This window comes from Psychrobacter jeotgali (assembly GCF_904846315.1).
Classification (GTDB): Bacteria; Pseudomonadota; Gammaproteobacteria; order Pseudomonadales; family Moraxellaceae; genus Psychrobacter; species Psychrobacter jeotgali.
Window position 1 is genome coordinate 230,686 of record NZ_CAJHAF010000001.1, and the last position, 115,343, is coordinate 346,028.

Annotated in this window: 97 protein-coding genes and 1 tRNA gene (2 of these 98 only partly in view); 60 read left to right on the forward strand and 38 right to left on the reverse strand. The window is 41.3% G+C overall.

Annotated elements, in window-relative coordinates:
* From JMX18_RS00960 to JMX18_RS00975, 4 genes are all read right to left on the reverse strand, one after another.
* A protein-coding gene (locus JMX18_RS00960) for a cytochrome c1 (protein ID WP_201582825.1) crosses the window boundary here: on the reverse strand, window positions 1-540 show its 5' portion. It extends 177 nt beyond the left edge of the window; the window shows 540 of its 717 coding nt (coding positions 1-540); the start codon lies at window positions 538-540; the stop codon falls past the left edge of the window.
* Window positions 540-1,745, reverse strand: coding sequence for a cytochrome b (locus tag JMX18_RS00965; protein WP_201588169.1), 1,206 nt, complete (start codon window positions 1,743-1,745; stop codon window positions 540-542). Before JMX18_RS00965 ends, JMX18_RS00960 begins: the two co-directional genes overlap by 1 nt.
* 22 nt (window positions 1,746-1,767) lie before the next feature.
* Window positions 1,768-2,352, reverse strand: coding sequence for a ubiquinol-cytochrome c reductase iron-sulfur subunit (gene petA, locus JMX18_RS00970; RefSeq protein ID WP_201582826.1), 585 nt, complete (start codon window positions 2,350-2,352; stop codon window positions 1,768-1,770).
* 407 nt (window positions 2,353-2,759) lie between these two features.
* The gene (locus tag JMX18_RS00975; RefSeq protein WP_201582829.1) at window positions 2,760-4,715 is read right to left on the reverse strand and encodes an ATP-binding cassette domain-containing protein; all 1,956 of its coding nucleotides are present in this window, start codon (window positions 4,713-4,715) and stop codon (window positions 2,760-2,762) included.
* Window positions 4,716-5,008: 293 nt separating this feature from the next.
* Here JMX18_RS00975 and JMX18_RS00980 point away from each other — a divergent pair, with 293 nt between their 5' ends.
* From JMX18_RS00980 to JMX18_RS00990, 3 genes are all read left to right on the forward strand, one after another.
* Window positions 5,009-5,311, forward strand: a complete 303-nt coding sequence (locus JMX18_RS00980; RefSeq protein WP_201582830.1) for a SlyX family protein — start codon at window positions 5,009-5,011, stop codon at window positions 5,309-5,311.
* Window positions 5,312-5,510: 199 nt separating this feature from the next.
* Window positions 5,511-6,908, forward strand: a complete 1,398-nt coding sequence (locus tag JMX18_RS00985; RefSeq protein WP_201582836.1) for an outer membrane protein transport protein — start codon at window positions 5,511-5,513, stop codon at window positions 6,906-6,908.
* Window positions 6,909-7,322: 414 nt separating this feature from the next.
* A complete protein-coding gene (locus JMX18_RS00990; protein WP_201582838.1) occupies window positions 7,323-8,846 on the forward strand; it encodes an outer membrane protein transport protein in 1,524 nt (507 codons plus the stop codon).
* A 356-nt stretch (window positions 8,847-9,202) separates the two neighbouring features.
* Here the strand turns inward: JMX18_RS00990 and putP are convergent, their stop codons facing one another.
* Together putP and JMX18_RS01000 are read right to left on the reverse strand one after the other, a co-directional pair.
* Window positions 9,203-10,702: a sodium/proline symporter PutP gene (gene putP, locus JMX18_RS00995; RefSeq protein ID WP_201582840.1), complete on the reverse strand. Its 1,500-nt coding sequence runs from the start codon at window positions 10,700-10,702 to the stop codon at window positions 9,203-9,205.
* Between the two features lie 614 nt (window positions 10,703-11,316).
* Window positions 11,317-12,189: a LysR family transcriptional regulator gene (locus JMX18_RS01000; RefSeq protein ID WP_201582842.1), complete on the reverse strand. Its 873-nt coding sequence runs from the start codon at window positions 12,187-12,189 to the stop codon at window positions 11,317-11,319.
* Between the two features lie 402 nt (window positions 12,190-12,591).
* On the opposite strand from JMX18_RS01000, the gene leuC reads away from it, so the two are divergent.
* The 5 genes from leuC to JMX18_RS01025 all read left to right on the forward strand — a co-directional run bounded on the left by leuC (window position 12,592) and on the right by JMX18_RS01025 (window position 18,179).
* The gene (leuC, locus tag JMX18_RS01005; RefSeq protein ID WP_201582844.1) at window positions 12,592-14,010 is read left to right on the forward strand and encodes a 3-isopropylmalate dehydratase large subunit; all 1,419 of its coding nucleotides are present in this window, start codon (window positions 12,592-12,594) and stop codon (window positions 14,008-14,010) included.
* A gap of 48 nt (window positions 14,011-14,058) precedes the next feature.
* Window positions 14,059-14,709 (forward strand): 3-isopropylmalate dehydratase small subunit, encoded by a 651-nt coding sequence (leuD, locus tag JMX18_RS01010; protein WP_201582846.1) that lies wholly within the window; start codon window positions 14,059-14,061, stop codon window positions 14,707-14,709.
* A gap of 133 nt (window positions 14,710-14,842) precedes the next feature.
* Window positions 14,843-15,508 carry a hypothetical protein gene (locus JMX18_RS01015; protein ID WP_201582847.1) on the forward strand — a complete coding sequence of 222 codons (666 nt, stop codon included), beginning with the start codon at window positions 14,843-14,845 and terminating at the stop codon, window positions 15,506-15,508.
* Between the two features lie 123 nt (window positions 15,509-15,631).
* Complete coding sequence (gene leuB / locus JMX18_RS01020) at window positions 15,632-16,747, forward strand: 3-isopropylmalate dehydrogenase (RefSeq protein ID WP_201582848.1); 1,116 nt, start codon at window positions 15,632-15,634, stop codon at window positions 16,745-16,747.
* 340 nt (window positions 16,748-17,087) lie between these two features.
* Entirely contained in the window at window positions 17,088-18,179 is a 1,092-nt protein-coding gene (locus JMX18_RS01025) for a L,D-transpeptidase family protein (RefSeq protein ID WP_201582850.1), read from the forward strand.
* Between the two features lie 495 nt (window positions 18,180-18,674).
* Here the strand turns inward: JMX18_RS01025 and infA are convergent, their stop codons facing one another.
* The 9 genes from infA to JMX18_RS01070 form a co-directional block, all read right to left on the reverse strand.
* Window positions 18,675-18,896 (reverse strand): translation initiation factor IF-1, encoded by a 222-nt coding sequence (gene infA, locus JMX18_RS01030; protein WP_227674517.1) that lies wholly within the window; start codon window positions 18,894-18,896, stop codon window positions 18,675-18,677.
* 106 nt (window positions 18,897-19,002) lie between these two features.
* Window positions 19,003-19,848 (reverse strand): tRNA pseudouridine(38-40) synthase TruA, encoded by an 846-nt coding sequence (gene truA, locus JMX18_RS01035; RefSeq protein ID WP_201582852.1) that lies wholly within the window; start codon window positions 19,846-19,848, stop codon window positions 19,003-19,005.
* Between the two features lie 81 nt (window positions 19,849-19,929).
* Entirely contained in the window at window positions 19,930-21,024 is a 1,095-nt protein-coding gene (locus tag JMX18_RS01040; RefSeq protein ID WP_201582854.1) for an asparaginase, read from the reverse strand.
* Window positions 21,025-21,197: 173 nt separating this feature from the next.
* Window positions 21,198-22,712 (reverse strand): FimV/HubP family polar landmark protein, encoded by a 1,515-nt coding sequence (locus JMX18_RS01045; protein ID WP_201582856.1) that lies wholly within the window; start codon window positions 22,710-22,712, stop codon window positions 21,198-21,200.
* A gap of 53 nt (window positions 22,713-22,765) precedes the next feature.
* Window positions 22,766-24,586: a type IV pilus assembly protein FimV gene (locus JMX18_RS01050; protein WP_201582858.1), complete on the reverse strand. Its 1,821-nt coding sequence runs from the start codon at window positions 24,584-24,586 to the stop codon at window positions 22,766-22,768.
* Between the two features lie 241 nt (window positions 24,587-24,827).
* Complete coding sequence (gene queA / locus JMX18_RS01055) at window positions 24,828-26,087, reverse strand: tRNA preQ1(34) S-adenosylmethionine ribosyltransferase-isomerase QueA (protein WP_201582860.1); 1,260 nt, start codon at window positions 26,085-26,087, stop codon at window positions 24,828-24,830.
* 126 nt (window positions 26,088-26,213) lie between these two features.
* Entirely contained in the window at window positions 26,214-27,299 is a 1,086-nt protein-coding gene (gene dinB / locus JMX18_RS01060) for a DNA polymerase IV (protein WP_201582866.1), read from the reverse strand.
* A 136-nt stretch (window positions 27,300-27,435) separates the two neighbouring features.
* A complete protein-coding gene (locus JMX18_RS01065; RefSeq protein ID WP_201582867.1) occupies window positions 27,436-27,948 on the reverse strand; it encodes a hypothetical protein in 513 nt (170 codons plus the stop codon).
* Window positions 27,949-27,962: 14 nt separating this feature from the next.
* A complete protein-coding gene (locus tag JMX18_RS01070) occupies window positions 27,963-29,171 on the reverse strand; it encodes an AAA family ATPase (protein ID WP_201582868.1) in 1,209 nt (402 codons plus the stop codon).
* Window positions 29,172-29,753: 582 nt separating this feature from the next.
* Here JMX18_RS01070 and JMX18_RS01075 point away from each other — a divergent pair.
* Together JMX18_RS01075 and JMX18_RS01080 are read left to right on the forward strand one after the other, a co-directional pair.
* Window positions 29,754-30,152: a (deoxy)nucleoside triphosphate pyrophosphohydrolase gene (locus JMX18_RS01075; RefSeq protein ID WP_201582869.1), complete on the forward strand. Its 399-nt coding sequence runs from the start codon at window positions 29,754-29,756 to the stop codon at window positions 30,150-30,152.
* Window positions 30,149-33,061, forward strand: coding sequence for a DUF3427 domain-containing protein (locus JMX18_RS01080; protein WP_201582870.1), 2,913 nt, complete (start codon window positions 30,149-30,151; stop codon window positions 33,059-33,061). The genes JMX18_RS01075 and JMX18_RS01080 overlap by 4 nt, the downstream gene beginning before the upstream one ends.
* Window positions 33,062-33,205: 144 nt before the next feature.
* Here JMX18_RS01080 and JMX18_RS01085 read toward each other — a convergent pair whose 3' ends face one another.
* From JMX18_RS01085 to JMX18_RS01105, 5 genes are all read right to left on the reverse strand, one after another.
* On the reverse strand, window positions 33,206-34,654 hold the full coding sequence (locus JMX18_RS01085) for a TolC family protein (protein ID WP_201582871.1): 1,449 nt from the start codon (window positions 34,652-34,654) through the stop codon (window positions 33,206-33,208).
* Window positions 34,655-34,702: 48 nt separating this feature from the next.
* Entirely contained in the window at window positions 34,703-35,821 is a 1,119-nt protein-coding gene (locus JMX18_RS01090) for an ABC transporter permease (RefSeq protein WP_201582873.1), read from the reverse strand.
* Entirely contained in the window at window positions 35,822-38,656 is a 2,835-nt protein-coding gene (rbbA, locus tag JMX18_RS01095; RefSeq protein WP_201582879.1) for a ribosome-associated ATPase/putative transporter RbbA, read from the reverse strand. It abuts the gene before it with no gap.
* A gap of 80 nt (window positions 38,657-38,736) precedes the next feature.
* Window positions 38,737-39,837, reverse strand: a complete 1,101-nt coding sequence (locus JMX18_RS01100) for an HlyD family secretion protein (protein WP_201582881.1) — start codon at window positions 39,835-39,837, stop codon at window positions 38,737-38,739.
* Between the two features lie 1,256 nt (window positions 39,838-41,093).
* Complete coding sequence (locus JMX18_RS01105; protein WP_201582885.1) at window positions 41,094-41,993, reverse strand: XRE family transcriptional regulator; 900 nt, start codon at window positions 41,991-41,993, stop codon at window positions 41,094-41,096.
* A 246-nt stretch (window positions 41,994-42,239) separates the two neighbouring features.
* On the opposite strand from JMX18_RS01105, the gene JMX18_RS01110 reads away from it, so the two are divergent.
* From JMX18_RS01110 to JMX18_RS01135, 6 genes are all read left to right on the forward strand, one after another.
* A complete protein-coding gene (locus tag JMX18_RS01110) occupies window positions 42,240-42,503 on the forward strand; it encodes a MerR family transcriptional regulator (protein WP_201582887.1) in 264 nt (87 codons plus the stop codon).
* A gap of 56 nt (window positions 42,504-42,559) precedes the next feature.
* Window positions 42,560-43,882 carry a DUF1376 domain-containing protein gene (locus tag JMX18_RS01115; protein WP_201582890.1) on the forward strand — a complete coding sequence of 441 codons (1,323 nt, stop codon included), beginning with the start codon at window positions 42,560-42,562 and terminating at the stop codon, window positions 43,880-43,882.
* Window positions 43,879-44,433: a hypothetical protein gene (locus JMX18_RS01120; protein ID WP_201582891.1), complete on the forward strand. Its 555-nt coding sequence runs from the start codon at window positions 43,879-43,881 to the stop codon at window positions 44,431-44,433. The genes JMX18_RS01115 and JMX18_RS01120 overlap by 4 nt, the downstream gene beginning before the upstream one ends.
* Before the next feature lie 2 nt (window positions 44,434-44,435).
* Window positions 44,436-46,754 carry a hypothetical protein gene (locus tag JMX18_RS01125; RefSeq protein ID WP_201582893.1) on the forward strand — a complete coding sequence of 773 codons (2,319 nt, stop codon included), beginning with the start codon at window positions 44,436-44,438 and terminating at the stop codon, window positions 46,752-46,754.
* Window positions 46,747-49,899, forward strand: a complete 3,153-nt coding sequence (locus tag JMX18_RS01130) for a site-specific integrase (RefSeq protein WP_201582895.1) — start codon at window positions 46,747-46,749, stop codon at window positions 49,897-49,899. Before JMX18_RS01125 ends, JMX18_RS01130 begins: the two co-directional genes overlap by 8 nt.
* A gap of 308 nt (window positions 49,900-50,207) precedes the next feature.
* The gene (locus JMX18_RS01135; RefSeq protein WP_201582897.1) at window positions 50,208-50,678 is read left to right on the forward strand and encodes a hypothetical protein; all 471 of its coding nucleotides are present in this window, start codon (window positions 50,208-50,210) and stop codon (window positions 50,676-50,678) included.
* A 123-nt stretch (window positions 50,679-50,801) separates the two neighbouring features.
* Here the strand turns inward: JMX18_RS01135 and JMX18_RS01140 are convergent, their stop codons facing one another.
* Both JMX18_RS01140 and JMX18_RS01145 read right to left on the reverse strand, forming a co-directional pair.
* Entirely contained in the window at window positions 50,802-51,410 is a 609-nt protein-coding gene (locus JMX18_RS01140; RefSeq protein ID WP_201582899.1) for an Nmad2 family putative nucleotide modification protein, read from the reverse strand.
* A 2-nt stretch (window positions 51,411-51,412) separates the two neighbouring features.
* Window positions 51,413-51,898, reverse strand: coding sequence for a TIR domain-containing protein (locus JMX18_RS01145; RefSeq protein WP_201582902.1), 486 nt, complete (start codon window positions 51,896-51,898; stop codon window positions 51,413-51,415).
* 175 nt (window positions 51,899-52,073) lie between these two features.
* Here JMX18_RS01145 and JMX18_RS01150 point away from each other — a divergent pair, with 175 nt between their 5' ends.
* Complete coding sequence (locus JMX18_RS01150) at window positions 52,074-52,700, forward strand: dCTP deaminase (RefSeq protein WP_201582904.1); 627 nt, start codon at window positions 52,074-52,076, stop codon at window positions 52,698-52,700.
* A gap of 13 nt (window positions 52,701-52,713) precedes the next feature.
* Here JMX18_RS01150 and JMX18_RS01155 read toward each other — a convergent pair whose 3' ends face one another.
* Together JMX18_RS01155 and JMX18_RS01160 are read right to left on the reverse strand one after the other, a co-directional pair.
* Entirely contained in the window at window positions 52,714-53,718 is a 1,005-nt protein-coding gene (locus JMX18_RS01155; protein ID WP_201582905.1) for a nucleotide kinase domain-containing protein, read from the reverse strand.
* Window positions 53,719-53,777: 59 nt separating this feature from the next.
* A complete protein-coding gene (locus tag JMX18_RS01160; RefSeq protein ID WP_201582907.1) occupies window positions 53,778-54,908 on the reverse strand; it encodes a hypothetical protein in 1,131 nt (376 codons plus the stop codon).
* A gap of 144 nt (window positions 54,909-55,052) precedes the next feature.
* On the opposite strand from JMX18_RS01160, the gene JMX18_RS01165 reads away from it, so the two are divergent.
* Complete coding sequence (locus JMX18_RS01165; RefSeq protein WP_201582909.1) at window positions 55,053-55,649, forward strand: TIR domain-containing protein; 597 nt, start codon at window positions 55,053-55,055, stop codon at window positions 55,647-55,649.
* A 33-nt stretch (window positions 55,650-55,682) separates the two neighbouring features.
* Window positions 55,683-57,734 (forward strand): TIR domain-containing protein, encoded by a 2,052-nt coding sequence (locus JMX18_RS01170; protein WP_201582911.1) that lies wholly within the window; start codon window positions 55,683-55,685, stop codon window positions 57,732-57,734.
* Window positions 57,735-57,932: 198 nt separating this feature from the next.
* Here the strand turns inward: JMX18_RS01170 and JMX18_RS01175 are convergent, their stop codons facing one another.
* Window positions 57,933-59,486: an ATP-binding protein gene (locus JMX18_RS01175; protein ID WP_201582913.1), complete on the reverse strand. Its 1,554-nt coding sequence runs from the start codon at window positions 59,484-59,486 to the stop codon at window positions 57,933-57,935.
* On the reverse strand, window positions 59,476-60,210 hold the full coding sequence (locus tag JMX18_RS01180; RefSeq protein ID WP_025645672.1) for a heavy metal response regulator transcription factor: 735 nt from the start codon (window positions 60,208-60,210) through the stop codon (window positions 59,476-59,478). Before JMX18_RS01180 ends, JMX18_RS01175 begins: the two co-directional genes overlap by 11 nt.
* A gap of 227 nt (window positions 60,211-60,437) precedes the next feature.
* Between JMX18_RS01180 and JMX18_RS01185 the strand changes: the two genes are divergently transcribed.
* The 29 genes from JMX18_RS01185 to JMX18_RS01315 all read left to right on the forward strand — a co-directional run bounded on the left by JMX18_RS01185 (window position 60,438) and on the right by JMX18_RS01315 (window position 91,151).
* Entirely contained in the window at window positions 60,438-60,764 is a 327-nt protein-coding gene (locus tag JMX18_RS01185; protein ID WP_093068413.1) for a hypothetical protein, read from the forward strand.
* Window positions 60,765-60,898: 134 nt separating this feature from the next.
* Entirely contained in the window at window positions 60,899-61,177 is a 279-nt protein-coding gene (locus JMX18_RS01190; RefSeq protein ID WP_193006275.1) for a hypothetical protein, read from the forward strand.
* 125 nt (window positions 61,178-61,302) lie between these two features.
* Entirely contained in the window at window positions 61,303-61,872 is a 570-nt protein-coding gene (locus JMX18_RS01195) for a c-type cytochrome (protein WP_199508202.1), read from the forward strand.
* Window positions 61,873-62,011: 139 nt separating this feature from the next.
* Window positions 62,012-62,641, forward strand: coding sequence for a DUF411 domain-containing protein (locus JMX18_RS01200; RefSeq protein WP_071001781.1), 630 nt, complete (start codon window positions 62,012-62,014; stop codon window positions 62,639-62,641).
* A 67-nt stretch (window positions 62,642-62,708) separates the two neighbouring features.
* Window positions 62,709-64,406 (forward strand): copper resistance system multicopper oxidase, encoded by a 1,698-nt coding sequence (locus JMX18_RS01205; RefSeq protein ID WP_201582917.1) that lies wholly within the window; start codon window positions 62,709-62,711, stop codon window positions 64,404-64,406.
* Window positions 64,407-64,437: 31 nt separating this feature from the next.
* Window positions 64,438-65,502 carry a copper resistance protein B gene (locus tag JMX18_RS01210; RefSeq protein ID WP_201582925.1) on the forward strand — a complete coding sequence of 355 codons (1,065 nt, stop codon included), beginning with the start codon at window positions 64,438-64,440 and terminating at the stop codon, window positions 65,500-65,502.
* A 95-nt stretch (window positions 65,503-65,597) separates the two neighbouring features.
* Window positions 65,598-66,074 (forward strand): DUF305 domain-containing protein, encoded by a 477-nt coding sequence (locus JMX18_RS01215; protein ID WP_037059145.1) that lies wholly within the window; start codon window positions 65,598-65,600, stop codon window positions 66,072-66,074.
* A 145-nt stretch (window positions 66,075-66,219) separates the two neighbouring features.
* Window positions 66,220-67,563 (forward strand): APC family permease, encoded by a 1,344-nt coding sequence (locus JMX18_RS01220; protein WP_265088802.1) that lies wholly within the window; start codon window positions 66,220-66,222, stop codon window positions 67,561-67,563.
* Between the two features lie 129 nt (window positions 67,564-67,692).
* Window positions 67,693-68,346 carry a methyltransferase family protein gene (locus JMX18_RS01225; RefSeq protein ID WP_201582926.1) on the forward strand — a complete coding sequence of 218 codons (654 nt, stop codon included), beginning with the start codon at window positions 67,693-67,695 and terminating at the stop codon, window positions 68,344-68,346.
* 112 nt (window positions 68,347-68,458) lie between these two features.
* Entirely contained in the window at window positions 68,459-68,731 is a 273-nt protein-coding gene (locus tag JMX18_RS13290; RefSeq protein ID WP_227674518.1) for a DUF5676 family membrane protein, read from the forward strand.
* Between the two features lie 93 nt (window positions 68,732-68,824).
* Complete coding sequence (locus JMX18_RS01230; RefSeq protein ID WP_320157930.1) at window positions 68,825-68,980, forward strand: DUF305 domain-containing protein; 156 nt, start codon at window positions 68,825-68,827, stop codon at window positions 68,978-68,980.
* 129 nt (window positions 68,981-69,109) lie between these two features.
* On the forward strand, window positions 69,110-69,286 hold the full coding sequence (locus JMX18_RS01235) for a hypothetical protein (RefSeq protein WP_157769651.1): 177 nt from the start codon (window positions 69,110-69,112) through the stop codon (window positions 69,284-69,286).
* A gap of 115 nt (window positions 69,287-69,401) precedes the next feature.
* Window positions 69,402-72,020, forward strand: coding sequence for a copper-transporting P-type ATPase (locus JMX18_RS01240; protein ID WP_201582927.1), 2,619 nt, complete (start codon window positions 69,402-69,404; stop codon window positions 72,018-72,020).
* Window positions 72,021-72,100: 80 nt separating this feature from the next.
* Entirely contained in the window at window positions 72,101-72,385 is a 285-nt protein-coding gene (gene tatA / locus JMX18_RS01245; RefSeq protein ID WP_011959992.1) for a Sec-independent protein translocase subunit TatA, read from the forward strand.
* Window positions 72,386-72,440: 55 nt separating this feature from the next.
* On the forward strand, window positions 72,441-72,824 hold the full coding sequence (gene tatB, locus JMX18_RS01250) for a Sec-independent protein translocase protein TatB (RefSeq protein ID WP_102078900.1): 384 nt from the start codon (window positions 72,441-72,443) through the stop codon (window positions 72,822-72,824).
* Complete coding sequence (tatC, locus tag JMX18_RS01255; RefSeq protein WP_198336786.1) at window positions 72,825-73,658, forward strand: twin-arginine translocase subunit TatC; 834 nt, start codon at window positions 72,825-72,827, stop codon at window positions 73,656-73,658. It begins immediately after the preceding gene.
* 175 nt (window positions 73,659-73,833) lie between these two features.
* Window positions 73,834-75,126: an ATP-grasp domain-containing protein gene (locus JMX18_RS01260; protein WP_071001775.1), complete on the forward strand. Its 1,293-nt coding sequence runs from the start codon at window positions 73,834-73,836 to the stop codon at window positions 75,124-75,126.
* A 101-nt stretch (window positions 75,127-75,227) separates the two neighbouring features.
* Window positions 75,228-75,557 carry a DUF6122 family protein gene (locus JMX18_RS01265; protein WP_226945081.1) on the forward strand — a complete coding sequence of 110 codons (330 nt, stop codon included), beginning with the start codon at window positions 75,228-75,230 and terminating at the stop codon, window positions 75,555-75,557.
* 106 nt (window positions 75,558-75,663) lie between these two features.
* Entirely contained in the window at window positions 75,664-76,104 is a 441-nt protein-coding gene (locus JMX18_RS01270) for an ion channel (protein WP_201582928.1), read from the forward strand.
* A gap of 110 nt (window positions 76,105-76,214) precedes the next feature.
* Window positions 76,215-77,699, forward strand: a complete 1,485-nt coding sequence (locus JMX18_RS01275) for a leucine-rich repeat domain-containing protein (RefSeq protein WP_201582929.1) — start codon at window positions 76,215-76,217, stop codon at window positions 77,697-77,699.
* Between the two features lie 62 nt (window positions 77,700-77,761).
* A complete protein-coding gene (locus tag JMX18_RS13300) occupies window positions 77,762-78,073 on the forward strand; it encodes a transposase (RefSeq protein ID WP_192994872.1) in 312 nt (103 codons plus the stop codon).
* Between the two features lie 29 nt (window positions 78,074-78,102).
* Window positions 78,103-78,945, forward strand: coding sequence for an IS3 family transposase (locus JMX18_RS01280; RefSeq protein ID WP_406947357.1), 843 nt, complete (start codon window positions 78,103-78,105; stop codon window positions 78,943-78,945).
* Window positions 78,946-79,414: 469 nt separating this feature from the next.
* Entirely contained in the window at window positions 79,415-81,808 is a 2,394-nt protein-coding gene (locus JMX18_RS01285) for a type I restriction-modification system subunit M (RefSeq protein ID WP_201582931.1), read from the forward strand.
* On the forward strand, window positions 81,808-83,094 hold the full coding sequence (locus JMX18_RS01290; RefSeq protein ID WP_201582935.1) for a restriction endonuclease subunit S: 1,287 nt from the start codon (window positions 81,808-81,810) through the stop codon (window positions 83,092-83,094). The genes JMX18_RS01285 and JMX18_RS01290 overlap by 1 nt, the downstream gene beginning before the upstream one ends.
* Window positions 83,095-83,146: 52 nt before the next feature.
* Window positions 83,147-83,905, forward strand: coding sequence for an abortive infection family protein (locus JMX18_RS01295; protein ID WP_201582937.1), 759 nt, complete (start codon window positions 83,147-83,149; stop codon window positions 83,903-83,905).
* A gap of 181 nt (window positions 83,906-84,086) precedes the next feature.
* A complete protein-coding gene (locus tag JMX18_RS01300; RefSeq protein ID WP_201582944.1) occupies window positions 84,087-85,022 on the forward strand; it encodes an Abi family protein in 936 nt (311 codons plus the stop codon).
* 379 nt (window positions 85,023-85,401) lie between these two features.
* On the forward strand, window positions 85,402-86,397 hold the full coding sequence (locus tag JMX18_RS01305; RefSeq protein WP_201582947.1) for an SMEK domain-containing protein: 996 nt from the start codon (window positions 85,402-85,404) through the stop codon (window positions 86,395-86,397).
* 87 nt (window positions 86,398-86,484) lie between these two features.
* Window positions 86,485-89,838: a type I restriction endonuclease subunit R gene (locus tag JMX18_RS01310; RefSeq protein ID WP_201582948.1), complete on the forward strand. Its 3,354-nt coding sequence runs from the start codon at window positions 86,485-86,487 to the stop codon at window positions 89,836-89,838.
* A gap of 98 nt (window positions 89,839-89,936) precedes the next feature.
* Window positions 89,937-91,151, forward strand: a complete 1,215-nt coding sequence (locus JMX18_RS01315; RefSeq protein WP_201582950.1) for a competence protein CoiA — start codon at window positions 89,937-89,939, stop codon at window positions 91,149-91,151.
* A 97-nt stretch (window positions 91,152-91,248) separates the two neighbouring features.
* On the opposite strand, the gene JMX18_RS01320 is transcribed toward JMX18_RS01315, so the two are convergent.
* The 4 genes from JMX18_RS01320 to JMX18_RS01335 all read right to left on the reverse strand — a co-directional run bounded on the left by JMX18_RS01320 (window position 91,249) and on the right by JMX18_RS01335 (window position 94,144).
* Complete coding sequence (locus JMX18_RS01320; protein ID WP_201582951.1) at window positions 91,249-91,563, reverse strand: hypothetical protein; 315 nt, start codon at window positions 91,561-91,563, stop codon at window positions 91,249-91,251.
* A 79-nt stretch (window positions 91,564-91,642) separates the two neighbouring features.
* The gene (locus tag JMX18_RS01325; RefSeq protein ID WP_201582954.1) at window positions 91,643-92,920 is read right to left on the reverse strand and encodes a tyrosine-type recombinase/integrase; all 1,278 of its coding nucleotides are present in this window, start codon (window positions 92,918-92,920) and stop codon (window positions 91,643-91,645) included.
* 182 nt (window positions 92,921-93,102) lie between these two features.
* Window positions 93,103-93,189 (reverse strand) — tRNA-Leu (locus tag JMX18_RS01330).
* Window positions 93,190-93,370: 181 nt separating this feature from the next.
* Complete coding sequence (locus tag JMX18_RS01335; RefSeq protein ID WP_201582955.1) at window positions 93,371-94,144, reverse strand: ferredoxin--NADP reductase; 774 nt, start codon at window positions 94,142-94,144, stop codon at window positions 93,371-93,373.
* Between the two features lie 410 nt (window positions 94,145-94,554).
* Between JMX18_RS01335 and tsaA the strand changes: the two genes are divergently transcribed.
* The 8 genes from tsaA to gspK all read left to right on the forward strand — a co-directional run bounded on the left by tsaA (window position 94,555) and on the right by gspK (window position 102,361).
* Window positions 94,555-95,424: a tRNA (N6-threonylcarbamoyladenosine(37)-N6)-methyltransferase TrmO gene (gene tsaA / locus JMX18_RS01340; RefSeq protein WP_201582959.1), complete on the forward strand. Its 870-nt coding sequence runs from the start codon at window positions 94,555-94,557 to the stop codon at window positions 95,422-95,424.
* Window positions 95,425-95,509: 85 nt separating this feature from the next.
* Entirely contained in the window at window positions 95,510-97,303 is a 1,794-nt protein-coding gene (locus tag JMX18_RS01345) for a GspE/PulE family protein (RefSeq protein WP_201582961.1), read from the forward strand.
* A gap of 195 nt (window positions 97,304-97,498) precedes the next feature.
* On the forward strand, window positions 97,499-98,287 hold the full coding sequence (locus tag JMX18_RS01350) for a TatD family hydrolase (protein ID WP_201582963.1): 789 nt from the start codon (window positions 97,499-97,501) through the stop codon (window positions 98,285-98,287).
* A 212-nt stretch (window positions 98,288-98,499) separates the two neighbouring features.
* Window positions 98,500-99,189: a TetR/AcrR family transcriptional regulator gene (locus JMX18_RS01355; RefSeq protein ID WP_201582965.1), complete on the forward strand. Its 690-nt coding sequence runs from the start codon at window positions 98,500-98,502 to the stop codon at window positions 99,187-99,189.
* A gap of 80 nt (window positions 99,190-99,269) precedes the next feature.
* Window positions 99,270-100,013, forward strand: a complete 744-nt coding sequence (locus JMX18_RS01360; protein ID WP_201582971.1) for a prepilin-type N-terminal cleavage/methylation domain-containing protein — start codon at window positions 99,270-99,272, stop codon at window positions 100,011-100,013.
* A 3-nt stretch (window positions 100,014-100,016) separates the two neighbouring features.
* A complete protein-coding gene (gene gspI / locus JMX18_RS01365; protein ID WP_201582973.1) occupies window positions 100,017-100,484 on the forward strand; it encodes a type II secretion system minor pseudopilin GspI in 468 nt (155 codons plus the stop codon).
* Window positions 100,481-101,293 (forward strand): prepilin-type N-terminal cleavage/methylation domain-containing protein, encoded by an 813-nt coding sequence (locus tag JMX18_RS01370; protein WP_201582975.1) that lies wholly within the window; start codon window positions 100,481-100,483, stop codon window positions 101,291-101,293. Before gspI ends, JMX18_RS01370 begins: the two co-directional genes overlap by 4 nt.
* 18 nt (window positions 101,294-101,311) lie before the next feature.
* Window positions 101,312-102,361: a type II secretion system minor pseudopilin GspK gene (gspK, locus tag JMX18_RS01375; RefSeq protein WP_201582977.1), complete on the forward strand. Its 1,050-nt coding sequence runs from the start codon at window positions 101,312-101,314 to the stop codon at window positions 102,359-102,361.
* 84 nt (window positions 102,362-102,445) lie between these two features.
* Here the strand turns inward: gspK and JMX18_RS01380 are convergent, their stop codons facing one another.
* The 3 genes from JMX18_RS01380 to ychF form a co-directional block, all read right to left on the reverse strand.
* Window positions 102,446-103,129 (reverse strand): TetR family transcriptional regulator, encoded by a 684-nt coding sequence (locus tag JMX18_RS01380; protein WP_201582979.1) that lies wholly within the window; start codon window positions 103,127-103,129, stop codon window positions 102,446-102,448.
* 170 nt (window positions 103,130-103,299) lie between these two features.
* The gene (locus JMX18_RS01385) at window positions 103,300-104,724 is read right to left on the reverse strand and encodes a deoxyguanosinetriphosphate triphosphohydrolase (protein WP_201582981.1); all 1,425 of its coding nucleotides are present in this window, start codon (window positions 104,722-104,724) and stop codon (window positions 103,300-103,302) included.
* A 239-nt stretch (window positions 104,725-104,963) separates the two neighbouring features.
* Complete coding sequence (gene ychF / locus JMX18_RS01390; RefSeq protein ID WP_201582983.1) at window positions 104,964-106,055, reverse strand: redox-regulated ATPase YchF; 1,092 nt, start codon at window positions 106,053-106,055, stop codon at window positions 104,964-104,966.
* Between the two features lie 157 nt (window positions 106,056-106,212).
* Here ychF and JMX18_RS01395 point away from each other — a divergent pair, with 157 nt between their 5' ends.
* Entirely contained in the window at window positions 106,213-106,593 is a 381-nt protein-coding gene (locus tag JMX18_RS01395; protein ID WP_455237445.1) for a DUF7079 family protein, read from the forward strand.
* Window positions 106,594-106,612: 19 nt separating this feature from the next.
* Here the strand turns inward: JMX18_RS01395 and JMX18_RS01400 are convergent, their stop codons facing one another.
* The 5 genes from JMX18_RS01400 to JMX18_RS01420 all read right to left on the reverse strand — a co-directional run bounded on the left by JMX18_RS01400 (window position 106,613) and on the right by JMX18_RS01420 (window position 112,173).
* Window positions 106,613-107,401, reverse strand: a complete 789-nt coding sequence (locus JMX18_RS01400) for a phosphodiester glycosidase family protein (RefSeq protein WP_227674519.1) — start codon at window positions 107,399-107,401, stop codon at window positions 106,613-106,615.
* Window positions 107,402-107,488: 87 nt separating this feature from the next.
* On the reverse strand, window positions 107,489-109,291 hold the full coding sequence (locus tag JMX18_RS01405) for an FMN-binding glutamate synthase family protein (RefSeq protein ID WP_201582987.1): 1,803 nt from the start codon (window positions 109,289-109,291) through the stop codon (window positions 107,489-107,491).
* Between the two features lie 214 nt (window positions 109,292-109,505).
* Window positions 109,506-110,738: an RtcB family protein gene (locus JMX18_RS01410; RefSeq protein WP_201582988.1), complete on the reverse strand. Its 1,233-nt coding sequence runs from the start codon at window positions 110,736-110,738 to the stop codon at window positions 109,506-109,508.
* Between the two features lie 279 nt (window positions 110,739-111,017).
* On the reverse strand, window positions 111,018-111,158 hold the full coding sequence (locus tag JMX18_RS01415) for a hypothetical protein (RefSeq protein ID WP_201582989.1): 141 nt from the start codon (window positions 111,156-111,158) through the stop codon (window positions 111,018-111,020).
* A gap of 187 nt (window positions 111,159-111,345) precedes the next feature.
* The gene (locus JMX18_RS01420) at window positions 111,346-112,173 is read right to left on the reverse strand and encodes an IclR family transcriptional regulator (RefSeq protein WP_201582995.1); all 828 of its coding nucleotides are present in this window, start codon (window positions 112,171-112,173) and stop codon (window positions 111,346-111,348) included.
* A 187-nt stretch (window positions 112,174-112,360) separates the two neighbouring features.
* On the opposite strand from JMX18_RS01420, the gene JMX18_RS01425 reads away from it, so the two are divergent.
* The 3 genes from JMX18_RS01425 to JMX18_RS01435 all read left to right on the forward strand — a co-directional run.
* A complete protein-coding gene (locus JMX18_RS01425) occupies window positions 112,361-113,545 on the forward strand; it encodes an acyl-CoA dehydrogenase (RefSeq protein WP_201582996.1) in 1,185 nt (394 codons plus the stop codon).
* A 171-nt stretch (window positions 113,546-113,716) separates the two neighbouring features.
* A complete protein-coding gene (locus JMX18_RS01430) occupies window positions 113,717-114,976 on the forward strand; it encodes a CaiB/BaiF CoA transferase family protein (RefSeq protein ID WP_201582997.1) in 1,260 nt (419 codons plus the stop codon).
* Window positions 114,977-115,027: 51 nt separating this feature from the next.
* Window positions 115,028-115,343, forward strand: the start of a protein-coding gene (locus JMX18_RS01435) for a histone deacetylase family protein (RefSeq protein ID WP_201582998.1). The gene runs 716 nt beyond the window's last position; only the first 316 of its 1,032 coding nucleotides appear in the window; it begins with the start codon at window positions 115,028-115,030; its stop codon lies off the right edge, out of view.

The window sequence follows — 115,343 nt, forward strand, 5'->3', positions numbered from 1 at the left end:
GCTTTCTTGCAGATTGTGCAACACATGAGGCATGGCAGCGTTAGCTAAAACTAGGTTGTTCGCACCCCAAGGACGGCTAGGATCTTCGTAGAATGAGAGCAGGTAAGTATAAACCCAGTCATCACCACGCAGTCTAGTTTCCAGTGACATGTCTGGAGGTGCAGCTCCAAACCATGATGCTTGAACATCAGGATCAATCTCAGCATCGATGTGATCACCAATTTGATCTGTAGTGACCATCAGATACTTTTCGACCAATTCAGGCGGAATCTCTAGGTCTTGAGCGATACGTGAATGTCGAACGTACTTTGCTGAGTGACAGCCTGCGCAGTAGTTCATAAACATCTTGGCGCCGTTTTGTAGTGAGCCCTTATTAGTGAAATCAATAGGGGCAGTACTACAAGCTAAGTTTTCTGTAACCCCATCAGCGTTAACAAAGGTTCCGCATCCGCCGCCGCCTGCCGCCATAGCGGTACCAGCAGTCAAGGTTAATGCCGCGCCCAAGCCCAAACCAGTTAAGGATTTTGTTAGGGTGTTCATTAGTGACCTCCGGTAACACGTTCTGGTGGCTGTTTACACTTCTCAATAGCAGTGTAGAACGGCATTAATAAGAAGAATAAGAAATACAAGATGGTGAATACACGCGCCATAATAGTTGCGGTTGGCGTCGCTGGTGTGGCACCCAAATAACCCAATACTACAAAGCTAATGGCAAACACGGTTAAAGCTATTTTAGACAGAATACCTTTATAGCGGATAGAGCGTACTGGTGATCTATCAAGCCAAGGGATTAAGAAGAGTACCGCAATCGCACCACCCATAGCAATAACACCACCTAGCTTACTTGGAACTGCACGTAGAATGGCATAGAACGGAGTGTAGTACCATACTGGTGCAATATGTTCTGGAGTCTTCAGGGAGTTAGCTGCTTCAAAGTTTGGTGGTTCAAGGAAGAAACCGCCACCTTCTGGGAAGAAGAATACTACTGCAAAGAATAGAATAAAGAACACCACAATACCGACCATGTCATGCACAGTGTAATAAGGATGGAATTCGATACCATCTAATGGTACGCCATTCTTGTCTTTCAGCTTTTTGATGTCGATACCATCAGGGTTGTTTGAACCCACATGGTGTAGTGCCACCAAATGCATAAATACTAAGCCCACGAGTACCAATGGAATAGCCACCACGTGTAGCGCAAAGAAGCGGTTCAAAGTAATGCCTGAGATGATATAGTCACCACGTACCCATTCAGCCAGACCATCACCAATAACGGGTAGGGCAGCTGGTAGGTTCAAAATAACCTGTGCACCCCAAAATGACATGTTGCCCCAAGGTAATAGATAACCAAAGAAGCCTTCTGCCATTAATGCGAGGTAAATACCCATACCGATAAGCCAAATGAGCTCACGCGGTTTTTGATATGAACCATAAAGTAGCGCTCTAAACATGTGCAGATACACTACTACGAAGAAAGCAGATGCACCTGTTGAGTGCATATAACGGATGAGCCAACCCCCTTTAACATCACGCATGATATATTCAACGGATGCAAATGCCCCTTCGGCACTAGGGTTGTACATCATAGTCAACCAAATACCAGTAACCAATTGGTTAACCAGTACTATCATTGACAATACACCAAAGAAGTACCAAAAGTTAAAATTCTTTGGTGCATAGTACTTTGACATATGGTATTCGTAGGTTTCGGTCGCTGGAAAGCGTGCGTCTACCCAGCTCATGAACTTTTTGCCCATACTCATATTAAGCCTCCCCAACCGTCAATATAGTCCCGTCCAGATTGTATTCTGGAACAGGTAAGTTAGTCGGTGCAGGGACGCCGCTATAGACGCGACCTGCTATATCGTATTTAGAACCATGGCAAGGGCAGAAAAAACCACCATACCAATCATTACCACCCAAGTCAGCCGCGCCAACATCAGGACGATAGTTCGGTGCACAACCTAAGTGCGTACACACTCCTTCGACCACCAAAAGGCTTGGCTCTGAGGAGCGAGATGGGTTTTTTGCATATTCTGGTTGTAAAGATTCATCAGAATCAGGGTCAGCTAGTAGAGGTTTAACTGAATCTAAAGTGTTAAGCATCTCTTCAGTACGCTTGACCACAAAGATAGGTTTACCACGATATTTAACAACGATCATCTGGCCTTCTTCGACAGAGCTGATATCTTGGGTAACCGCAGCTCCTGCAGCTTCCGCTTTAGCACTTGGGTACCAAGAGCGAACAAAAGGTGTTGCTACTGCAGCTACCCCAGCTGCACCAATCGCGGCAGTCGAGGCAATTAGAACTCTACGGCGCTGTACATTAACGCCTTCGGCTTGGCTCATTAATACTTCCTCCAGGTGAATTAAATGGGATTGTCCCACACTGGGTTGTGGCCTAGAAAGCTTACAATAAATCGCAATACGTAAGCCACTTTAGCTGTGCCTAATTTTGCTAATTGTTACTATTCTAAGCTATTTTGGTCATAAAATAAATTGTACTGTTAAAAATAATACGACCTTAGTAGGGTTTATTATGCTGTTGAATATAACAAAAGCACCCCTAGCCAACTTTTTATTGATATTTGGCAACAGACTTTAGGTGATATTACTTGTTAACAATTACCCTTAAATTAATAAGGGTATTTAACGATAGGGAATGATACTCGAAAAGACGGCAATGTTCACTAACTTTCCGTAAGTTTACGCAGTTAGTTGGCTATAAAAGCCGTAAGGAGCCCGTAGCAAAGCTACTATTCGGCTTCTAATGCTTCCCAGCGCTCCAGTTTAGTCATCATTTCATCCTCTATTACTAGCAAACGCTCACTAGCGGCTGTTGCTGCTTCAAAGTCATCAGTGAACCATGAACCATCAGCCAGCTTTTCTACCAGTTTAGCTTGCTCAGTTTCAAGCGCTGAGATCTCTTTGGGCAAGTTATCAAGCTCACGCTGCTCATTATAGCTGAGCTTTTTGGTTGCCTTTTTAGCCTGAGCTGGTGCTGACTTGTTGCTGGGTTTACTGGTTGCTGAGCTGGTATTAGACTTGGAATTGTTCGATAGCTTAGCATGAGCGGCTTGTTCACGCTGTTTTTGTACCAAGTACTCTTGATAGCCGCCCACATACTCTTTGACAATACCGTTGCCTTCTTCATTGGTATCAAATACCCAAGTCGAGGTGACGACATTATCCATAAAAGAGCGGTCATGACTAATGAGCAAGATAGTACCATTAAACTTACTAACCGATTCTTCTAGCAGTTCAAGGGTTGCCATATCCAAATCGTTGGTGGGCTCATCAAGCACTAAAATATTAGCTGGCTTTAAAAGCTGTTTTGCTAATAGTACTCGGTTACGCTCACCACCTGACAAGGCTTTGACCGGGGTACGCGCCCGCTCTGGTGCAAATAAAAAGTCTTGCAGGTAGCTCATAATATGCGTTTTGCGTCCACCCACTTCAATGAAGTCTGATCCTTCAGAGACGTTTTGCGCGACCGTGGCTTCCAGATCTAACTGGTCACGCAGCTGATCAAAAAATGCGACTTCTAAATTGGTTCCTAAAGTAACACTACCAGTCTTGATGACTTCATCATCAGACATGTCAAGTAGAGCCTTGATAAGGGTGGTTTTGCCTGCGCCATTAGGACCAATAATGCCAATTTTGTCGCCGCGCATAATAGTAGTGCTAAAGTTATCGACCAACACGTTACCATTGTATTCAAGATGCAGATTCTTAACTTTACAAACCAGCTTGCCACTTTTCTCGCCTTCGCCCATAGTGATATTGACGTTTCCAACTTGCTCGCGGCGAGCACTACGCTCTTCTCGTAACGCTTGAAGCTCACGTACACGCCCTTCGTTACGGGTACGACGCGCTTTGATCCCTTGGCGAATCCAAACTTCCTCTTGAGCTAACTTTTTATCAAAATTAGCGTTGTTTTTCTCTTCGGCGATCAGTTGCTGCTCTTTTAGCTCTTGATAGCGGGCGTAGCCTTTGACACCCTGAGTGACGTCGTAGCTTGACAGCTTACCGCGATCAAGCTCTACAATGCGCGTCGCCAGCTTATCTACAAATGCTCTATCATGGGTAATAAATAGTAGGGTTAAGCCTTGCCAATCTAGTAAAAAGCGCTCAAGCCATTCGATACTATCAACGTCCAAATGGTTGGTGGGCTCATCAAGTAGCAATAAATCAGGCTTGGTCACTAGAGCACGGGCCAATAATACTCGGCGTTTACGACCACCCGATAAAGAGGATAGGTCATCCTCAGGATCTAGTCCCATAGTAGTAATCAGGCGTGTGGCTTCACGCTCCAAATCCCAGCCATGTACCGCATCGATATCATGCTGCAAGGTCGCCATACGCTCACAAGCATCCATGTCGCCGGTAGCACATAGATCGGCTTGCTGATTGTAACTGATCAATAAATCAGCAGTACGGCGACTACCGCCCATAACGATATCTAGCAGTCTACCGCTAGTTTCTGGGACGTCTTGCTCAAGCATGGCCACACGTGCGCTGCCATTGATAATGATCTCGCCACTATCAGGCTGTATCGAGCCATTAATTAATTTGAATAAAGTTGATTTGCCTTCGCCGTTACGACCGATCAAACACACACGCTCGCCTTCATTAAGGCTAAAGTCGATGCCATCTAGAATAGGAGCTACGCCAAAAGCGAGATGAATATTTTTTAAATGTATCAGTGCCATAGATTATCTTAAGCTTATATATAGTAATAAAAATAGTGAGTGGAATAATAGTTATATAAAGGGGGTGAGTAAATTGCCAGCAGTATAACATGCTGTTGTCTGACTTTAGCGTAGACAACTGTTCTTTTTAAAATGCATCGATTATAGCCCCTATTAATATGATAAAAATAGCCATAAAATGGTTAATTCTAAATTAATCATCAACTCTTTATTCTACAATCTGTTGTATAAACAGCCTTTACGTTTAAAACTCCTTAAGCTGAAAGTCCTTTAAGTTAAAAATCGAGAGTGTTATGAAAGCCATACCGGTAGACAATGAGCAAAACAACGAGCAAAAACCTGCAAATCCAAGTAATAATGGAGCAGAGCAATCAGAGCAATCAGAGCTACAAGCGCAAATGGTAGAGCTACAGATGAGCATGGCTCATTTAGAGCTAACCGTAGAGCAATTAGATCAAGTGATTGCTCGCCAAGATCAGCATATCCAAACTTTGCAGCGTCAATTGCAACTGTTATATACCCAAATACAGACGCAAGGCCCTGAAGAAGGTATTGCCCCCTTTGATATTATGGCGGACAAACCACCGCATTATTAAAGAATCGATAAGCAAACAACCGTTGGATAGCAACTTAAGTAACAGTGACTAAACCGTCATAAATGCGCAATAATGTGTTTTTATGGTTGTCTTAGCGTTTAAAAGCTATTAACATCGCTGACTAATCTATCACTTGCTTAATGACTTTATAGCGATTGCTAGGGCAGTGGTATAACAATGAGGATGTTTGGAGATAACAATGCACCCCACTTTTCATGCAAAAACTCTCGCAGTAGCGGTTGCTGCTCTTTGTGTCGCTGGCACTGCTAATGCAGCAGGCCTCGACCGTTCAGGACAAGATATCACGGCCTTCTTACAAGACGGTGTCTATGCAGAAACGGTCTATACTTACCTCGACGCTGACGTAACAGGTAAAGATATTTCAGGCAATAAAATTAAGGATATTGCTGAGGATTATGATTTTTTCCGTTATGGGGTAAAAGCGGATATAAATGATACTTTTAGTATCGGTATCTTATATGATGAGCCCTTTGGTGCGGCCGCTGACTATGTGGGCAATAATGATTTTGTCACTATCGGTGATCGTGACGCCATTATTCAGGATATGACAGGAAATCCTAATATTACTGAAAGTTATGTCGATAATGTTTTGATCCCTGAGTTACAAGGTGCCTTAGCCCCAGGAAATCCAGGCAATTTGACACAAGATCAGTTGAAAGAAGCTCAAGGTCAATTAATAGGCCTGCAGGCTGCTAAAGGACGCGCAGAAACAGCGGGTCAAGGCACGCAAGTTGAGGTTCGTACTGAGAGCATTACCGGTCTTATTGGGGCAAAGTTCGGCGCTAATAAAGAGTTTCAAGTCTACGGTGGTCCAGTTGCTCAGCGAGTAAGAGCCGATGTAAAGCTGCGCGGTGATGCTTATAGTACTGCCTCAGGTTACACTGCTCATATTGGTAAGGATCAAGATTATGGCTGGATTGCGGGTATGGCATATAGCAAGCCAGAGATTGCGCTAAAAGCGGCCCTGACTTATCGCTCAGAGATTAAACATGAAGCATTAGCGGGTGAGATCTTTCCAATTGCTACTGCCGCAGGTGCTACTGCTGGTATGGCCTTACCGACGACTAGAAGCGATACCATCAAAATTGATACCCCAAAATCAGTTAACTTCGATTTTCAAACCGGTATCAACCCCACTACCTTAGCCACCGCTAAAGTACGCTGGGTACCTTGGAGCGATTTTGCAATTGTACCGTCACTATATAATGATGTCAGTAAGATTGCGACTAAAGATGATAAGGGCTTAGCATTAGTAAGCTACGATGATGATCAGTGGCAGGTTGAGCTGGGTCTTGCTAAGCGTATAGCGCCAGAGCTTGCCATCAGCGGTACGGTTGGTTGGGATAGCGGTGCTGGTAATCCAGTGACATCATTAGGACCTATCGAAGGCTATTATAGCGCTGGGCTTGGAGCTAAATACAATCTTACTGAAAACTGGGCGATCTCAGCCGGTGGTAAGTACTTATGGTTCGGTGATGCTAAAGGTCAAATACCTACCAAAGCTGTTGTTAGTAAATTCGATAGCAACGACGGTTATGCATTAGGTGTAAAACTATCTTATCAATCTACACAGTAAGATAATGAAGGCTAGTTTATTTAATATACTTTAGTATTTATCAAATATATAAAGCCCACATATAATTAGCGAATCAATAAAAGCGATCCATTAAGGGTCGCTTTTTTTATGGGGAAGGCTAATAAAAAAACAGCCAAACGATTAAAGGAAGAAGCTGTTAGCGAGCTTAAATGACCTAGAATCTTGGTAATATAAAAACGATAGTTAGTGATATTCGAAACTAATTCTGAATAAATACTACGTGTACTGTGCAGTCATAATTGAGAAATAAAGTGCTTTAATTGTTGTTTTAGTGTCAAAAAGCTATTACTATTCAGCTTAGGACTCCGTTTATGTAATCAGTGCAATATAGCTAGCATAGTTATATGTCAATTATTTAGACGATAAAACAACTAGGATGTTTGGAGATACAAAATGCGCACTACCTTTCACTTAAAAACCCTCTCGATTGCCATCGCTACTCTTTCTATTGCCAGTATGACTAATGCCGCCGGTCTTGATCGTTCAGGCCAGGATGTCACCGCATTTCTCCAAGACGGCACTTATGCTGAGACTGTCTACACCTATATTGATGCTGATGTCACAGGTTATGATAGCGCTGATGATAATCCTAACAATAATGCCTACGTTAAAGGCAATAAAGTTGGAGATGTGGCTGAGGATTATGACTTCTTTCGCTATGGGGTAAAGACTGATATCAATGATACCTTTAGTGTTGGTATTTTATACGATGAGCCTTTTGGGGCAGCAGCTGAATACAAAGGTGATAATAACTTTGTATCAATGGGCGATATCAATAACTCTATTATTCAGATGACTGATGGGGACTATAATGGAGCAACCCTTAAACCTACTGTGGATTTTTTAGCGAAGAGTGCACGTGATGCAGCAGCAGAAGCACAACGATTAGGTCAATTAGCGGCAACTGCTACTGATCCTCAAGTAGCACAGCAACTTGCACAACAAGCTCAAGCACAACAGCAAGCCGCGCTAGAGTTTAAGGCTAATGCTACAAAGCTTGGTACTGTAGGTGCAATAGCGCAAGCCGAGGCGGGTAATGCTGGTGAAAATACCAACGTTGAAGTACGAAGTAATAACCTGACCGCTATACTCGGTGCCAAGTTTGGCCCTAATAAAGAGTTTCAGATTTATGGTGGTCCCGTTGCTCAGCGTATCGAAGCTAAGGTGAAATTACGCGGACTGGCCTATGGTCCGGCTACCGGCTATACCTCTAACATCAACCACGATCAGGACTATGGTTGGATAGCAGGTATGTCTTATAGCAAGCCTGAAATTGCTTTAAAAGCAGCGTTGACTTATCGCTCTGAGATTGATCACAGCATGAATATAGCTGAAACCTATCCATTACTAGAGCAATTAGCGCTTGCAGAAGGAGCTCCAGCCGCCGCCGCAAAAGCAGCAGCGAATCGAACTAGCAAAATGGAGATATCTACTCCTAAATCGGTTAACTTTGATTTTCAAACCGGTATTAACCCTACTACTTTAGCTACCGCTAAAGTGCGCTGGGTACCATGGGGTGATTTTGCGATTACGCCACCTTTATATAATGAGGTCAGTAAACGCAATCCAGCTTACGGTCCTGGTGGTCTTGATTTAGTCGAGTATTCAGACGACCAATGGCAGGTTGAGCTGGGCCTTGCTAAACGCATAGCGCCAGCGCTTGCGGTCAGTGGTACGGTCGGTTGGGATAGCGGCTCTGGTGACCCAACCACTTCATTAGGCCCTATTGATGGCTACTATAGTGTTGGTTTGGGTGCCAAATACAATGTCACTGAAAACTGGGCGGTATCCGCTGGTGGTAAGTATCTCTGGTTCGGAGATGCTAAAGGCCAATTACCAACAGGTAAGCTAGTGGGCGACTTCCAAGATAACGATGGTTATATTTTAGGTGCAAAAATCTCTTATCAAGGAAAGTAGGAATTTAATCAAGACTTTTTGAAGCTCTTATTAAATTAGCCTTATAAAGTAGAAAAAACGACTCGTTATGAGTCGTTTTTTTATTTGGAGTATATTGCAAATAAGAGGTTTGACGTATACAAGTAAGCTTATAGCATTCGAAATCGAGGCCGGTTAATGCGCCTTTAAACAATGATAAGCTTGTGACCTTGTGCTTTAACCTCAGACTCTCGACCTTTTAGTCCTTATTGGCTGATTACCGTATTTTACAGCCGATTAGTAAAATCAAAAAACCTCGCTATCAAGATGATAGCGAGGTCTGTGCTTTGAGCTTATATTCGAGTTTATACTTTTCAGTAAAGAGCTTAATAACTTACTTACTTATTTAGGTTAAGTTCCATCTCTTTAAACTTCGCTGAAACCGCAGGTCTTGGACCGCCGGTCATGATACTGACTGCGAAGATAGCGATAGTGCTCAAAACAAATCCTGGAACGATAGCATATAACCAATCATTTAGCGGCATACCATTCATCTCGAAAGGACCGTACACCCAAAGAATAACCGTTAATGCACCAACTACCATACCAGCAACAGCGCCGTTACGGTTCATACCGCGCCATGTGAGACTAAATACTACCAATGGTGCAAAAGCAGCACCGAAGCCTGCCCAAGCGTGTGATACTAGGCTAAGTACCGAGCTTTCAGGATCGGCAGCTAGCAATATTGCCACGACAGCGACTAATATCACAGAGAGACGGCCGACTAATACTTGACGAGCTTCTGGCGCATCTTTATCGAAAAATAGCTTATAGACGTCCTTGGTTAGCGAGCTTGAAACCACTAATAGCTGCGATGAAATAGTACTCATAATGGCAGCCAAAATAGCCGCTAATAAGAAACCTGATACCAACGGCGTAAATAAGAACTGAGTGAATACTAAGAAGATTGTCTCTGGATCATCTAAAGTCATAGCGGTCTTTTGTACATAAGCACGACCCGCAAAACCAGTCATCAGCGAGCCAATCAAGCTGACGATCATCCAGCTCATACCTATATTACGCGCAGTTGGGACGTCTTTGACTGAGCGAATAGCCATAAAACGCACGATAATATGCGGTTGCCCAAAATAGCCAAGACCCCAAGCCAGTAAGGAAATAATACCGATAATAGTCATGCCGCTGGTCACATTGAGTAGGCTTGGATCAATATTTCTAACCGCAGTCGTTGTGGCAGAAATGCCACCAAGATCAGTAAAGGCCACTACCGGTACAATCACCATCGCAAACAGCATGATGACACCTTGGACAAAGTCAGTCATCGACACCGCTAAGAAGCCGCCGAATAGGGTATAAACCACCACCACCCCTGCGGTGACCCAAAGACCGGTACCATACGAGAGATTAAGCGAGCTTTCAAATAACTTACCGCCACCAACGAGGCTAGCTGCGGTGTAAACGGTAAAGAATAGGATAATGACAATGGCTGATATCACCCGTAGCATATGCGATTTATCTTCAAAACGATTGGCGAAGTAATCGGGTAGGGTGATTGCATTGTCAGCAATCTCAGTGTAAACACGTAGTCTGGGGGCAACAATAAGATAGTTCAAAAAGGCACCCAGTGTTAGACCTAAAGCAATCCAAACACTGACGACGCCGTCAGCATACATGTAGCCCGGTAGTCCCAGTAATAGCCAGCCAGACATGTCCGAGGCGCCAGCTGATAGGGCGGTTACGGCAGGACCGAGATTACGACCCCCGAGCATATAACCTTCTGTATCATTGGCTTGTTTAAAATAGGCGTAAATACCAATACCTATCATGACTAAAAAATAGGCACCAAGCGATATCAATACGCCACTAGGAACTCCATTCATATAAATCGTCCTTAACCAACAGGGTTGGCAGTAATTTTAATAAATTGTAAAAGCTTTGCATTTAGAGATCCTCTTATATTTAAATAGATCTAAAAATGACATTTAAAGACAAAAAAAGCCATTAAGTAGGACATAATGGCTTTCGACTTTACATATTATTTACTTTTAGTTTTATATGATTGATTTTGTCCTGCAAATAGCACTTTCATAACTGAATATGGAATTGCTGACTACTAATAAAGGTTGCCTACTAAGTAACCTTATTAAGAGGTAATCGCATTAATTAGCCAAGAATAATATCAATCATTCAAAACCAGGAAATCTGCTATAGTTAGTGTGAAAATAAAATAGCATTGATTGTTTTACTAGCATATCTTACTAAAGATCATCTTTATGTATCTATCAGTGTCATTGTAGTTGCGATATGTTATCTGGGCAAAACAATTTGCATTATAACGCATGAAAACAGCAATTGCGAATAAGCTTCTAATCTATATTGATTAATATAATGGTTTTAATGCTTCTGTCTATACTTAAACCTCTGTAATTAAGCTCTAAGCGGCGATTCAGTTGTGCGGTTAAATGGCTGTAAGTTAAATGACTATAACGTGCATTTAGTCAATAGGCGCCAGCAGATCAAGCAAAGCTTCCACACTGCTAGAGCGCGTAAGTTTGGGATTAATAACCACACCCAAAAAACGCTGTAATTCGATATTATCTGCCATATCTATACGCTCAAGATCTTGGCTGATAAGCGTTTGAGGTAGCACTGACCAGCCCAACCCAACCGATACCAACATACGAATAGATTCAAGCGGATTGGTACTCATAGTGGCATAAGGCTTTAGGTTGTGCTTGGCGAATTCCGCTAGGGTAATCTGGCTGGTAAAGGTATTGGCCGAAGGTAGAATAGCGGGGTAGCGTGCTAGCTGCTCTAGAGTCACGTTATTCTTTTTGGCTAGTGGTGATAAAGTGCCGGTCATAAAGTAAAGCGGGTCGGACCATAGCGTATGATAGGTCAGACGTTTATCATAAACGGGCGGCAGGGTCAAAAATGCCAAAGACAAATCACCATCAAGCACCGCTTTATGAGCTTCTTCTGAATCTACAAAATGCACTTCTAGCTGCACTGCTGGATAGCTTTGAATAAAGTCTTTGAGCACCGGCGCAAGATGATGTAAGCCTATATGGTGACTGGTACCAATGACCAGCTTGCCTGAAACCATATGCTCAGAGTGTTGCAAGTTAATTTTAAAATTCTCATAATCATCAAGCCAGCGTTTGGCATGGGGGAGCATCTCATTTGCAGCTTGAGTCGGCACAATACCGCGGCCCACAGTATCAAATAAGGTAATTTTGAACTCATCTTCTAAGTTTTTGATACGTTTACTGACTGCAGGTTGAGTAATAAAAAGCTTTTCCGCTGCGCCGGAGATGCTGCCTGTTTGCATAACTGTTACAAACGTCGTCAAATTAGTGGTGTTCAAACCGATGTCCTTAGCTTTAACAAGAGCTATAAATAAAAGTTGGCTACTCCAATCACAATATTTTAGAAATAAAAGTTTGCGACTGGGAAAAAATCATCAATTATTATTATAGGATTAGGCTGCTATAATCACAAGACATCTAGAGGTTTTATGAGACTTTTATTAGCTTAAATATAAGCTAATAGCTGATATAGCATAGATAAATGAATAAATGATTGATAAGTTTTCATAACTCAGCAAAAAATCGTCCTCGATGAGCAAAGATTTGATGACCAAATACTAGGGCTAATTAATAGCCAATCTGCGTTTGATATAGCTTGGACTAACATCCTATAAAGCCGTTAGTCATATTATCAGCGACAGGACTTATTAAATAATTAGTAATTATTAAAGGATAGCAATATGAGCGCTCAAACTTTATACGATAAACTTTGGAATGCCCATGAAGTCACCAAACGTGATGATGGCTCAAGTTTAATTTATATCGACCGTCACCTGTTGCATGAGGTCACTAGCCCGCAAGCGTTCGAAAGTTTGGAGCTGGCTAATAGAGAGCCGTGGCGTCTGTCGGCTAACATTGCTAGTCCAGACCATAACGTGCCGACAGTAACTAAAGAGCGTAGTGAAGGGGTTGAAGGAATTAAAGATAAGGTATCACGCCTGCAAGTGGTGACTTTAGATGAAAACTGTGCAAAATTCGATATTGCTGAATTTACTATCAATGATGATCGCCAAGGTATCTTGCACGTGGTCGGTCCTGAGCAAGGCTTGGTGCTGCCTGGTATGACGGTGGTTTGTGGCGACTCGCATACCGCCACTCACGGAGCACTGGGTTGCCTAGCTCATGGTATCGGTACCTCTGAAGTTGAGCATGTGCTTGCCACTCAGTGTTTGATTACCAAAAAAATGAAAAATATGCAGATTCGTGTCAACGGCAAGCTTGGTAAAGGCGTGACTCCGAAGGACGTGGTGCTAGCTATCATTGCCCAGATTGGTACTGCTGGTGGCACCGGTTATGCTATCGAGTTTGCAGGGCAGGTGTTCGAAGAGATGAGCATGGAAGGGCGCATGACGGTCTGTAATATGGCGATTGAGGCGGGCGCTCGTGTAGGTATGGTAGCCGTCGATGATACCACTATCGATTATGTCAAAGGTCGGCCGTATGCGCCAACTGAGGAGCAGTGGGCGCAAGCAGAAGCCTACTGGCGCACTTTGTATTCAGATAATGAGGCGGTTTTTGACACCGTTATTGAAATTGATGGCAGTCAGATTGCTCCGCAAGTGTCATGGGGTACCTCGCCTGAGATGGTGGTCGATATTACTCAGTCTGTCCCAACTCTTGAGCAAGCAGCGGATGAGACCCAAAAAGAAGGTTGGGAGCGTGCTTATACCTATATGGGATTAAAGCCAGGACAGCCCATTACTGATATTGAGCTTGATCGGATATTTATTGGCTCTTGCACCAATTCACGTATCGAGGACTTGCGTGATGCCGCTTCAGTGATAAAAGGTCGTAAAGTTGCGGACAATATCAAAGAAGCTATCGTAGTTGCAGGCTCTGGACAGGTGAAGTTGCAGGCAGAGTCTGAAGGTTTGGATAAAGTATTTACCGAAGCTGGATTTGAATGGCGGGAGCCGGGTTGCTCAATGTGTTTGGCGATGAACGCTGACAAACTTGAGCCCGAGGAGCACTGCGCTTCGACTTCTAACCGTAACTTTGAAGGTCGTCAAGGCAACGGCGGACGTACGCATCTGGTTAGTCCAGCCATGGCTACAGCGGCGGCATTAGCGGGTCACTTTGTGGATGTGCGTACTTATTAATCGCCTGACTCAATAATTACGGCAACCTTTATCTTATAGGAAATTATTATGCAAGCTTATAACACTCAAACCGGCATTGTTTGCCCTCTTGATCGCTCAAACGTAGATACCGATCAGATTATTCCCAAGCAGTTTTTAAAGTCTATCAAACGTACGGGCTTTGGCGTCAACTTATTCGATGATTGGCGCTACCTTGATGAAGGCTTCCCTGGTCAAGACCATAGCAAGCGTCCCATTAATCCAGACTTTGTATTAAACCAACCACGCTATCAAGGGGCCACTATTTTGCTGGCGCGTAGAAATTTTGGCTGCGGCTCTAGTCGTGAGCATGCGCCTTGGGCGCTGTCAGAATATGGCTTTCGTACTATCATTGCGCCAAGTTTTGCTGATATCTTTTATAATAACTGCTTCAAAAATGGTATGTTGCCCATTGTTTTGGATGAAGCAATTGTTGATAAATTAATGGAGGCTACTTTTGCCAATGAAGGCTATGAGCTTACCGCTGATCTTGAACGTCAAGTAGTGGTTACGCCTACGGGTGAAGAGTATGCCTTTGAAATCGATGAGTTCCGTAAGCACTGTTTACTTAACGGCCTCGACGATATTGGGCTAACTTTGCAGAAAAGTGATGAAATTAAGGCTTATGAGCATAAAATGATGCAAAAAACGCCTTGGATATTTAATCCAGTTAGAGCTTAAGCTCTTAGTATAAGTGTGAAAAGCTAAATATTGTTAACAAAGGTTTAGAGTCAATAATAGAACGTTGAGTTATAGTAACAAAATGGCTAAAATGAGTAATCAATTGTCATCAATATGAATAGTAGTTGCCATTATGAACAAAAAACTTAACGTAGTATTCACTAGCGCAGCTATCATGGCTAGCTTATTGTTATCAGGCTGTCAGCTATTAAGTGGCTATCAGCAGATAGAAAAGGCTGAAAATGCTGATAGCTGGGCAGGTAAGATTAGTCCGGTAAAAACTGAGACCAGTATTGCCTGTTTTGGTACTTATCACTGCGAAATAATTCTCATTGATAAGACATCGATTATATCGCCAACCACTCATCAGCCAGTAGATAATAGAATGCTTACAGCAGCGCCTAGCGCCGATGACATATCGCCGCTACTAGATAATAAATCGGTCAAGATAGTGCCATTAGCTCCATCTAGTATCAAAGGTTTGACCAATTATTATGCGCGGGTAAAGCCTGTGAAGCGTGAAGTGCATATCAACTTCTATCCTGAAAATAATCTTGATTATGTCGAGCGCTTCGCTGTGATTCATGAGTTCGTTGAAGGTACTTATCAGCTTCGAGCTTATCGTCAAAAGAATAATCAAACTAAAGGCAGTTTGTTAGAGAATGCTTCTCCTGATCCCTTATGTGTAGACTTGATTCATAATGATAAGGTACAGCGTCACTTTTGCAAACAAACAGATACCGATACCCAAGGAGAGTTTGTAGAAAAAGGGCTGAGCAGTCACATCAAAGTGAAATAGCAAGAAACGCAGCCAATCTAGATAGCTCGACTACTGCAAAAATTAATGACTTACCGTAAAACAATAAACAATTGCATTTATACTTATTGTACTTAAACACTCCCATCAATTTAAAGGACTAGTATGGCAACGATTTTAACATTAGCAGGCGATGGTATTGGCCCTGAGATTATGGCTCAAGCTATCGATGTATTAGAAGCTGTCAATAAAAAGTTTGCGCTTGATTTGACCTTGGAGCAAGGGCTAATTGGTGGTGCTGCAATCGATGAGACTGGCGAGCCGCTACCAGAAGATACCCTCAAGCAAGCACGTAACGCAGATGCGGTGTTACTGGGGGCGGTTGGAGGGCCTAAGTGGGATGGTATTGAGCGTAGCAAGCGTCCTGAACGTGGTCTGCTGAAGATTCGTAGCGAGCTTGGTCTATTTGCTAATCTACGAGTAGCCAAGCTCTATCCACAATTGGCTAATGCGTCTAGTATCAAACCTGAGATTATATCGGGGCTGGATCTATTAATCGTACGGGAGTTGACCGGCGGGATTTATTTCGGTGAGCCGCGCGGTATCCGTACTTTAGAGAATGGTGAACAGCAAGGCTATAACACCATGGTTTATAGCACCAGTGAGATTAAGCGCATCGGTAAAGTGGCTTTTGAGCTGGCAAGAACACGGGCGCAAACCTCAGGTAAACCAGCTAAAGTATGCTCAGTCGACAAAGCTAATGTGTTAGAAGTCACTGAGCTGTGGAAGCAGACGATGATTGAGATGCAACAAGCCGATTATAGCGATGTTAATCTATCGCATATGTATGCTGATAATGCTTGTATGCAGCTGATTCGTGATCCCAAGCAGTTCGACGTCATGGTCACCGGTAATATGTTCGGTGATATTTTATCCGATGAGGCCGCTATGTTGACCGGATCTATTGGGATGCTGCCCTCAGCCAGTTTGGATGAGCAAGGTAAAGGTATGTATGAGCCTTGTCATGGGTCAGCACCTGATATTGCCGGACAAGATAAAGCCAATCCGCTAGCTACAATCTTATCAGTAGCTATGATGCTGCGTTATACCTTTAAACAAGAACAAGCGGCACAAGCAATCGAACAAGCGGTTAGTGAAGTGCTTGATGACGGACTGCGTACCCCTGATATCTTATATAGTACAACGGATAGCAGTGAAACTGGATTGACGCAGGTTGGCTGTAAACAAATGGGTGAGGCGGTGTTGGCTAAGCTTGCTTAACAGCTATAAAATCTAAATAAACCTAGAACCCATAAGCTACTGAGTAGTTTATGGGTTTTTTTATAGCGCTAAAATCGTTAAAGTTCACTGAGATAAAGTGGAAGTGATGGTAGTTATAATAGGAGACAGTGCTAATAATCTAACAGCTTTCTAAGCTCTTGTTAACATCCTTATGCAAAGACACACAGCTTATTAACAAAGCAATATGCTATTCTGATATCTCATATAATACTGTGACCGTTTTTACTAGCTATAGAACGTCCTTTAGCTTAGCAGTATTTTCTGTAGAAAATTTTTATAATAAATATTAATTATACTAATAATAATTTGGAAATAAAATATGTATCCACTAACCAAAATCAGCGGCGCCATCACCGCTATAGGATTATCTACGGTTTTATTTATAACTCAGTCGGTCGCTGCTAGCACCGATAATGTTGAAGAATCCAGTCCTGTCACTAATAGTGTGAGCCAAAAACTAACTGGTGATAGTCAAACTGCGACTTCTTTAAATAAGCTACTACCCACCCTGGAATATAGTACCCAAAACCTATCAAAGACCGCCCAAAAGGTAAATGCTGCTAAGTGGCAAGCCGGTAAAGAGATAAACCGTGATACCGGTGCTAAAATTCAAGCTTTACTTAATTGGAGTCAACATGGGGTAGGACCTGTCGATGGTTATTGGGGTAAAAATACCAAAAAAGCCATGCAGGCGTTTCAAAAAGCCAATAATTTGCAGGTTACTGATAACCTAAACGATGAAACATGGCAGGCACTAACAGCTAGTGAGCGTTTGATGGGTGAGCCTGTTTTGGTAAATTATACTCTGAGTAATGATGACGTTAATATCAAGACCACCACTATTCCTGCTGGCGCTGAAGCCAAAGCTGAGCTTGAAGGTATGTACTACGAAACCGTCACCGAAGCACTGGCAGAAAAGTTCCATATGAGCGAAAAGTATCTTAAATCACTAAACCCTAACAGCAAATTCAGCGCTGGAGACACTATTACGGTTTATAATCCGGGTAACCCCAATACCAAACCAGTAAGTAGAGTAGTCGCTGATAAAAGTACTGAAACTCTGTATGCTTATGATGATAAAGGCAATCTCGTTGCCAGCTATCCGACAACCGTAGGCAGTACCGCCACCCCATCGCCTTCAGGCACCCATACGGTCGAAGTAAAAGTACATGAGCCCAACTACACTTATACTCATGATAGCGGTGACAAATCTATTATCCCGCCAGGCCCTAACAATCCAGTAGGACTGGTGTGGATTGGACTAAGTAAACCTTCCTATGGTATTCATGGCTCACCAGATCCTGCACGCATTAGCCGTCAAGCCTCAGCAGGCTGTGTGCGCCTGACTAACTGGGACGCATTGGCTCTATTAGGTACTATTGAGGACGATGCGACAGTCGAGATAAAATAGAGGGCTATTTAAAACTATAGTCAGGTCAATATAAAAAAGATACAGCTAGACTGGAACGAATTTTGCGCAGCATCGAAACAGCGTAGATACAGCACACAAGTAAAATTTGTTCCAGTCCGGCGCTATAATTTAGTGTATCTATTTAATTTAGTATCAACTATAGCATTTGGAGGGATTTAAATGCTTAGCCTAGCAAAAATGAAACAAAAAAATACCGCTGATCTATAGCGGTATTTTTGTGGGCAGATTGTTAACTTCATAATCTATTTAAGCGTTTAATTTGACAGAATAAACGTTCTCGTAAATAAAATCCCACATTGGGTGTTGCGCAGTAATAATCGATGGCGCTGCTCAATAGAGCTTCGATAATCTCTAATTACTACTTAGTAAAAGATAAGTCAGTAAAAAGTAACTCAGCAAAAGGCAAATGCAGCATTAACCTTTGGTCGTTGTATATCAGACTGTATATACTTTATTAAGGTTATAATTACAAAATTAAGTTTTACCGCGGTAAGTAATGCGACCTTTAGATAAATCGTAAGGAGTCATTTCGACCTTAACTTTATCACCAGTTAAAATGCGGATATAGTGCTTACGCATCTTACCTGAGATATGTGCAATGATTTCGTGTCCGTTTTCTAAACGAACTTTAAACAATGTATTTGGAAGGGTGTCGATGACTTCACCTTCAAATTCAATAATATCGTCTTTAGCCATAATTTGTATCAATCAATGAAAAATAAGCACATATTATACGCAAGTTCGGCTATTAAAGCAATGGCAAACCCAGTTTTTGCTTGACAGTCTGTAACTGATATGTATATCAAGTAGGCAGGTTTAACCAAATAGGCGTTAAAGCCGTATCTGGCAGCAATTGTTGATAGCGCTCAGGATAGTACGCATTGATAAAGTATAAGCCATCACCCGAAGCGGTAGGCGGAGCAATGGTACGATCTTTTTTGGCCAAAATATTGAGGAAATCTGCAGGCTGTAGCTCATGCTTACCAATAGCAAATAAAGTACCCATTAGATTGCGTACCATATGATGCAAGAATCCATCCGCTTGAATATCAAACACTATAAATGGGCCGTGTGCAAAAAGGTCTGCATGGCTAATAGTACGCACAGGCTGCCTAGATTGGCAGGCTGCCGCACGGTAGCTACTAAAATCATGGGTACCTATAATGTCAGCAGCGGCCAGCTGCATTGCGGGCAAGTCTAGCGGTTCATAGACATGGGTCACTTGATGATTAAGAATAGCCGGGCGCTGGGGTTGATTAACAGTGATATAACGGTAGCGCCGTGCAATGGCGCCGAAGCGCGCATGAAAGTCAGCTGGCATCGGCTGAATCCAGCGCAGCGCAATGTCATCCGGTAGGAGGCTATTGACCCCACGTAACCAGTTGCGGGTAGGACGATAAGCACGGGTGACAAAGTGGGCAATCATATTGCTGGCATGGACACCAGAATCGGTACGACCTGCGGCGACCACTTCTATGGGCTCATTGGCTACTTTACTAATAGCAGCCTCTAGAACTTCTTGGACACCTGTGACTTCTTTTTGGCGCTGCCAGCCATAATAATGGGTACCTAGGAATTCAATGGCAATCGCCAAGGTATAAACAGGCTGGTCTTGATCGGTAGAAGGAGTAGTGATTAGTTCAGGCATTGTAGGCTTCGATACTGTTTTTGAATTTTGAAAGAGGAGATTAACTAAATACGTTTAAATGGCAATATTCAATGAGGCTATCTAACGCTTTTTGATAGTCGTTCCCGCCTGGTTAACATTATGTGCCCAGCGCTGACGTCGCCGTGCAGGAGCATCATAACGTAGCAGCAGCCATAATAACCGCGCATAAATAGCGGCAATCGTTAAGCGTCCGCCAGCTATAACTTGATAATCATATTGCCAACTGCCAGCAGCATAGCTATCGCTGACTCCGCCAAATGGACATTGGCTGGCGCTAATCACCATATGACCGTTTTCGTACGCTTGACTTAGGGTCTTTGCCAAAGCTGGTGAATAGGGTAGATTACCTGCCCCAAAGCCCAGTAAGATAATGCCGCAAGGAGGCTGCGCTAGTAATGACTGTAACTGGCTATTCAATATACTAGGATCATTGGGCAAGCAGTATAGCGCGTGGACAGCTACCCATTCAGCCCGTGACTCGATATCATCTGTGAGCGCTTTTTGGTCTTCGAGCCAGTGCTGACGGCGACTGTCTGGCAGCGCTCTGATATAGCTGTTAGCAGGATAAGCCGCACGATTATGACCGGTAAAAGCCATAAAGTCATGACTATGAATTTTCTGTACCGTTTGCGCAGGCCATGATTCACCGCCAAAGCAAACCTTCACTCCCGACTCCCCAGCCGCAGCTAATCTTAACGCTTCGCTTAAATTATCCCAAGCATCACTATGGCTATCGATAGCATAATTATGCCACTGCTCACTATCTAGTAATGGTTTCATACTGCCAGTCACAACGACGCAGATATCAGAGCCAGCAAAAGCTTCTGCTAAAAAAGCCCCCAAATAGCTCAAAGTATCCGTGCCGGTAATTAGTACAAAGCGGCGGTTTTGTGCTGTATACGCTGCTAATAACAGCTTATAAAAGTGTACAAAATCACTAGGAGTCAGCTGGCTACTGTCCTTAATTAGGAGATTGTTTAGCCATGAAACGGCTGGCAAAGGGATGGAGGGCTCTTGTTCATTGATAAGCTGCTGTAAGATGGGCAAGAATAAATCAGCATCTAACGGTGCAAGCGGACGACCGTAACTGCCAAAAGTACCGCCAGCATAAATAAGCTGAACTTTAGACTCTAGTAAGGGGGTAGCTTGACGCATATAGTTGTCGCAAATAAAAGCAGTAAGGAAGTTAACAATATAAGTCATCATCAGAAAAATGACAACCAGCAATCCATGGTTAGGATTGCTGGTTGTCAGCTACTGGTTCAAAGAGCGGCAGCTATTAGCTAAGCAGTACTACAAAGCAAATACTGTGATCTAAGCGTTATAACTTAAGCGCTACGAGCTAATAAAGCTTGTGCTTGCTGTTGTTGTTCACTATTACCTTGGGCGATAACTTCTTCGAGTAAACGCTTTGCACTGTCATATTCTCCCAATTCTAGGTATTGACCGGCTAAGTCTAATGTTACTTGTTGGCTGTCCAACGACTTAACAAAGTCAAAATCAGCGTCAAACTGCGCTTCAAATGCGGTTAAGTCCTGTGCCGGTTCAGTGACAGGCGTATCTTTTGTGGCTGCTTCAAACTCTGTATTTGCTGCAAAGGTATGAAGGCTATCGTCTTCCTGAGCGAAAATAAAGTCATCATCAAGTGGCGTATTATCATCAAATAACAGCGTATCACTATTATCCGTAACAGGATCAGCAACGAGCGAACTAATAGTCTCTTGAGCTAAGTTCTCACTTTGTGGATCATCTAAACTAAAGCTAAAATCGTCTATGCTTGGTTGGTCAGGGCTTAAAACAGGATCTTCTTCTAGAGCTGGCTCTTGACTGAGGCTTTCAGTCTTAGTTGAGTCATCCGAGAGGCTAGTATTCGCTGATGTCAAATCAAAATCAAGATCAAAGTCAAAATCAAGCGTAAACTCTGCATCGGGACTTTTATCAGCGCTTTCGAGGGCAGCTGGCGTATGAGTGATGTCCGACTGACTCTCAATAGTATTCTCTAAATTTGGAGCATCTAATTCTAAACTATTTAAGTCCAAGTTCTCTAAATCATTGCTATCTTTAGAAGAGCTAAGGTTTTCGTCAGTAAAGTCAAAATCACCGAAATCATTACTGCTGTCTAGATTATCTAAGTCAGGCGTGCTTGTGGCAGCAGTTTCTAGATCGCCTAAAGACAGATTGAAATCATTATCGGTAGTATCTGTTTGACGCTCAGGCTCATACTCAGGCTCAGATTCTAAATATGAGTCTGACTGGGTCTGTTGCTCACTATCTGTAGGTATGTCGAAGTCTATACTTTCAATATCAACGCTATCATTTAAACCGTTGTTCTTATCATTAGCTTTTGCTGCTACTTGTTCGGCTTGTAAAAGCTCTTCTTCTAAAAAAGATTTAAGTTGTTCAGCTTGTTCGATAGTATCAGGGTCGCCGTGAGCTTTGATGCTATCGTAGGTTGTAAAAAAATCATCGTTTTGATGGGTAAGCGCATAGATATTAAGAAGTTTTAACAACAGTGGGTTATCTTGCGGAGATTTAACCAATCCACGTTTTAGAGTATCAATGGCTTTGTCATAACGCTGCTGATCTACAAAACGCTGCGCAACGGTAAGGGTGTCGAAACCAGTAGCAGATGCAGGGCTACTTTGTTCCGTTGGGCTATCTTGGGGATCAGCAACCGTAGTTGTTGCCTCTGAGTTGACTGGCGGCAACGTATCAGTAGAGTGTTTGCTAGCACGGGAGTTTGATATGACTTTTGGTGGTTGCGCTTTATTTCTACGCATAATTAAGAGAGCAACCAGCGCGACAATAAGCACTACTGCGATGATATATAGCATGTTATCCATAGAGGTTCCCGTGCCTGATGATTAGCAGCATTTTGTGCTGGATTAAAGGTTAATTATTGGTTACGCAGTGTTTTCAGGCGAGCTTCAAGCTCGGCCAGCTTTTGGTTTTGTAGTTTTAGTTTTTCGGTATAACGGCTTAGAGTGCTACTGGTATCCACTAGGCTTTTGACCTGATCGGCTGTACGCTGACGAGTAGATTTTAGCGTGGCTAATATATCAGTGCTTAAGCCATTGCCAGTAGCAGCAGTGGCTTTGGTTTGGGTGCCATCAGCACTACCATCACGACCAGGAGCGATCACTGAAAAATGAGCTTTGGGCAAGGTTTTGGTTATGGTAGTAGTCGGTTTGGCGTCACGTTTAGCCGCTTGAGTATTTTTAGTTTTATTAGCTGCACTTTTTGCTGAGGTTGGTTTTGGGCTTACTTTAGGCTTCAATGCTTTCGCTACGGACTTGGATTTGGCAGCTTGCAAATAATGCTGGCGTTGAGCGCTAATGGCTGATTGTAAGCTTTGCTGTGAGGGTACGACCTCATAGTTAGGTAAACTTAGCTTAGCATCTGCCATAAGCTGATCAGCATTTCTATTAATAAAAGCCTCTGGGTTTTGAGCTTTGATTTGGCGCATAACGCTCTGTACATCTAGGTTATTCTGCTGAGCTATTTGTTCTGAGATAATCCACAGGTTGTCATTACGCTGAACGGTGTAACTTGTTGTTTGCTTAGCAGTCGCTTGACTACCAATAGTCGAACCATCATTTGACTGGTTAGGCTGTTCATTTGTAGTGGTAGAAGTAGCTTGTTGCTGGGTACTGCCTTGCTGAGCGCTGCTACTGGCTAAGGCCTTATTAGCCAAGATATTACCAGTATCATTGTCTTTTTTAGCTTCTATGCGCCGGGTTACTTTTATGTTTAAAAGGTCTTGCTGGGTGCTCAAAGGCATGGGTGCAGCATCAGCAGTAGTTGCTACCATTTGCTGGTCATTAGCAGTCAAATCGTCATTTAGGCCAAGGTTAGCAGCATTAGCATTGGCATTGGCATTGGCATTGGCATAACTATCGTTGTCGTCAGCTGCGCTATTGCTAGCATTTAAAGCGGTAGTTATATCTAGATTTATATTGCTGTTTCTATCTGCTTTTTTCACTTTACGAGTAATATTACTGGTTACTGTTGTGGAAGAAAATGATGATAAAGGCGCTGTATTTGCGCTTATTATCGCTGAGCCTATATCTTTATCTTGTGCCATAACTACATTGTCAACGGAGCTAGTTGGTGTCGCTATAGGAGCTTGAATGTTAGGAGTTGCAAATAGAGGCGGCGGCGCTTCACGTTTAACTTTTAACGGCTGCACTGTAGGGTTAGCTATAATATTAGATACTATATTAGATACTACAGGCAAATTGGGCTTAACCGTGGTGCCAAGCACTTGGTTTGGACGCTTAGTAGAACCATCAGTAGAACTATGGTCGCCTAAGGGCATCAACAAAGTCTTGGGTATAATATTGCGTTTACCCTTATCATCTATGGTTAATACCACATCAGCAAACGGCTTTGATACCGGCTGTGAGGTGCTAATGAGTACTTGTCCTGTCGTTGCCGAGGTAGGGACAAAGCGTATAGACATAGAAGCGGTTGGGGTCAGCCCCATTTGCTGATACACATTGGAGCTGGCTAAGCTGGCAGCAAAACTGGCTGACTCTATCTCAGATACTGGAATACTGGCTACTAAAGGCTCGTGCTGAGCAGAGGTGATTTGCATTTTACCAAAGTTTGCTGCTTGTGCCCCAGATATGAGACCCAATGAGCTGGTCGAATACAATAATGCGATTGAAACCGCATAATGGACGGTGGTTAATCGGTGAGGTAAATGCCAAGACATGCGCAGGCCTTTTATAGATTCTTAAGGGACTGACGAGTAGCAATCAGCAAGTTATTGTTACATTTTTATTGTATAAATAGATAGTGTTAATCAATAAATTGATGCTATTAACTTAGATTTAGACCTAAAACAAGCCAATAGCAGCTGATTATCATAATGCCTAACACATATAATGTTATAACAAAATAGCCTTTAGTTTACCAGTTTATTTTAATTTAATTAAGAGATGATGTTGATTTACTTAAAGAGAGTTGGTTTTATCAAGTAGCATAGCGTCGCCATAACTAAAGAACCGATACTCATTAGCAATAGCGTGCTGATAAGCTTGCTCAATAGCGCCTTTACCAGCAAAAGCTGAGACCAACATCAAAAGGGTGGATTTAGGTAGGTGAAAATTAGTCAGCAGCTTGTCGATCACCCCAAATTTAAAGCCTGGATAAATAAAAATATCGGTATCTCCTGACCAGCTAGCAAGCGCTCGACCATCGCTAGCCGTTTGCTGATAGGCAGTCTCAAGCACGCGGGTCACAGTGGTGCCGACGGCGATAACTTGGTTGCCATTTGCATGGGTTTGGTTAATCAGATCAGCGGTTGCTTGCGGCAGATGCGCATATTCGCTATGCATAGTGTGATTGAGCAAATTGTCGGTCTTGACCGGTGCAAAAGTACCCGCTCCCACGTGTAAAGTGACAAAAGCGGTATTGATACCTTTATCGGCAAGCATCTTGAGTACGGTATCATCGAAATGCAAACTGGCTGTAGGCGCAGCGACGCTAGCCAGCTTGGCGGGATCATGAAAGACAGTCTGATAGCGAGTATTGTCCGTAGTATCGGCATGGCGCTCAAAGTAGGGCGGTATTGGCAGCTCACCATACTGCTCTAAATCCGGCAAAATAGGCGCATCAAAAGCCAACACAAATAAATTATCATGGCGGCCTACCATCACCGCATTCATGCGTCCTTTAGCCAATGATAGATGCTGCCAAAGTTTGGGTGCTTTACTGGCCTTTACGTGGCAAAGTGCAAAGTGTCTTTTATGAATGTTGATATGGATATTTAGAGCCTCGTCCACACTCTGAAGCTGGGCGGCAAGCTCGGGCTCCAAATACAAACCCAAATCTGAGAGGTCAAACAAGCGCTCAATCAATACTTCAATCTGACCGCCAGTGTCTTTTTGACCGAATAAGCGCGCCTTCATGACTTTAGTGTCATTAAAGACGATTAGATCGCCACTATTGAGCAGCGATGGCAGAGCAGTAAACGGATAATCTTCTATGTTTACGCTGTCAGAGCCGTCTTTGCTTCTATTATTAGAATTAGCAGGCAAATATAGTAGTTTGGACGCCGAACGCTGCTCTAGCGGATAGCGGGCAATTAAGCGGTCGGGGAGCTCATAGTCATAATCATCAACACTTAAATAGTTCATAGGCGCATCAGGATTGTTTATAGGAGCATTATTGGTAGGGTTTTGATTATTAGAAATAGCTTGGGAATCAGTCATAAGAAGATCGTTTAGTAGATAAAATTTTGGCGTAAGTTTAACAGAAAGCCGCTGGATAATGGCTAATTTGCAAGGTTTTGGGTGTCATTTAACAGGCCATTAATCAAACCCTTTAATTGAAGCACTTTAGTCAAATAAGTTCAGCTGCGGTAATATCTGAGCGATGGGCGTTAACGAGGAATAGGTGACGCCAACCAGCCTAATCGGTAGCTGACGCGGAATATCCGCAAATAGCTTGTCAAGCCAAAAGTGGGCGGACTCGGCGCTATTAAAGGCGGTAGATAAGGTGTGTGAGCGGGTGATTTGACTAAAATCAGCATATTTAATCTTTAAGGTAATAGTATAAGCGGTTAGCTGCTTGCTATGTAGCTGATTAAAAGCGTCGTCGTTCTGCGCATAGATCTGCGCACGTAAGTCGTCATCACCGCTTAAATTATCACGAAAAGTAGTCTCAGAGCCTACCGACTTGTGCTGACGTTTGGACTTGACCGGACGCTCATCACGGCCATTAGCAATGTCGTGGTAGAACTGCCCACGTTTGCCAAATTCATTGACCAGTACTGGCGCTGGCGTACGACGCAAATCAGCACCCGTGCTGATACCCATCGCATGCAAGCGTTTGGCGGTCGCTTTGCCAATACCATGAAAGCGCTCAATAGGCAGACTACTAATAAAATCTTCCGCATCTGCTGGAGCAATGATAGCCGTGCCATTAGGCTTATTAAGATCGGAGGCGATCTTGGCAAGCATCTTGTTAAAAGAAACCCCAGCTGAAGCGGTCAGTCCAGTCTGCTCAAGGATTTGCGCGCGTAGCCAATTCGCCATCAAGGTCGCTGAGCCTTTATGAACGTCCAGTCCTGTGACGTCAAGATAAGCCTCATCTAGAGACAAAGGCTCAACGTGCGGCGTCAGACTGAGCATGATAGCTCTGATGTCAGCACTAACCGCACGGTACACCTCAAAACGTGGGCGCACAAAGACGGCATCAGGACAGCGTTTATGCGCCTCATAACATGACATGGCGGAGCGTACGCCAAACGGGCGGATCTCATAACTGGCTGCTGCTACTACGCCGCGCCCACTCGGATCGCCGCCGACGACTAAAGGTTTGCCTCGTAGTTCGGGGAAATCGCGCTGTTCGACACTGGCATAAAAAGCATCCATATCGAGATGGATGATCTTACGCAGCGGAGGAATAATAGGGACTGTCATAATCGCTATTTTACCTGATATAGCGGCTGCTTTTAAGTATTATTAGGTGTCAAGCATGCCGCAAAAACAGCAGACGACGCTTGAGTCGAGCGAGTGATTGGCAGGCTTTGGCGTTGCAACTGAAGTCTTAATAAAACTAACCCCCTAACAATTTTCGTAGTTCTTGAATAGTTGTATGATTGGTGTCATCTAATACTTGCTTCTCGAACAAAGGATAGTAGCTTTTAGGCTCTATTGGATTACCAGATAATTTGGGGTGTAATAGACTCTTACATTTTTGAGCAGTAGATATAGAAGCAGTGTACTCACCTAGTATTGTCAGTAACATACCTTCCAAACAAACTGGAGCAGATTGCAAAATGACAATACTTTCTTTATGAGCAATATCGTAATCCTGCTGCTTTATAGCAATATCCTCATCCATCAAAATAAATCTTTTATCGTAGTCGGTATGTTTGCTTTTTTTGACGGTGTCTTTAATAATATCGTGTGGAGAGCCGCCACTAGAAAAATCTAAGGTTATCTTAACACCAGAGCTTCTATTGTAATATACTCCACGCATGTGCTTTAAAAATGCCTTGTCGTGTTCGCCTTCGCCCATAATTAACAGAGTAGTTTTATTCATCACTCGTACTTTGCGTTTTGCCATAATTTTACATATCCCTATAAGTTTGGTATGGCATCAAATGCACCTGCCATGTACTTAGCATAGAGATTATCATCATTACGAATGCCTTCTACCTCATCAAGTCGCCATGCTTCAGAGACCTGCTCGTATTTTTCTACCAAATAAATTTGATGTTTATTTAGTAGATTAAAAACTTCTGGCGTATGACAGCTAAAGATAAGCTGAGCGTTATGAGGATTATAATGTGAAGAGCGGAATAAATCGAAAATGGCAGGTAACAAGTGAGGATGGAGATCGTTATCTAGCTCATCAATAAAAGCAATACCACCACTGTGAAGAACAGGCAGTATCAATCCAAGCAAGCTATAAGCAGACTGCGTACCATTAGATTCTTCATAAAAGCTTAGCTCAAATTCACCATCATCGGTCTTATGAGTACCAAAAGGTAGAAGTATTTTTCTAGGCTTATCTTCCTCTTGATTTACGAGTAATACTTCTTTGATATTAATATGGTTTATACCGGTATCGAACTGACATAAAAGGTTCTCAACCATTACTTTTAAATCTTCATTTTTGTGTAGTATCTCTGTCAATTCTACAATAGATTCAGTTGTACCACCTTGTCTACCACTAGTATTTACGTTAGTCGAAGAATGTAAAAAAACGTTAAATATAGACATTGCAATTGGATTATCTAATAAATTAGCGTAACTGATTAACGAGGCATTTTTTTTGACATCGTCAGCCAAGGATGGGGCTATAAAGTCGCGATGTTTGTAAATCAACTTATCATCTTCATAGTAACGTATAAATATATAACTAAATTGACGACTGGTCTTTTTATGTAAAGACTCTTTCACTACAGCATCTTTCGTCAAGGTTAACTCATAACGATATTCTTCATAGATATTTTCTGCGTTTTTGACTAAAAAACCCAGCTCAAAATTAGTCATATCATTGTTGCTTAAAGCATACTGACTAAAAGGAATGCCTTCATAGTTATATTTCTCATACATAGAAACGAACATAAATATGCGTAAAAATGCAAAAGCTTTAAGTATTTGCGTCTTTCCGGAACCATTAGCACCTACTATAGCCATAATCTTATTTAGCCGATACTGATCCTGAGTGGTTTTGACTGTAAAATCATAATCTGATGTAGTAGGTTGTTTACCTAGTAGAAAAGATACTTCTGTATCTTCCAAATAAGAATAAAAATTATTAAAACGGATGTAAGTAATCATACTCAGCTTCTTTTAACAATATAATGTTAGTTTATATGTCAATATAGCATATTTATTAGTATGAAGTAGGAGCAAGAATTGAAAAAGTGTTTTAGAATTCGAAGTATAGACTTAGATAAAACCTAAATACTCAAAGTAAGGATAATCCCAAGTCTAACTCAAAAAAATACTGCTAAACTTAATAGTTAGCGGTATTTTAGTACTATCTAAATAGTGGTACCGGTGGGACGACAAATGAGAGAGGAAAGTCTACGTCGGTAGTGGCGGCGTCTATGGCGATAAAGATAGCGCCATAGAATGGCTAAAACGTGGCTGTGAGAATGGCGCGCTAGATCATTGTCAGTTATATGAGCTGCTCGGCTCGCAGGAGTGATAGGTTTAGTTAAATCGATTTGAAGGATGGGGTTAGGATTCTAATTACCTTCGAAAAAACGGACATTATTCTAACTATTTAGTGCAATTATTACTCTAATTGACCTATAATATTTATAAACAAGCATGTTTAATTTTAAGAAGATGTTGTTATTTTAAACTGACCGCTAAGCTGTCAATAAATATATACCTAAAAGCTATTGGATAATAATGAAAACTATTGAAGTTGTTGCCGCCATCGTCGTTGATGAGGGGGAGATTCTTTGCGCTCAAAGAGGTGACAATAAGTTAGCTTACTTGTCAAAAAAATTCGAATTCCCAGGTGGAAAACTAGAAAAGAATGAAAATTTGGAACAAGCTCTGACTCGCGAAATAGAAGAAGAGCTTAAAGCATCCCTTAGTATTGAGCGCTTTTTCATGAGTGTTGAACATAGCTATCCTGACTTCAAAATTATCATGCACAGCTTTATCTGTAGTACGCCTAGCCGTGATTTTACACTCACTGAGCATTTACAAACCTTATGGTTAAAAGCTTCCCAACTTGAAACTCTGGACTGGGCAGCGGCTGATATACCTATTGTGGAGCAGCTAAAGGTGGCAGTGATATGAGCTATGCCGCCAATACTACCTATGACGAATTAAAAAGCGCTTTGGTATCTGGTTTTATAGACCATTCACAAGCATCCAAACACACTTTGAAGCCAGAACTGATAATCAATGATGGTAAAGGCAGAAAGGTTTTAACTACTATCAACAATCACCTGCAATCTAGTGATAACTTTTGGTTCTCAGTGGCTTTTGTCACTACTAGTGGCATTGCTTGTTTAAAACAAGAGTTGCTTGAGCTCGAAACTAGAGGTGTATCAGGTCGTATTCTAGTCTCACAATATTTAAATTTTACTCAGCCAGAAGCTTTACGTGAGCTACTTAAATTCAAAAATTTAGATGTGCGCATTGCGACTGGTTCTAACTTCCATGCTAAAGGCTATTTATTTAGTACCTCTGACATTCATCATTTGATCATAGGTAGCAGTAACTTGACCGCTAATGCGCTGACTGCTAATAGAGAATGGAATCTTAAGGTGAGCTCTAGCAAAACGGGTGCTTTGTCACAGCAAGCGATAAATGAGTTTAAGAATGAATTTGACTCTGCGTTACCTGTAAATTATGAGTATATAGAAAGTTACGAGCTAGTATATCGACAAACAAAAGGGCTTTTTCAAAAAATAAACAATACGTCCAGCTATGCAGCAGGAAGTGTTATTAAACCCAATAAAATGCAAAAAGAAGCATTAGAGAATCTAGCAATTCTAAGAGCTCAGGGTAAAAATAAAGCATTACTGATCTCAGCGACTGGTACCGGCAAAACTTATTTGTCTACTTTTGATGCACTGAATGTCAATCCAAACCGCTTGTTATTTGTGGTACACCGAGCAAACATCGCTAAAAAGGCTATGCAAACCTATCAATCCATTTTTGGCGATAAAAAAACTTTTGGTTTATACAGTGGTAAAACTACCGAAGCTGAAAGTGATTATATATTCTCAACCATACAGACACTCTCAAGAGACGATCATTTAACCAAATTTGCTCCCGATTCCTTTGACTATATTGTTATTGATGAGACCCACCGAGCCAGTGCTTCATCGTATCGAAAGATATTAGATTATTTTGAACCAAAGTTTCTGTTAGGGATGACAGCAACTCCAGAGCGTACCGATGATGGCGACGTTTTTGAGATTTTTGATCACAATATCGCTTATGAGATTCGTTTGCAAAAAGCGTTAGAGATGGATATCTTGGCGCCTTTTCACTATTACGGAGTGACGGATCTAATCATAAATGGCGATACGGTAGATGACACCTCTATGCTAAACCTATTAGTTAGTGAGGAGCGTGTTAAACATATTTTGCACTATATTAACCGTTATAGCTGTGATAATGGTGAGGTTCGCGGTTTAGTTTTTTGCTCGAATATCAAAGAGTGTAAAGCTCTAGCAGATATATTTAATCAACACGGTTTACCTTCTTTAGCGTTGACTGGAGAGCATACCGAGCAGCAACGTGAACAAGCGATACAGCGCTTAGAATCCTGTGATCCTGAAACTAAAATCGATTATATATTTTCGGTTGGTATCTTTAACGAAGGTATCGATATTCCTGCTATTAATCAGATCGTAATGCTACGTCCTACAGAGTCAGCGATTATCTTTGTACAGCAGTTGGGCCGCGGATTAAGAAAGGCTGAAAATAAAGAATATCTTACGGTTATCGATTTTATTGGTAATTATAAAAACAACTTTATGGTACCTATCGCATTGTATGGTGACGACTCTTATAATAAAGATACCCTACGCCGTTTACTAGCTAGTGAGAGCTGCTTTATACCAGGCACCTCTACTGTAAGCTTTGATAAAATAGCCAAAGAACGTATCTATGCGGCTATAGATACTGCAAATTTGCAAACCAAAAAAGATTTGGTCAAAGATTATAAAATGCTCAAACAAAAACTAGGTTATGCGCCTATGATGATGGATTTTATTCGTCATGGTGCTCGTGAGCCTTTTTCTTATGTCGAATATGCTAAGTCTTTTTATCATTTTGCTAAAGAACAAGAAAAAGAGGCGCTACCAATACTCAATAGCGATGAGCTCAAACTAATCACTAGCTTTTCAAGAGAGATTAATAACGCCAAGCGTGTAGAGGAGAGCTTGTTACTACGTTCGCTATTGTCAGGAGAAAATCTCAGCGTTGATACTTTTAGAATGCTGATTGAGAACCGTTACGGTTATGAGATAAGTCTAGAAGTTATAGCTTCAGTGATTAATAATCTTAACTTTGGCTTTGTGACCGAAAAGCATAATAAGCAATTAAAACCTGTAGGCGAGATTTATGATTTTCATGTGCTTCAATTAATAGAAGATAAATTTTATTGGCATCCTGAATTCTTAAACTATTTAGCTAATGATACTTTTGTAAGGTTTTTGATAGATAGTACTGATTATGCTATTTTTCAGTATGATGAAAAATTCAAACTTGAAGACTTTATTGGTGGTTTTCAGTTGTATCGTAAGTATTCACGTAAAGATGTGTTTAGAATTTTGAATAAGCAGATAAACCCTGTAGCTCAAAATGTTGGCGGATATTTAGTAAGCGAAGACCAAACCAACTGTCCGATCTTTGTCAATTATCATAAATCTCAAGATATAACAGATACTACTAAGTATGAGGATGACTTTGTGAACGAGTCTGTCTTTAGTTGGATGTTTAAGTCGAGAAGGACGTTAAATAGCCCAGAGGTAAGACTGTTTAGAGAATATCCCTCAGATCTGCGCATTCCTTTATTTATCAAAAAACACAATGACGAGGGAAATGACTTTTACTATATGGGAGATGTATCTCCAAGAAAAGGAAGCTTTGAGCAAACTTCAATCTCTGGCGTGTCGGTAGTAAAAGTAGAGTTTGATATGCAGCATGAGGTTCGAGCCGACATTTATAATTATTTGCTCGATAAATGATGAGATTCTTAATTTAATAAAGCAGCACCAGCAGATTATCAGTTTTAACGAATTAATCTTGACCTCTCTAAACTATTAAAGTCATCATTCGATTGAGTGATGACTTTAATTAATCTTCTTAACATCATTATGATCGTAAGGCTCTTACGACCAGCCACCGCCAAGGGCCTTATTCAGGTTTATCAGCATTTGGGCTTGAGCCAGTCGCGACTTAAGCAAATTTTCTCGCAGCTCTTGCGATTCAATCTCCGCTCTTAGTGCATAATCCAGAGTGTGATAGCCATAGCGAAACAGCTTTCTAGCATCGCTGGCGTGCTGCTCGGACTGTCGATAGGCGGTCACTAATAAAGATTGTTGTTCTTGTAGCGCATGATGGAACTGGTAGGCGCTGTCCACTTCACCAAGTGCGCGTAACAAGGTTTGGTCATACTCTAATAAAGCGGTCTGCAACCTGGCATCGGCGTTATCAATATTGGCTTGGATACGGCCATTGGTAAATAGCGGCAGCTGTACGCCTACGTTTAAAATACTACCCCAACCACTTAATTTCGGCACATCGCTATCAATATCGATACGGCCACCTTGACCCAAAAAGTTGATAGAGAAGCGTGGGAGTAAGTCAGCTTCAGCACTAGCTAGTCTGGCAGAGTAGGCATTCACCAGTGCGGCGTTGGCTCTGATATCGGGACGACGCTCGAGTAATCCTTGTGGCGTCTGACCTGTAGGGGCGGCTGGCAAACCAGTGAAGATATCTTTAGGCGCTTTGGGTAGGGTAAAGTTTTGCGGCGTTTGACCTATCAGCACCGCTATACTGCGCACGTTTGCAGCATACTCAGCGTTTAAGGTGCTTTTTTGGGCACGAGCAGCGTTGAGCTTACTTTTAGTATTATTTACCTCATTAATAGTAGCGTCACCGGCGTTAAAGCGTAACTGTACGTAGCGTTCAAACTCAGTCAGCGTAGCGATGGTGCTATCTATAATAGCTTCACGTTTTTTGGCGGCGCGTGCTTGTAGGTAATGATCGGCTATTTGGCTTGCAACCAGCATTTGGGCACCATAAACCTGTTCTTGTACGCCCATCTGAGCATAAGCTGCGGCATCGGCATCACTTTGTTTTTGGCCGAAAATATCAGGCTCCCATGCCGCTGCAAATCCAACTGATCCGTAGTCGCCACTGGTACGAAAGCGATCCTCTAATGGCGCAATAGCCCCACCTGGTAAGCCAAGTCTGTCAGTGGAAGACAGCTCAGCTGAGCTTTTGCTGATGCCAGTAGAAGCATTGACGCCAGCTTGGGGGCCAAGATCAGCCTTAGCTAAGCGGCTGATGGCAGAAGCTTCAGCAAGGCGACTTTGAGCCACTCTGATATCAAAACCACTTTGCAGCCCTTGCTCAATGAGCGAGGTTAACACGGGATCATTCCACTGCTCCCACCAACGGCTAATGTCTTGACTGCCTTGTGCCGCTTGATCTTGACTAAAGGTCGCCGGAATGAGTACGTCACTTTGTCTGACCACCTCTGTAGGCTGAGTTTGACAGGCACTGATAAATAAAGTGAGTGCACCCAAAGTAAATACTTTAGATAATGGTGACATAAGCTTCTCCTAATTATAGGGCTATATGATAGCGTTATTTTTATGAATTTATCCCAGTTGCTCAAGCATAGCTTTGAAGCGTATTAAAGCAAAAATAAGAAACAAGCCGCCAATACCGGTCATCGCCAATAGCTCAGGCCAAACAATGTCAAATCCAGCATTACGAAATAAGACGTTTTGAGCGAAAGCAATGAACTGGGTAGTGGGCCAGTATTCACTTAACAGCTGCACCATCTCAGGCATATTACTACGCGGCGCTACAGAGCCAGATAGCAGCAGTGAGACCACCAATACGGGTAGCATCAGTAGCGCAAACTGCGGCATGGTCGGGGCTATGGTCGATAGCATAATACCTAAAGAGGATATAGAAAACAGATAAATAGCGACACCGACAGCGAATAGCGCTAATGAGCCGTTAATAGGAATACCGAGGAAATATTGCACCATAAAAATCATCGATAGCATAGAAGCACACAGGATAACCACCCCATTAGCCAGTATTTTTGATAGGACAATCTCAGTGGCATTAACCGGCATAACCAATAGATGCTCGATAGTACCGCGTTCGCGCTCGCGGATGACGGCAGCACCAGACAGACCTAAGGCTAACAGCGAGATCATATTACAGACCTCCATCACTGGGGTGTACCAATAGCTATCGGCGTTGGGGTTGTAGACCATATTGAGCACGGGCTTGGCTAATAAAGGTGGATCCTCTTGCTGCAAAAAGCTGCTGACTTGTTCATTGAATATCTGGCTAATATAAGTCTGTCCCACACCAGCTTGAGTCATGGTGGTGGCATCAATTAATAGCTGAGCTTGCGGCTTTCGTCCCGCCAGCACATCGCGTTCAAACCCAGGCGGAAAATCGAGCACAAAGATAAGCTCGCCCTTATCCATCATTTCATCGACTTCTTCACGCTTAACATCAACTGGCGGAATAAAGTAGGGCTGCTGCAAGGCTTCTTGGATTTGTCTGGTAAGAGCGGTACGGTCTGAGTCTATAATACCTACGGGAGCATTACGTACCTCAGTATTGATACCCACCGCTACCGTATAGATAGTCACCGAAAAAACGACACCGATCATCAAAAACAGTACCGTGTCGCCGAACAAGCTCCGCAGCTCTTTGATGGTTAAGGTCCAGATGTTCTTTAAGGAGCGCATTTACACCTCCTGCTTTTTTAAGAAAATAGAGGCCAGCGTGATAAACGTCAGGGCAAAGGCAGCCAGAACGATATATTCGGTCAAAAAGCTGCTCCAGCCAAGCCCTTTGGTAAAACCGCCAATACTAATACGCTGATACCAAGAAGCGGGAAACCCTACGCCCAAAGCATAAGCGAAACCATCCATACTGGAGATGGGGTAGAGCAGTCCCGAATAGTTGATAGTGGGTATCAGAGTCACGATAGCGGTGATCAGTAGTGCGGCAATCTGAGTGCGCACCAAACTTGAGACTAACAGACCCAGCCCAGTAGACACATATACCAATAATAAAGCACCCAAGGACATCCCTAAGAACGATCCTTTTACCGGTACTTTAAACCAAAAGACCGCCATCAATACCAATATAATATAGTTGATAAAGCCCAGAACAACGTAAGGCAGCTGTTTGCCGATGAGGTACTGCGGCACACTGGCAGGCGAGGTATAGAGGTTGGATATCGAACCAATCTCGCGCTCACGTACCACCCCAAGGGTGGTCATCATCGCCGGAATCAACATCAGAATCATCATGATCACGCTAGGGATGACCGCACTGACACTTCTAAAGTCTTGGTTATACATAAAACGCGGAACTATTTCAGCAGCGGGCTCTAAGTCGATAGGCAGGCCGGTCTCTTGAAAGCGGTCTTGCATATACATCCTTGCAATACCGCCCACATACCCTTGAATATTAGTCGCATTAAAGGGAACGGTGCCATCAATATAAAAGCTCACTTCTGGCTGTCTGTTGGCAGTTAAGTCACGGCCAAAACCTGCTGGGATATCGATAACCAGTTTGGCCTCGGAGCTCTTGAGCGCATATTCAGCCTCTTCTAGGGAATATACTGGCGGTTTTGTTACAAAGTACTCTGAGCCGGAGAAGTACTCAGTTAATTGTCGACTTTGAGTGGTCTGATCTCGGTCGAGGACCGTATAAGGTAAATCATTGACATCAAAAGAGATACTCCAGCCGGTCATAACCATCAAGATAATCGGGCCGAGAATCGCAAAAAAGAATCTGATTTTATCGCGCAGTAGCTCTTTAGCTTCACGAGTTGCAAAGGTCCAAACCGTGCTAAACCAGTAGCGTAGCGTATCAGTTTTATTATTCTGTGCTTCAGGTGCAGACGCTATAATATCTGAACCGATAGCAGGCTCTACATTTTCAGCTGCAGCAGCTAGCTCATTTTGACTATCATCTGTGTTATTTGCATTCTCTTCGTTCTGATTGTCTTGGTCTTTACTGTCTTGGTTTTGACTTTTTTCATCATCAAGCAGATATTGCACAAAAGCTTCTTCGAGATCCTCCGCCTCTTTATTGCGAGTCAGCTCTGCCGGTGTACCCACATCGAGCACCCGCCCTTGATGCATAAAGGAGATGCGATCGCAGCGACTGGCTTCATTCATAAAGTGAGTGGAGATAAATATCGTCACTTCATCTTCACGAGAGAGCTTAATTAATTGTCGCCAAAACATATCACGTGCTTCAGGATCGACCCCAGAAGTGGGCTCATCGAGGATTAACACCTCCGGACGATGTAAGCAAGCCGCCGCTAGCTGTAGCCTCTGGCGAATACCAAGCGACAATGAAGAAGGGTCAGTGCTTTCAACTTCAACCAAATCAAATTGTTCTAAAGCATCCTTGACCGCTTGCTCGCCGCGTGCGCCTTCTATTTGATAAAGCTTGGCGTGCAGCTCTAAGTTTTGCCGTACCGTCAGCTCCTCATACAGCGAGAAAGTCTGCGACATGTAACCCACTCGCATGCGGGTATCGACATTTTCATCATCGATAGATTGACCCAGTAGCTTTGCTGAGCCTTCGGTCTTATCAATAAGACCAGTAAGCATCTTCATAGTGGTGGACTTACCACAGCCATTAGAGCCTAAAAAACCAAAAATCTCGCCCTTTTCGATACGAAAGCTGACACTATCAACCGCCGTAAAATCGCCGAAACGTTTGGTTAGATTTTCAGCTTCAATGGCCGGCGGCGCATTTGGATCGGCCTCGAATGGAGGGATTTTTAGTTTACCTGAGTTGGTTTGTTTTTCTTCGGGCAAAAGCTTGATATAAGCTTCTTCAAGCGAGCTGACCTCAAGCTCTTTCATGACCGTTTGCGTACGCTCATTGACCAGTAACTTACCATCATCCATCGCCAGCAAATACTCAAAATCCTCGGCCTCTTCGATATAGGCGGTTGAGACAATCACAGTCATCTCTTTGCGTTCGGCTTGCAGCGAGGCTACCAGTGCCCAAAACTGGCGACGGGCTAATGGATCTACCCCGGTGGTGGGCTCATCAAGGATAAGCAGCTCTGGGTTGTTTACTAGAGCGCAGCAAAGACTAAGCTTTTGCTTCATCCCTCCTGAGAGCTTGCCAGCAGGACGATCAGGGAAAGGGTCAAGCCCCGTTGCTTCAAGCAATCGAGCTATGCGGGCACGGCGTTCATGGGCGTCTAGCCCAAACAGGCGCGCATGAAACTCCACGTTCTCATACACCGAAAGTGTGGGGTAGAGGTTATGACCCAAACCTTGAGGCATAAAAGCAATATGCTGCGATAAGTCGTCACGCACGGACTTCTTTGCCATATCCTGACCGAGCACTTGTACCGAGCCCTCTTGAATGACCTTGACCCCAGCAATAAGAGACAATAAAGTGGACTTTCCCACTCCATCAGGACCAATCAGACCCATGGTAGCGCCACGTGGCACGCTAAAGGAAACATCATCAAGAGCAACTGTTTCGCCATAGCTATGAGAAACATGGCTAATCTCAACTGCTGTATGCTGGCTGTCCATACATTATCTCTCAGTTATACCGTTAATTTTTATATAATCATAAGGAGGCAGTTTTATGAGTCATAAAACTGCTAAATAATCTATGATTGGTTTTGTTCAGATATATTTTGCACAGGGGTTGTTACTGTAGGAAGTTTTACCGTCAGATCTTCAGGCCACGCTATGCTGCTATCACTACGCACATAACCGTTACCAGTCATTCCGCCTTTGAGTAAGCCTTTATATCTTTGAGATACTTCGACAGGTAATTTAATGCGGACCTTGAACATCAGCTTTTCGCGCTCGTTCTGAGTTTCTACTGACTTTGGGGTAAACTGAGCTTCGGAGGCGATAAACGATACCTCTGCAGGCCAAACATTATCGAGACCATCGAGCACAATCCTAGCTTCATCACCCACTTGTAAGCCACTCATCTGCTGGTTAGGCAAAAAGATATTCATGAAAGCATCCTCAGTATCGAGCAAGCTAATCACTTTATTACCTGCCGCAATGACACTACCGACCTCAGTAATACGGTATTCGACACGTCCAGCTTTGGGGCTACGAATCTGCATGTCTTCATTCATTGAGGAAGCTGCTTGTTGCTGGGCCTTAGCTTCATTGACACCCGCTCTAGCTTCAGCGACTTGCGCATCTATTTGCTGAGCGGCTGCCTGAGCTTCAGCGTAGGCCGCTTGAGCCGCCTGTACTGCTGCAGTTGCTCCATTGTAGGCCGCTAATCTGCTACTAAGCTCTGAGTTAGAGATTAGATTTTCATTATGCATCATGCGTGCATTATCTAAATCCATTTTTGCTACTTTTTGCTGCTCCCGCTGCGCATTGATCTCAGCTTGGGCGCGTGCCATGGTCTGCTCAGCCTGATTACGCCCCGCCTGTGCCTGTACTACCATTTGCCGCGCACGTTGCTCAGTGGCCTGCGCCGCCGTAAGTTGACTTTCGCTTTGGGTAGAGGACAGTTTGACCAGCAATTGGTCTACCACTACGTCTTCGCCTTCATCCACCAAAATATCCTCAACCCGACCCGGGTAGAGACTGGCAATATCGAATTGCTCCAACTCTAGTCTACCGTTTGAGCTGACGATGCCGGCAGGAAGGGCGTCGGCTTGCTGCTGCTGTTGCCAGAAATACCAACCAACAGCAGCGACAACTATTAATAGAATTAAAATCCACAATTTTTTCATGATGAGTACCTATGTGTCTCTGTGCGTCTTCTTTATGCGGAAAACAGAACGGAAAATGACCAAGTAACACTTTGATTAATTTTGTCATCCTCAAGTATTTCGAAATTTTTCAGTAATTTTTTAATAATAAAGGCTAAATTTTCTATGATGATAGCCTTTTAGAAGCAAGCTGACAAAAACGTAGCGTCACTTGACACTCTATGTGCAGTGTGAATCAATAGATTAGTTTTAAAAAGACAATTAGCACTTATCAAGACTAACATTTGTATATTAATTATTTATAAGTGCTTCATTTTTTTAAATATAATTTATTAGAGAAGTGTTATAAATAAAGGTCGCACCACCAATAACAGAGTAATAACCACTATTTTTATGTGGTTATGATACTAAATATTAGTTTAATAAACTACTAAGGATGAGTTTAATCAGAGAACTGCTTAGTTTACTAATCAGCGGATTATAGGGTTGCTTAGTAGAGAGAGTGTTTTAAGCTATATTGATGACCAATAAAAAACCCTTACAGCCCATGACTGTAAGGGTTTGGTATATATATGGTACCAGTGGTCGGACTCGAACCGACACGCTTTTAAAGGCAACGGATTTTGAATCCTTTGGCTATCTTAAATAACTAGATATACTTAACGATAATAAGCAATGATTAGAGGTAAAATATATTTATAAACAATGACTTAGGTTTAAATCAACTATGTTTAGCTATAACTAAAAAGATGTAACAATATTTTTCGAGTATCAAATAAGTATCAAAATTACTTTTAAAAATTGGTTTATTTAACTGATTTTAGATCTCGTCATTAATTTCAATATGGTGAAGCACATTTATATGACGGACTTCGATTCAGTTAGGAGTATCAAAAAAGTTATCATCACATTGTGCAAAATGTTGAATTGTATAGATTGTAACAATCAAATCTTGGCTCAATCGTTTATTCCTAATTATCACACTGAATGCGCAGCATATCGAATCAGCTGCCATACATTTATTTGCGGCTTAGCCGATAAGCTCTATAGCACATAATTATTTATCCTATGTTAGATATAAGCAGTCGTTAGTAGTCCAGATGCATTTAATGTCACTGACCCACTCCTTATTCGTGCAATTGTCATCAAACTAATAATTTAGCGCGTTTGGATAGTCGAGCTTATTATTTGCTTATGCTTCCTAAAGGTGCAGATGACCTTTTTTTAATATTTAGCACTCTTCATAAGTAGCTTTAAGATCACGTTAAGACATTTCTTTACCAAGGATCCATATTAGTCCAAGCATAAACGTAACCGAGAACCTCTAAGCTATCTATTTTAGATTTAGAAATTTTCTCATCTGGATATTCCTTGTTCTTACATTGTAGTAGCAGACCACCATCAGACTGACTAAATAGTGCTCTTACCCCGTAAAAACTATTCCTTCTTATTAAGTAAAACTTGCCATTTTTTATAGTGCGTTTAGTTAAATCTACTGAGCACTGTGCACCAACACTAATTAGTGGCTCCATCGAACTATCTTCTTGATTATAAAATAAGGTCTTATTTAAGTTAGTATTCGTTCTTCTAGCAATCTCAGATTGCAATCTTAATGTCTCTTCTACATATTTAAAATCTTCTATAAACATACTTAAATTGGAGTATTTCTTTATCTGTTCCAATATTGACCTATTTTCAATAAAATCATCCGCTCTTTCCTCCCATTCTAGCCACTCTTCATACTCTTCTATTTCACGCTCTTGTTCAGCAGAAAGCTGATATTGTTGTTCAATTTTTTCATGCTCACTAAACATTTTAGTTTCAAACTCTTCCTGTAAAAATCGAATGCTATATGGAAGATCAGGTTCTAAACCGAGCTCTGCAATGTAATGATCCCTCATACTTTCTTCGTAAGCGTTCATATAGTCCATAGCGTCGTCAATATCTTCATAAGAACTGTAAGGATATTCACCGTTTAGTATCCAATACTCAGAAGTTTCTAATACTTCAGAGAGGCGGCGAAGATACTCCCCACTTGGACAGGCTTTAGCATTTAGCCATTTAGATACGCTCGATTTGGAAATTCCTATAGCTTTTACAACATCAACTTGCTTTAAGCCTTTAGAGTCCATTAAATCTTTAATTCTCTCAGCCACTTTATCAAGATCCATACTCATAAATAATCCATTGCTGTTGTTAAAAGTTTCTTTTGATAATTCAGTATAAAATAATTAAAGGAAACTTTATATAATATAAATTCTTTTAATGTAACTTTATGTTATAAAGTAACTATTTTTATAATTTAAACCTATCAATAGAAATAAAATAAACACAATTTATACAAATAAAGAACTATCATAAGCTAAAGTCTTCTTATGAGCTATATCTACCTTCATTAGACAACAACTAAATGAGTGAATGCTATGAGTAAAAAAAGTTGGTCAGAATATACAGATGATGAAAAAGAGGTGTTAAGACAAAAAGTTATCGAAGCTGCTCCAGAAACTCCTTTTCCTCCTGAATTTGCCGCCGCCTATATTGGCAAGTCGTTGCACACATTACAACATATGCGCTGTCATCAATCAGACGCTATTACTTATAGCAAAGCTGGCAGGCATGTTTTATATCGTAAAAAACATCTTGATGAATATCTTGATGTCTGCCAAAGGTCATGTACATCAAATTAAATGTTTGTGAAAAGTATTAGTAAATTCAGGACAAATTATATTTAAGGATATTAATGATGAGGAATTCAAAAAATACACCAATTAGCTCTAGTGCCATGCATTATGTTAATCATAATTTCGGTGACTGGGAGCTTGAAACTCGCCATATGACGCGTATAGAGAAAAGCATATATTTAGATATGCGTACGAATTATTTAAAAGATGGTAAGCCGTTTACTTCTGATGTAGATCTATTGGCGCACAGGTTATCTTGTAACAGTGATAATGAAAGAAAGGCCTTAGAAATAATTTTAAAAGATAAATTTAAATTGGATAAACGTACTAAATCTTATAAACACACTGCGTGGGAAACTACTCTAAAAAATTATAGGGCTCGCAACTGGGAAAATAGTACAAACGATACAACAGGCAGTAGTGATGTCACGACTGATGATAGTAACACTATCTCAAACACTCCCTTAACTGATGCTCAAAGAAAAGCCAAGTCACGTGATGCTGAAAAGATAATGCGTCAGCAGTTATCAGACATAGGTGTAGATAGCACAGGCACTAAAGGCATGACTAAGTTGCGAAAATTATTTGACATACATCAGCATAAAATTAACTCAAACAACAATAACATTGCAACGTGTCACTCTGAGAGTCACGCAATAGTCACGCAAAAAGAAGCTATAACTATAAAACATGAACTAGAAAACAGAAAACAAGAAACATTTGAGAGAGAGGCGCACTCACAAGGTTCTTCTATTGTGTGCTCAGATGTTCAAACTGATTTTGTTGAGCAAAATGATACTAACTATGATTTATCCACTAGCGGTTATGATGGTATTGAAAAATGGCAAGCACCCTCAAAGAGCGTTATGCAAGTTGATCTATCTCAGGCAAGTGTGAAATTAGAAATGACAGATAATGAGTATAAGTTACACGTTGAAGATTTTAAAACTTATTACGCAGAGAAGGCTCAGAACGGCAAGCCTTTAGAAAGTGAAGGTATTCGTAAGCTAAGACTACGCCAATGGTTACAACGTGTTGCAGATCGCCAACGCACTACTAAAGAGCAGACTGATAAACGCTTCAATATCGATGATGAAGACTGGGAAAATGAGAGAAGTAGCAAATCAAATAAGAATGATAGCAGAGAGAGTACGACTGATGTTTATCACCCAAGTCATAAAAATTCATCAACTTCTAAAGTTAAAGCCAACCCTAAAATTAATGTAGTTCTTAACGGATTATGGAAATCAACTTTACCTAAAATGTCAGTTGATGAAACCTACTCATATATAGAACAGCATCACATGCCAGGCGAGTCGAAGGATGAGACGTATGATCGATTGATAACTGAAATACAAAAAGAAAATAAATTTGAGACAGTATGAAAACTACAAACTTAAAACCGAATCAAAAGCTTATTAATTTAAATAGAGACAAATTGCTTATACATCCGCAAGCTGAGCAAGCTTTAATAATTTGGCAAAGACTCAGGCTCAGCTCATCTTCTGTAAGCATTAGATATCTAGATAAGTTTTATTGCCCGCCTATTAGAGTGATCAAAAACAGTAGTGATACATTATTTTTTATTAATGATTTTAAGAGAGTTGATGAGATATTAAGACTGCAAAGTACGGACAGTTATCCATGTCTCATCACACCAGAAAGTATTAAAGATATTCAAATGCTGGCATGGGCTGAGGTAGTGCAACTCGTCAACCTAAAAAATATTAATCACCCTGACTTATTTAAGGCGCTTCAGCAGAAAGCGCCCAGCTCAGTTATTTGTAAATTGATGCGCATAGATGTTTTATCCGTTGAGTCGTATTGTAAATTTGCAGGTATTAAAAAGGCAAACTTTGAGTATCAACAATGTAGAAAAGCTATTGAGAACGATGTGATAGGTATTCCAAAAAACATGGATTGGCTGGCGAACTAATTATGATGAATTTAAATAAGAATGAGCTAAAAACAGTTCTTAATAAGTTAATACCTGAAGGTTCACCTGACAGTCTAAAAATACAAAATTTGATCATTTACGTTTTGGGCTTTAGACCAAATTTTGCTTTGAATATAAACTTCGCTATAGATGTGTTTGAGGTTAATTTTACAGAAAGTGAATGCTTTGACATAGCAACTATTATTATTAAAGAGCAGAAAACTGAAGAATGGGCTGTAACATACATGCTCGTACTGTTTTATAAAAGATATGGAACGGTAGATAGCAAAAACAGTGCTTGGCAGTTTATGAGTGTTTACCTGCAAATAATTATAAGAATCACAATGCGTGGGGATAATCACTTTGCTAAGGTCAGTCAGTTAGGTGTTAGAGTCAGAATGGGATTGAATGCACACAATCCACAATCTGAGCTAATAAATCAGCTTATTGATATACATGCCCAGCGGAGTTCATTAGAAAATGTATTAGATGCTATTTGCCAGTATGAGGTTTTAACTAAGCAGTCAGAAGCCTCAAGTAAGGTTGTTAATAAAAAGCTGGCAGGAAAGATTGGTCGTATTAGGCTCGCTTACGAGGTCGTAGCGGAAGATAAGGCGTTTATTGGCAAGACTTATTCTAAGTCTGATGACACTGACAATAATAGTGTTGGTTTAAACAAGGTTTTTCTTGATAGTGATGATGAACCACTTAGAGCCACTATATTTGGAATAAGTCACCAAAACGATAATGTGTCCTCCAATGAAAATTTAGCTGATGATGATCCAGAGAAGCTTTTAGATAACGATTTTAAGCCTTCTAGATATACTGCTAAGTCTGCTGAACTGCAGCAATGGAAAATTAAAAATAACTTTCGTCACACTAGGCGCAATCAATTTGGCTTTCCAACAAGTTTGCGGCAGCTAAGTTTACTGAGTATTCAAATATTGTTTGATAGAGTCTGGCAACTTTCAATGGTTACGGATGATGATAGTCGTTTTGGCTATGTAGTTATCTTAATGTCATTGCTTAGTGGACGTAAGATCCAAGAAGTCATTAATGAAATTGGTAAAGAGAAAAGCCAACGCACATGGCTCAGCAGTAAAAAAAGGATAGATGAAAGCTACTATGCTTTAAAGATCGTAGTAAACGTCACTATGAATCGCAGAAGTCATCTAATACAACATCGTCAAAGCATTGATAACGAATTTATACTTCTTTTACCTCCTCAGTTGCATTCCATTATAGAAAAAATAGTCAATATCGAAAATACAGATATATCTGAAATATTAAAAGACCTACAAGAACAATTAGACCTGCCTGCACTCAGTTATCAACACATAAATTTAGCTCTATATTTCATCATAAAAAATAAGTTAAATGAGCCATTGCACGCTGATTTAATCACTGGTGTTGACGTTAGACATAGCTCGCCTCTTTACTACACAAGCATTGATTCTAATAGTATTGAGAATACATATAGAAGTGCCATTTTGTTGATGGGCAAGCATTGTCCTAATGTGATTCAAGCAAAGCTTCGTCAAGACTACAAATCTAAATCAGAAAATATAGAGCGTCAGAGTTATATCGGTAGTGAGATGGCTTTAAACAAACTAACATGTCAAAAGTTCTTTGCAGAACTAGCGAATGGAGCCGAAAGTTTTAATGGACGCCTTGAGCGAAACTTAAGTATTCGAAAGGATCGTTATATAGAGCAGTTTAATGCCTATGGTATTTGGCTATGGCATATTATCATGATTCAGACAGGTATAAGACCTGTTGTACATGCGCCAGGTGTGTTAAACCAGCTTGATTTTATAGCAGGGTTGTTTTGGGTCTCTGATAAAGAAGAGCGTCAAGGACAAGAGCAGGGAAGACTCATACCTTTAAGCAAATTTTTGATTATAGCGATACAAAATTATATTGAATATATAAAAGAATTTGCTTCACTGCATAACGTTATATATTCCTCTGAGCAGTTTCCTATAGATGATATTTTAAACTCTCGCCAACCTCTTATTCAAATATTTAGTAAAAACCCTAAGGGATTTTCAGGCATTACACCTAGCAAAGTTCGCTATCAATTAAAGAGATTCTTTAGTCATCAAGACAATTGGCTGAGACACCAGTTGCGATCAATGTTAGTAAATAGAGCGCCAGAGCACTTGATATGCGCTCTTTACGGTCATGAACACCCTGATCAGGAGGCGATGCATCCAATGTCTTCATTATCAATTAATGAGCTAAAGGGAATAAGTAACTATTTGGATGAAATTGCTTGTGAACTTAATCTGAAACAAGTTGAGGTAACTGTACATGTCTGATCTAGTTGCACATAAGCTAAGAGCCGAGAATCGTAATAGCGCTCATGAAGACATTAAAAATAAAGCTAAAAGCCTTGTTGAATCTTATATGAGCGCTAACCCGCTATGTAAAGACACAGATCTATTTGATTATTACCAAGAGATAAATATCATTTTAGAAATCAACTTCGACACCCCTCTTAGTTTTCAGCTGGCACGTCAAGGATTCTTAGAAGTTATTCGTATGTACAACAAGAGTCATAAAGCTCATTTAGATGAGCCAGTTGTTCCTATCTTAGCAGAGAGAGACAGCTTGAGCATTGATTATGATTGGTTCGTACGGGGGTCAAAAGTTAGTCAAGCCAGCCGAGAAATGATAGAAATATGGCAAAGGAAGATGAAGTTCACTACCAATGATTTGGTTGAGTCAGCAATATTCTGCAGCATTGTCTACGGTGGTCTTAATGATATTGAGGTATTAAAAGCATTTTACGAATGGCTTTTGGCTGAACGCGAAGTCTATAGAATAGATTTACCTAGTGAAGGTGATACGGTAGGTGTTGAGAGTGTGCCGATTATTCTATTAGTTATTGACGATGATAGTTATGGGTGTTGGGAGTCATCTAGTAGAAACTCAAGTGATACGTCTGACAGCGAATTAAAACGCTATGTTGAGTATGTTCCAGATGACATGACGCTATGCTTTTTATACGCACTAAAAGATGGAATTGTTAAAAAGGGACTTACTAAATCGTTTGATACATTAATTAATGATATTAGTAAAAAGCTCACACTGAAAAATAAAGATAAAACAAAGCCATACCTCTCACACCTGATCAAATACGCCAACTATCATTGGAGGCAATTAGAAGGCGCTAATATTGACAATGCATTAGCTACAATTAGACAAGGTAGGATTAAAACTACAGGCCTACCTAAGAATAAGCTGCTTAATTACAACAGAGAAAAAATCAACTCTAATATTAAACAACTTCAATGGGATGAGCTTTTTGAACTAGATTATTCTAAGCCTATAAATGCAAATAGAGAAAATATGAGTTATCCTGCGCTTAGTAAAAATCTAATAAGAGCAATTCAGGAAGAACTCAAAAATACTAGAGCAAATGCCATAGAGGGTATAGAGCAGTTACAGAATGAGTTTCCTCAACCAAACGCACAGCGCATACTAGGATGGGTACGTCAGTTATTAGATGATAAAAGTATAAACCAAGAGAGCATAAGCAAGTATGTGGGCTGTATAGGGCGTGATTGGTTGATGCTGACAATCGGTGAGAATATAGACAAATGGGACGGCGAAGATTTTGAGATTATTTATGAGCAAATTATTCAGAGCAAAACTAGGGATGGTCGAAAAAAATCAGTCATAAATAAAGACTCTAATTTTGATGACAAGCTAGTAGGTAGTAATGATCGTTCGTACATGAATAAGCTTAAAGATGGTCAAGGGTTTACGTATGGTCGTTTGAGAGCTTTTCATGATTACCAGCGTGAGTGTCATGATGCACCCTATGTATATTTTTCGTGGCATCATAATAGGCAAGTCGTCAAAGCTAATATCATCTCTCCTCGCATTTATCGTGCTATGAAAGTGTACATTGAAGAATCAGAGTTAGAGATCAAGCAAGAAAGAGTTTGTTTAGTGGTTCTGAGTCTTGCCTATAGAACAGGGCTACGGATAAAAGAGCTCATTGGTATTAGAGTTTCAGATATTGCAGATATTTATACTGATAATTATAACCAAGAGATTGATGAGCCTAAGATTTGGATAAGACCAAATCGTTATCGTAGGCTTAAAAGTAGCAGTGCAAGTCGTATAATACCTATTAACTGCCTTTTAAAAAAAGATGAAATGGATTTGTTTATCGAGCTTTTTGAGCATCAAAAACGATTGAAACGGAAGTACTTGTTCTCACAAGGTTCAGGTAAACAGCCATTACCGAGTACGTTCTTTAGTAATATGATGAAGTTAATTTGGGATAGATTGCTTGGAGAGCATGACTTTACTTTTCATAGCTTTAGACATACAGCCATAAGCCAACTGACTTTAGTGCTAGGTAAGTCTTCATTAGCATCAATAATGACAGATTATGATGCTAAGCAGCGTGAGACTATTATTGAGGGTATCCTTGGCTATCATAAAGCACAAGGATCATGGTTTGGGCTGGCAAGTTTTGCAGGGCACTTAACGTGTGATACGACGTTTGAGCACTACATTCATACTGCCCACCTGCAGACAGGAATACAGTTAGCTGATGCTAAGTTACAACTACCTTATACAGTTTTTCAGCAAATTACAGATTTAAAATATCAGACTATACATAGACAAAAAAGAGATGCTTACGACGCAGGTACTAAAAAAGTGAGGCTTAGACTATTAAGATCTTATCTGGTTAAAAGCTTAGTAACTAGTAAGAATCCTCTATTTGTTGATAGTCTTAATATTTCTATAAATACGCCAATCATAGAATCTAATAGATTAGCATCGCAATCTATTTTTATTCATCAAAAATATTCGGATGTGATTGCCTATTTAGAAGAGCTACAGAAACTTAGCTTAGAAAAGCGGGATATATCGCTGCCCGAGGTTGCTATAAGACATGGCATTAATATAGTTGAAGCTAGACAGTTATATGATAATGCAAGTCAGGTTTTTGCTAACAATAAGAAACTATTATTAAGCTCACCGAATGGTAGCAAAAATCAAGAGTTATTAGTTAGAGCCTTAGAAAAGGCGTACCAGATGTCTATTCATGAACCCGATCAACTAAAAATGTTTGTTGAAATATTTGTAGCGAAACAGAGTCTAAAAACATCATCTATCCATTTTGGGATTAAATCTAATCAGAAAAAAATGTTAGAGCAGTTCTTAGAGATAGGATGTAAACTCATTAACGCACAACACTGGCAAATTAGAGCTTCAAGTGAAAACGAAGTAACTCAACTAAAACGATGTTTGAAGCTAGATAGTCAGATACGTACTGGAAATCGTCAAAATTTTCATGGTTATGAGCTCAGGGTAGTACAGAAAAAAACTAAGCGATCGGACAAGAATTTGGCTATATCTGAGACTTATTATGCTTCATCAGGTGTGCTGAAGTATCTTGGATATTTATTGAGTGTGCTGATTTATATAGAACGTTGGTGACTTCATCTATATCAAGAAAAATAGAGGCTAGATATACACTGGCTTTGTTATTAATATATTTGCTCATGCTATTGTGGGCTAGAAGCCATCTAAGCATATGAATATCGGTAACCCTTCTAAACCTAAGACGCTATTACGATAATTTAAATAGGTTAAACTTAATGGTGCTATTTAAATAACTAGCCTTCGATATAGTCAGAACTTTTTACTTGTGAAAATGCTTTTATTATCTACTGTTTAGTCAGTATTTTGTGCTTATTAATGACAGTTATAATAAATATTAACATCAAATACAAAGGAATAGCTACATGAAGTGGAGTGAATTACTAGACAATTGGAGCCTTAGCTCACTAAGCTTAACAACTGGCTTTTTAAATATGGAGTGGCAACCTAATGAAAAGGATAAACAGTGTGCTTGGGAATTATACGTAGAATTACTGACAAGCATTGCTACACAACCATTAGAAGACAATCATGGAGACGAATTAGCTGCTCTGAAAAATATCTACTCTTTATTTCAGACAACACGAAGTATTCTAAAAACTGATGGAAGGCACTGCAAAGAATTTACTAAAATTTCAGTAATAGTACTGAATCAAGTTGTGCGACCATTCACTGCAAAATGGCATAAGCGCACTAGCTCTTGTGAACTGTCTTCAGAGCTTCGTCAAGAGTTCAGGGTAGATTTAAGTGATCTACAGGAAATTCTAATTAATTACACAAGATTATTAGCTGAGATGGCTGGCGTGGAGGATTTAACTAGAATGGAAAAAGACTAGTTCTCATACAAGCTTATTTACATTACTTCAGTTTGGTATGTGCGTTTTAATGATAAGTTTTAAAGTCATAATTTACTGGGATTTTATCATTTAACGCACACATCTATATTGTTAGACGGCATATTAAGGGTGGTCTTTCCAGTTGACAGGATCGCCATGTATACCTGATTTATAACTATCTTTTAGCCATAAAACAAAGGATTCTCGTACTTCTTGTGGTATTGTCTTATATTTCATATCACGGCCTTCATTACAAACACCCTTGAGTTCTTCTGGTATTTTAGGCGCATTTTCACCGAAGTAATAAAATTCCTGAGAAACGAGAACATACTTTCCACCTATATCTCTTTTCATATGGTTTTCGTTAGTAACTCCTTGATCTAACGAATGAGCCGAGTCTTCTTGAATCCATTCTTTATTATTAGCGTCTTGATGGTATATATTATCGCCATACATTTTAACTAAACTACCTTCAATTATAGGCTTTTTGCTTTCAAACCTTTCATCTTCCCAATATTCATTAAACGTAAGCTTTTCCTCAATTTTCATTGCATAAATAAGATGATTAGTATTACCTAGAGATTCACTTCCTGTACCTATAACCCAGTCACCAAATGACAATTCTTTATTGCGTCTGATAGAAGACTTGCAGACAGCTAGTGTACAAAAATCATGAAAAGGATTAGGTGCTAGACCTAAATCGTGTTCAACTTTATAAGAAAAAATATTCATATCTAACAGCTCACTCTTTCAATTTTATATATGGGTTCACTTTTGGTTCCATCTGGATTTTCGAACGATGCTTTATCACTTGCAATCGCATTACCTATATCATCAGTTGAATTCCATCCTATAATTGAGTCAGCATACTTTTCCAAATTTTTAGGAAGCTTAGTATCAACCGCGCACCCATGTTTGTAAACACCAATAACTTTTTTGCCCATCGATACGGCTTGTTTAATCTCATAATCTACCCATGGTCGTGTATGCGTCCTTTTGCCAACCAAACAAACAAACGTTCCTGACCATGCAATTTTCTCTTTTAACATTCTTTTAATAGATCTATCACTGTCGGTGCTTTTTTTATTGTTATGCTTGGTACTGTCTATGGAACTATTTCGAATATCATGACCTGCATCTCTTAAACGTTGTTTTAGTCTCTGTACATTATCGTCGTCTTTACCATAGTGACTTATAAAAATATTGCTTTTTTTGCCCATACTAACCTCTTGGAATGATAAACATGTAAACCCAAATATATATCTTAATATATAACTCTATAAGCCCAATTTCTTGTTACATTGAATAGCACATTAACTGCGTAGTTACAAATTATATATTGAACTTAAGCTGTATTCAATGGATAAATGTTCATCATTTTAGAATGAGGAAATTATGAGTTTTTTAGGTGAAAAAGAGTTAAAAGAGCAAATAAAATTAATTATTCCTCAGTATAGGCCAAAGTTTATAGACAGTAATAAATATGAGCTATGCTTAGGCGCTTCTTATTGTGCTTCTGATAGCAAATTTCGGGTTCTACAAGCTGAAGATAACCAAATAGTTGTTAATCCTGGTGAGTTCTATTTTTTAGAAACTTATGAAACAGTCGAGATGCCTAATGATGTTATGGGCTTTATATCCATAAAGGCTAGCATTAAGTTCAAGGGGTTAGTAAATGTATCAGGGTTTCATGTAGACCCTCACTTTAGAGGGAAGATTGTGTTTTCAGTACTTAATGCTGGCCCTAGTCCGATAAACCTAACGATAGAAGAGCCATTGTTTCAGATATGGTTTGCTAAATTAACTAGTGCTTCTGAAAGTTATAATGGTAAGCATCAGAACCAAACTGGTGTTAATGGGAAGCTACTTAATGATCATATGAGCGGAAGCGATAATGCATCTCTTGGCGATTTGCAGAAACAAATTAAAGATTTAGATAATAAGTACGAAAAGGTATTAGTATTAGCAAGTGTATTAGTAGTTGGTATACTTAGTTTGGTTTTCAAAGCACACCTTAGCTAGATAAATAAAATATTTAGAATAATGTAGGGTGTTTTTTTGTAGCTGGCATGCTTGGCTTATCTATTTTATGGTTAATATGCCATTTAGGAGGAAAAAATAACTCTAACGGTTTAGGTGTTTCCTTATACTGTTGCTTAATACGTTTATTCTGAACTTGTAAATCTGGCATTTTTACTCTCAAAAGCTTATCTGTCTCACAAAAACAGTTTTGTAAATCTATGAGAGTAGGTGATCTTCCAAAAAGCGTAGTAAAGTCATTGTATCCAAACTGAGATTGGTAATATTCGAAATTATCTTGGGTAAATTTGATAATGTCTTCATTACTATATTTTGAAGAAGAGGTATTACCGAAGCATTTTTTAATACCTCTAATAGCACCGATGCCCGCCTTTACAAATGAGTCCTCACTAAAGTTAATTACATCTGAGTAATTCATATCAATAGCATATTGATACGCTAGAAAGTCACCGATAAAAGAACAGCATCTGAGGTAATTAAAAGTATCTGACAAAGACTTAGCATCGATAATTTTATCAAAAACAGACTGACCAATTAATTCGTCTTTAACCATCTGTAGCCATTTCTCGTGCTTAAAGTCGAGATGGTTATATAAAGAATGTGTGCCTGTCATCATATAAGCATTATTAAAGATAGGACCACTTTCCTTACGTTTTAGTAAAGCGTTATTAATATCCCTCAAATTAAAATTTTCCAAAGAAATTTTACCAAATTCGCTCTCAAGGTACTCCCATGTCTCAGGCTTGTTAAATATTTTGAATACAATGATTCTAAGTAAAACATCTTTGTCAGAAAAATTATCATCTGAATAAATAACATTCTTGATTAGGTATTGACTGACTCTATCCATTGCCCTATAAACATTAGTAAATTTGTAAGACTGTAGGGTAGGGTCTTGGGTTAGAGGGTAGTTATCTTCGTATTTATTCCAAAATATATTCATTCTTTCTTGAATAAAGTAAAAATAATATTTGAAAACCTCTTCGTTTGGTTTGATCATACTCATTGCAACTTTATTACGGTCATTTATTTGATGTAGATGGAGCAGCTATTTTTTTATTAATCATTAAGCTTCCTAAAATCAAGTGTTCTCTCTCTACGATTACCTATTATAATCCCACCTTTATTATCAACAACTTGATTAAATACTTTATATCCTTGGATAATAGCTTTTACCCATAACTGTAATGGACAGCTTTCAACCTCATACCCTCTGACAAAAATCTGAATAGTCTTTAATAAATCATATGAAATACTGCTCTCTTTAGTAAAATCAATATCCCTTTGCTTTGATATGGAAAATAACCAAGCACTCAAACCCTCTTCAATCACGATTGGTCTACCACTATCTTGTGTTTCATCAATAGAAGGGTCACTTTTCCTCTTATGTTTAATCAAGGCTCTAAATGTAGGTGACCAGTGTAGTATGGCAGCAAATGCCAGATGAAATACATCATGGTATTTGTAATTATCATCCTCTTGATGGTTATCATTTAAAGCACTTCCGATAAATACATCATTCCATTTGAGGTAAGCCTTACCATTCGGTTTTTCAATAATATAGACCTCGAACTCTACTGGTAACTGCTCGTCTTTACTGAAATTACTGTCAAACGATAGCAAAGGTAAATTAAGTTCGTCAATTGGTACAAATCTATTCCTAATTTTAAAAGTATTGTGTTCAACAATATTTAACAAATCAAGATTTAAAAAACTCATTACTTTTGAGTATATATTTAAAAAGTCTTTAGCTTTTTCTACAGTGGCCTTTTTGCTAAGAGATGTTGTATGGCTTATTAATTCACTAAATAACGACTCAGTATCTTTACTGTTTGTATTAGATTTAACTTTTACAAACGGTTGGTTCCTTATCCCTGATATAACGATTGTACTTCCATCTCGATCATATGGATCAGTATCGTTTGTTAACTCATAGAGATCAATATTTTTTACAATAGTTATGAGTGTGAAATACCAAAAAATATCTCCCATCTCTTCGACGACTAATTCGTTCGAATGATCATTTGAGTCATTGTTAAGCAACTTCTTTTTTAGTAAGGATACTAAACTACCTACTTCACTGAATAAACCCATCTGTGCACCGAAAAGAGCTTTATCAGAAGTGAATTTATTAGTTTCTTTAACAAGCTCAATATAGTTACTTAGAGAAATGCTGTTAACTCTAGTCATGTCAGCCTCACCTTTTTCAGAAAGTAGATAATCGTCTAGTTATTGATAAATTCATGCTATCCTAATGAACGAATTCGTACCCGTAGGTACGTTTTATATGACAGTACATAGAGTAATCATATCAAGAAGGAGATTAATAACCATATGTTACGTAATATACCAAAGCACAAAGTATTCGTCAGCTTCCATCACGCTGATGGTGATTATCGAGAAGAGTTTGAAAATGCCTTCTCGGATGATGTTAAAACCTTTGTTTCTCGCTCAGTTCAAGATGGAGATATTGATCCTAATAATAAAACTGAAACCACTCGTCAGGCGATTAGAGATAGGTTCATATCTCAAAGCTCAGTTACCGTTGTATTGATTGGTCAAGATACGTGGAAAAGAAAGCATGTTGATTGGGAGATAGGCTACAGCATTAAGAAGACGAGTCAGAATACACGTTCAGGACTTATCGGTATACTATTGCCTAGCTATGATAAATGCAATAGCTATGGATGTTCTACTGAAATTACAGATGATGGTGTAGAGTACACCCCTTGCAATATTCCACCAAGACTTTACGATAATATACAGGCTGGTTATTCAAAATTATACTCATGTCCTATAAATCATCAAGAATTGATGGCTTGGATTCATGAAGCTTTCCAGAAGAGAGATAGCACACTCTATTTGCCAAACAATTCTCGTCCTTATTTCAGAGAAAATCGTAGAGAGTATCAAAATTACTGGCAAGCTTAAAATTTAATCAAAGCTATCTTGGAGCTTTATACAATGACTACTACTCAGAACTTACCACCTCTTGCCGTTCACTTTATTTGGCATCCGTCCGACAATAAGGTCATTTTAAGCGTTATTAGTGAGTTCCGTAGGTATATTACTCGCGATACAGATAGACCATTTTCACGGGAAATCAATATACCTACCTTTCTCTATAGCTCTAGGAGTCCAAGTGACCCACCGAAAAACACTCCGCCTAAGCTTGGTAATAAAAATGTTATCTTCGTATTCACTAGTGGGCAAACTTTAACCGAACCATTATGGGTAGACTATTTTAACAGACTAAACGGTAGCACTAACTATTTTATTGTACCAGTTGCTATTGACGAAGCTGGCATGAAGCATAGTTACTCTGGTGCTCTTAAAAATTATAACTTCATTAGAGCGCATAATTGGCCTCATGATTACCGTATAGAAAGTGGTATTTTAGAGCTTTCACATGAGCTGTATCGTTATGGTCTGAATGATATTGATTCTGATGAGGTTGGAAAAGAGACATCAATAAAGTTATTCCTAAGCCATGCAAAAAAAGGCGATACAGGATTGAATCACGCTCAAGAAATTAAGAGTTTTATTGATAATAGTAATATGAATAGGTTTTTCGATGCCAATGAAATATCGCCAGGTTTTAAATTCGATGAGGAGATAGAAAGTCATCTTAAAAATTCTACAATGATAGCTATTGTGAGTGATGCCTATTCTTCTAGATATTGGTGTCAGCGCGAGGTTTTGACTGCTAAATCAGAGTATAGACCTATAGTAGTGGTTAATAGTCTTGAGGATTACGAAGATAGAATTTTCCCTTCTATCGGTAATGTACCCTGTGTACACGTTACCGCTGAACCTTTAACGCACAAAGATATATTACGCATTCTAATTGCATCCTTATTAGAAACTGTCCGTTTCAAATATGCTGAAGCGTCATTGAAATTTTATCAATCTCAGGGATGGATCGACTCAAAAGCTTTTATTCTTTGTCGTCCTCCTGAAGTACAACAAGTAGTAGAGATTCTGTCTAAGAATGAAAGTTCCTCAATAGACTCCAGTAGATTGCATCTTTGTTATCCTGAACCACCTCTATATGAAGAAGAAACTATATGGACAGACTATCTTAATATAACAGTGTCTACTCCTTTGTGGTCAAGTGACGAAGTGCAAACCGATAAATATAATGTTGGAATCTCTATTTCAGATTATCTTGAAGATGGTTATGAGGAACATCATCAGCACACAGATGAGTTACAAAGACTCTCTCAAGATTTGGCGAGACACATTTTATCTCGCAATCATACTCTAATCTATGGGGGAGACTTGAGAGAAAATGGTTTTACAGAGTTTGTTCTTGAAGAAGCATCAGTATTAAAAGAGCGCTTAAAATCTGATCAATTTCACGTTGAAAATCACTTAGCGTGGCCTTTGTACTTAACTCCAGCCAGTAAAGAATTTAGTATTAAGTATTATGGTTTATTAGATATTGTCAAACATGAAGTACCCGATGATATAGATTCTATATTAAAGAATAAAGAAATTTTTCTTAAACCTGACTGTCCAGAAAACCAATATATATGGTCGCGTTGCTTAACGACTATGAGGAAAGAATCGATAGAGAGTTCAGATGTCAGAATTTTTGCAGGAGGTAAGTTAGGGGGATACTTAGGTAAGATGCCTGGAGTACTAGAAGAGTTTCTGATAGCTATCGACTTAAATAAACCGATATATTTGGCTGGAGGTCTGGGTGGACTTTGTCAAAAACTGTGTGACAGTATTCTAAATAATGAAATAAGCGAAGAATTTACTGAAGAGTGGCAGATAAGTCATAATGCGAGATATATCGAACTTCAACAGATTGCAAAAAGTAATTCTTTTGAGGCTGATTACGAACAGGTAAAAACGTTAATTCTAGGTTTATCGGTTGAAAAATTGTCTTTAAGATCTGGTTTAAGTAAAGAAGACTACAATCGCTTGATGACGACGCCTTTTGTTGACGAAGTTGTTCATTTGATACTTAAAGGGTTAAACCAGTTAGAAGGCAAACCCCAATATTAAGCACACCACCTAAGTAAAATGATAAATACAAACCCCCATATCAACAACATCACCTAAGAAAATTAGACTTCACACTTTAGCCCTATACGCTATATAAGTAATAGCATATATGGCTTTTTTGACTTATCAAAATAGAATAGACCTATAGTAGGTCTATATATTATTAATATTTTGAACACTAGGATATTGAGGTGTATGCTACTTAGCAATCAATAATCCTACAGTAACTTCAAAACAATACTCATCTTTGATAGTGATATTGACCGTCCCTTTATGAGCATTAGCAATAGCCTGAACGATAGATAAACCCAAACCTGAGCCTGAGTGGTGCTGGCTAGTTTTATCATGACGATAAAAGCGCTCAAACAATCGATCTGCTTCGCTTTGGTTTAACGGTTTTTCTAGAAGATTAGTAAAAGTTATCTCTAGCCAAGATTGCTTCGCGGTTTGAGTGTTACTTTGATCGTCTTCAAGCATCTTATAAGTATTAACGGAAGTATTTGGAGTGTTGACAGTGGCTGATATTGTGACGACACTATTACTAGCGGCGTAGTAGATCGCGTTTGATAGCAGATTAGCAAATAGCCTTTGCAATAAACCTTCATCGCCTAATACTGCCTTAAAATCTCCTAATTTTACAAAAGTTATTTTACGATCCTCGGCAATCATTTCAAAGTAATCTAACAGCTTATTGATTAGGACCTCAGTATCTACAGTAGTCACTTGCGAATCACTCAGTCCTTTTTGGGTTTTTGCTAGCAGTAGCATGTTGTTAATCATCGACGATAATTGCTCTAAGGTGTCATGTTGCTGATGTAATTGTTCGACATATTCCTCTTCCTCTCTAGGCTTATTTAACATGACTTGCGTTTGCGTAATCAGCGTCGCTATTGGCGTGCGTAGCTCATGCGCGATATTGTCTGAAAATCGCGACAACGACTCAAAATTGCTTTCAAGCTTAGCCATCATCGAGTTATAGGATTCTGCTAAAGGTCTTAGCTCTAATGGCATATCACTAACTATTACTCTTTCGCTCAATCTTTCAGGATGAATACCTTTCATCCTTTGCACGATAGTGGATAAAGGGGCAAAACCCCAATACACGCTTAAGGCTGCTATTGAAACCAACAGTAGTGTGATGGCAAATAGGATCAGACTAATTTGACGGTTAAACTGTAATAAATACTGATGATGCACGTCAATGGGTAAGGCGATAAGGGCAAGCATGTCATCGTCTCCAATAACCATAGCTCGATAACGTCTGTCTTTAATATTTATTACAAACTGTCTGTCATCATGATTTTGCTGTAATGATAATAGGTTAAAGTCGGCACTTAATTCATTAGCAAAGTTTTTGGGAGTACTAGATAGCAATCGCCCCTCTTTATCAGCAATGATAGTTTTTAGATCGTAATCTAGCGCTGATGAATGCAGGTGATCATCATTTTCTGTGGCTATTGTAGGAAGTAGATTTGAAGAAGCTTTCGAGCTTAGCGGTTGTTGAGTGTTTGATGGACTTTGAGGCTTAGGTAGTGTCTGAGAGGCTATTTGGTTATCCGCCTCTGTTACGCGCTTACGTAGATTAAAGGCTGCGTGGGTAATGATTTCAGCATCCATTTGCTCAAAATGGCCTTTAACAGAGTGCTGTACCCAGATATAGATTATCAACTGCGATAAAACGACAAATATCGTCAATAAAAACACAGTTCGCCATAGTAAGGGTAAGCGTCGATTGTCCAATCTATTTATCATATTGGCTATCTTCCGTTTCGCTGGCAGCTTTATTACTAGCTGAAACGTCGACAGCATCTAATCGGTAGCCCATGCCACGCACAGTATGAATTAGCTTGGTATCAAACTCATCGTCTATTTTTATACGCAGACGTCTTATTGCCACATCAATCACATTAGTATCGTTATCAAAGTTCATATCCCATACTTGTGAAGCAATGATTGAGCGTGGTAATACTTCACCGCGGCGCTCTAATAGAAACTGTAATAGGGAGAACTCTTTTGCGGTTAGTTTAATGGGCGTGTCTCCTCTATGTACAGTGCGCTTAGCAATGTCCATTTTGAGATCCGCTATTTGCATGAGCGTACTTTTATAGTCGGCTTGATTGGCGCGTCGTAATAAGCTTTTTATCCTGACTATTAACTCTGCAAAGGCAAAAGGTTTGGTCAGATAATCATCACCGCCAATCTCAATCCCCTTGATTTTGTCATCTAAATCATCTTTTGCGGTTAGAAATAACACTGGCGTATGCTTGCCAGCCGCTCGGTAATTACGTACTAGCTCAAAACCGCTAACATCAGGCAGCATAACATCCATGAGTATCACGCTAAACTCTTCAGTCATCATAGCATGGTAGCCATCTAAACCTGTCAGCTGATGATCAACAATGAAGCCTGCTTCACTTAAGCCTTTTTTTACATATTCGCCGAGTTTTAATTCATCTTCTACTAGTAGTACTTTCATAGTAATCCTTCAATATAATTATGATTTTATAATACCCAAATCAATATAAATGACAAAACGGACTGGTATCTGACAAAGATGTCATGCGCTCGTCATCAAATGGTCAGTCTTCGTTTGTTAATCTATACCTATAGTACATAGCGGCTCATTCTTGATACGAGTAGCTACTATGAATTATTACTACAGGTAATTAGTTTCAATATTTAATAATTTATTAAGGATGTTATATGAAAAGCTATCGTTCATTCAAAAAAGTGGTGCTGCTATCCGCTTCGATGCTTATCGGTATATCAGCAGCTAATGCGCATACTACCAATCTAAGCACTTCAATTATCGATAATTGCGATAACTTAACTACGTTTGCCAGAAATCTAGATCACAATAACGCGCAGATGTCTGATGCTCAAATGAAAAGCTATGTTGATGCACGAGTCGCTTGCCAAGTTCAGCATCAAGATCAACATCTGCAGTCTGAAAAGTATTTCATAAAAAAATATGGTAGCGATCGTGATAGAAATGCTGATGCCATACTAAATGAATACGTGCAGCATTAAAATATAAAAGTAGCAAGATGACAATATTGTCATCTTGCTGTCATCTCTCTGTCAGAATCAATAAGTTATGCTTTAGACTGAATTAATATCCTAAAGCTTTATGTACCCTCAACTAAATCAATTAAGGATTAACCATGTCACTCTTTAAATCAAAGTCTTTACCTAAAGCAATCGTAGCCACTGCCGTCGCTCTAGTCGTTTCAACCTCAGCTCTAGCACATGATCCTAAAATGCACGCTGAAAAAGATCAGATGAACTGTGAAAAAATGGAAAAGCATATGCAAATGATGCAAAAAATGGATCATAGCAAAATGGATATGAACGATCCCGCTATGAAATCAATGATGGCTAACATGGGTAAAATGAAACAAATGTATCAAAAGCACTGCGTAACAGATAAAAGTGACTCTTAAACATTGATTTTATAAATCCTTTATTACTGCTAGATAGTTTCATCAATCAGTAATAAGGGTTTGTAGGAAATATTTGTAGACGCTAAGAGTAGGGTATTAAAGAAAATAGATTTTAGGATAAACCCATGAAGTTTTTACTAGGAGTACTTTTCACTGTCGTGGTCGCTATTGTTGGTGTCTTTACTGTGGTTATGAGTGGTGTCATTAATATTGGCGCTGATCAAGGACATAGTCCATTGGTTTATAATTTCTTGGAGACGGCTCGCACCCGTTCAATAGCCTACGCTAGCAAGGACATTATTGTTCCAGATTTAGAAAAAGTAGAGATGATTAGCTCAGGCGGTGCCGATTACAAAGATATGTGCGCAGGCTGCCATTTGTCTCCTGGGGTAGAGAGCACTGATTTTAGTGAGAGCCTATACCCTAAGCCACCTAATTTCACTAATGCGCAAGTAGTTGATCGTTATAAAACGGATGCAGGAGCTCAGCAAAGTTTTTGGGCGATTAAGCACGGTATTATGGCATCAGGCATGCCAGCATGGGGTGCTTCTCATGACGACGATAGAATGTGGGCAATGGTCGCTTTTATTAGATCACTACCTGAGTTAAATGAGAATCAGTATACCATGCTAACCACTAGACTGGATGATGACATGATGGATATGTCAGAAGGTGGAGCTGGAATGCAGCATTAATTCTTCCATATTCCTTTATAAAAGCGCAGTGCTAAATAGTGCTGCCTTTTGGGATTTAAACTTTGCCTATACTACACTTAGTTATAGGGTATAAATCTTTAGAAGGTTCAACAGATAAGCAGACGCTTAGGAGTAAGTTATGAGACGCTATATAAATATAATGGGCAATGGACATAAAAAGGTATCAGCTTCTGCTCTTTTACTAGTAGCAACGTCAACAGTAATGGCTTGTAGTCAGCCCGATACTAGTGTTTCAAATTCTACTCAAACTGAGCCAGCGTTTGCCACCAAAAGTGCTCAAATAGAGCAACCACAACCGCAAATGATGTCTGTCAGTGCTAATTCAGGTACTGGGTCGACAATTCTACAAAACGTCTCGGCTACAGTTTACAAAGATGCTAATTGTGGCTGCTGCAAAGAATGGGTAGGCTATGCCGAAGGTCATGGTCTAAGCGCAACTGCGCAAGACGTTACAGATTTATCTTTATTTAAAGAGCGTTACGGTGTCCCGCAGCAAATGCGCTCTTGTCATACCACCGTCACTACTAATGGTTATGTTTTTGAAGGTCACGTTCCTGCCAAATACATGGCACAGTTTCTAGCGAATCCGCCAACTGATTCCATCGGTCTTGCGGTACCGAGTATGCCAGTTGGTAGTCCGGGCATGGAATATCAAGATAAATTTATGCCCTATAAAGTCATGCAATTGAACAAGGATGGCAGCACTCAAGTGTATGCGGCTATTGAGTCGCCAGCGCAGCAGATGTAGTTCTATTAATAAGTTATCAGATATATAAGTTCAACTCTCATTTCATGGATTAACTTAGGTCAATATTATGAATAAAAACAGATTTAACCGCAGGCGTTTTTTGACAGGGTCATCCACCTTGCTCGGCGCGTCGATGCTATCCACACTACCGACGATGGCTAATAGTGCTTTAACTAAAAGCCAAAATGTTGTAGTCAATAGTGATAGAGCCGATCACATTGTACCTATACTAACGGGTAATGAATTTGATCTTTATGTCAGTGAGAAGATGATAACGGTCAACGGCAAGTCAAGCATGGCAACGCTGATAAATGACTCACTGCCTGCACCAACGCTTAAGATGCAAGAAGGCGATACGGTCACCATTCGAGTCCATAATCAGCTGAATGAGTCGACCTCTATTCACTGGCATGGCCTCTTAGTGCCGTTTGAGATGGATGGCGTACCGGGTATCAGCTTTGATGGTATTCCTGCGGGTAGCACCTTCACGTACAAATTTAAACTGACACAGTCAGGCACTTATTGGTATCACTCGCATACTGGCTTCCAAGAGCAGACCGGTATGCGGGGGGCTATTGTGATTGAACCTAAAGGGCGCGAACGCTACCCTATCGAGGAAGATCACGTTATCCTGCTTAGTGATTGGACGCATCGCGATCCGCATAATCTGCTAAAACTGCTTAAGCAGCGTGCTGACTTTGATAATTACCATTTGCCAGATTTTAAAAAACTGTTATCTGATATTGCAGCAACGGATTTAGAAGCCGCTTATGATAAGCGTAAAATGTGGAACCAGATGCGCATGATGCCGACTGATTTTACTGATTTATCTGGTGAGACCACGTTTACTTATCTTATGAATGGTAAAACGACAGCGGCTAACTGGTCGCAATTGGTCAAAGCCGGTCAGCCGGTCAAACTACGCTTTATCAATGGCTCCGCGCAGACCATATTTGATGTGCGCATTCCAGGGCTCAAAATAAAAGTGGTCGGCACCGATGGTAATGATGTCGCGCCCGTTGATGTCGATGATTTTCGCATCGGTGTGGCTGAGACTTATGACGTCATCGTCACCCCAACCCGTGACGCGCATACCATATTTGCCCAAAACATAGATCGGTCAGGCTATGTTGCGACAACGCTTGCTACCAAAAAAGGCGCTCGTGCGGCAACGCCTGCTATGGACAAAATCGAATGGCTGACGATGGCCGACATGATGGGCGCCATGGGATCGAATGGCTATAACGCTAAACATGCCAAAACAGAATATGACTTTAAGTCCGATATGCGCGTCGATAGTCCACGGATGAATCTCGATGATCCGGGTATTAATTTGCGTAACATTGATAGAAAGGTTTTGAATTATAGTCAGTTGCGCTCTGTCGGCGATGAGATAATGGCAGAGCAGCGCAAACCTACCAGAGAGATTGAAATACATCTGACAGGTAATATGGAGCGCTATATCTGGGCGTTAGACGGTATTATGTTTAAGGACGCACCGCCTGTTAATATCAAACCGGGCGAGCGTGTGCGTATTACCTTAGTCAATGACACTATGATGAACCACCCTATGCATCTGCATGGTATGTGGAGCGATTTGCGCACGCCTGATGGCGATTTTCAAGTTCGCAAACATACGATAATGGTGCAACCAGCTCAAAAAATTAGCTTTGATGTCACAGGAGAAGCTGGTCGATGGGCATGGCATTGTCATCTGCTCTATCATATGGAAGCCGGTATGTTCAGAGAAGTGGCGGTCGTTTAAGCAAATCTTTGGTTGATAGGTGAGAGATGAGATGAAAATACATAAAGTGGGTTTACGGTTCGCTGGGGTATCATCATTGGTATTACTAGCATCATCATTTGCTAATGCTGCTGACCCTGCCACTGCTAAAAAAGACATGACTATGTCAGATATGGACCATAGTAGTATGGACATGTCGGATATGGATCATAGCAAAATGGATATGTCTGGTATGGACATGTCGGATATGGATCACAGCAAAATGGATATGTCTGGTATGGGCATGTCGGATATGGATCATAGCAAAATGGATATGTCTGGTATGGACATGTCGGATATGGATCACAGTGGCATGGATATGTCAGGCATGGACCATGGCAGTATGGATATGTCAGGTATGCAAGGTGGTAAAGCTCCAGCTGATGCTCGCAGTCCTGACTATTCAAACGGTGTTCCCTATGGTCGCTTTGGTAAGCCTGTGATGATGGGTAGCTTACCGTTATGGGGTGTGTCAGTAGAAACTTTGGGCTATCAGTTTGAGAATGACCAAATCGATTTTGAAGCTGAAGGCTGGTACGGTACTGATAGTAATCGTGTCACTCTACGCAGTGAAGGTAGTGCTCAAACTAACGATGATAAAGAGATCGATAGTCTAAGCTCACTCGCTTATTGGAAGCCGCTCGGTATCTTCTGGAATGGAGAAGCGGGTATTGCTTATAATACTGAAAACGATAAGTCCGCAATCATGGCAGGCATTGCTGGTACGGCGCCGTACTTCGTTGAGACTGACGCAAGAGCTTATCTATATACTGATGGTCAAGTCCAGCTTGATCTTGGGGCAGCGTACGAGTGGCGCTTAGATCAGCGTTGGGTGGTCAGACCAGAGCTGGAGCTGACTGCCTTTAGTAAAGATGATACCGATAACGGTATTACTAAAGGATTTAATGAGTTTGAAGCTGAAGTTAGGCTGGCTTATGAGACATTCAGTCGTCAGCTAGCGCCTTATGTTGGTTTCAGCTACGAGAGCGCCTTGGGTGATGCGCGAGACTTACGTCGTCAAGAGGACGAAGACGTTGATTCTAATAGTCTGACTGCTGGTGTGATGTTTTGGTTCTAGTGTTAACCATGTAAGTAACAACAGTTTATAACACTAGCTCTAAAAAAAGGCACCTCTTTATTTAGGTGCCTTTTTACTAAATTAAGGACAAGAATATGAATAACCATATGGATAATAAACAGAAGCAAATGAACCCTTATGTAAAGTTCACAATCATGATTTTAACATCGACAGTCGTGATGTTTATCATGATGTATTTTAATACTTATCAATGGGATCACGTTTATTTTAGCGAAACCAGAGCTTATATGGCGTTATATATGGGCGCTATGATGGCTATTATTATGCTCGCCTTTATGACCAATATGTATAAAAAGACTAAGGTCAATCTAATGGTTTATGGGATTAGTGTCGTGCTATTTGCCTTTGGTTTATGGGGCGTTAGATCACAACAAACGGTCGATCAAGTGGATTGGATGCAGGCGATGATACCGCATCACTCGATTGCTATTTTGACCAGTTCGCGTGCTGATATCGAAGATCCACGTGTACGTCAGCTTGCTGATGACATTATCGAAGCACAAAAGCGTGAAATCGGTGAGATGCAAGCACTTATTGATGAGTTGGAATAATATATTATGATACCAATAAGTAAGCTCTTCTTTAAAAACTATTTACTATATCGCGTCTTTTAATTCTAACTATACCTACTCCTTACTTCAAAAATAACCTGTAAAACTGAAGTTCTACGAAGAAATAGATTAAGGTCGAATAAGTATGAAGCAAGATAGAACGACTCGCTATCAGAAGGATAGTTTGACATTATCAGGAACAGTTATGCTAGGTACCGGTGTCATGATCGGTGCTGGTATTTTCGCTCTGACCGGTCAGATGGCTCAGATGACGGGTTCGCTTTTCCCACTTGCTTTTCTAGCCGCCGCAATCGTTGTTTCTTTTAGTGCCTATTCTTATATCAAAATCTCTAACGCTTACCCGTCGGCTGGCGGTGTTGCAATGTACCTGCATCAGGCATACGGAGATCGTTTACCGACTGGATTTAATGCCATGCTGATGTATTTCTCCATGGTTATAGCGCAGAGCTTTTTGGCCCGGACGTTCGGGTCATACACTATGCAGTTATTCGGTGGCGATGACAGCGGTCGCATGGTATCCATCCTTGGCGCCGCGCTTATTCTTGCTGCGTTCTTTATCAATTTACTTGGTAATCGTTGGATTCAGGGGGTTGCATCGGTTATCGGTATTATAAAAATTGTCGGTATTCTTATATTCGGGTTGGTTGGTATCTGGCTAGCTGATAGCTTTGCAGTTGATTCTTCTACATTAGGTGACACTAATACTGTTGGTGACTTTCTTGGCGCAACGGCGCTAGGCATACTGGCATTTAAAGGCTTTACCACGATTACCAACAGTGGCTCGGAAGTAAAAAATCCTCATCGCAACGTCGGCCGTGCCATTGTAATATCAATCGCAATATGCGTAGTTATTTACACTCTAGTCGGTTTAGCGGTGTCTAGTAATCTATCTCTTGCCGAAATCATCGAAACTAAAGATTACTCCTTGGCTGCCGCCGCACGCCCAGCACTTGGCGACTATGGTCTATGGTTCACAGTTGCAATCGCAATGGTAGCTACCGCTGGCGGCCTCCTTGCTAGCATCTTCGCAGTCTCTCGTATGCTTGCTATGTTGACTGAGATGAAGCTGGTGCCTCATCGTCATTTGGGAATGCCGGGAAGCGTTCAAAAACATACGTTGGTCTATACTGTGGTGTTGGGTTTAGCTTTTACGACGTTATTTGACTTATCACGAATTGCAGCGCTTGGCATTGTTTTCTATCTAATTATGGATATCGCCATTCATTGGGGTGTTTTGCGATACCTTCGTCAGGATATAAAGGCGGTGATGTGGGTGCCTATAGTGGCCATACTTCTTGACCTGTTGGTTCTCGGCGGTTTTGTCTGGATTAAACTAAACTCAGATCCATTCGTACTTGGCGTAGCAGTCGTCACTATTGTAGTGATTGCTGTGGCTGAGCAGGTTTACCTGAAATCTTCAGCGAGGAAAAAAGCTATCGAAAAAGATACGCTTGCAGACCATCATTGACAGTAACATCAAAGAGTTTACAGAAAATTGTTTGGTTAAAAATTGCATAGATTTAAGCGTCTGCTTACTATCTTCAAGAATTGATTTCATGCAATACGATATTCATAAAGACAACAGGGAAAGTAAGCTATGAATGAGTCATTTAATCACGCTGGAACTTGGGGTCTCGCACTAATTGTTATTGTTCTGATTTCTTGGTTCTTTTACCGTTATTTCGCACCAAAGAACTGGCGTGAATGGGCGGGTGCTGGTGTAGTTCAGGCTTTCATTATTGCACTTTACGCAGAAATGTATGGCTTTCCGCTCACTATATATTTATTAGTACGGTTTTTTGGTTTGGACAGCCAATATGTCAGCGCTAGCTTATGGTCGACCCTTGTTGGTTTAGGTGAGACAGGCATGATGATCTCAATGCTACTCGGCTATGCTATTGCATTTTTAGGAGTCGGTCTTTTTGCTCAAGGTTGGCGCCAAGTCCACAAAGCACGAGGGGAAAATCGTTTAGTAACTGATGGACTCTATGCCTACGTACGTCATCCTCAGTACACCGGGTTGTTTATTGCACTGTTCGGTGAGGGTGTGGTGCATTGGCCAACTCTGTTTTCAATCGGTCTGTTTCCAGTGATTGTGCTTGTATACAAATGGTTAGCTCGACGTGAGGAACGGCATATGTTTGAAGAGTTTGGTAAAGACTACCTTGCTTACAAACAGCAAGTGCCAATGTTTATTCCTCAATGGGGTCAATGGCGTCAACTTGCCGCCGCCGCACGAGTTAAAAAGTAATATCAATACAGGATAAAGCTTTAATTCATACAAATCCTTAGAGTTAGCATGGTTAGATACGATTGGTTATCTTGAGCTTGAACCACATCATACAATAGTGAGGATTACTAAGATGGTCAAATCAAACTTAACAACAAGTACTTTAAGGATTGCCCCTGTTGGCAACAGTGTATCGTTGTTTCTACTCATTAGTTACCTGTTATGCATAGGCTTTGGCTTACTTGCACCCGAACAGATAAGTATGCATGAAGCTTGGGCGCCTCTGCTACCTGGCTTTGAGTGGTTGACGTGGACAGGTTTTCTAATTGGACTTGTAGAATCATATCTTTACGGTTGGTATTTCGCCATCTTGTTCGTGCCACTATATCGTTGGTTCGCAAAATAGGTCGAAGGTATTAGTGTATTAATAGTCAGCAAACCTTTTCAATTTGAGTAAATCGATTGCGCTAGTATTTATTAGTAGAATCAAGTGGATTGGATGCAGGCGATGATACCGCATCACTCGATTGCTATTTTGACCAGTTCGCGTGCTGATATCGAAGATCCACGTGTACGCCAGCTTGCTGATGACATTATCGAAGCACAAAAGCGTGAAATCGGTGAGATGCAAGCGCTTATTGATGAGTTGGAATAGGCAGTCACAAATTTTGAGCACTTTGTATTAGGTGTTATTAAGTAAGCAGACTATTGAGAGGTGTACGTTCACACACTAGCACTATATCATTACTTATACTAAGGAAATAACAAATAAGGAGTCCTTGTAATGGTTATTATGATGCACGGTATGATGAACGGGACTATGCACGGCATGATGAATGGATCGATGCACGGTATGGGTTGGGGAGAATCTATTGTCTCCTTATTGTTTACAGTACTGGTTTTTGCGGTACTGATATTGACTATTATGGCCTTACTCAAATATTTGCGTAATAAAGATTAAGTTCCAATTGAAACTTAATTTTCGAGATATCTAGATTAGTAATTAGATGAATAGCAATTAAAGGTTGATGATTGTGCTTTAAAAGCTTTATTTATTGTCTTCAAGGAGTGGTTTTATGAAACATATTGCCGATGAAAAATCTATCAAAGGTGGTCAGTACGATAAAGTACCGGAAAATTATAGCGGTACGGTCTATATTTGTCCTATGCATCCAGAAGTAAGAGATGTTGAAAAAAGTGACTGCCCAATATGTGGCATGTTTCTTAAGCCTGAAGACGAGGTTGCTGAATCCAACAACCATGAAGATAGTCATGCGCATTGTCATGGAGCGAATGCTAATAATAGTAATGAGGTAAATTCTGTCGAAGACGATAAGTACGACAAGATACCGGAAAATTACAGCGGTACGGTCTATATTTGTCCTATGCATCCAGAAGTAAGAGATGTTGAAAAAAGTGACTGCCCAATATGTGGCATGTTTCTTAAACCTGAAGACGAAGTTGCTAAAGATGATAGTCACGCTAGCTGTCATGGAAAGGATACTGATAGTAGCGGAGTAAAATCTGTTAAAGGCGGTAAATACGATAAAGTACCTGCTGATTACGATGGCACGGTATATACCTGTCCTATGCATCCTGAAGTGAGAGACGTTAGAAATAGCGGTTGTCCGATATGTGGTATGGCGCTTGAGCCCGAAACGCTTACTATCGGTGAAGAGGACACCTCAGAGCTTGACGACATGACTCGTCGTTTTTGGATATGTACCGTGTTGACTGTACCGCTATTAATATATGTGATGAGCGGTATGTTTGACTTAAACGTAGTTAATTTTAGTCAGTATGGTATCTCTTCAAAGATCTTACAATGGGCTGAGTTAGTGCTCGCGACCCCTGTAGTGCTTTGGGGCGCCGCCCCGTTTTTCGTCCGTGGCTGGCAGTCTATAAAAAGCCGCAATCTAAATATGTTTACCTTGATTGCGATAGGCGTAGGCGCTGCTTATATTTTTAGTATTGTCGCGACCTTTTTTCCCGATATTTTCCCAGACAGTTTCAGAGATGCCTCTGGTCAAGTCGGAGTCTACTATGAAGCGGCAGCGGTCATTGTGACCTTGGTGCTACTGGGTCAAGTATTAGAGCTCAAAGCTAGAAGTCAAACTTCAGGTGCGATTAGAGCTTTGCTTGAGCTCGCACCACCAACCGCAAGACGTGTCGATGAAAACGGTGAAGAAGTCGAAGTCTCGCTTGATGAGGTCGTCACTGGCGATAAGCTACGGGTTAAACCAGGTGAGAAACTACCCGTAGATGGTACAGTGATCGATGGTAATAGTAGTGTTGATGAATCAATGGTGACGGGTGAGCCAATCCCTGTATCAAAAGTAGCAGGAGATACAGTGACTGGTGGTACGGTAAATGGCACCGGAACGCTATTAGTCGAAGCGGTCAATGTTGGAGCAGATTCAGTATTATCTAAAATTGTACAAATGGTTGCTGAAGCCCAGCGTAGCCGCGCGCCTATCCAGCGCTTGGTAGATCAAGTGGCGGGTTGGTTCGTACCTATTGTTATTGTCAGCTCTATCATAACCTTTATTGTCTGGGCGATATTCGGCCCTGAGCCCGCTATGGCCTATGCCTTGGTTAACGCGATTGCGGTACTGATTATTGCTTGTCCTTGTGCCCTTGGTCTAGCGACGCCGATGTCCATTATGGTTGGTACCGGCAAAGGCGCGCAAAACGGAGTCCTCATCAAAAATGCTGAAGCGTTAGAGAGTATGGAAAAAGTCGATACCATTGTCGTCGACAAGACCGGAACACTAACCGCTGGTAAGCCCGAGCTTACCGCAATTGATGCGCAGGTAGGTCAAGATGAAGACGAGTTCCTCGCATTGGTAGCCTCAGTAGAAAGCGCTAGCGAGCATCCTTTAGCAGAAGCTATCGTTAGAGCAGCTCAAGAAAGATCACTCATTATTCCTAAAGCTACTGACTTTAATTCGACTACTGGCGAAGGCGTACAAGCCGTGGTCGATGGTAAGAAAGTCGCTATTGGTAACTCTAAGCTTATGGAAAGCCTAAATAGTTTTGATAATGAGCTGTCCACTAAAGCTGATGTCCGTAGAAAAGACGGTGAAACGGTAATGTTTGTGGCTATAGACGGTAAAGCTGCTGGTATTATTTCAGTTGCTGACCCTATTAAACCAAGCACTAAAGAGGCTATTTCACTGCTTCATGACGCAGGTTTAAAAGTTGTGATGCTAACCGGTGACAACGAAAAAACCGCGCAGGCAGTCGCCAATAAACTAGGTATTGATGAAGTTCATGCGGATGTCTCACCAGAGGATAAAAACCGTATCGTCAAAGAAATGCAAGACAGCGGTAAATTGGTCGCTATGGCGGGTGATGGTATCAACGACGCACCAGCGCTAGCGCAAGCTAATGTTGGTATCGCTATGGGAACCGGTACCGATGTGGCGATGGAGAGTGCGGGCATTACCCTGCTAAAAGGTGATTTAATGGGCATTGCCAAAGCTTATAAGCTTAGCCACGCCACCATGCGCAATATCAGACAGAATCTGTTTTTTGCCTTTATCTACAATGCACTTGGTGTTCCTATTGCCGCAGGTGTGCTCTATCCCATATTTGGGCTTCTGCTCAGTCCGATGATAGCAGCGGCAGCGATGAGCTTGTCGTCATTCTCGGTGATTGCTAACGCGCTGCGATTGCGCCGTTTGAAACTATAATTCTGGTACGGTAAAAAGTGTTCTAAAGCACACTGACACATACTGGTCTAAACAAGATCACAAAATATAAGGATACCGTTATGGGCAGCTTTTCTATTACACATTGGCTGATTTTATTGGTCGTAGTGGTGGTCGTATTTGGTACTGCCAAGCTTAAAAATGCAGGTAAAGATTTAGGCGGTGCGGTGAAGGGTTTTAAAGAAGCGGTCAAAGATGAAGAACCTGAGAATGCTCGCAAAAATCATGTGCTTAGCCATGAAAATAGTACGCCAGCTGCAAGTAATGATTTAAATACGCGTGTAGGTAATCAGGCTGATGATATGGAAATCAGCCCTATTTCCACTGATGACCAGCCTAAAGTATGAAGCGCGCCGCTTATAAATAGCGGCACTAAGTAGTCTATTAATATATGTGACTGTTATGTTTGATATTGGGTTTTCCGAATTACTCTTGTTTGGCGTCATTGCTTTAATCGTATTGGGCCCAGAAAAACTGCCGCAAGCCGCACGTACCGCTGGGCAATGGTATGCCAAACTGCGCCGTACAGTATCCACTCTACAATCTGAAATAGAAGCTGAGCTTGATCTAGCTGAAACACGTCAACAAATGCAAAATGAACTTGCGAAAATCCGTCAGACCGAGTCGGATATGAAGCGCGAATTAGCAGAAATGCGTGGCAGTATGCAAAAGTTTGAGCAGTCACAGAACCAAAGCCTAGACGCTTCACATCAGTCAAACACTCCTCAGCAGCAAAATCATCAGCCAGATACTTCCTCTTCTTCAGCTATAGAGAAGGGGGGATAAATGAGCTTATTTAAGCGCCAAAAAAGTCGCCAAAGAAAGTTAGCAAATACAGATGCTAAGGCGTCAGATGCTACCCATAATGTTGAGACTGATAATGTGCTGAATGCGCTTAGCGACATGCCTATTACTGAGCATTTGATTGAATTACGCAAGCATCTCATCAAAATATGCGTAGCCGTTTTGATCGTCTTCTTAGCATTGGTAGGGTTTTCGCGTGAGCTCTACAATCTTTTATCAGACCCTCTGGTTGCGCAGCTGCCTGCGAATTCGACTATGATTGCTACTGATATTACCTCGAACTTTATGGCACCTATTCGCTTGACGATTTTCGTTGCTGCCTTTGTAGTGATGCCGTATATTCTGTATCAAATTTGGTCATTTATAGCGCCTGGATTATATAAAAAAGAGAAAAAAATCACTATTCCAGTGCTGATATCTTCGATATTCCTATTTTATTCTGGTGTCGCTTTTGCCTACTTTGTGGTACTCAAAGGCGTATTGAAGTTCTTTATTTTATTCGCTCCGCAAAACGTTATACCTATGACCGATATCGACAGTTATTTAAGCTTTGCGCTAAAGTTATTTATGGTATTTGGACTCACTTTTGAGATTCCAGTGGTTACTTTATTATTGATAATGGTCGGTATCATATCCACTCAGAGTCTAGAGAGTAAGCGCCGATATATCATCGTCGGTTGTTTTGCTGTGTCAGCGGTAGTCACACCGCCCGATGGGGTGTCAATGCTATTGCTCGCGATTCCAATGTGGCTACTGTTCGAGTTAGGTTTGTTTTTAGCGAAAGTACTCATTAAAGAAGAGCGTAAAACCGTATAACCTTGCAAAGTAGCTAATTTATAAACTAGATATATTGCAAATTAAGTATCTTGCAAAATGACTATTTCGTAAAGTAACTATAAAAATAACCTTATCTTAAACATTTAAGACACTTTTTTTATTTTGGCTGTCCCCTAAACCCTATCAGTACATTCAACTTAGTAATGAGATTTAAATGGAATCCCTAATTAATAATAAAAACAAAACGAATGATAATCTGGCAAATCAGCTTAATCAAGAGTGCTATTGCCGTACTTTAGATCGTAAAGCGCTTAATAACAGCCTGCAAGATCAATTAGTAAACACAAGAGATAATCCACTAGGAGCCAATGAGCTTAATAAGCTGTTTTCAGCGACACCGGTGTTTGTCCCTAAGACAGAGATAGAAGCAATGGTGCGAATCATCGCAGCTATTGAGTCGACTGCTAGACTACCGTCATATCAACAGCAAGTACTGTCGTGGGCACCCAATATCGCGGCTTTCGATCCGGGGCCAATAGGGGCCTTTATGGGTTATGACTTTCACTTAGGGAGCGATGACCCCAAGCTTATTGAGATCAATACCAATGCTGGAGGCGCATTTTTAAACGTAGCACTTGCCCGCGCACAAAAACACTGCTGTCGCCCCTCAGAGCAAAGTGTTGCTACTACTAAAATGCTTGATGGGTTTGAAGAAGCGGTCGCTAATATGTTCATACAAGAATGGCAGCGACAATCGGCAACTAGCATGCCCAATCGCATTGCTATTGTGGATAATGAGCCCAAAAGCCAGTTCATGTATTTGGAGTTTCAGCTGGCCTGCCAACTACTTCAAGCTAAAGGCATTGATACCGTTATACTCGATCCGTCTGAGCTTAACTATGCTGATGGTGTACTGACAGCTCATAGCAAGCCCATTGATATGATCTATAATCGGTTAGTCGATTTCGCCTTTGAAAACCCCAACCACGCCGTGCTTAAAAGTGCCTATTTAGAGGGTGCGGTAGTAGTAACCCCCAATCCGCATGCCCATGCTATATTCGCTAATAAGCGCAACCTGACTTTACTATCCGATACGCAAACTTTGCAGTCGTGGGGACTAGGTGATGATGATGCAGAATATCTAAAAAAGTCAGTACCAACTACCAGAATGGTTACAAAAGAGGATGCAGCAGAATTATGGCGTACTCGGAGACAATTGTTTTTTAAGCCAGTAGCTGGTTATGGTAGTAAGGGCGTTTACCGTGGCAGCAAGATTACCCGCCGCGTATTCGAGACTATTTTAGATGAAAGCTATATTGCGCAGACCTTTATCCCTGCTACAGAGCGATCAATAAAGATTGATGATGTGGTGACGACTAGAAAGGTAGATATACGTCTTTATACCTATGCAGGACAGCTGCTACTAACTGCTGGGCGTATCTATCAAGGCCAAGCGACTAACTTTCGCACACCAGGGGGTGGCTTTGCGCCTGTTTTTCAAGTCTGAACATAGCATGAACATGTAGCTTTGGCTTCTTAAGTAACGTTTACTAGTTTAATTATTCTGCATACCAACTTATCAATAAAACATCATGCTGAATTGGAAAGATGATGATCCAAACCGTTATCCACTACTTCCTGCATTTTGGCATGCCGTTGATTATTGCCTATACTTTTTTTCGTGATGATTACAAACGAGTATATTTGATTCTTTTAGCAACCATGCTGGTAGATTTAGATCACTTGCTAGCAACACCTGTTTTCTTACCTGATCGCTGTAGTATTAATTTTCATCCATTACATACTTACTATGCAATGGCAGTTTATGCGGCTATGCTATTTCTACCAAAGCCCTATAGAATAATTGGTCTAGGATTGTTACTACATATGCTGACTGATTCAAATGACTGCGTAATGACCTATCTGAATAGACTCTAGTGCTTATGCGTAGTCGTTAGCTATAGTGAAAAAATTATACAGGATTAGTTAAAATAAATAGGGTAATCTTCCTTTAATGTCGTTCCTTCCTCAAAAAGGATAAAAAGTGATTCTGGCAATTATAATGGCAGCAATTCTGATCGCTGTCTGCACAGCAATACATTACGGCGCATTAAAACTCTCGTCACAGTTTGTGACGCCGTCTCGCCATATAGGACATTGCCTTGGAGTCGCAGTCGGCTCAATTGTAATTGCTCACACGTTCGAGGCCTTGCTTTACGCTGCTGGCTTTTGGATTGCTGTTTACGGCTTTGAAATCGGTAACCTCGTATCGTCCTCATCTAGCGATAGTAGCTCCCTTAATTTTATGGACTACTTTTACTTCTCGCTAGTTAACTTCACAACGCTTGGGCGAGGCGATCTCATGCCTACTGGACATCTACGATTTATGGCCGCGATGGAAGCCTTTCACGGTTTCCTACTGATCACAGCCTCTGGAAGCTTTGTTCTTCAGGTCATGAGTGGTAAAAAACCCCTCTCAAGTTAGCTACAAGCTCTCTCAACTATAGGTCGCGCTGAGATCCATAACTCACGTCAGGACACCGATATTATTCTGACACAGAAAAAATAGTTCAAATCGTTAGAAGGAATAAAGCTATGACTCCAAACAATAAGGATCACCAAGACATTCATCAGTCTGCTATTGCTAATAAAACGTTAGATTCTGATGACAACTGGATCGAGAAAATATGGGCGTGGGCAGATGAGTTTGAGCTTAAAGAGTCCGAAATCCCTCGTGATAAAGAATCATTGCTAGCCCTAAAAAAGCTAGAGATCTTAGAGCCTGAACATGATGAGCAACACTCAAAAGACGTCTATAGAATAGCCTATCTACCCGATGAGCTTACCAACCTTACAAATCTAGTAGATATAACTATCAGTGGCATATATTCAAGTCATTTACTGCCCAATATCGGTAAGCTCACTAATCTAACCAAACTGTCTATTAGTCACTCTAAACTTGTCGCATTACCTGAGAGCATCGGGCAACTGAGTTATCTTACTGAACTCTTTATTGATCAAAGTGAACTCGAAGCGCTACCTGATAGTATTGGACAACTTCATAACCTTACTAAGATGTTCATTGGTCGCTGTCAGATTCAATGTTTACCTGACAGCATTGGACAGCTTACTAAGCTTACGGTACTTGATATAGTTCACTGTGAGATTGAAGAACTGCCTGACAGCATAGGGCAGCTTATTAACCTCGCTAAGCTTTTTATTAGTTATTGCCCGCTCAAGCACTTGCCTGACAGCATAGGGCAACTCAAAAATTTAAATGAGCTTGATCTTATTAACTGTGATCTCAAAGACCTACCTAGTAGTATTGGACAGCTTACCAACCTCAACAAGCTTTATATTAATCGTTGTCGTATTAAAGAGTTGCCCGCCAGCGTTGGACAACTGAGCAGTCTTACAGAGCTTTTTATTACTCATTGTGAGCTTGAAGAGCTACCTGATAGCATAGGCCAGCTTTTGAGCTTAACTCACCTTGACCTGCTTCACCTTGAACTAACGGAGCTACCCGATAGCTTTGGACACCTCATTAACCTTGCTGAGCTTAATATTATCAACTGTAAACTTAAAGTATTGCCTGATAGCATCGGACAGCTCGTTAACTTAACTAAGCTCAATTTTAATCACTCTAAGCTTGAAGTCCTACCTGATAGCATAGGGCAGCTTATTAGCTTAACTGAGCTTTTTATTAGTCATGGCAAGTTTGACAAGCTACCTGATAGCGTAGGTCAACTTACTAATCTAGAGAAGCTTTATATTAACCATTGTAGCCTCAAAGAGCTGCCTGAAATCATAGGGCAACTTAAGAGTCTGACTGAGTTTTTTATCAGTTATTGTAAATTGGGCAAGCTACCTAATAGTATTGGTGAGCTTAATAATCTTGTTAAGCTTGAGCTTGTTTATTGTAATCTTAGAAACCTGCCAGATAATTTTACACAGCTGAATAGTTTGAGATGTATCAATCTTACTGGTAATCCTCTTGATAGGCTTTCTCCGAGGGTGAAATGTTATTTACGTTCTATTGATACAGTCTACGGTTGGGATAAACAATCATACTCTTTGTAGTGGCATAATGAAATAGGACAGTAGATAAGAGGTTATACTATCACCAAGACTGGAGAGAAGATATGACCACCAAACGCGGACGCTACAGCCAAGAATTTAAGCTAGAAGCCATTAAACTGGTTGAAGATCAAGGCAGAAAGATACCAGAAGTAGCCAACTCATTAGGTATCGGCAAAACCACCTTAGAGAATTGGGTATATAAATACCGTAAAGAACAGCAAGGTGTCATGCCATCAGAAGGCAAAGCCCTAACGCCTGAATTACGGCGTATACAAGAGCTTGAAAAACAGGTCAAGCAGCTTAAGATGGAGCGAGATATATTAAAAAAGGCATCTGCTCTGCTAGCCCAAGACAATCTCAGCGTCTATCGCTAATAACCAAGCTTGCAGAGCATCATAAGCATATTAGCAAACACAAGCTATGTGAACTGTTTGGGATTGTTAGAAGCAGCTATTACAACAGTACTAAATCTAGGTCTATAGACCTTGAACTTATAAGGCTCAAAGCCTTAATCAGAGAAGTATTTGAGCAGTCAAATGGCTCGGCTGGTGCAAGGACGGTATCTGCTATCGTCACGCATCAACATGACATTAAACTCACACGCTACAGAGCAGGTAAGCTGATGGCACAAATGGGGTTGATTAGTCGACAGATAAAATCACATAAGTACAGGCGTTGTGAAAAATTCCATAAAGTTTATGGAAACATACTAGACCGTCAGTTTGCGCCCACTGCACCAAACCAAGTGTGGACAGGTGATGTTACTTATATTCGTATCAAAGGCGGATGGTGTTATTTAGCCATCGTTATGGATTTATATGCTCGACGTATTGTTGGTTTTGCCTTGTCAGATAGCCCGAATACCCAGCTGACCACATCTGCACTAAAAATGGCATATCACATAAGACTTGAGCCTAAAGGCGTGCTGTTTCATTCAGATCAAGGCAGTCATTATACCAGTGAAGAGTATGCTAAATGCGTAGCCAAGTGCAATGGTATGTCGCATAGTATGAGCCGACGAGGCAACTGTTGGGACAATGCACCTACAGAGAGGTTCTTTAGAAGCTTTAAGACAGAGTGGATGCCAAAAAACGGCTATGACAATATTGATGAGGCTCGGCAGGCAGTAAATGATTATATTTGGGGCTATTATCAAAGTGTAAGACCACACAGCTTTAATGAGTATTTAACACCGAGCGAGAAAGAGAGACTTTATTTCAACAAAAACCTCTTAAGTACTGTCTAAAAATATTTGACCACTACACTTAGCGGTTGTGCGATATTCACATCATACTCTTAGCAAACTTCAAACCCTAATATTAACAACCTCACCTGAGTAAAATATCAATTTAAACGAAGGCTACTAACGCTATATATAGCATAGTGTTAGTAGCCTTTTTTAATGTCTCAAATGCACAAAATATAAGCGCATATATACCATGAAGTAAGATTTATAGCCCCTCAATAGTTGAGTTTTTTACATCTAACAAATTATGATTTCGCTCGTAGAAATTCATCAAATCCTCATTAATAATGACAGTGTGGATTCCTGATAAGATTATTGGAGAATAACTTAGCACACACATCGCTAGGCTGAACCTATCATTCAGTGTCGAAAACATCATTCGCTCAAACTATTTTTACTAGATATAACGGGGTGCGCTATAATCCTTCACACATATCAAATAGCCCTTCTAAATATTAAGACGACGCTTATGACAACCAATAACTTCTCTCAAACTGCTGATTTCATTTGGTCAGTCGCTGACCTATTGCGTGGCGATTTTAAACGATCCCAATTCGGGCGCATATTATTACCCTTTGCACTGCTGCGCCGTTTAGAGTGCGTATTAAGCGACCATAAAGATGCGGTTGTCGAAAAGTATGCCGCTATCAAAGATCAAAATATGCAGGAGCAGCAACTAATTCGCGTGAGTAAGCGCGCATTTTATAATACTTCCCCAATGGACCTAAGCAAGCTTGGTCAAAGTGATATCAAGGACAATCTAAACACCTATATTCAATCCTTCTCTAAAGACGCACGGGAGATATTTGAGTATTTTAAGTTCGAAGAGTTCGTCGGACAACTAGATGATGCCAACTTGCTGTATCAAGTAGTACAAAAGTTTCAAAATTTTGACCTCAGTCCTGAAGCAATATCGAATCATGACATGGGCTTAGTGTTTGAAGAGCTCATCCGCAAGTTTGCCGAAAGCTCCAATGAGACGGCAGGCGAGCATTTTACGCCACGTGATATTGTACGTTTGACGACGTCCTTAGTCTTTATGGAAGATGACGAGGCGCTCACCAAAGACGGTATCATCCGTACTATCTACGATCCAACAGCGGGTACAGGTGGCTTCTTATCATCGGGTATGGAATACGTGCTTGAGCTAAACCCAGACGCGGTGATGCGCACTTTTGGTCAAGAGCTTAACCCTGAGTCCTATGCTATTTGTAAAGCAGATATGCTTATTAAAGGACAGGATGTCAGCCGTATCAAGCTTGGCAACACCTTATCCAATGATCAGCTAGAGAATGAGCGGTTCGACTATATGCTGTCCAATCCACCGTTTGGGGTCGATTGGAAAAAGATCGCAGGTGACATCAAAGATGAGTATGAGCAAAAAGGCTTTGAAGGGCGTTTTGGTGCTGGCTTGCCAAGAGTGTCAGATGGCTCCTTGCTATTTCTTATGCATCTGCTTAGTAAGATGCATGACAATCATAACTCTAGCGATAAAAACGCCAATTTTACAGATGCGCAGGGTAGCCGTATCGGTATTATTCTCAATGGCTCACCACTATTCACGGGCGGCGCGGGTAGTGGTGAGAGCGAGATTCGTCGCTATATTCTTGAAGCGGATCTGCTAGAAGCTATTATTGCCTTGCCAAACGATATGTTCTATAACACAGGTATTGCTACTTATATCTGGATATTAAGCAATAAGAAAGTCCCTGAGCGTCGTGGTAAGGTGCAATTGATAGACGGTAGCAATCTATACAGTAAGATGCGTAAGTCGCTGGGATCGAAGCGTAATGAGATGAGCGAGGATGATATCAAGATCATTACTCGCAGCTTCGGTGACTTTGAAGTGGTCAATGCGCGTGTGCTAAATAAGCTTGATGAAGTCAAGTCCAATCGGGGTCGGCAGTCTACAAGCCCCCAAACCGAGCCTGCCAAAACTTTTGCTAGTAAGATATTTTCCACGCATGAGTTTGGCTATCGTCGTCTCACTATAGAGCGTCCGCTACGTCTCTCTGCGCAATTATCCGATACCGCTATCGAGAGTCTACGCTACGCGCCCAAACCGTTTGATATGGTCATGCCAGCGCTGTACGAAAAATTTTTTGAAGAATGGGCTTGGGCTGATGTGAGCTATGATACTAGTCTAGAGACACACTACGGTTATTTTGGTAAACAAGATTGTGATATACATACCGAAGCACGCGCCATGATTAAGGCCGACTTCTCTGAGTTAAAAGAAAAGCAAATCAAAGACGTACTTGATCCTAAGCTTTGGCAGGATCAGCTTGAGATTATGTATAAAGCCCAAGCCTTGCAAGCGGCGATCGGTAGCAGTCAGTTCGATGATTATAACGAGTTTGAAAAATTGTTTAAACAAGCGCTTAAAGACACTGATATGACGCTTGATACCAAAGAGAAAAAGCAGATCATCGATGCTATTACGTGGAAAAACCCTGACGCCGAACCTGTAATCAAAAAGACGGTCAAAGTCGCTAATCCGCTTTATGGCGCATTTGAATATCGAGTATCAAATAGTTCATCTAGTAAAGCCAAAGTAGTAGAGTTCCAGCCTGATAGCGACTTACGAGATTATGAAAACGTGCCGCTTAATCCTGATATCACTACTACTGAATTGATTGAGGATTATTTCAAAAGAGAAGTACAGCCGCATGTGCCTGATGCGTGGATTAATGCTGACAAGACAGATGATATCGATAAAGAAATCGGTGTAGTCGGCTTTGAGATACCGTTTAACCGTCATTTTTATGTGTATGAGCCGCCAAGACCGCTGGCTGAGATTGACTCGGACTTAGATAAAGTCAGTCAGGACATTATGCAGTTATTGGGTGAGGTGCATTCGTAATGGCTCAAAAATATGTCGCCTATCCTGAGTATAAAGAGTCGGGGGTTGAAAGATTAGGTCAGATACCAATTGACTGGAAAATTTTTAGATTGAAAAACGTTTTAAAAATTCGTAACGGTCGTGACTATAAAGAAGTGGAAGTAGAAAGTGGGGGCTATCCTGTCTATGGTTCTGGTGGGGTATTCAGGCGTAGTTCTAGCTATTTATATGATGGCAAGTCTATTTTATTCGGTAGAAAAGGTACTATCGATAAACCGTTATTAGTTTCAGGAAGGTTTTGGACGGTTGACACAATGTTTTATAGTGAAATTTATGATAATGCAATACCAGAGTATATCTATTATCAATCTCTCTCTTTCCCTTTTAGTCTACTTACGACAAACACAGCCTTGCCGAGCATGACTCAAGAAGATTTGCTTGAGCTGGACTTTGTTTTACCGACATTGAGTGAGCAGATTCAAATTATTGATTTCCTTAACTTTGAGACGGCCCGAATTGACACTCTAATTGATAAACAGCAAACGCTTATTCAACTGTTAAAAGAAAAGCGCCAAGCCGTCATCAGTCATGCGGTGACAAAAGGCTTAAATCCTGATGCGCCGATGAAAGATTCTGGCGTTGAGTGGTTAGGGGAGGTGCCTGAGCATTGGGGGGTCAAAAAAAACAAGCATTTGCTTGAATTCGTTACCAGTGGCTCTAGAGGTTGGGCTGGTTATTATGCAGATGAAGGTAACTTGTTTTTTAGGATTACTAATTTAACTAGAGACACTATTGAGCCTAAATTAGAGTCAATCCAAAACGTTAAGCCTCCACTTGGTGCCGAAGGTGAACGTTCTAAAATTCAACTAGATGACTTACTCATTTCGATTACTGCTGATCTAGGTTCTGTTTGCGTAGCTGATAATTCAATATCTGGCGGTTTTGTAAGTCAGCATGTCTCACTATGCAGACCTAATTCATCTGTTAAATCTGCACGATGGCTTGCTTACTTTATCCTTTCTGATTCAGCCAAAGAACAGTTTGTTGGGTCTGGTTACGGTGGGACAAAAATACAGCTTAGCCTAGAGGATATTCGAGAGTTAAATATTGCTTACCCACCTAAAAGAGAACAAGAAGATATTGCGTCATATATTGATTTAAAGCTCAAAAAATTTGAATTGCTAATGAATCAAGCAGAGCAAGCAATCCAACTTATGCAAGAACGCCGCACCGCTTTAATATCGGCTGCGGTTACGGGTGAGATTGATGTTCGCAGCTGGCAAGTACCTAATGTAGGAGTCTTATAGAGTAAGTTCTATAAAATTCTTAAATTGAAAGAAGATAGGAATAATAAATAATATGAGTAATATCTTACGTGACTTACCAACGCTCTATGACAAAGCTCAAGGACTTCAAAATATCCTAACTTCTAGGGCTACTGGTGGCAATTGTAGTGATAGCGACTACATTCTATTGAGAAAAATAATTTTAGAGTCACAATTTAATACTTTAGTACCTGATTTTGTCAGACATGCAAGAGACTTAAATCAGTTTTGGCAGATGATTAAGCATAGGTATGATTCGTATGCGGAACGTAGAGATTTTATTTATAGTGAATTTCATAGTTTGATGGAAGCAGTAGAGTTTGATAAATCGGGAATGAGTCCTGCTTTTGATAAGTCTATTGAAATTATTAATTCTGGGTATATCGACAATATGTGGAAGAAAGCTATTGAACGTAAAGTTAATGATCCAGAGGGAGCAATTACCTTATCGAGAAGTCTTATTGAGTCTGTTTGTAAACATATTTTAGATCTTGAACGTATTTCTTATGATAAAAATGCAGATTTATCAGAGCTATATAAAAGAACCTCTGAGTTGCTTAAGATGTCTGCTAGTCAATATGAGACAAACCTAATTTTTAAACAGATTCTAGGTGGCTGTTCAGGCATTGTTAACGGTTTGGGTCAATTGCGTAATAATGTCGGTGATGCTCACGGACAAGGGGTTATTAATATTAAACCAAAACCGAGACATGCTGAACTGGCAGTCAATTTAGCAGGTTCAATGTCACATTTTTTGTTGTCTAGCTATAACGAGAGTTTTAAAAACAGATAGCTGGATCTCAATAGTTAAAATATACCTTATTCAAAATCATGATGAATGAGCAAGGGATATCAAATGTCTTGCAACACTTATAATAAAGTCTTTCAAGCTCAAGTTGTCAATTTGAGGCTGACACACGGTTGACAGCTATAACAGATTAATTTGACAAAACTTACCTGATGGAATGAATAATATGGTCAACAAAAGGCCCATAAAAGAATGGACAAGCTTTAACCAACAGTTGGAGCTGCTAAAAGAGCGCGGGCTGATTGTTGAAAATGAACAAAAAGCCTTGGGCTATTTAAAAACTATTGGCTATTATCGTTTGAGTGGTTACTTATATTCTTTTAGGCAATTCGACTCTCGTAATCCTAAATATAAGCTGGATAGCTTTTTAGAAGGAAGTCGATTTGATGATGTGAAAGAGTTATATATGTTCGATAAAAAACTTAGGCAAATGGCTTTGGATGCTTTAGAAAGAATTGAAGTGGCTTTACGGGTAAATATTAGTTATTCCCTAGGCCGATACGGTCCTACAGCTTATTTGGATAGTCAATACTTCGATGAAGGATTCAATCATAAAAACTGGCTTATTCGACATGATAATGCAATAGATAATGAAGCGAAAAAACAGAATACTTTTGTGAGTCACCACAGACGACACTATTCTGCATTGCCAATTTGGGTAAGTTGCGAAACATGGGATTTTGGCACCATGTCATTCTTATTTAAAGGTATGAGGGAGAGTGACAAAGATAAAATTGCTAAAATTTATCATCTTCAAAGTGGCAGTCATTTACAATCACACCTGCATGCCTTTAACTTTATTCGTAATGTATCAGCGCACCATAGCCGACTATGGAATAAAGCTATAATTTTCCAAGGAAGCTTAAAAGGCCTAAACGATAAACAATGGCAGGTGTTATCAGCTAAAAAAGTATTTGTTTATTTTTGCTTGATGAAGAGAATGCTAGATGTGATTTGCCCTAACTCTACATGGGGCAAACGCTTTTTAGCACTTTTAGATGAGTTTCCGCAAGTGAAGAATGATGCCATTTGTTTAGAGCAAATGGGTGTCAAGGTGAATCCTGAGTCATGGCAACTATGGCAAACACATCAAACAAAATAGACAGACAAAAAAAGCCCCTAGTCTTATGATCCAATCACATGGATTGGTAAAACTAGGGGAGTTGTTGCGTGCAATTATACAGAGATAATGTAGGTCTGTCAATTATATGAATAATGTTTTAGGGTAGATTAGATTTAGAGTTGATGAAAGATTGCAGAGCTATCAAACTCATGTAAGAACGTTGAATCGCTTTAATCTTTGCTGCGGTTACGGGTAAGAATGATGTTTGGGGTTGGGTTGAGCCTTATGTTGATACAGCTAAGGAATGTTCTAAGCATATTTAAAACATAAACAATCTATGTAAGTATTACAGTTTGTTACATATGAATAAGACATTTGAATTACATAAATATTTTTAGTTAATATTAAAGTGGAAGCTATGATAATTAAACGTGAAGAGTCTATAAAATCCATCACTGAAATGTTGACAAGGTTCGTTATTGACTTGTCGTTATTAAACGGAGCAGGTCTTTATGACATTAATACTACTTCTGAACATTTCTTTATTAAAATACTGGATATAACCTACAATTTATCCTTGAAAAATCTAAATATAGAAAAATCAAATTTTCCAGCTATAGATCTAGGGGATTTTAATAAAAAGGTGTGCTTTCAAATTACGTCGGAAACCAGTACCGATAAATTAAAAACAACAATATTAAAATTTAGAAAATACCAATTGAATAATGATTATGATCACTTAATATTCCTTATCATCTCACATACCAAGATTGGTAAACCATCTGATAAAGACATTAAAATAGAGGTGAAAAATTTTAAGGCATTAGCAAAAGATATTAGTAATCTTACTGATGATGAAAAGATCTATGAAATTGAAAGTTATCTTAAAAGAAATGTCAGGTATTCGAATATAACTGAAAATTACAGCATTCTCCCAGAAAGAAAAGAAACCGTAGCAACTGATATTGATGTTACAAATTTGATTAAAGATATTGATTTAGGAAGAGATAACCAGTTTAAGCCTTATTTAATATACGATTTAGGTAATATTTCACTTTTACTTAACAAGCTTACTTATAACCAAAGAGAAGTTTTGTTTTACATTATTGCAAATGGTGGTTTTTCTAACGAGAATAAGTTCGAAGATAAAAACTCTATCATTATATACTGGGAAGAGCTTAGACAAGCTATACCAGGTGTTTATGAAATCACCCAAGTACTAAGCAGCAAAAATTTACTGCATATTAATTATGATTATATACCTTACGGCTCATGTAATTCTGTAATTGTCGTTGAGCCATACTTCCACGGCAAGCTGGATTTAAACATTTTTGCTATGTTAAAAGACACTTTTGGTTCTGACGAGTCAAAGCTTCGTGATATTTTGATAAATTGTAATTTTTCGAACTTGTAGTCATATGATATGTGTACATTGACGATTAACAAACGATACTTTAAATAGCTAAGATTGTAATTTGAATATTTTGATAAGAGTTATATCATGACCCAAACCAACACTGCTACTAATGCGCATAACATCACTTACGAATCTGTCTTTCAAGCAGATATAATTAGTCAAATGCAAGCGCAGGGTTGGAAGCTTGGTCGCTCAGCTCATTATCAACGTGAGACCGCGCTGTATGAGCAAGACGCGCTCGACTTCGTCCGTAGTACCCAGCCTGAGCAGTGGGATAAATTTTGTAAGGTTTATCCTATCAATAGTGAACGTCATTTCATTAGCGCCTTAGTCAAGCAGCTGGGTAAAGCTGATGTCAATGCTACCGATGGCGCTTCGCGTACTTATGGCACCTTAGGCGTCTTGCGTCATGGGCTGAAGATTCGTAATGCTCGCTTTAGCCTTTGCCAGTTCAAGCCTGATCACAATCTTAATCCAGATATTACGGCACGCTACAAGCGTAACATCTGCCGTCTGGTACCCGAGCTGGTTTATAGTCCACATATCAAAGTTGATGCTGATGCCAATAGCGACTCGCCAGACCTAAAAACAGACCCCAAAGTTGCCAAACGCAATCGCATCGATATGGTGCTCTTTATTAACGGTTTACCCGTAGTGACCATGGAGCTCAAGTCCGAGTTTAAGCAATCCGTAGATAGCGCCATTAGTCAGTATAAACGTACCCGCCTGCCAAAAGACACTGACACGGGCAAGCCTGAGCCGCTACTTAGCTTTAAGCGTGGGGCTTTAGTACACTTTGCCGTTAGCCAATATGAAGTCTATATGACCACACGGCTGGCAGGCGAGAATAGCTATTTCTTACCGTTTAATAAAGGCACTAGTGAGGGCGGCGCTGGTAATGATGTGCCAGACGATAGCAGTCGTTATGCCACCGACTACCTATGGAATGAGGTGCTGACCCCTGAGCACTTATTAGCTATTCTGGGTCGCTTCGTGCATTTGCAAATTGAAACAGTAGAGGACTGGGAAGGGCGTAAGTCCAAAAAAGAAACGCTCATATTTCCGCGTTATCATCAGTGGGAAGTCGTCACAAAATTAGTCAATGCGGCTATCAATGAAGGGGCAGGGCAAAGCTCTGAGCAACGCTACCTTATTCAGCATAGTGCAGGCTCTGGTAAGTCCAACTCTATCGCTTGGACCGCCCATCAGCTCTCAACCCTGCATAATAGTGATGGCGCAAAGCACTTTCATTCGGTCATCGTTATCACCGATCGTACAGTGCTCGATGACCAGCTACAAGATACTATCTATCAGTTTGAACATGCCGATGGTGTAGTCGGTCGAATCAATAATAAAGAGGGCGACGGCTCCAAGTCAGAAAAGCTAGCGGCAGCACTAGAGAACTCGCAGCCGATCATAATTGTCACCATTCAGACCTTTCCCTACGTATTAAGAGCAATTGAGAACTCAGCCGTACTAAAAGAGCGGCGCTACGCTATTATCGCTGATGAAGCCCATTCCTCGCAGACAGGTGCTACTGCGCGTAAGCTCAAAGAAGTGTTGGCCTCTGGTACAGTGAATGAAAGTGCTACTATTAGCTCGGATGGCGTTATTGCAGATAATATTGAAATTCATGACCAGCCTTTATCGAGCGAAGATATGCTCGATAGTGTCATCGCTGCCCGTCGTAGTAGCCCTAATCTGAGCTATTACGCGTTTACCGCTACCCCAAAACCTAAGACTATAGAGCTGTTTGGGCGTCTGCCTAATCCTGAGCTGCCGCCATCTAAGCAAAATATTCCAGAGTCCTATCATGTCTACTCGATGCGTCAAGCGATAGAAGAAGGCTTTATCTTAGACGTATTGAAGAACTACACCAATTATAAAGTGGTCTATCAGTTGACCCAAAAGCTTGCCGCTGAAGACAAAGAAGTTGATACTCGCCGCGCGACTATTAAGCTTAATAACTGGGTACGCTTGCATGATCATAACATCGCGCAAAAGGTCAAAGTCATCATTGAGCATTTTAATGAAAACATCAAAGGATTGCTCGGCGGGCAGGCCAAAGCGATGGTGGTGACCGGCTCGCGTAAAGAGGCAGTACGCTACAAGCTCGCCTTTGATCGTTATATCAGTGAGCAAGGCTATCAGCGTATCAATGCCATGGTAGCCTTTTCAGGTGAAGTGAGCTTTCATGCTAATGATCCCGATAGCAGTGCTTTGCTTGAGCAAAAATTTACCGAGCAGACTATGAACCCCAATCTAAAAGGTCGAGACATGCGCAAAGCCTTTGATAGCGATGACTATCAAGTGATGCTAGTGGCTAACAAATTTCAGACAGGATTTGATCAGCCCAAACTTTGCGCTATGTATGTCGACAAAAAGTTAGGCGGCGTAGACTGCGTACAGACGCTCTCACGTTTAAACCGTACCTATGCGGGCAAGTCGGAGAGTGGTACCTTTGTGCTCGACTTCTTTAATGATCCAGAAGATATATTAGAGGCATTTCAGCCGTATTATAAAAATGCCACACTAGATGAAGTATCCGATCCTGATACTGTTTTCGAGCTATATGACAAGCTAGTAGCCAGCAAAATATTTCATTGGGCTGAGGTTGAGCAGTTGGTCATTGCCTTTTATGCTTCGAGTAAGTCTAACGCGGCTATTAGCAATATTTGCAAGCCTGCCGTTGAGCGTTGGCAAAAGCGCTATCAAGAAGCCCGCACGCAAGCCGCGCAAGCTAAGATACTGCTTGATCGTAGCAAGGCTACAGCAGATGCTGTGCTAATTGCCAATGCCGAAACCGATTATAAAGGCTATAAGACAGAGCAAGACGCGCTTGAGATCTTTAAAAAGGATCTGGCTACTTTTACCCGTCAGTACGAATTTATGTCGCAGATTGTCGATTATGATAATAAGGATCTGGAGAAGCTAAGTCTCTATGCTCGCCATCTGCAACCTATGCTACGTGAGAGACTCGATGACGATGAAGAGGTGGATCTTAGTAATATCGTTATGAGCCACTACCGCTTGTCTAAGCTACGTCAGCAAGACCTCAAACTGCAAGAAGATAGTGTCAATCCACTGAAGCCTGGGAGCGGTGGTACTGGTAAGGCTAAAGACAAACAAGAGGACTGGCTATCGAAAATAGTCGCTAGGTTAAATGAGCTATTCGATACTGAAAATTTGACCGATAGCGATTTAATTAATTACTCGCAAACCATCTGGGATAAAGTCAATGAAAATCAAATTGTAATGAAGCAGATCGCTAATAACACTGCCGATAAAGCGATGCTTGGCGATTTTCCAAACGCTACATTAGACGCCATCTTTGATAGCCAAGACGCTTATCAAGATATTACCAAACAATTACTATCAGACCCTAAGCGCTTGAGTCAATTCACGCGGTTTTTACTGGATACGAAGGTAAAGGCTTAGGAGAAGGTGAACCCTAATTATGCGCGATCATCTTATAAAGCATGAATATATATAAGAATGTATTGCTAGATCAAAAGTCAAAATAACTAAGGGTCAATATGGCTTTTATTTGTATAAAGAATGATGAAAAAATCTATAGTTTTATGTATAGCCTAAAAGACTGGATAGCGTTAAAAGAAGATAAAACGTCCAGTTTCAATATGGCTTGCTGTGGCAATCGAGCAATACTAAAGACAAGTAAGCTAGGTACGCAGTTCTTCGCCCATAAGACAAAACCTAAAGACTCTAACTGCTCGACTGGTGGTGAAACTGCCGAACACATGCATATCAAATATCTTGTTATGAAAGAATTAGATAGAAATGGTTGGAATGTAGCAGTCGAAAAAAGAGGGGTTACCCCTAGTGGTGAGGAATGGATAGCAGATATCTACGCAGAAAAAGGTAAAGCTAAGATTGCCATTGAAGTGCAATGGAGCCCTCAAACTTTTATAGAAACAAAATGCAGACAAGAAAAATATGCTCAATCAGATGTAAGGTGTGCGTGGTTGCTTAGAAGTGGCTCAATTAAAGATACCAACGCAATTACAGGCGATTATGCTTATAGTACGAAAGATATACCTGTATTCTCTATTTATAGAAATAAGACGCAGGACAATCAAGCTTATATGATTTATAACGTGAATAAGCTAGACAGCAACAGTAGTCGGTACAACCACCGTTCATTTAAGCCTATTACGCTACCATTAGAGAATTTTATACAAAGATTGGTGTCACAAGGCCTAGTTTTTATACCTTATGAGCGATTCACCTCTACAAAGTTTAGATTTAAATCCAACGGTATCACTGAGATGACTTTAGGGGTGAGTAAAGACTCTTGCGCTAAATGTGGTTACTCCAATCCGATAATTTCTGAGGTGAGATATAAAGAAGACTATAAAGTACGTTCTAAGAAAATAAAAAATTGTAGCGATAAAGAGCTTAGAATTATTAATACACATTTTTCTAAGAATTATGTTTTTTCACCCATAAAAAAGGTGCGTAGTGAAATACTTAACAAAGTTTTTATAGTCAACACTTGTGTTGAATGTGGTTTTGTCATAGATAGAGATGGTCAATATAGTACCTATTTAAAAAAATTTTTCACTAAGCCGCTTTTTATAAAGCATTTAGGTCTTAATACAGAAAAATTCTATACTTCGAATACAACTCTTAATACGGAATGTGTTTACCTTGTAAACAACAGTTTCAAAATCAAATATAACGAGAGTTTTGAGTTTGGTAAATGGGTTACTAGAGATAGTGAACCAGTTTAATCAGAATAATTGGCATATATGATTGTTTATAAAAAATCATATAATGTAATTTACTACTGTAGATTTTGCAATAATTACTATATAAGTTTGAAAGCAATCAAACGTAATCCTTTTGCCATACTGCGTTTTTGCAAACCATACAACACCAACTATCTTGAGCACGCATATATAGGATATCTGCTGGCATCTCTACCGGGCAAGCACTTGCACAGTACTCACAGAGCACATCATCTAAACAAGCGTAACATTGAGCAATCGTCTCAAACAATAGATTTGAGCTGATTCTATATTTCTGACATATCATTTGTACATGTTCAAGATAATCCTCCTTATGATCATATGCCCAATAATCAACACAGATTTTTTGATCTCTACTATTCTGTGTCATACCAAATTCAAGTTTGATACCCATAGTATGTCTCCTAATCAAAATGTCATTACATGTTCTATCGATTAGTTAGTTGTACAGAACTTTAAAAAATTATATGAAGTTATGTCTGTAAGAGACTCTTAATCACCTCATCTTGAGTCATTCCTATATGCTTGCAATAAAAAGCTTCAATCTCATCTAAAGCTTCACGTAATTGTCGCTGTGATACCTGTATGTAATGTAGTGTCACATCATCACTAGATTTAGCCTCACGATGATTGAGCAGTCTCTTTAACACTGGATAGGTTACATTAAGACTATTAGCGACAGTGCCAAATGTACGACGCAAATCGTGAGGCGTAATGTGCAAGCCAGCTTTGTTTGATATTGAATGATAACTACCGCTCAAATCTTTAACGTGGTCGCTATTTCTTTTCAAATCACTCGGAAATACCCAACGCTCTCCATTGCTCAATCTATAGCGTTCACTAAGTATGGCTTGAAGTATTTTTCCAGTAGGCATATGGTAATCAGAACCATTTTTAGTGGCTTTAAAAACGATACGAGCAGCGTCAAGATCTACATCTTCCCATCTTAGTGTCTGCGCTTCGTTTAAACGGACACCAGTAAACATAAACAGTAATAGGATGTCACGGGCATTATTACTATAAGGTGCCTGCTTGAAAGAGCTACCATCTCTATGTTTAATTAGAGTTTGAAAATATGTACCAAGGTATTCTTCCTCGACATGTCTAGTTCTAGGTTTAATTTTGTTCCAATCATTTTTGGCATTCAGTATTCGAATGGGTTGATCCTTTATTATGTACTCCTCATCGTCATCTAAGAAGCTATCTTGACAATAATTCCATACTGATCGAAGAGCTCGCATAGTAGCATTCGCTTGAGCTGGACTAGATTTGCTGATTTCCTTATGTTTTTCACTTATCATAGTTTTAGTTATATCGTTTAACGATATATCAAGCCAGTCATCGAGTCGACCAAGTATTTGCTGATCATAAGTTTCAATAGTACGGCTGGCAAGATTTGGCTTCATAGATTTAAAGTAGGTATATGCTTCATTAAGTGTTGGTATATCAGAATCTTGAATGTCTTTTAACTTTGGAGTAGCGTGATAACCATCGTAAACATCAAGTCCCTTTTTTATGTTGACCATCATCGTGCTCGCTTTTTCACGAGCTTCAGTCAAAGTGATTAGATGTGTTTCTTCAACTTCGTCACGATAGAGCTTACCATTGATGCGTTTATGAAGCGTGTATCTCTTAGATTGCTTACCCACACGAAGTGCAAAACCCGTTAATACTTCATCCATGTAGATGTCTGTACCATTTGAAGCATATGCAACTGAATCGATAAACTTCTTACTAAGCTTAACTTTCATAATTCATCCGTCACGCCGCAGTTATTATATTAATAGCACTATAATACGTGAACATGCAGATGTATTAAAGTATCAAGATAGTATCAAAATTTTATTTTACGCTGTTATTACTCGACCAATTTATAAATAATTCACGCAATAAAAAACCCTCACAATCTATAGACTGTAAGGGTTTCGTATAGTGGTACCAGTGGTCGGACTCGAACCGACACGCTTTTAAAGGCAACGGATTTTGAATCCGTCATGTCTACCAATTCCATCACACTGGCATGTTAGGTGATAATGCTTATTTTATAAAGCTTTATCGAATTGGGCTACAGGGTTAACTGTATAGGCTGCGTATTATAACAGGCTATTATTAGCCGTCAAGAATTATTTATTATAATTACTCTTTAGCCCATTTTTATTAGCCTGCTTTTCATTTAGGCTGTTTTTTAACCGACCTGTTGTTTAACCGACAAAGGCACGCTCAACCACATAATCTGCTTGTACACCCATGCGCGGGGAGACCGTTAGGCCAAAGTCGTCTAAAATAGCTGAAACATCGGCGTTGAAAGGCATGCTACCGCAGATCATAACTCTATCATCGTCTTTATTTATCGGTGGTAAGCCAATATCTTCAAAGAGCTTACCGGATTTCATAAGATCAGTCACGCGCCCAGTGTTTCTAAAGTCCTCACGGGTAACCGTAGGATAGTAAATGAACTTTTCACGGCACCATTCACCAAATATCTCATCGTTGGGCAGCTCATTTTCGAACATCTCGCGATAAGCCAAATCTTCGGCGTGACGTACACCGTGGACCAAGATAACTTTTTCAAAACGCTCATAAACTTCGGGATCACGAGATAAAGCCAAGAACGGTGCCAGCCCTGTACCGGTGGAGAGCATATATAGATGTTTACCCGGTAATAAATCATCCATCACTAGCGTGCCCGTAGGCTTTTTACTGACCAGCAGCTCGTCACCAACTTTGATATGTTGCAGACGTGAAGTTAAAGGACCATCTTGCACCTTGATCGAAAAGAACTCTAAATGCTCTTCGTAATTAGGACTGGCAATCGAGTAAGCACGCAGCAGTGGACGACCATCCACCACCAGACCAATCATGGCAAACTCACCATTACGAAAACGCAGGCCATCATCACGGGTGGTTTTTATACTAAATAGAGAGTCATTCCAGTGATGGACCTCGGTGACCGTTTCAGTGCGAAGTTTTGACATAAAGTCCTCGTTAATTAGTGATTATGAGTGTCATTATTAAGGTTAAAATAGCTAAAACTTAATGATCGTTTTAGCTTTATTGGAATAGGTTGCTTTGGTGATTTATAGCATAAATAAAGCATTCGTACGGTTTATCAGCGTGATTTATCAGTTTTAGTTCTGAAGTTAGTATCCATAATGATGGAGGCTTAAGAACAATAATCAACTGCTATATAACCGCTGTAATGGCAATGCAAGTTTTTCTCAACAAATAATCTTGGCTATGATAACAAACTTTAAAATAAAAGTCCGCTAAGCCAGGTTTAGGTGGCATGATAAAATAGAATATCGTTAGTAAATAATATTTTATAATAAAGCCCTGTTAGTTGCAGCGTACTCATCAGCGACCTTTTCATTGTTGGAATACAGATATGCCTGATCACAGCTCGTCCCCAAATCAGCCTTGCCATCCAAGCCTTGATTTAGCTCAACCTCATAGTGCGCCCATTATCGGTTATCATCGGGCACCGCTCAGTCAAAAATTTGGTACGCCAAGACAACCAAACCTAATAGCCCTCAGCAGTGTGATTGAAATGGTAGCGCCTTATGATACGCCGCTGGCATTTGTAGGCTTAGAAGCTTTTAGCCATATTTGGGTCAGTTGGCAGTTTCATCATAACTATTTGGCTAAAGAGTGTCAGGCAAATCGAGCTGATAGCAACTTTCGAGCGCAGGTGCGCCCCCCAAGGCTAGGTGGTAATCAAAAGGTCGGCGTGTTTGCCAGTCGCAGTATGTATCGTCCGTCGGGATTGGGTCTGTCGGTAGTAAAACTCGAAGGTATCGAAGTCATTGAAGGGCGGGTATTATTAACCTTGAGCGGGGCTGATATGGTAGATGGGACGCCCATCATTGATATTAAGCCTTATATTAGCTATAGCGATGCGCTGGCGAATGTGAACGATGGTTTTGCGCCAGCAGCGCCGGCTTCATTAACGGTGACTATAAATGAGCATGCGCAACGGCAGTTTGAGCACATCATTGCTGCCCAAGCTTCTATTAATACAAAGGATAAGAAAAAACAGACGGTTCCAGCTTCAGTTTTGGTTCATAAAGTACAAAAACAACTCCTCGCCTCTGATATCGATTATATTAAAGCTTTGATTGCACAAGATCCGCGTCCTGCTTATCAGCGTCAAGTAGTGAATAAAGCGTTTACCATGCGTTATAAGTCGGTAGATGTGAGCTTTGAGCAGTCGGAGCTTGGCGAGCTACAAATAACGGCGATGCTAGAAGTCGAGTAGTCAAGTTTAAATGGGGATTACGCTGCGCTAACCTCACGATTAATGAATATTTTTACCCAATAATCAATCATATAAGAAGAGAGATATGTCCGCTCCAAAGTTCTCATTAGTAATCGATTTGCGCTGGTGTCTTGATGAGCTATTAGCGGATAAATGGATTGATCAGCGCAGTTATAATCTGGTATTGACCAGCCGCCGAGATCCAGCTCAACATCCGCTGGTGGTTATTAGCGAGTTTGGATTGCTTGATAGCCGCTTACCCTCTGAGTCTGTTAATAAAGACAATAAGTTAACTTTGAGCCTGCTTAATCAATGGCTGGCGGCTAAAGCTGAGATGCCACTAGTGCGTATCGATCCGCTAAAGGTCGATGTACCAGCAGTGACCGACCTGATGTCTTTTGAGTATGCGCGCTCCCAGCATATTCTGCCGATTGAAGTCACAGCGGAAGAAGTCGTTATTGGTACCGACCAGCCTTTTTATAATGATTGGCACGCTAATATCGAAAAAATTATTAAGTCTAAAACTTATCGTACCGTCTATATCAGCCCTGAGCAGATCAAGCGCTATCGCCAAGAGTTTTATCAAGTGACCCAAGCGATTGCGGGTGCCAACAGTTTGCATAAACGCGCCGCCGCTGATGTCACCAATGTCGAAGCCTTATTGCAGCTGGGCGACAATACCAATCCGGATGCCAATGACCAGCATATTGTAAAAGTGGTCGATTGGCTGCTGCAATATGCCTTTGAGCAGCGTGCCAGCGATATTCATCTGGAGCCAAGGCGTGAGACTGGCAAAGTACGTTTTCGCATCGATGGCGTGCTGCATACGGTGTACGAGATGCCATTAGCTATTATGGTCGCCGTGACCGCCCGTATCAAAATCCTTGGTCGGCTCAATGTATCAGAGAGGCGTAAACCGCAAGATGGTCGCCTCAAAACCCGTACACCTAAAGGGCTTGAGACTGAGCTGCGTCTGTCGACACTGCCAACCGCTTTTGGTGAAAAGCTCGTGATGCGCGTATTTGATCCAGAAGTGCTGGTGCGCTCATTTGCACAGTTAGGGCTGTCGGGTAAGCAGCTAGCGACTTGGCATGAGCTGACTGCCAAACCCAATGGCATTATTCTGGTCACCGGTCCGACTGGATCGGGTAAAACCACTACTTTATATAGTACGCTCAAGCAGCTTGCCACCGAAGAGGTCAATGTTTGTACTATTGAAGATCCGATTGAGATGATTGAGCCGGCCTTTAATCAGATGCAGGTCAATATTGGTATTGATCTGCACTTTGCTGACAGCATTCGCTCGCTGATGCGTCAAGACCCTGACATTATCATGGTCGGTGAGATTCGTGATACAGAGACTGCTAATATGGCCGTGCAAGCCTCGCTTACTGGGCATTTGGTGCTCTCAACTTTGCATACCAATGATGCGCCCAGCGCCTTGACCCGGCTACACGATTTGGGTGTACAGCCTTTTTTGACCTCGGCGAGTATCTTGGGCGTAATGGCTCAGCGGCTATTGCGGACGCTGTGCCCGCATTGCAAACAAGCGCTAAAAGTCACCGAAGACAGTGAGATAGCGCTTCAGTGGCAAGAGCTGGTGCAGCCTTGGCGCGCCTCAATACCTGCGCAGATATATAAAGCGCAGGGCTGTGAGCACTGTCGTCATACCGGCTATCAAGGGCGCATTGGCTTATATGAGATTATGCCACTCTCTAATGAGCTCAAAAAACAGGTCGCCGCCGATGCTAATTTGGGCACCATTAAACAGCAAGCTTACCGTGAAGGCGTACAGCCCTTACGCGTATCTGGTGCCAAGCGCATAGCTGAGGGGGTGACCAGCATGGAAGAGGTCATGCGAGTGGTTCCTTTGGGCTAAAGTGGCTTCATAGCTTTAAACCTTTATGCCTGCTATGCCGTTAAAGTTTTGCGCCGTGAAAATTTCTTATCATTTAAGATAATGGCTTATATGTGCTATTGGTAGGGGCTACCAATATCGCTACCCTTGAAAAACCTCGCTGGCAGGGCAATATTTAGTAATTGAGCTTATATTTTAATGATAAAGAGAGCATTTATGTTTACCGATACCCATTGCCACTTAAACCGCCTCGATTTGACCAAGTATGATGGTCAATTGTCTGGAGCCATTGACGCCATGAAGGCTGCCAATGTTAACCGAGCGATGGCGATTATGTGCGATTTTGCTGAATATGATGAGATTAGTAACATCGTTGATACTTATAGCGATGAGCAGCTGAATTTAGGGATGAGCGTGGGTATTCATCCCTGTGAGGATATCGAGGTGTTGCAATCAGCGACGGTAGAGCGTTTGGTAGAAACAGCGCGCCCTGATCATGTATGGGCGATAGGGGAGACGGGGCTGGATTATTACTGGTCAACCGAAAATGCCCATGAGCAGCGCGAGAGCTTTGCGCGCCATATTCATGCCAGCCAGCAGCTCAAAAAGCCGCTGGTCGTACACATGCGTGAAGCCAAAAAAGACACCATTGATATCTTAAAAGCGGAAGGCGCTGAACACGGCATTATTCACTGCTTTACCGAGGATTGGGAGACGGCCAAGCGAGCGCTGGACTTGGGGTTTTATGTCTCATTCTCAGGCATCGTCAGCTTTAAGAGTGCCAAAATGATTCAAGAAGCTGCGCAGAAAATGCCTAGAGACCGTCTACTTATCGAAACCGATAGCCCTTATCTAGCGCCCGTACCCAAACGTGGTCGACCCAATGAGCCGGCTTATGTTCCCTATGTGGCTCAATTTATTGCTGATATGTACGATTGCAGTGCTCAAGAGGTTGGCGAATTGACTGCAAAAAACTTTGTAAATTTACTAGCACAATACTATTAAAATCGTTATGCTATGACCAGTCAGTCATTTAATAAGGACGCTTAATTATTTGCTATTTATTATTAGCTTATAACTAAGCACGGCTGATATACCGTCATTACGCATAGCATCAGTAGACAAAGCATTATTATAGTTATAGGGTCGCCATAGTCGACGCAGCAACTGTTTCCTGATGACTGTATGCATAGTCTTATTAGGTTTTAGGAGCAATTATGAGTCGTCAACACCAGTTCAAAGTGCGGGAAGAAAATATCTTAGCGATGGCTGAACAGTTGTTGCTGGAGTCAGGCGACGGTGATATTACTTTGGACAGTTTAGCAGACCAGCTGGATTTGGCTAAAGGTACCCTGTACAAGCATTTTTCTAGTAAAGATGAGCTTTATCTGCGGATAATTATTCGTTATGAAGAGCAGCTTTTTAAGATTAACTGTATTGAGGATAGCTCGTCGGCAGGGATTGCCCGCATGATCTTTCAGCAATTGCTCAATCCCCAAAAGGCGATGTTACTCAACCAAATTGAAGAGCGTCTTGCTGCTTCGGCAACAGGTCTAAATCGCTTGTTTGGTGAGCTGTATGATATTCGTCGTCAGCGGATGAAACGCTTGATCGACATCATCGGTGCTTATTTAAATGATGAGCAAAGTGGCATGAGTACGCGCGATTATTTGTCCTCTATTTGGGCGATGGGTCAAGGCGGGGCCGGCTTATTAAATTCCAGCTTTTATCAGCGTTATCTTGGTCGCCGCGACACTTTACGGTATGCTTTAGTCCGTCAGATGCTTGAGCTGCCCAGCCATTATCCGCATAAGGATGCTGACAAATCAGTGTTAGAAGAAGATACTCAAGAGCTGGTCGAACAAATCGATACGGAATCAGAAGAGCATCGTAATACTAATTATTAATGATCGCTTTGTGCTTATATCATCATTTGCCTCTACAGGTGAGTAGCCCATAAACAGTAGGTGTACAAAGTAGGTGTGTTATGCCAGTCACTGTTAAAGCTCTGTCCAGCTTAGCGTCTGGTGTTTCGGGCAGCTATCAAGGCTCACCGTCAATACCTCATCGATCTCAATCGGGCTTCACCTTAGTCGAGATTGTGGTGGTTGTGGTTATATTATCTATATTTGCCGGGATGATGAGCCTGTCAGTGGGCAGTAGCGACTCGCGTAAAAACCGCGCTTTTTATGAGCATCTCATTGATTCGCTTAGTTATGTCAGACTGTTATCTGCTGAGCGGATGCAGCCAATGGGACTGAGCTTGCAAGCGGATAATCAAGGTCAAGTAGCGCCAGTTATTGTCACTTTATCAAATCCCTATATTGACTATCAAAGTCAAACCTCAGCTTCAGCTAATAGTCCTAATAATAGTGATATCTCACCCAAAAACGCTATGGAGCTATCAGCAGGTATAGCAGGCTTCTCCGCTTCTAATGCTAATGATGTGCCACTGCCAAGCTGGGATTTGGAGTCCGAAGTCACTTTGCCAGCGCTGCCTAGTGGCGTCAGTCTGGATATTCAAAGCTTAGATACTGGCAATAGTTATGGTGCAGATCAAACTCAGGTTTTACAGCCTTGGTTTCAGCGTCAAAGCGTGCCGCAAGTGTTATGGTTTGGCACCGGACAAGCGGCACCTGTGACTATTGAGGTGCGCCATAATTCACGCTTGGTTGGAGAAGTGATTACCATCATGCCCGATGGCAGCATAAGTATTGGGCAAGGATTATAGCCCATGACTGACTCGCTTAAGCTAAAACGTCATCCTAAAGTAAGCAAGCGTTTATCAAATCGTGAAGGCGGTTTTACGCTTATCGAGGTTATGGTAGCCTTAGCTATACTAGCCGTGGTGGCCGTAGCAGCTAGCCGTGCCAGTAGCGCTTATCTCAATTCAGTCGACACTTTAAGAACCCGAACGTTAGCGCATTTCGTCGCCCAAAACGCGGCGGCTGAGCTACGTATGCAACAAACCTTTTTGACCACCAATCGTACCCAAAGCGTGAATGCTCAAGGCCGCGATTGGCAGATCACTATGAGCACCGAGCAGTCTTTGACGCCAGCTCTAAGGCAGGTCAATATTGCGGTTGCGCCTATCATTGATGGTCAACCTCGAGCAGTAGTAACCGATATCGACATCCTATTGAGCGATGATAAGCAGCAGCCTACTAGCTTGGATTTGAATCAAATGGGCGGTCAGCTGTGAGGCGGCAGCAGGGCTTTACTTTGCTTGAGCTGATGGTAGCGATGGCGATATTCGCTATGCTAGCAGTGGCGGGCTGGCAAGTCTTTGATAGTGTTAATCGTGCGCGAGAGCGTGCGCAGCTGCATGCGGATAACTTAGCCATTCTACAATATGCTTATCTGCAATTACAGCAAGATATGGGTCAGATTATCGCTTATCCAGCGCCGAATTTGCAGGCTAGTATGCAGGTGGATAAGGCTGCTGCTAGTACTAATGCTAGCAACAATAATAACAATAATAACAATAACAACAACAGTAATGACCAATCTAATAAACCAGATCTCACTCCTGAGCCGTTTATGAGCTTAAATGGTGAAAAAATAAGCTTTGTACGTTTTGCTGATCCAGACCCACGTTATCAAACCAGCCCTAGCATCCAGCGGATCGATTATATCTTTGCCGAGCAGCGTTTGCTTCGCCGTCAATATCATCACATCCAAGACAGTCCTAGTAACGTCAGTCTTGATAGTGTCTTGCTCGATGGAGTCACAGCAGGGCGCTGGCAAGCCTATCTACCTGAGCTCAGCGCAAAATTTCCCAATCCTGATAGCCTGAATAATAAAATAGATGTTGCTACTAATAATGCAGATAATCAACCTAAGGTTGTGCTATTGCCAGAAGGGATAGGCATAAGCTTTACTTATCAAGATATGCCGATCACTTGGCAGTTTGCCCTTACTCCTGAAGCAAAGCTGGTTAGCAGCAACAGCAACGCTAACGCCGGCGACAATACATCTAATAATTCTGCTAGTCTGCCTAATGCTCAATAATAAGAGGAGTTGGTGTTGATGCCCATAACAGCAAACTCCCAGCGCGGAGTAGCGCTATTGACCATTTTATTATTAGTGGTCAGTATTACCGTAGTGGCAGGCGCCATGCTGGCCAGTCAAAAGGTGGCTATTCGCCGCAGTGGTCTACTATTCAGCCAAGATCAATTGCTGCAAGCTATCGATGCTGGTCAGCAGTTAGCTATGATGGCTATTCGTGCGGATAATAATCTCAACGACACCGATAGCGCTCAAGATATTTGGGCGCAGCCGTTACCACCTTATACTTTAAGTGGTCATAGCGTCACCGCTGAGATAAGAGATGAAGCCAGCCGTTTTAATATTAACAACCTCTACCATGATGGCAAGGTGGATGGAGTAGCCTTAGCGGTATTGCAGCGCTTATTATCCCAGCTACAATTAGAACCTGAGATAGCAATAGCCATACTGGATTGGCAGGATGCTGATAGAGAGGTTTATAACGATGGCGGCGATGAGACGGTAGTTTATGCTCAAACCAGTAATAGGGCAGACAGTAAGCTTGCCAATCAGCCCTTTATTAGTATTGAGCAATTGCAAGAGCTAAGCGCTGTAGATGCAAATACTTTAGCGACGCTACGGCCTTATATCACCGCAGTACCTTATTACTTACCTATAAATGTGAATACAGCAAGTCCGACCTTGCTGGCTGCATTAGTCGAAGATATGGATGTTGAACAGCTACAACCCTTAACGGATTGGCGTAGCCAGCAAGTATTAGAATCTATTGATAACCTATGGGAGCTGCCGGGGTTAAGTAGCGTTAGTGAGGAGCAGCGCCAGCTTATTAGCCCATTATTAGCGGTAGATAGCCAAGCTTTTATGGCGCTTATTACCGCTACCGATAGCACCGCTTTGGGCGCAGCCAAGCAGCGTTTTGCTACGGTATTGATTGGTAAAACCGCTGCTGCCAATGTTAACAACGATGTAGATAACACTGCTAATAATAATGACGGCAATAATGATGCGCAACAACTGAAGGAAGTTAAGGTTATTAATCAGCGCTTATGGGCATTTCGGCCCAATTTCTAAACAGTTTCTAGGACTTTATAATAAGTACTTATAAAAAGGCTGGAATGATAAAGCGGGCTGCAACGAAACTTTCTGGCTAATGCGTTACTCATCGCTAAGACGGGTCTCTTCGCTAGATTTCCAGTTATATGCGCCATAAAATAGCATTTGTGCTTGCCGAGTACAGTTGTGCAGCATCAATTGCTTTTTTTCTTCAATATCGGCCAAATCAACTTCATCGTCATGCGCCTCAGAGTAAGTCAGCTCTAACCAATCAACTATCCAAGAAAAGAACATATTGACCCCAGCTTCAGCCAATAACCGGCGATCATAATCGTTGATGTGAGCAAATGCTGGCTGCAATACTAAATCCTCTGCCAAGCTCTGACTGTTGGTCTTGATCAAATGATTGATGGCTTTACGCACCGATTCTGAACCGCCGTAACGCTCACTGACCAAAAACTGCCAATAACGCGGTTTAGCACTGACCGTACGTAGAAATAGGTGAATGCTCTTAGCAATTTGTCGATCAAAACTACGCCGGCGTCCAATTTGTAAGTTGTCACTCAAGGCCGCCAGTGTACTGCCCAATTCTTCAAATACCAAAGCCTCGCCTAGCGACTCCATATCGTCAAAATGTCGATAAAAGGCTGTAGGCACCACGCCAACTTCGCGGGTCACTTGCCTCAAGCTAATAGAGCTAAAAGACTGTCCCATCATGCATAGGTCAAGCACTGCATTAAAAAAGGCGTGCCGAGTTTGAAGTTTCTTTTGTTCGCGACTGCTCATAATATTTCAAAATTAGCTGATAAAGGCTCATGATACTCATTTCAACACAAAATTACGAATAAAACTTAATTATAAAAATTAATGCTCAAACTTAGATAGCGTTTGTAGCGCGTCTAAATCTATAAGCGTTTTATTTTTAATTGACTATAAGTGTTCATACACGGTGCTGTTTATATGATTGTTCCCCAATGACCTTGTAATTCTTGTGCCAGTCGATAGGCTTCGTGGTCATTCATACCGGTAATAAAGTCCAAAATATTTAAAATATTGTGATAAATATTATCTGATAATTGCCGCCGATGCTCCTCCAGATGCGGTTGTAGCAAGCTTAATAAACGCTGCTGCTCAAAGGGTTTCGGCGAGCTAGCAAGTGCAGTCCAAGCTAATGGCATAAAGGCATCCAGCAGTCGATGTAAGCATTGATTGGCCATCAGCTCCATCCGTACTTTACTAGGATGATTAAAGATCTGCTCGCGTGCCAATTGTTTGGCTTGGTTGATGCCGCTTTTCACCGTAGGTTCACAGTGAGCAAATAAACTACCCTCCAAAGTCCCTGCTAGCATGGTATCACTATTAGCAACAAAAGCATCGGTGACGGTGTTTACCAGCCGCATCATAGCCCGTGCCCGTAATGATGCGAGCTGTTGTCGAACTGATACTTGCGGTGGTAGCACAAGGGTAGCAGGACTCTCGCCAATCAGCTGATAAAATATCGCCGCCACATCTGGATAGCTGAGCATACCCAGATGAATACCATCTTCTAGGTCTATAAGCGCATAGCAAATATCATCGGCGGCTTCTAATAAATAGGCTAAGGGATGACGGGCAAAACCATCGTGTTGCTTTGAGCGCGGCAGCTGCAAACAGTCAGCCAGTTGCTCTAATTGCGTCGCTTCGCTATAAAAGCAGCCAAATTTTTGCACATTGCCAGTGCGCAAGTTATCGCTAGCGACAGTATTACTGTGAGTGGCAAGCCAAGGATATTTCATAAATGCACCCAGAGTGGCACAAGTTAGGCGCATACCGCCAGCATCAGGGTGGTGCTCGTTACGAGTAAGCAGGCGAAAACCTTGGGCATTACCTTCGTAAGCAAGTACATCCAAGCGCTCATTAGGGGTTAAATGCGGCAATATCGTTTGACGTTCAGGATGCAAAAACCAATCACGAATCGCATATTCTCCGGCATGACCAAAAGGTGGGTTACCAATATCATGGGCCAGACAAGCGGCTTGGACAATGACCCCAACATCAGCAGGAGTCACACCAGCTGGCAAGCCGTTGGGTAATTTATCATGGAGCTTTTCTGCCGCCATCATACCTAATGAGCGCCCGATACAAGAAACCTCTAGCGAATGGGTCAAGCGGGTATGAATACCCAACTGATTGGTTAAGGGATGGACTTGGGTTTTTTGATTGAGTTGACGAAACGAGTGCGAAAACACTAAGCGATCATAGTCTTTATGAAAAGAGGTGCGGGCACTGTCTAGCATCGCTGGCAGTTTATCACTACCCAAACGTTGGGCATTAAACAAACGTGCCCAATGGTCGCCAGCACTAGCGGGTTTATTAGCATAATTATTAGTATAAATATTCATAAGATGCGGCCCCTAATTTTTAATTATTATTATTTTCATAGCTTAAACTTGTTATCAGAATGAATACCAGCAGCACGTTTGAAGCTCTACTTTTAACTGACTCTTTACTTTCAACTGACTATAGTATAATAAAAAAGCCAGCACTAAGGCTGACTTTTAATAGGGTTCGTATTGCTACTAGAGGTTTTAAATTAACAGTTAGGTAGCATCATAGGTACATAGATAGTAATCAGTGCTACTTAAACATTAAATCTAAAATGCATCACATCGCCGTCTTGTACGATATAAGTTTTGCCCTCTAGACGCATTTTACCCGCTGCCGCTGCGCCTTTTTCGCCGTTATATTCGATAAAATCATCATAAGCAATCACTTCGGCACGAATAAAGCCGCGCTCAAAATCGGTATGAATGACGCCTGCCGCTTGTGGAGCGGTTGCGCCAACTTCAACGGTCCAAGCGCGTACTTCTTTGACGCCAGCGGTAAAGTAAGTCTGCATATCAAGCAAATCATAACCACCACGAATGACTTGATCTAGTCCGGCTTCTTCCATACCCATATCTTCTAAGAAGTCTTTTTTATCATCTTCATCAAGCTGGGCAATCTCAGATTCAATTTGATTACATAGAGCGATAACGATGGACTCATCACCCGTCGCATAGTCACGGACGGCATCCAAATAGGGGTTGTTCTCAAAACCATCTTCACTGACGTTAGCGATATACATGGTAGGCTTAAGGGTAATTAGGCCATAGCTTCTAATGAGCTTTTTCTCATCATCATCAAGATTAGCAGCACGGGCGGCTTTACCTTCGGCTAGTAACGGCTCGATTTTTTTGAACACATCCAACATAGCTTGGGCGTCTTTATCACCGCCTTTGGCTTTTTTATTCAAGTTAAATATGGCACGCTCAACGGCTTCTAAATCAGCTAAGGCCAGCTCGGTATTGATGGTTTCGATATCATCAATGGGGCTGACGCGGCCATCGACGTGCACCACGTTGTCATCATCGAAGCAGCGCACTACATGAGCGATAGCGTCAGTCTCACGGATGTTGGCTAAGAACTGGTTACCCATGCCTTCACCTTTTGAAGCCCCAGCGACGAGACCGGCGATATCGACAAACTCCATAGTGGTAGGTAATACGCGTTCAGGTTTGACGATGTCAGCCAATTGTTTCAGACGTGGATCGGGTACGGGTACGATGCCAGTATTGGGATCTTTGGTACAAAAGGGAAAGTTTTCAGCGGCGATTCCCGCTTTGGTCAAAGCATTAAATAAAGTGGATTTACCCACGTTTGGTAGGCCGACGATGCCGCAGTTAAAACCCATAATGGTCTCTCAATCAATTGATATAATTTGGATTAAATTAGGAGGTGTTGGTATAAAAATTGGCGCTATTATAGCAAAGTTTAACTGTTAGCGGGCGTATAGATGTGCTAGTTTCTAAGGACAGCATGGTTAAATAATGCGTAACTGAGACCAGAGCATGAGAAGCTTGAGCGAAACAAAAGAAGTATGGATGGCGTTATCAGATTTGTTCGTTGATAATAAAATAGATCACGAATGTATAGCCAAACGAGTGGCCCATCTAACTATCAATGAAGTAGAGCAAATTTTATTTTGCGAAGTCGCTCCTGTGTGTATGAGCAACTTATTAGCGCCTACACCGTCGGTCTGGCAAGAGTTTCATGAAGATTATGTTATCCCTGAGGTACAGCAGCATTTGCAAAAGATGCAGTCAGATTGGTTTTATAATCGCAAAATTTCACTGAAAATAAAGTTTTATAAGGCCTTTTTACATCAAGATTGGCTCAAGTTAGTGATACAGATACGTCAAATACAAAAAAGATCAGCAGACGATCTATAAAGACATCCCAACCAAACCTCTATTTTTTGGTCTTAACCAACCCAATTATTACTCCCATCTCCTTTTTATCATGCTTATCAATGCTAGGAGCATATAGCGCTGAAGCAATCCCGCCATCTAAAAATAAGGCATTTGGGCAGCTCAAATCGTCTTTAAATAATGAAGCAAATTGGTAAAAGCTTACAGGCTGGTTACTATTGACAAATTGCAGGCGTCCATCGTCGCAAACTCCCACACCATTACGAAACTTAAGCGAGGAGCTATCGGGGTTAAATTTAGGATGAATAGCGCCATCAATGACTAACATCGGTCCTGATTGGGTCGCATACCAAGGTTCAGCTTCACCATTTTTAAGCTGTGCGCTCAGAGCATTACTTTCACTGATTTGAACATTGTTTTCTTTATCCCACCACATAACGCCATTGGGCGATAAGTGGAAATTACCGCCGCCCTCATTGAGGTTCAAGGCACGAATTTCTTCACCCTCAATAACCGTATAGCCAATAGGGGCGTAGCGCTCATTATACATACCGGCATTCATCGCAAAGGCAAGAGTTTGCGGCTCTGATAAACTATTTAGCAGATTATCAAAAGTCAGCAGTGTTTTGGCGTTTTCAGATGATTGCCAAAACAGCCGTAATGAGTAATCATCACCAGCTAATACTTGCGTATCTACACCACAGACGTCATAAGAAAAAGGCGAGTCTAGTGTCTGACAAGACCACTCCTGAGCCATTGCATCTGTAGTATTTGATGGAGTTGGTTGACAGGCACTTAGAGCAAGGCTCAAAACTGCGATACCTGTCATTAATAAAAAACCCTGAGTCATGAATAACTTATCTTCTATAATAAAGGGAAGTTTGACCATATCTTATTATGCAGAGGCCATTAATGCTTAGTCGGTTGAACCTGGCAAATTACGAAAAGTGTTATTGACGTTACCAATCAATCTACCGCCATCCGCAGTATCGATAGTATTACTATCGGTAATCTCTGTCGGCGCATTGGTCTCTTTACCTTTGTCACGCGAGTCTTTATTGTAAGCAATTAACGCATCATTATCAGGCAAGAAGCTCTCAGGATCTGCCATAACCCACATCTGATTAAAGACATCGGCACGTGCATGGTTGTCGAGTAGAGCGCCTTTATCAGCAAAATAATAGAACTTTGATAACAATTTTATCTGTCCATCATCTAAACGCCTGGCGATATGGTAAGGTTGCAATTGGCTTGGATGCTCTAACCCCACCGCACCTACAATACTGGAGAGGGAATTTAGGGTGTTTTTATGAAAGCTGGCGACTCTCTCAGCTTTGCTAGGCACATCGAGCGCTTTTTGGCGATAAGGGTCTTGGGTGGCAACGCCAGTAGGGCAGGTGTTGGTATGGCACGAGCGCGACTGAATACAGCCTACTGCAAACATAAATCCGCGTGCTGAATTACACCAGTCGGCACCTAAAGCAATCATGCGTGCAATATCAAAGCCAGAGACAATCTTACCACTTACCCCAATCTTGATCTTATCGCGAATACCGGCGCCAACTAAGGTGTTGTGGACGAGTAAAAACCCATCAACCATAGGCATACCTACGTTATCCATAAACTCAACGGGTGCGGCTCCTGTACCGCCTTCAGCGCCATCGACCACAATAAAATCAGGATAATTGTCCGCCTCAATCATGGCTTTGACAATGGCCATAAACTGCCACGGCTGCCCGATACAGAGCTTAAAACCAACGGGTTTACCACCTGATAGTTCACGCAGCTGCTGCCAAAATGCAACCAGTTCACGAGGGGTACTAAAGGCGGTATGTGAAGAGGGTGAAATACAATCTTGCCCCATTGGGACTTCACGAGTCTCAGCAATTTCTTGAGTAATTTTCTCAGTGGGAAGTACACCGCCTTTACCTGGTTTTGCCCCTTGAGAGAGTTTAATCTCAATCATTTTAACTTGGGGGTCAACGGCTTTTTCTGCAAAAGACTGCGGATCAAAATTACCGACGGCGTCGCGGCAACCAAAATATCCGGTACCCAGCTCCCAAATCAAATCCCCACCAAACTTACGATGATAAGGGCTAATAGCGCCTTCACCGGTGTCGTGAGTGAAGCCGCCCATTTTTGCACCTTGGTTGAGCGCCATAATGGCATTGGCAGATAGACTACCAAAGCTCATCGCTGATATATTAAATACCGACATATTATAAGGCTGCTCACAGCGTTCACCGCCAACAATAATACGAAAGTCTTGCGTGTCTAAAGGCTCACTAATAGCGGACTGCAAAAACCACTCTTTACCATGGCTATATAAATTTTCAAGAGTACCAAAAGCGTTGGTATCACTGACATTTTTTGCGCGTTGATAAACCAGTGCACGCTGCTGACGTGAAAACGGTACTTGTTCCTTATCATCTTCTAGCAAGTATTGACGAATCTCAGGACGAAAATCCTCAAGGATATAGCGAATATGCCCGGCAATAGGATAGTTATTCAATATGGAATGCTTCGATTGGATTAAATCATAAATCCCTACAGCAACCGCCAAACCACCGATAACGATTAGCCACCAATTCATCAGTAATAATCCTGCTAAAAATAGCAAGATTGCCGCTGCAAAGGTACTGTAACGCAGTAAAACTCCTACTAAATAAGGGGAGCTGGTTTTAGGTTCAGGATTAAGATTGGTACGAGATTGGGGCATAGCAACGCTCAACTATAGATAGATATATATTAGATACTAAAAATCATTACGGCACAGATAAGGTCTTTTGCCTATTTATCTGTCGCCGATATTATAGGCCTATAATATCACGGCTCACTATGAATTGAGTAACGGTGTGCTAATGTTTGCTTTTGTGCGAGGGTGAGCGAGGGCTAAGACGTGCTTCTCATCCCAAACCTTTTATTAACGTATCTCACCCTTTCACACAAACCACCTGACGCAGTGTATGTACCACATCGACCAAATCACTTTGCGCGGCCATCACATCTTCGATATCTTTATAAGCTGCTGGAATCTCATCAATCACCGCGGCGTCTTTGCGGCATTCTACGCCTTCGGTTTGAGCGATTTGATCTTTGATGGTAAAGGTCTTTTTGGCCTCAGTACGAGACATGATACGACCTGCACCATGCGAGCAAGAGTGGAACGACTCTGCATTACCTTTGCCGCGGACGATAAAGGATTTAGCGCCCATTGAACCCGGGATAATACCGTATTCACCAACCCGCGCCCGCACTGCGCCTTTACGAGTAACGAATACTTCCTCGCCAAAATGCTCTTCTTTATCGACATAGTTATGGTGACAGTTCACCGCTTTTCTTTTGGCATTAAAGGGCTTGGTGACTACTTTTCGCAATGCTTTAATGGCATTTTCCATCATGATTTCACGGTTTTTAAAAGCAAAGCGCTGTGCCCAGCCCACCGCAAACCAGTAGTCGTCAAAGTACTGAGTACCTTCAGCAAGATACGCCAAATCCTTATCCGGTAAGTTGATCGACCACTTACGCATATCCTCCCGCGCCAGCTCAATAAAGTAGCGACCAATAGCGTTACCCACCCCGCGAGAGCCGGAGTGCAGCATAATCCACACCTGATTGGTCTCATCTAAGCACACCTCGACAAAGTGGTTGCCGGTACCCAGCGTTCCTAGATGCATCAAGTTATTGGTGTTTTTAAGCTTAGGGTGCTTTTGAGTGATATAGTTAAAGTCATCAACCAGCGTGCTCCAACCCTCTTTCACTGAGTCATCAGGATTTGACCACGCGCCAACATCTCGGTGTGAACCGCGTCCACGGGTTTTACTGCGACCGTGCGGAATGGCTTTTTCAAGCTCGCTGCGTAGACCGCGCAAGTTATCGGGCAGATCGTCAGCACTCAGCGTGGTTTGCACCGCCATCATGCCGCAGCCGATATCAACGCCGACCGCCGCAGGGATAATCGCCTCTTTGGTTGGCAGTACCGTACCGATAGTGGCGCCCATGCCGACGTGTACATCTGGCATCACCGCCAGCCACTTATAAATAAATGGCATTTGTGACGCTTTGATTAGCTGCTCATGCGCTTTTGGATCTACAGGGACGCCCTTTGTCCAAAGCTTGATAGGGGCACCGCCGTCTTGGATAACGTTATGATTTATGGGTTGCATAAAAACTCTCTCAAATTTATCAATGTTAATTTTTTAGTAAATGGTGTTTTTAATAATTATTTAATCGTTGTTGTTTTATTAGCTAAGGCTATGTTAAAGCTTAATATTATAGCATATTTTTGTTTAAGTTATTGATATTAAAGGTAAAATGAAATTTATTAAAGATGAGGTGGAAAAGTAGGGAGGAGATAGAAAGAGATTAGCTTGTGAATTTCTTTATTTTTATGACTCATTTTTAACTTAGCAAAAGGCTGGATTAAAAACCCAGCCTATATTTAATTATTCAGCTAGCGGCTCTACGGGCTCAACTTCAGCATCCGCTGGGCCTTCTACTGGAGCAGCTTCCTCTGGCGGCGGTTCGGCACAGCCCCCTAATAAAAGTACCCCTGCTATTAAACCAAACCACATTTGTTTTTTCATTGATTACTTACTCCTTTAACAGGTGATTATTCGGCTTCATTAGAATTAATGGAATTAACTCTATGTAGGTGTTATTCATTAATAAAATGTAAGTCTAAAAATTATAAGCTTTATTATCATAACACCTGTTTGCTACTTTCTAGGATTACAAAGTGTGATGAATATAGTGCTCATACTATAAACCGCTTTAATCTCCACGCCCAATCCGCTCAGCCAATGCTTGTAACTTGGGTACAATCATCGCCGCATAGTCTTCACTAGTCCAATTAGCCTGGGGAACGCTGGCATTTAATGAATAGCCATAATGACCGGTAGTCACATCAAATACGCCTACAGCGACTGCCAGAATATCGGGTGAATACTCTCCATCAGATAGCGTATAACTGTAGGTTTGATAATGCTGCTTTGCTTCTATTAAAGCGGTTTGCGCTCGTTGATAGTCTGTTTCTACCAAACGTTCTTGTAAATGAGTGTCAATGACTGCCTGCCTAGTAGGCGAGCTTACCGCATAAAAAGCACGTCCAATAGCCGTAGCGGCAACCGGAACCGCCGAGCCTACTTGTAGGTTTACCGATAGACGGGCAGGGCTACGAAAGCAAGCCAGATAGCGCATTTCTCCTTCAATCTCGGTTGCTAGATTGACCGAAACTTCGTTTTCTGTGGCGAACTGGCGTAATAAAGGTTCAGCAAAGGCGACCAAATCGTGCCGACTCCATGCAGTTGCACTTAAACGAACGGCGCTACTGCCTAGCTGATATTGACCTTGCGCAGTAGTACGTAAAAACCCCAGCGAGGTTAAGGTGTAAATCAGGCGAGTAACGGTTGCCTTTGGTAATCCACTCATCTGACACAATTGCTGATGGCTTAACTGTTCATGATGCTCAAAGGCGCTCAGCAAAGCCAGTCCACGTCCAAGCGCAGTCACAAATTGCCGATCTTCGTCAACCTTGCTCTGATTTAGAGTATCCGTGAGGCGCTCTAGTAAAGGCGAGGTAGTAGGTAGATGATTTGTCATTTAATAGGTAAATATCCAGTTAAAGGTTTACAGAGCAACAAAATTCTGTTTAAATAGTTTTATTAATGAAACTAAGTTTTGCATAGCGGAACTTATAAGTCAATGATAAATTAATGACTGCAGCAGCCAATTAATGGCTATCAATCATCATGCGTCGGTCAGGGAGACTGACACCAAGGAGTACAACATGGCAAATTACAGCGTCCCGAGTTTTGATTGGGAAGACCCTTTTTTATTACGTGACCAGCTGACAGATGAAGAGCGTATGGTCACTGATAGCGCTCGTCAGTTTTTTCAAAAAGAGCTGATGCCTGGTATTTTAGAAGCCAACCGTAATGAGAATTTTGATCGCAATATTATGCGTCAAATGGGCGAAATGGGTTTACTTGGAGTTACCATTGACGGTTATGGCTGTGCTGGCTTGTCGAGCGTGGCTTATGGTTTGATCGCTAAAGAGATTGAAGCGGTGGATTCAGGTTACCGCTCAGCGATGAGTGTGCAGTCAAGCTTGGTCATGCATCCTATTCATGCCTACGGTACCGAAGAGCAAAAAGAGAAGTATCTGCCCAAACTGGCTACTGGTGAATATGTAGGCTGTTTCGGCCTGACTGAGCCCGATTCAGGTTCAGATCCAGCCTCAATGTCCACTCGTGCACGTAGTGTCGATGGCGGTTATGAGCTGACCGGCAATAAGATGTGGATTACCAACAGCCCAATCGCCGATGTATTCGTTGTATGGGCGAAAGACGACGAAGATGTGATTCGCGGCTTTATCTTAGATAAAGGTATGAAAGGTTTATCTGCACCGAAGATTGAAGGTAAGTTTTCACTGCGAGCTTCCGTTACCGGTGAGATCGTAATGGATAAAGTTTTCGTTCCAGAAGCCAACGCTTTCCCTGATATCCGTGGTCTTAAAGGTCCGTTTGGCTGCTTGAATAAAGCCCGTTATGGTATCGCTTGGGGCTCAATGGGTGCGGCTGAATTTTGCTGGAAAGCGGCGCGTCAGTATACCCTTGATCGTAAACAGTTTGGCCGTCCGCTAGCGGCAACGCAGCTTGTGCAGTTAAAGCTTGCCAATATGCAAACCGAGATTGCTTTGGGTTTACAAGCAGCACTGCGTGTCGGTCGTCTGATGGATGAAGACAATGCAGCGCCTGAGATGATCTCACTTATCAAGCGTAATAACTGTGGCAAGGCACTCGATATCGCTCGTGTTGCTCGTGATATGCATGGCGGTAATGGTATCTCCGATGAGTTTCATATCATCCGCCACGTGATGAATCTAGAAGCAGTCAACACTTATGAAGGCACCCATGATATCCATGCGCTTATTTTAGGTCGTGCCCAGACTGGCATCCAGGCTTTTTTCTAATTTTAAGTTGAATACAAGATTTGCATAATCAACGTACGTTATTGTTGGCTCTTAATGAAGCGCTGAACATTAGCGTACGTTTTTTAGTTTTTGAAAGATAGTAATAAAACGTGTTAATGATAAAAATAATAAAGCTCGTTCAAAAGTAATATTAAGCAAATAAGGAATATCATGGACAAAGTAGATATTAATAATAGCAGTGCTAATAAGAACGGCGACATTGCTAACAAGGTTAGTAACGACGCTCAGGGGGCATTGCAAGGTATCAAAGTGCTAGATTTATCTAGAGTGCTGGCAGGTCCTTCTTCCACTCAAATTCTAGCTGATCTTGGCGCTGAGGTTATTAAAATTGAGCGTCCTCGCATTGGCGATGAGACCCGTCACTGGGCACCGCCTGCGTTCAGCGATGACACCTCCGCCTATTACGCCACCATTAACCGTAATAAAAAATCCCTCACGGTTGACATCACTACAGCTGAGGGTCAAACGATCATCAAAAAGCTCGCCGCTGCTAGCGATATCGTGGTAGAGAATTTTAAAGTGGGTGGACTTAAGAAATACGGCTTGGATTATGAGAGACTTAAGAAAGACAATCCGTGTCTGATTTATGCCTCATTAACAGGTTTTGGTCAGACCGGCCCCGATGCTAAGCTGCCGGGCTATGATTATATTATTCAAGGTCTATCAGGACTGATGAGTATCACGGGGCCTAGTGATGGTGAACCGCATAAAGTTGGCGTCGCCGTGGTGGATTTGTTTGCAGGCTTGCAGTTGACTATCGGTATTCAAGCCGCCTTAATAGCACGTGCGCATACAGGACGCGGGCAACACGTTGATGTGGCATTACTAGATAGTGCTCTATCGATGTTGGCCAACGTCGGTATGAATCATTTGGCATCCGGAGATGTGCCGCCGAGACTAGGTAATCAGCACCCTAATATCGTGCCTTATCAAGTGTTCGCTGGTAAAGGCTCGCAGCATTTTATTCTCGCTTGCGGTAATGATCAACAGTTTGCCCGATTATGTGAAGTGCTAGAAGCTGACTGGCATCAGGATGATCTATATACCAGCAATCCTGCACGAGTGGCAAACCGTAAGCAGTTGTGTGATCAAATTGCCGATAAGTTTGCTCAGCAGCCGCGTGCCCATTGGTTACAGGCGTTGAGTCAAGCGGGTATCCCGTGTGGACCTATCAATGATATTGCTGAGGCCTTAGCGATGCCGCAAGCTCAGGCACGTGAGATGGTGGTCGATTTTATCGCTCAGGGCAGTCCGGTCAAAGCGCTGGGCAACCCCATTAAACTGTCTGAATCGCCGGTTAGCTATCGGACGCCGCCACCAACTCTTAGCGAGCATACCGATGAGACTTTGGCCGCTTTGGGCTACGATAGCGGGATGATAGCCAAGCTTAAAGCGGATGGTATTGTTTAATAACCACTTCAATCTTCCCCCTAAAATGTTATGAGCAAAGGAATGCCTCACATGAAAATATACAGTCACCCCAATCTAAGTTTACATAGACCGCTCCCTTACTTTTCTTATGGCAAGATGCATGATCCTCTGGAGGTGCCGGAGCGTATGACTGAGTTGCTAAAAGCGCCGGAAGCTTTGGGACTAACCGTAACCACTGCCAAAGACATAGGCATGACGCCAATATTAGCCGTACATGACTTTGGCTATGTGGATTTTTTAAAGCATGGTTATGATGAATGGATGGCGGTAGAAGAGGATCTGGGCGCACAGGTGCAAACAGGGATATTCGTACCGTATGACAATCCTGGAATTGGTATTATGGCTA

Bases quoted from the DNA above. Each gene is read 5' to 3' on its own strand.
- JMX18_RS00965 (WP_201588169.1), bottom strand. From the start codon at position 1,745: ATGAGCTGGGTAGACGCACGCTTTCCAGCGACCGAAACCTACGAATAC.
- petA (WP_201582826.1), bottom strand. From the start codon at position 2,352: ATGAGCCAAGCCGAAGGCGTTAATGTACAGCGCCGTAGAGTTCTAATT.
- JMX18_RS00975 (WP_201582829.1), bottom strand. From the start codon at position 4,715: ATGGCACTGATACATTTAAAAAATATTCATCTCGCTTTTGGCGTAGCT.
- JMX18_RS00980 (WP_201582830.1), top strand. From the start codon at position 5,009: ATGAAAGCCATACCGGTAGACAATGAGCAAAACAACGAGCAAAAACCT.
- JMX18_RS00985 (WP_201582836.1), top strand. From the start codon at position 5,511: ATGCACCCCACTTTTCATGCAAAAACTCTCGCAGTAGCGGTTGCTGCT.
- JMX18_RS00990 (WP_201582838.1), top strand. From the start codon at position 7,323: ATGCGCACTACCTTTCACTTAAAAACCCTCTCGATTGCCATCGCTACT.
- putP (WP_201582840.1), bottom strand. From the start codon at position 10,702: ATGAATGGAGTTCCTAGTGGCGTATTGATATCGCTTGGTGCCTATTTT.
- leuC (WP_201582844.1), top strand. From the start codon at position 12,592: ATGAGCGCTCAAACTTTATACGATAAACTTTGGAATGCCCATGAAGTC.
- leuD (WP_201582846.1), top strand. From the start codon at position 14,059: ATGCAAGCTTATAACACTCAAACCGGCATTGTTTGCCCTCTTGATCGC.
- JMX18_RS01015 (WP_201582847.1), top strand. From the start codon at position 14,843: ATGAACAAAAAACTTAACGTAGTATTCACTAGCGCAGCTATCATGGCT.
- leuB (WP_201582848.1), top strand. From the start codon at position 15,632: ATGGCAACGATTTTAACATTAGCAGGCGATGGTATTGGCCCTGAGATT.
- JMX18_RS01025 (WP_201582850.1), top strand. From the start codon at position 17,088: ATGTATCCACTAACCAAAATCAGCGGCGCCATCACCGCTATAGGATTA.
- infA (WP_227674517.1), bottom strand. From the start codon at position 18,896: ATGGCTAAAGACGATATTATTGAATTTGAAGGTGAAGTCATCGACACC.
- truA (WP_201582852.1), bottom strand. From the start codon at position 19,848: ATGCCTGAACTAATCACTACTCCTTCTACCGATCAAGACCAGCCTGTT.
- JMX18_RS01040 (WP_201582854.1), bottom strand. From the start codon at position 21,024: ATGCGTCAAGCTACCCCCTTACTAGAGTCTAAAGTTCAGCTTATTTAT.
- JMX18_RS01045 (WP_201582856.1), bottom strand. From the start codon at position 22,712: ATGGATAACATGCTATATATCATCGCAGTAGTGCTTATTGTCGCGCTG.
- JMX18_RS01050 (WP_201582858.1), bottom strand. From the start codon at position 24,586: ATGTCTTGGCATTTACCTCACCGATTAACCACCGTCCATTATGCGGTT.
- queA (WP_201582860.1), bottom strand. From the start codon at position 26,087: ATGACTGATTCCCAAGCTATTTCTAATAATCAAAACCCTACCAATAAT.
- dinB (WP_201582866.1), bottom strand. From the start codon at position 27,299: ATGACAGTCCCTATTATTCCTCCGCTGCGTAAGATCATCCATCTCGAT.
- JMX18_RS01065 (WP_201582867.1), bottom strand. From the start codon at position 27,948: ATGGCAAAACGCAAAGTACGAGTGATGAATAAAACTACTCTGTTAATT.
- JMX18_RS01070 (WP_201582868.1), bottom strand. From the start codon at position 29,171: ATGATTACTTACATCCGTTTTAATAATTTTTATTCTTATTTGGAAGAT.
- JMX18_RS01075 (WP_201582869.1), top strand. From the start codon at position 29,754: ATGAAAACTATTGAAGTTGTTGCCGCCATCGTCGTTGATGAGGGGGAG.
- JMX18_RS01080 (WP_201582870.1), top strand. From the start codon at position 30,149: ATGAGCTATGCCGCCAATACTACCTATGACGAATTAAAAAGCGCTTTG.
- JMX18_RS01085 (WP_201582871.1), bottom strand. From the start codon at position 34,654: ATGTCACCATTATCTAAAGTATTTACTTTGGGTGCACTCACTTTATTT.
- JMX18_RS01090 (WP_201582873.1), bottom strand. From the start codon at position 35,821: ATGCGCTCCTTAAAGAACATCTGGACCTTAACCATCAAAGAGCTGCGG.
- rbbA (WP_201582879.1), bottom strand. From the start codon at position 38,656: ATGGACAGCCAGCATACAGCAGTTGAGATTAGCCATGTTTCTCATAGC.
- JMX18_RS01100 (WP_201582881.1), bottom strand. From the start codon at position 39,837: ATGAAAAAATTGTGGATTTTAATTCTATTAATAGTTGTCGCTGCTGTT.
- JMX18_RS01105 (WP_201582885.1), bottom strand. From the start codon at position 41,993: ATGAGTATGGATCTTGATAAAGTGGCTGAGAGAATTAAAGATTTAATG.
- JMX18_RS01110 (WP_201582887.1), top strand. From the start codon at position 42,240: ATGAGTAAAAAAAGTTGGTCAGAATATACAGATGATGAAAAAGAGGTG.
- JMX18_RS01115 (WP_201582890.1), top strand. From the start codon at position 42,560: ATGAGGAATTCAAAAAATACACCAATTAGCTCTAGTGCCATGCATTAT.
- JMX18_RS01120 (WP_201582891.1), top strand. From the start codon at position 43,879: ATGAAAACTACAAACTTAAAACCGAATCAAAAGCTTATTAATTTAAAT.
- JMX18_RS01125 (WP_201582893.1), top strand. From the start codon at position 44,436: ATGATGAATTTAAATAAGAATGAGCTAAAAACAGTTCTTAATAAGTTA.
- JMX18_RS01130 (WP_201582895.1), top strand. From the start codon at position 46,747: ATGTCTGATCTAGTTGCACATAAGCTAAGAGCCGAGAATCGTAATAGC.
- JMX18_RS01135 (WP_201582897.1), top strand. From the start codon at position 50,208: ATGAAGTGGAGTGAATTACTAGACAATTGGAGCCTTAGCTCACTAAGC.
- JMX18_RS01140 (WP_201582899.1), bottom strand. From the start codon at position 51,410: ATGAATATTTTTTCTTATAAAGTTGAACACGATTTAGGTCTAGCACCT.
- JMX18_RS01145 (WP_201582902.1), bottom strand. From the start codon at position 51,898: ATGGGCAAAAAAAGCAATATTTTTATAAGTCACTATGGTAAAGACGAC.
- JMX18_RS01150 (WP_201582904.1), top strand. From the start codon at position 52,074: ATGAGTTTTTTAGGTGAAAAAGAGTTAAAAGAGCAAATAAAATTAATT.
- JMX18_RS01155 (WP_201582905.1), bottom strand. From the start codon at position 53,718: ATGATCAAACCAAACGAAGAGGTTTTCAAATATTATTTTTACTTTATT.
- JMX18_RS01160 (WP_201582907.1), bottom strand. From the start codon at position 54,908: ATGACTAGAGTTAACAGCATTTCTCTAAGTAACTATATTGAGCTTGTT.
- JMX18_RS01165 (WP_201582909.1), top strand. From the start codon at position 55,053: ATGTTACGTAATATACCAAAGCACAAAGTATTCGTCAGCTTCCATCAC.
- JMX18_RS01170 (WP_201582911.1), top strand. From the start codon at position 55,683: ATGACTACTACTCAGAACTTACCACCTCTTGCCGTTCACTTTATTTGG.
- JMX18_RS01175 (WP_201582913.1), bottom strand. From the start codon at position 59,486: ATGATAAATAGATTGGACAATCGACGCTTACCCTTACTATGGCGAACT.
- JMX18_RS01180 (WP_025645672.1), bottom strand. From the start codon at position 60,210: ATGAAAGTACTACTAGTAGAAGATGAATTAAAACTCGGCGAATATGTA.
- JMX18_RS01185 (WP_093068413.1), top strand. From the start codon at position 60,438: ATGAAAAGCTATCGTTCATTCAAAAAAGTGGTGCTGCTATCCGCTTCG.
- JMX18_RS01190 (WP_193006275.1), top strand. From the start codon at position 60,899: ATGTCACTCTTTAAATCAAAGTCTTTACCTAAAGCAATCGTAGCCACT.
- JMX18_RS01195 (WP_199508202.1), top strand. From the start codon at position 61,303: ATGAAGTTTTTACTAGGAGTACTTTTCACTGTCGTGGTCGCTATTGTT.
- JMX18_RS01200 (WP_071001781.1), top strand. From the start codon at position 62,012: ATGAGACGCTATATAAATATAATGGGCAATGGACATAAAAAGGTATCA.
- JMX18_RS01205 (WP_201582917.1), top strand. From the start codon at position 62,709: ATGAATAAAAACAGATTTAACCGCAGGCGTTTTTTGACAGGGTCATCC.
- JMX18_RS01210 (WP_201582925.1), top strand. From the start codon at position 64,438: ATGAAAATACATAAAGTGGGTTTACGGTTCGCTGGGGTATCATCATTG.
- JMX18_RS01215 (WP_037059145.1), top strand. From the start codon at position 65,598: ATGAATAACCATATGGATAATAAACAGAAGCAAATGAACCCTTATGTA.
- JMX18_RS01220 (WP_265088802.1), top strand. From the start codon at position 66,220: ATGAAGCAAGATAGAACGACTCGCTATCAGAAGGATAGTTTGACATTA.
- JMX18_RS01225 (WP_201582926.1), top strand. From the start codon at position 67,693: ATGAATGAGTCATTTAATCACGCTGGAACTTGGGGTCTCGCACTAATT.
- JMX18_RS13290 (WP_227674518.1), top strand. From the start codon at position 68,459: ATGGTCAAATCAAACTTAACAACAAGTACTTTAAGGATTGCCCCTGTT.
- JMX18_RS01230 (WP_320157930.1), top strand. From the start codon at position 68,825: ATGCAGGCGATGATACCGCATCACTCGATTGCTATTTTGACCAGTTCG.
- JMX18_RS01235 (WP_157769651.1), top strand. From the start codon at position 69,110: ATGGTTATTATGATGCACGGTATGATGAACGGGACTATGCACGGCATG.
- JMX18_RS01240 (WP_201582927.1), top strand. From the start codon at position 69,402: ATGAAACATATTGCCGATGAAAAATCTATCAAAGGTGGTCAGTACGAT.
- tatA (WP_011959992.1), top strand. From the start codon at position 72,101: ATGGGCAGCTTTTCTATTACACATTGGCTGATTTTATTGGTCGTAGTG.
- tatB (WP_102078900.1), top strand. From the start codon at position 72,441: ATGTTTGATATTGGGTTTTCCGAATTACTCTTGTTTGGCGTCATTGCT.
- tatC (WP_198336786.1), top strand. From the start codon at position 72,825: ATGAGCTTATTTAAGCGCCAAAAAAGTCGCCAAAGAAAGTTAGCAAAT.
- JMX18_RS01260 (WP_071001775.1), top strand. From the start codon at position 73,834: ATGGAATCCCTAATTAATAATAAAAACAAAACGAATGATAATCTGGCA.
- JMX18_RS01265 (WP_226945081.1), top strand. From the start codon at position 75,228: ATGATGATCCAAACCGTTATCCACTACTTCCTGCATTTTGGCATGCCG.
- JMX18_RS01275 (WP_201582929.1), top strand. From the start codon at position 76,215: ATGACTCCAAACAATAAGGATCACCAAGACATTCATCAGTCTGCTATT.
- JMX18_RS13300 (WP_192994872.1), top strand. From the start codon at position 77,762: ATGACCACCAAACGCGGACGCTACAGCCAAGAATTTAAGCTAGAAGCC.
- JMX18_RS01285 (WP_201582931.1), top strand. From the start codon at position 79,415: ATGACAACCAATAACTTCTCTCAAACTGCTGATTTCATTTGGTCAGTC.
- JMX18_RS01290 (WP_201582935.1), top strand. From the start codon at position 81,808: ATGGCTCAAAAATATGTCGCCTATCCTGAGTATAAAGAGTCGGGGGTT.
- JMX18_RS01295 (WP_201582937.1), top strand. From the start codon at position 83,147: ATGAGTAATATCTTACGTGACTTACCAACGCTCTATGACAAAGCTCAA.
- JMX18_RS01300 (WP_201582944.1), top strand. From the start codon at position 84,087: ATGGTCAACAAAAGGCCCATAAAAGAATGGACAAGCTTTAACCAACAG.
- JMX18_RS01305 (WP_201582947.1), top strand. From the start codon at position 85,402: ATGATAATTAAACGTGAAGAGTCTATAAAATCCATCACTGAAATGTTG.
- JMX18_RS01310 (WP_201582948.1), top strand. From the start codon at position 86,485: ATGACCCAAACCAACACTGCTACTAATGCGCATAACATCACTTACGAA.
- JMX18_RS01315 (WP_201582950.1), top strand. From the start codon at position 89,937: ATGGCTTTTATTTGTATAAAGAATGATGAAAAAATCTATAGTTTTATG.
- JMX18_RS01320 (WP_201582951.1), bottom strand. From the start codon at position 91,563: ATGGGTATCAAACTTGAATTTGGTATGACACAGAATAGTAGAGATCAA.
- JMX18_RS01325 (WP_201582954.1), bottom strand. From the start codon at position 92,920: ATGAAAGTTAAGCTTAGTAAGAAGTTTATCGATTCAGTTGCATATGCT.
- JMX18_RS01335 (WP_201582955.1), bottom strand. From the start codon at position 94,144: ATGTCAAAACTTCGCACTGAAACGGTCACCGAGGTCCATCACTGGAAT.
- tsaA (WP_201582959.1), top strand. From the start codon at position 94,555: ATGCCTGATCACAGCTCGTCCCCAAATCAGCCTTGCCATCCAAGCCTT.
- JMX18_RS01345 (WP_201582961.1), top strand. From the start codon at position 95,510: ATGTCCGCTCCAAAGTTCTCATTAGTAATCGATTTGCGCTGGTGTCTT.
- JMX18_RS01350 (WP_201582963.1), top strand. From the start codon at position 97,499: ATGTTTACCGATACCCATTGCCACTTAAACCGCCTCGATTTGACCAAG.
- JMX18_RS01355 (WP_201582965.1), top strand. From the start codon at position 98,500: ATGAGTCGTCAACACCAGTTCAAAGTGCGGGAAGAAAATATCTTAGCG.
- JMX18_RS01360 (WP_201582971.1), top strand. From the start codon at position 99,270: ATGCCAGTCACTGTTAAAGCTCTGTCCAGCTTAGCGTCTGGTGTTTCG.
- gspI (WP_201582973.1), top strand. From the start codon at position 100,017: ATGACTGACTCGCTTAAGCTAAAACGTCATCCTAAAGTAAGCAAGCGT.
- gspK (WP_201582977.1), top strand. From the start codon at position 101,312: ATGCCCATAACAGCAAACTCCCAGCGCGGAGTAGCGCTATTGACCATT.
- JMX18_RS01380 (WP_201582979.1), bottom strand. From the start codon at position 103,129: ATGAGCAGTCGCGAACAAAAGAAACTTCAAACTCGGCACGCCTTTTTT.
- JMX18_RS01385 (WP_201582981.1), bottom strand. From the start codon at position 104,724: ATGAATATTTATACTAATAATTATGCTAATAAACCCGCTAGTGCTGGC.
- ychF (WP_201582983.1), bottom strand. From the start codon at position 106,055: ATGGGTTTTAACTGCGGCATCGTCGGCCTACCAAACGTGGGTAAATCC.
- JMX18_RS01395 (WP_455237445.1), top strand. From the start codon at position 106,213: ATGAGAAGCTTGAGCGAAACAAAAGAAGTATGGATGGCGTTATCAGAT.
- JMX18_RS01400 (WP_227674519.1), bottom strand. From the start codon at position 107,401: ATGACAGGTATCGCAGTTTTGAGCCTTGCTCTAAGTGCCTGTCAACCA.
- JMX18_RS01405 (WP_201582987.1), bottom strand. From the start codon at position 109,291: ATGCCCCAATCTCGTACCAATCTTAATCCTGAACCTAAAACCAGCTCC.
- JMX18_RS01410 (WP_201582988.1), bottom strand. From the start codon at position 110,738: ATGCAACCCATAAATCATAACGTTATCCAAGACGGCGGTGCCCCTATC.
- JMX18_RS01415 (WP_201582989.1), bottom strand. From the start codon at position 111,158: ATGAAAAAACAAATGTGGTTTGGTTTAATAGCAGGGGTACTTTTATTA.
- JMX18_RS01420 (WP_201582995.1), bottom strand. From the start codon at position 112,173: ATGACAAATCATCTACCTACTACCTCGCCTTTACTAGAGCGCCTCACG.
- JMX18_RS01425 (WP_201582996.1), top strand. From the start codon at position 112,361: ATGGCAAATTACAGCGTCCCGAGTTTTGATTGGGAAGACCCTTTTTTA.
- JMX18_RS01430 (WP_201582997.1), top strand. From the start codon at position 113,717: ATGGACAAAGTAGATATTAATAATAGCAGTGCTAATAAGAACGGCGAC.